Source organism: Paenarthrobacter sp. YAF11_1 (genome assembly GCF_052113445.1).
Taxonomy (GTDB): Bacteria; Actinomycetota; Actinomycetes; order Actinomycetales; family Micrococcaceae; genus Arthrobacter.
On record NZ_JBFRDF010000005.1, the window covers coordinates 114200 to 228814 of the forward strand.

Annotated in this window: 105 protein-coding genes (2 of these 105 only partly in view); 65 read left to right on the forward strand and 40 right to left on the reverse strand. The window is 62.8% G+C overall.

The annotated features are described in order from the left end of the window. The 10 genes from AB4Y77_RS10350 to AB4Y77_RS10395 all read left to right on the forward strand — a co-directional run. Positions 1-377: the 3' portion of a YesL family protein gene (locus AB4Y77_RS10350; protein WP_442013851.1), read on the forward strand. The gene continues 334 nt to the left of window position 1, outside the view; the window shows 377 of its 711 coding nt (coding positions 335-711); its start codon lies off the left edge, out of view; the stop codon is at positions 375-377. A 225-nt stretch (positions 378-602) separates the two neighbouring features. Next, positions 603-2132 carry an extracellular solute-binding protein gene (locus AB4Y77_RS10355; protein WP_311214016.1) on the forward strand — a complete coding sequence of 510 codons (1530 nt, stop codon included), beginning with the start codon at positions 603-605 and terminating at the stop codon, positions 2130-2132. After that, complete coding sequence (locus tag AB4Y77_RS10360; protein WP_311214015.1) at positions 2129-3103, forward strand: ABC transporter permease; 975 nt, start codon at positions 2129-2131, stop codon at positions 3101-3103. The genes AB4Y77_RS10355 and AB4Y77_RS10360 overlap by 4 nt, the downstream gene beginning before the upstream one ends. Continuing rightward, on the forward strand, positions 3103-3975 hold the full coding sequence (locus tag AB4Y77_RS10365; protein ID WP_311214014.1) for a carbohydrate ABC transporter permease: 873 nt from the start codon (positions 3103-3105) through the stop codon (positions 3973-3975). The genes AB4Y77_RS10360 and AB4Y77_RS10365 overlap by 1 nt, the downstream gene beginning before the upstream one ends. 63 nt (positions 3976-4038) lie before the next feature. Further along, positions 4039-4710: a rhamnogalacturonan acetylesterase gene (locus AB4Y77_RS10370; protein ID WP_442013852.1), complete on the forward strand. Its 672-nt coding sequence runs from the start codon at positions 4039-4041 to the stop codon at positions 4708-4710. Beyond that, on the forward strand, positions 4710-5399 hold the full coding sequence (locus tag AB4Y77_RS10375; RefSeq protein ID WP_442013968.1) for a DUF1961 family protein: 690 nt from the start codon (positions 4710-4712) through the stop codon (positions 5397-5399). Before AB4Y77_RS10370 ends, AB4Y77_RS10375 begins: the two co-directional genes overlap by 1 nt. 51 nt (positions 5400-5450) lie before the next feature. After that, complete coding sequence (locus AB4Y77_RS10380; RefSeq protein ID WP_442013853.1) at positions 5451-6470, forward strand: acetylxylan esterase; 1020 nt, start codon at positions 5451-5453, stop codon at positions 6468-6470. A 223-nt stretch (positions 6471-6693) separates the two neighbouring features. Then, positions 6694-7848: a 3-deoxy-7-phosphoheptulonate synthase gene (locus AB4Y77_RS10385; protein WP_311214011.1), complete on the forward strand. Its 1155-nt coding sequence runs from the start codon at positions 6694-6696 to the stop codon at positions 7846-7848. 232 nt (positions 7849-8080) lie between these two features. Continuing rightward, a complete protein-coding gene (locus AB4Y77_RS10390; protein WP_017199160.1) occupies positions 8081-8293 on the forward strand; it encodes a helix-turn-helix domain-containing protein in 213 nt (70 codons plus the stop codon). Between the two features lie 164 nt (positions 8294-8457). Then, the gene (locus AB4Y77_RS10395) at positions 8458-8556 is read left to right on the forward strand and encodes a 30S ribosomal protein bS22 (protein ID WP_003792170.1); all 99 of its coding nucleotides are present in this window, start codon (positions 8458-8460) and stop codon (positions 8554-8556) included. A gap of 230 nt (positions 8557-8786) precedes the next feature. Here the strand turns inward: AB4Y77_RS10395 and AB4Y77_RS10400 are convergent, their stop codons facing one another. Next, entirely contained in the window at positions 8787-9749 is a 963-nt protein-coding gene (locus AB4Y77_RS10400) for a DUF559 domain-containing protein (protein ID WP_442013854.1), read from the reverse strand. Between the two features lie 148 nt (positions 9750-9897). Beyond that, positions 9898-10746, reverse strand: coding sequence for an HAD family hydrolase (locus AB4Y77_RS10405; RefSeq protein WP_442013855.1), 849 nt, complete (start codon positions 10744-10746; stop codon positions 9898-9900). 201 nt (positions 10747-10947) lie between these two features. On the opposite strand from AB4Y77_RS10405, the gene AB4Y77_RS10410 reads away from it, so the two are divergent. Together AB4Y77_RS10410 and AB4Y77_RS10415 are read left to right on the forward strand one after the other, a co-directional pair. Beyond that, positions 10948-11202: a glutaredoxin family protein gene (locus tag AB4Y77_RS10410; protein WP_442013856.1), complete on the forward strand. Its 255-nt coding sequence runs from the start codon at positions 10948-10950 to the stop codon at positions 11200-11202. Positions 11203-11274: 72 nt separating this feature from the next. Continuing rightward, a complete protein-coding gene (locus AB4Y77_RS10415) occupies positions 11275-11982 on the forward strand; it encodes a redox-sensing transcriptional repressor Rex (protein WP_396136309.1) in 708 nt (235 codons plus the stop codon). Positions 11983-12031: 49 nt separating this feature from the next. On the opposite strand, the gene AB4Y77_RS10420 is transcribed toward AB4Y77_RS10415, so the two are convergent. The 3 genes from AB4Y77_RS10420 to AB4Y77_RS10430 form a co-directional block, all read right to left on the reverse strand. Continuing rightward, positions 12032-12823 carry a hypothetical protein gene (locus AB4Y77_RS10420; protein ID WP_442013857.1) on the reverse strand — a complete coding sequence of 264 codons (792 nt, stop codon included), beginning with the start codon at positions 12821-12823 and terminating at the stop codon, positions 12032-12034. 261 nt (positions 12824-13084) lie between these two features. Beyond that, a complete protein-coding gene (locus tag AB4Y77_RS10425; RefSeq protein WP_442013858.1) occupies positions 13085-13783 on the reverse strand; it encodes a hypothetical protein in 699 nt (232 codons plus the stop codon). A gap of 255 nt (positions 13784-14038) precedes the next feature. Further along, positions 14039-14590 carry a YceI family protein gene (locus AB4Y77_RS10430; RefSeq protein ID WP_311214086.1) on the reverse strand — a complete coding sequence of 184 codons (552 nt, stop codon included), beginning with the start codon at positions 14588-14590 and terminating at the stop codon, positions 14039-14041. 207 nt (positions 14591-14797) lie between these two features. Between AB4Y77_RS10430 and AB4Y77_RS10435 the strand changes: the two genes are divergently transcribed. The 10 genes from AB4Y77_RS10435 to AB4Y77_RS10480 all read left to right on the forward strand — a co-directional run bounded on the left by AB4Y77_RS10435 (position 14798) and on the right by AB4Y77_RS10480 (position 29004). Further along, on the forward strand, positions 14798-15463 hold the full coding sequence (locus tag AB4Y77_RS10435) for a histidine phosphatase family protein (RefSeq protein WP_311214004.1): 666 nt from the start codon (positions 14798-14800) through the stop codon (positions 15461-15463). Between the two features lie 4 nt (positions 15464-15467). Continuing rightward, a complete protein-coding gene (locus AB4Y77_RS10440) occupies positions 15468-16073 on the forward strand; it encodes a TlpA family protein disulfide reductase (RefSeq protein ID WP_442013859.1) in 606 nt (201 codons plus the stop codon). A 5-nt stretch (positions 16074-16078) separates the two neighbouring features. Further along, complete coding sequence (locus AB4Y77_RS10445; protein ID WP_014922639.1) at positions 16079-16834, forward strand: cytochrome c biogenesis CcdA family protein; 756 nt, start codon at positions 16079-16081, stop codon at positions 16832-16834. Beyond that, complete coding sequence (resB, locus tag AB4Y77_RS10450; protein WP_442013860.1) at positions 16834-18555, forward strand: cytochrome c biogenesis protein ResB; 1722 nt, start codon at positions 16834-16836, stop codon at positions 18553-18555. Before AB4Y77_RS10445 ends, resB begins: the two co-directional genes overlap by 1 nt. Next, positions 18555-19622, forward strand: coding sequence for a c-type cytochrome biogenesis protein CcsB (gene ccsB, locus AB4Y77_RS10455; protein ID WP_442013861.1), 1068 nt, complete (start codon positions 18555-18557; stop codon positions 19620-19622). Before resB ends, ccsB begins: the two co-directional genes overlap by 1 nt. 205 nt (positions 19623-19827) lie before the next feature. Next, positions 19828-21846, forward strand: a complete 2019-nt coding sequence (locus AB4Y77_RS10460; protein WP_442013862.1) for an Hsp70 family protein — start codon at positions 19828-19830, stop codon at positions 21844-21846. Between the two features lie 63 nt (positions 21847-21909). Next, the gene (locus tag AB4Y77_RS10465) at positions 21910-23919 is read left to right on the forward strand and encodes a LuxR C-terminal-related transcriptional regulator (RefSeq protein WP_442013863.1); all 2010 of its coding nucleotides are present in this window, start codon (positions 21910-21912) and stop codon (positions 23917-23919) included. A gap of 175 nt (positions 23920-24094) precedes the next feature. Next, the gene (locus AB4Y77_RS10470) at positions 24095-25489 is read left to right on the forward strand and encodes an IniB N-terminal domain-containing protein (RefSeq protein ID WP_442013864.1); all 1395 of its coding nucleotides are present in this window, start codon (positions 24095-24097) and stop codon (positions 25487-25489) included. Positions 25490-25642: 153 nt separating this feature from the next. After that, complete coding sequence (locus AB4Y77_RS10475; protein ID WP_442013865.1) at positions 25643-27532, forward strand: dynamin family protein; 1890 nt, start codon at positions 25643-25645, stop codon at positions 27530-27532. Beyond that, complete coding sequence (locus AB4Y77_RS10480; protein WP_442013969.1) at positions 27529-29004, forward strand: dynamin family protein; 1476 nt, start codon at positions 27529-27531, stop codon at positions 29002-29004. The genes AB4Y77_RS10475 and AB4Y77_RS10480 overlap by 4 nt, the downstream gene beginning before the upstream one ends. Here AB4Y77_RS10480 and AB4Y77_RS10485 read toward each other — a convergent pair. Next, positions 28985-29608 carry a hypothetical protein gene (locus tag AB4Y77_RS10485; protein ID WP_442013866.1) on the reverse strand — a complete coding sequence of 208 codons (624 nt, stop codon included), beginning with the start codon at positions 29606-29608 and terminating at the stop codon, positions 28985-28987. The genes AB4Y77_RS10480 and AB4Y77_RS10485 overlap by 20 nt on opposite strands. Positions 29609-29614: 6 nt before the next feature. Then, the gene (locus AB4Y77_RS10490; RefSeq protein ID WP_442013867.1) at positions 29615-30055 is read right to left on the reverse strand and encodes a PLD nuclease N-terminal domain-containing protein; all 441 of its coding nucleotides are present in this window, start codon (positions 30053-30055) and stop codon (positions 29615-29617) included. Positions 30056-30142: 87 nt separating this feature from the next. Between AB4Y77_RS10490 and AB4Y77_RS10495 the strand changes: the two genes are divergently transcribed. Continuing rightward, positions 30143-30454, forward strand: coding sequence for a DUF4229 domain-containing protein (locus tag AB4Y77_RS10495; RefSeq protein WP_442013868.1), 312 nt, complete (start codon positions 30143-30145; stop codon positions 30452-30454). A gap of 6 nt (positions 30455-30460) precedes the next feature. On the opposite strand, the gene AB4Y77_RS10500 is transcribed toward AB4Y77_RS10495, so the two are convergent. The 4 genes from AB4Y77_RS10500 to AB4Y77_RS10515 are packed head-to-tail and all read right to left on the reverse strand — an operon-like array spanning position 30461 to position 33961. Then, a complete protein-coding gene (locus AB4Y77_RS10500; RefSeq protein WP_442013869.1) occupies positions 30461-31342 on the reverse strand; it encodes a 1,4-dihydroxy-2-naphthoate polyprenyltransferase in 882 nt (293 codons plus the stop codon). A 60-nt stretch (positions 31343-31402) separates the two neighbouring features. Beyond that, entirely contained in the window at positions 31403-32542 is a 1140-nt protein-coding gene (locus AB4Y77_RS10505) for an AMP-binding protein (protein WP_442013870.1), read from the reverse strand. 9 nt (positions 32543-32551) lie between these two features. Beyond that, positions 32552-33502 (reverse strand): 1,4-dihydroxy-2-naphthoyl-CoA synthase, encoded by a 951-nt coding sequence (locus AB4Y77_RS10510; RefSeq protein WP_311213992.1) that lies wholly within the window; start codon positions 33500-33502, stop codon positions 32552-32554. 21 nt (positions 33503-33523) lie between these two features. Next, entirely contained in the window at positions 33524-33961 is a 438-nt protein-coding gene (locus AB4Y77_RS10515; protein ID WP_311213991.1) for a VOC family protein, read from the reverse strand. Positions 33962-34230: 269 nt separating this feature from the next. Here AB4Y77_RS10515 and AB4Y77_RS10520 point away from each other — a divergent pair, with 269 nt between their 5' ends. From AB4Y77_RS10520 to AB4Y77_RS10535, 4 genes are read left to right on the forward strand one after another with little or no spacing between them, the layout of a single operon-like run. Next, positions 34231-35505, forward strand: coding sequence for an ABC transporter substrate-binding protein (locus AB4Y77_RS10520; protein WP_442013871.1), 1275 nt, complete (start codon positions 34231-34233; stop codon positions 35503-35505). A 3-nt stretch (positions 35506-35508) separates the two neighbouring features. Beyond that, positions 35509-36453 carry a carbohydrate ABC transporter permease gene (locus AB4Y77_RS10525; RefSeq protein ID WP_311213989.1) on the forward strand — a complete coding sequence of 315 codons (945 nt, stop codon included), beginning with the start codon at positions 35509-35511 and terminating at the stop codon, positions 36451-36453. 3 nt (positions 36454-36456) lie between these two features. Then, complete coding sequence (locus tag AB4Y77_RS10530; RefSeq protein WP_442013872.1) at positions 36457-37347, forward strand: carbohydrate ABC transporter permease; 891 nt, start codon at positions 36457-36459, stop codon at positions 37345-37347. A gap of 9 nt (positions 37348-37356) precedes the next feature. Next, positions 37357-39129 (forward strand): hypothetical protein, encoded by a 1773-nt coding sequence (locus AB4Y77_RS10535; protein ID WP_442013873.1) that lies wholly within the window; start codon positions 37357-37359, stop codon positions 39127-39129. Here AB4Y77_RS10535 and AB4Y77_RS10540 read toward each other — a convergent pair. Beyond that, on the reverse strand, positions 39126-39854 hold the full coding sequence (locus tag AB4Y77_RS10540; protein WP_311215362.1) for a CPBP family intramembrane glutamic endopeptidase: 729 nt from the start codon (positions 39852-39854) through the stop codon (positions 39126-39128). The genes AB4Y77_RS10535 and AB4Y77_RS10540 overlap by 4 nt on opposite strands. 51 nt (positions 39855-39905) lie before the next feature. Between AB4Y77_RS10540 and AB4Y77_RS10545 the strand changes: the two genes are divergently transcribed. Genes AB4Y77_RS10545 through AB4Y77_RS10555 form a run of 3 tightly spaced genes read left to right on the forward strand, consistent with a single transcriptional unit; the run spans position 39906 to position 42448 of the window. After that, positions 39906-40850, forward strand: coding sequence for a metal ABC transporter substrate-binding protein (locus AB4Y77_RS10545; RefSeq protein ID WP_442013874.1), 945 nt, complete (start codon positions 39906-39908; stop codon positions 40848-40850). Then, positions 40847-41581, forward strand: a complete 735-nt coding sequence (locus AB4Y77_RS10550) for a metal ABC transporter ATP-binding protein (protein WP_442013875.1) — start codon at positions 40847-40849, stop codon at positions 41579-41581. Before AB4Y77_RS10545 ends, AB4Y77_RS10550 begins: the two co-directional genes overlap by 4 nt. Before the next feature lie 3 nt (positions 41582-41584). Beyond that, the gene (locus tag AB4Y77_RS10555) at positions 41585-42448 is read left to right on the forward strand and encodes a metal ABC transporter permease (RefSeq protein ID WP_311215359.1); all 864 of its coding nucleotides are present in this window, start codon (positions 41585-41587) and stop codon (positions 42446-42448) included. A gap of 1 nt (position 42449) precedes the next feature. Here AB4Y77_RS10555 and AB4Y77_RS10560 read toward each other — a convergent pair whose 3' ends face one another. Together AB4Y77_RS10560 and AB4Y77_RS10565 are read right to left on the reverse strand one after the other, a co-directional pair. Next, a complete protein-coding gene (locus AB4Y77_RS10560) occupies positions 42450-43316 on the reverse strand; it encodes a DUF4097 family beta strand repeat-containing protein (RefSeq protein WP_442013876.1) in 867 nt (288 codons plus the stop codon). Continuing rightward, positions 43316-43828, reverse strand: coding sequence for an Arc family DNA-binding protein (locus tag AB4Y77_RS10565; RefSeq protein ID WP_442013877.1), 513 nt, complete (start codon positions 43826-43828; stop codon positions 43316-43318). Before AB4Y77_RS10565 ends, AB4Y77_RS10560 begins: the two co-directional genes overlap by 1 nt. A 203-nt stretch (positions 43829-44031) precedes the next feature. Between AB4Y77_RS10565 and AB4Y77_RS10570 the strand changes: the two genes are divergently transcribed. Continuing rightward, a complete protein-coding gene (locus AB4Y77_RS10570; RefSeq protein ID WP_442013878.1) occupies positions 44032-45714 on the forward strand; it encodes an ABC-F family ATP-binding cassette domain-containing protein in 1683 nt (560 codons plus the stop codon). A gap of 43 nt (positions 45715-45757) precedes the next feature. On the opposite strand, the gene AB4Y77_RS10575 is transcribed toward AB4Y77_RS10570, so the two are convergent. Beyond that, complete coding sequence (locus AB4Y77_RS10575) at positions 45758-46816, reverse strand: hypothetical protein (RefSeq protein ID WP_442013879.1); 1059 nt, start codon at positions 46814-46816, stop codon at positions 45758-45760. Positions 46817-46998: 182 nt separating this feature from the next. On the opposite strand from AB4Y77_RS10575, the gene AB4Y77_RS10580 reads away from it, so the two are divergent. The 4 genes from AB4Y77_RS10580 to AB4Y77_RS10595 all read left to right on the forward strand — a co-directional run bounded on the left by AB4Y77_RS10580 (position 46999) and on the right by AB4Y77_RS10595 (position 51882). Then, complete coding sequence (locus AB4Y77_RS10580) at positions 46999-47346, forward strand: molybdopterin oxidoreductase (protein WP_089596049.1); 348 nt, start codon at positions 46999-47001, stop codon at positions 47344-47346. Continuing rightward, positions 47346-49826: a nitrite reductase large subunit NirB gene (gene nirB, locus AB4Y77_RS10585; protein ID WP_442013880.1), complete on the forward strand. Its 2481-nt coding sequence runs from the start codon at positions 47346-47348 to the stop codon at positions 49824-49826. The genes AB4Y77_RS10580 and nirB overlap by 1 nt, the downstream gene beginning before the upstream one ends. Next, positions 49823-50179 (forward strand): Rieske (2Fe-2S) protein, encoded by a 357-nt coding sequence (locus tag AB4Y77_RS10590; RefSeq protein WP_442013881.1) that lies wholly within the window; start codon positions 49823-49825, stop codon positions 50177-50179. Before nirB ends, AB4Y77_RS10590 begins: the two co-directional genes overlap by 4 nt. A 239-nt stretch (positions 50180-50418) precedes the next feature. After that, positions 50419-51882 carry an amino acid permease gene (locus AB4Y77_RS10595; protein WP_311215352.1) on the forward strand — a complete coding sequence of 488 codons (1464 nt, stop codon included), beginning with the start codon at positions 50419-50421 and terminating at the stop codon, positions 51880-51882. Between the two features lie 183 nt (positions 51883-52065). Here the strand turns inward: AB4Y77_RS10595 and AB4Y77_RS10600 are convergent, their stop codons facing one another. Next, positions 52066-52935 (reverse strand): DUF1295 domain-containing protein, encoded by an 870-nt coding sequence (locus AB4Y77_RS10600; RefSeq protein WP_311215351.1) that lies wholly within the window; start codon positions 52933-52935, stop codon positions 52066-52068. A 97-nt stretch (positions 52936-53032) separates the two neighbouring features. Between AB4Y77_RS10600 and AB4Y77_RS10605 the strand changes: the two genes are divergently transcribed. The 9 genes from AB4Y77_RS10605 (at position 53033) to AB4Y77_RS10645 (ending at position 60641) form a co-directional block, all read left to right on the forward strand. After that, positions 53033-53512 carry a MarR family winged helix-turn-helix transcriptional regulator gene (locus tag AB4Y77_RS10605; protein ID WP_442013882.1) on the forward strand — a complete coding sequence of 160 codons (480 nt, stop codon included), beginning with the start codon at positions 53033-53035 and terminating at the stop codon, positions 53510-53512. Beyond that, complete coding sequence (locus AB4Y77_RS10610; RefSeq protein ID WP_442013883.1) at positions 53509-55377, forward strand: AMP-dependent synthetase/ligase; 1869 nt, start codon at positions 53509-53511, stop codon at positions 55375-55377. The genes AB4Y77_RS10605 and AB4Y77_RS10610 overlap by 4 nt, the downstream gene beginning before the upstream one ends. Positions 55378-55385: 8 nt before the next feature. Next, on the forward strand, positions 55386-55793 hold the full coding sequence (locus AB4Y77_RS10615) for a DUF2177 family protein (RefSeq protein WP_442013884.1): 408 nt from the start codon (positions 55386-55388) through the stop codon (positions 55791-55793). A 9-nt stretch (positions 55794-55802) separates the two neighbouring features. Beyond that, on the forward strand, positions 55803-56261 hold the full coding sequence (locus AB4Y77_RS10620) for an SRPBCC family protein (RefSeq protein WP_231340437.1): 459 nt from the start codon (positions 55803-55805) through the stop codon (positions 56259-56261). Next, complete coding sequence (locus AB4Y77_RS10625; protein ID WP_311215347.1) at positions 56261-56917, forward strand: pentapeptide repeat-containing protein; 657 nt, start codon at positions 56261-56263, stop codon at positions 56915-56917. Before AB4Y77_RS10620 ends, AB4Y77_RS10625 begins: the two co-directional genes overlap by 1 nt. A gap of 187 nt (positions 56918-57104) precedes the next feature. Further along, entirely contained in the window at positions 57105-58331 is a 1227-nt protein-coding gene (locus AB4Y77_RS10630) for a thiolase family protein (protein ID WP_442013885.1), read from the forward strand. After that, positions 58331-59158: an enoyl-CoA hydratase/isomerase family protein gene (locus AB4Y77_RS10635; RefSeq protein ID WP_442013886.1), complete on the forward strand. Its 828-nt coding sequence runs from the start codon at positions 58331-58333 to the stop codon at positions 59156-59158. The genes AB4Y77_RS10630 and AB4Y77_RS10635 overlap by 1 nt, the downstream gene beginning before the upstream one ends. Continuing rightward, the gene (locus tag AB4Y77_RS10640) at positions 59155-60018 is read left to right on the forward strand and encodes a 3-hydroxyacyl-CoA dehydrogenase family protein (protein WP_442013887.1); all 864 of its coding nucleotides are present in this window, start codon (positions 59155-59157) and stop codon (positions 60016-60018) included. The genes AB4Y77_RS10635 and AB4Y77_RS10640 overlap by 4 nt, the downstream gene beginning before the upstream one ends. A gap of 26 nt (positions 60019-60044) precedes the next feature. Continuing rightward, the gene (locus tag AB4Y77_RS10645) at positions 60045-60641 is read left to right on the forward strand and encodes a GNAT family N-acetyltransferase (RefSeq protein ID WP_442013888.1); all 597 of its coding nucleotides are present in this window, start codon (positions 60045-60047) and stop codon (positions 60639-60641) included. A gap of 208 nt (positions 60642-60849) precedes the next feature. Here the strand turns inward: AB4Y77_RS10645 and AB4Y77_RS10650 are convergent, their stop codons facing one another. From AB4Y77_RS10650 to AB4Y77_RS10675, 6 genes are all read right to left on the reverse strand, one after another. After that, the gene (locus AB4Y77_RS10650) at positions 60850-61983 is read right to left on the reverse strand and encodes a Gfo/Idh/MocA family protein (protein WP_442013889.1); all 1134 of its coding nucleotides are present in this window, start codon (positions 61981-61983) and stop codon (positions 60850-60852) included. Next, positions 61980-62753, reverse strand: a complete 774-nt coding sequence (locus AB4Y77_RS10655; protein ID WP_311213871.1) for a ThuA domain-containing protein — start codon at positions 62751-62753, stop codon at positions 61980-61982. Before AB4Y77_RS10655 ends, AB4Y77_RS10650 begins: the two co-directional genes overlap by 4 nt. A 29-nt stretch (positions 62754-62782) precedes the next feature. Beyond that, positions 62783-63655, reverse strand: coding sequence for a carbohydrate ABC transporter permease (locus AB4Y77_RS10660; protein WP_311213870.1), 873 nt, complete (start codon positions 63653-63655; stop codon positions 62783-62785). Positions 63656-63661: 6 nt separating this feature from the next. Next, positions 63662-64651: a carbohydrate ABC transporter permease gene (locus tag AB4Y77_RS10665; RefSeq protein ID WP_442013890.1), complete on the reverse strand. Its 990-nt coding sequence runs from the start codon at positions 64649-64651 to the stop codon at positions 63662-63664. 9 nt (positions 64652-64660) lie between these two features. Next, entirely contained in the window at positions 64661-65896 is a 1236-nt protein-coding gene (locus tag AB4Y77_RS10670; RefSeq protein WP_442013891.1) for a sugar ABC transporter substrate-binding protein, read from the reverse strand. A gap of 98 nt (positions 65897-65994) precedes the next feature. Beyond that, the gene (locus AB4Y77_RS10675; RefSeq protein ID WP_442013892.1) at positions 65995-67017 is read right to left on the reverse strand and encodes a LacI family DNA-binding transcriptional regulator; all 1023 of its coding nucleotides are present in this window, start codon (positions 67015-67017) and stop codon (positions 65995-65997) included. A gap of 404 nt (positions 67018-67421) precedes the next feature. Between AB4Y77_RS10675 and AB4Y77_RS10680 the strand changes: the two genes are divergently transcribed. The 4 genes from AB4Y77_RS10680 (at position 67422) to paaZ (ending at position 72445) form a co-directional block, all read left to right on the forward strand. Continuing rightward, the gene (locus AB4Y77_RS10680) at positions 67422-68297 is read left to right on the forward strand and encodes an SGNH/GDSL hydrolase family protein (protein ID WP_442013893.1); all 876 of its coding nucleotides are present in this window, start codon (positions 67422-67424) and stop codon (positions 68295-68297) included. A gap of 155 nt (positions 68298-68452) precedes the next feature. Continuing rightward, entirely contained in the window at positions 68453-69193 is a 741-nt protein-coding gene (locus tag AB4Y77_RS10685) for a tyrosine-protein phosphatase (RefSeq protein ID WP_442013894.1), read from the forward strand. Continuing rightward, the gene (locus AB4Y77_RS10690; RefSeq protein WP_442013895.1) at positions 69190-70206 is read left to right on the forward strand and encodes a glycosyltransferase family 2 protein; all 1017 of its coding nucleotides are present in this window, start codon (positions 69190-69192) and stop codon (positions 70204-70206) included. The genes AB4Y77_RS10685 and AB4Y77_RS10690 overlap by 4 nt, the downstream gene beginning before the upstream one ends. A 139-nt stretch (positions 70207-70345) precedes the next feature. Further along, the gene (paaZ, locus tag AB4Y77_RS10695) at positions 70346-72445 is read left to right on the forward strand and encodes a phenylacetic acid degradation bifunctional protein PaaZ (protein WP_442013896.1); all 2100 of its coding nucleotides are present in this window, start codon (positions 70346-70348) and stop codon (positions 72443-72445) included. A gap of 384 nt (positions 72446-72829) precedes the next feature. Here paaZ and AB4Y77_RS10700 read toward each other — a convergent pair whose 3' ends face one another. The 4 genes from AB4Y77_RS10700 to AB4Y77_RS10715 all read right to left on the reverse strand — a co-directional run bounded on the left by AB4Y77_RS10700 (position 72830) and on the right by AB4Y77_RS10715 (position 75729). Next, positions 72830-73069 carry a transposase gene (locus AB4Y77_RS10700; RefSeq protein WP_311215480.1) on the reverse strand — a complete coding sequence of 80 codons (240 nt, stop codon included), beginning with the start codon at positions 73067-73069 and terminating at the stop codon, positions 72830-72832. 204 nt (positions 73070-73273) lie between these two features. Further along, complete coding sequence (locus AB4Y77_RS10705) at positions 73274-73876, reverse strand: TetR/AcrR family transcriptional regulator (protein ID WP_018776946.1); 603 nt, start codon at positions 73874-73876, stop codon at positions 73274-73276. 37 nt (positions 73877-73913) lie between these two features. Continuing rightward, entirely contained in the window at positions 73914-75257 is a 1344-nt protein-coding gene (gene paaK / locus AB4Y77_RS10710; RefSeq protein ID WP_311213862.1) for a phenylacetate--CoA ligase PaaK, read from the reverse strand. Between the two features lie 7 nt (positions 75258-75264). After that, complete coding sequence (locus AB4Y77_RS10715) at positions 75265-75729, reverse strand: hotdog fold thioesterase (protein WP_442013897.1); 465 nt, start codon at positions 75727-75729, stop codon at positions 75265-75267. A gap of 108 nt (positions 75730-75837) precedes the next feature. Here AB4Y77_RS10715 and AB4Y77_RS10720 point away from each other — a divergent pair, with 108 nt between their 5' ends. Beyond that, on the forward strand, positions 75838-76416 hold the full coding sequence (locus AB4Y77_RS10720; protein ID WP_311213860.1) for a GNAT family N-acetyltransferase: 579 nt from the start codon (positions 75838-75840) through the stop codon (positions 76414-76416). Here AB4Y77_RS10720 and AB4Y77_RS10725 read toward each other — a convergent pair. Both AB4Y77_RS10725 and AB4Y77_RS10730 read right to left on the reverse strand, forming a co-directional pair. Continuing rightward, the gene (locus tag AB4Y77_RS10725; RefSeq protein WP_442013898.1) at positions 76409-77962 is read right to left on the reverse strand and encodes a putative bifunctional diguanylate cyclase/phosphodiesterase; all 1554 of its coding nucleotides are present in this window, start codon (positions 77960-77962) and stop codon (positions 76409-76411) included. The genes AB4Y77_RS10720 and AB4Y77_RS10725 overlap by 8 nt on opposite strands. A gap of 2 nt (positions 77963-77964) precedes the next feature. Then, a complete protein-coding gene (locus AB4Y77_RS10730; protein ID WP_442013899.1) occupies positions 77965-79017 on the reverse strand; it encodes a hypothetical protein in 1053 nt (350 codons plus the stop codon). A gap of 107 nt (positions 79018-79124) precedes the next feature. On the opposite strand from AB4Y77_RS10730, the gene AB4Y77_RS10735 reads away from it, so the two are divergent. Next, positions 79125-79295 (forward strand): hypothetical protein, encoded by a 171-nt coding sequence (locus tag AB4Y77_RS10735; protein WP_310206668.1) that lies wholly within the window; start codon positions 79125-79127, stop codon positions 79293-79295. A gap of 162 nt (positions 79296-79457) precedes the next feature. Here the strand turns inward: AB4Y77_RS10735 and AB4Y77_RS10740 are convergent, their stop codons facing one another. Further along, positions 79458-81122, reverse strand: a complete 1665-nt coding sequence (locus AB4Y77_RS10740; protein WP_442013900.1) for an ATP-binding protein — start codon at positions 81120-81122, stop codon at positions 79458-79460. Between the two features lie 190 nt (positions 81123-81312). On the opposite strand from AB4Y77_RS10740, the gene AB4Y77_RS10745 reads away from it, so the two are divergent. Next, positions 81313-81696, forward strand: a complete 384-nt coding sequence (locus tag AB4Y77_RS10745) for a DUF7793 family protein (protein ID WP_442013901.1) — start codon at positions 81313-81315, stop codon at positions 81694-81696. 19 nt (positions 81697-81715) lie between these two features. Next, entirely contained in the window at positions 81716-82525 is an 810-nt protein-coding gene (locus tag AB4Y77_RS10750) for a class I SAM-dependent methyltransferase (protein WP_442013902.1), read from the forward strand. Positions 82526-82588: 63 nt separating this feature from the next. Here the strand turns inward: AB4Y77_RS10750 and AB4Y77_RS10755 are convergent, their stop codons facing one another. Further along, entirely contained in the window at positions 82589-84808 is a 2220-nt protein-coding gene (locus AB4Y77_RS10755) for a S9 family peptidase (protein ID WP_442013903.1), read from the reverse strand. 192 nt (positions 84809-85000) lie between these two features. On the opposite strand from AB4Y77_RS10755, the gene AB4Y77_RS10760 reads away from it, so the two are divergent. The 6 genes from AB4Y77_RS10760 (at position 85001) to AB4Y77_RS10785 (ending at position 93613) form a co-directional block, all read left to right on the forward strand. Continuing rightward, a complete protein-coding gene (locus AB4Y77_RS10760; protein WP_311213853.1) occupies positions 85001-85798 on the forward strand; it encodes a glycosyltransferase in 798 nt (265 codons plus the stop codon). Beyond that, on the forward strand, positions 85795-87255 hold the full coding sequence (locus AB4Y77_RS10765; RefSeq protein ID WP_442013904.1) for a glycosyltransferase family 4 protein: 1461 nt from the start codon (positions 85795-85797) through the stop codon (positions 87253-87255). Before AB4Y77_RS10760 ends, AB4Y77_RS10765 begins: the two co-directional genes overlap by 4 nt. Positions 87256-87301: 46 nt before the next feature. After that, positions 87302-90328, forward strand: coding sequence for an oligosaccharide flippase family protein (locus AB4Y77_RS10770; protein WP_442013905.1), 3027 nt, complete (start codon positions 87302-87304; stop codon positions 90326-90328). Between the two features lie 38 nt (positions 90329-90366). Continuing rightward, positions 90367-91476 carry a glycosyltransferase family 4 protein gene (locus AB4Y77_RS10775; protein ID WP_442013906.1) on the forward strand — a complete coding sequence of 370 codons (1110 nt, stop codon included), beginning with the start codon at positions 90367-90369 and terminating at the stop codon, positions 91474-91476. Between the two features lie 30 nt (positions 91477-91506). Continuing rightward, positions 91507-92286, forward strand: coding sequence for a PIG-L deacetylase family protein (locus AB4Y77_RS10780; protein WP_442013907.1), 780 nt, complete (start codon positions 91507-91509; stop codon positions 92284-92286). 64 nt (positions 92287-92350) lie between these two features. Then, the gene (locus AB4Y77_RS10785; RefSeq protein ID WP_442013908.1) at positions 92351-93613 is read left to right on the forward strand and encodes a hypothetical protein; all 1263 of its coding nucleotides are present in this window, start codon (positions 92351-92353) and stop codon (positions 93611-93613) included. A gap of 50 nt (positions 93614-93663) precedes the next feature. Here AB4Y77_RS10785 and AB4Y77_RS10790 read toward each other — a convergent pair whose 3' ends face one another. Both AB4Y77_RS10790 and AB4Y77_RS10795 read right to left on the reverse strand, forming a co-directional pair. Next, positions 93664-94578 (reverse strand): GGDEF domain-containing protein, encoded by a 915-nt coding sequence (locus AB4Y77_RS10790; protein WP_442013909.1) that lies wholly within the window; start codon positions 94576-94578, stop codon positions 93664-93666. Further along, the gene (locus tag AB4Y77_RS10795) at positions 94575-98006 is read right to left on the reverse strand and encodes a response regulator (RefSeq protein ID WP_442013910.1); all 3432 of its coding nucleotides are present in this window, start codon (positions 98004-98006) and stop codon (positions 94575-94577) included. The genes AB4Y77_RS10790 and AB4Y77_RS10795 overlap by 4 nt, the downstream gene beginning before the upstream one ends. Before the next feature lie 221 nt (positions 98007-98227). On the opposite strand from AB4Y77_RS10795, the gene AB4Y77_RS10800 reads away from it, so the two are divergent. Further along, positions 98228-98650, forward strand: coding sequence for a VanZ family protein (locus AB4Y77_RS10800; protein WP_442013911.1), 423 nt, complete (start codon positions 98228-98230; stop codon positions 98648-98650). Here the strand turns inward: AB4Y77_RS10800 and AB4Y77_RS10805 are convergent. Together AB4Y77_RS10805 and AB4Y77_RS10810 are read right to left on the reverse strand one after the other, a co-directional pair. After that, positions 98647-99276 carry an arsenate reductase/protein-tyrosine-phosphatase family protein gene (locus AB4Y77_RS10805; RefSeq protein WP_442013912.1) on the reverse strand — a complete coding sequence of 210 codons (630 nt, stop codon included), beginning with the start codon at positions 99274-99276 and terminating at the stop codon, positions 98647-98649. The two genes, AB4Y77_RS10800 and AB4Y77_RS10805, sit on opposite strands and share 4 nt — an antisense overlap. After that, a complete protein-coding gene (locus tag AB4Y77_RS10810; RefSeq protein WP_442013913.1) occupies positions 99273-100802 on the reverse strand; it encodes a polysaccharide biosynthesis tyrosine autokinase in 1530 nt (509 codons plus the stop codon). The genes AB4Y77_RS10805 and AB4Y77_RS10810 overlap by 4 nt, the downstream gene beginning before the upstream one ends. A 140-nt stretch (positions 100803-100942) precedes the next feature. Here AB4Y77_RS10810 and AB4Y77_RS10815 point away from each other — a divergent pair, with 140 nt between their 5' ends. The 4 genes from AB4Y77_RS10815 to lepB all read left to right on the forward strand — a co-directional run bounded on the left by AB4Y77_RS10815 (position 100943) and on the right by lepB (position 104638). Next, the gene (locus tag AB4Y77_RS10815; protein ID WP_311213842.1) at positions 100943-101827 is read left to right on the forward strand and encodes a helix-turn-helix domain-containing protein; all 885 of its coding nucleotides are present in this window, start codon (positions 100943-100945) and stop codon (positions 101825-101827) included. 191 nt (positions 101828-102018) lie between these two features. After that, a complete protein-coding gene (locus AB4Y77_RS10820; RefSeq protein WP_311213841.1) occupies positions 102019-102660 on the forward strand; it encodes a hypothetical protein in 642 nt (213 codons plus the stop codon). Positions 102661-102812: 152 nt separating this feature from the next. After that, positions 102813-103931: a PqqD family peptide modification chaperone gene (locus tag AB4Y77_RS10825; protein WP_442013914.1), complete on the forward strand. Its 1119-nt coding sequence runs from the start codon at positions 102813-102815 to the stop codon at positions 103929-103931. 11 nt (positions 103932-103942) lie between these two features. After that, positions 103943-104638, forward strand: a complete 696-nt coding sequence (gene lepB, locus AB4Y77_RS10830) for a signal peptidase I (RefSeq protein ID WP_442013915.1) — start codon at positions 103943-103945, stop codon at positions 104636-104638. Positions 104639-104670: 32 nt separating this feature from the next. Here the strand turns inward: lepB and AB4Y77_RS10835 are convergent, their stop codons facing one another. The 4 genes from AB4Y77_RS10835 to AB4Y77_RS10850 are packed head-to-tail and all read right to left on the reverse strand — an operon-like array spanning position 104671 to position 108957. Further along, positions 104671-105807: a hypothetical protein gene (locus AB4Y77_RS10835; protein ID WP_311213839.1), complete on the reverse strand. Its 1137-nt coding sequence runs from the start codon at positions 105805-105807 to the stop codon at positions 104671-104673. Beyond that, positions 105804-106862 carry a polysaccharide pyruvyl transferase family protein gene (locus AB4Y77_RS10840; protein WP_442013916.1) on the reverse strand — a complete coding sequence of 353 codons (1059 nt, stop codon included), beginning with the start codon at positions 106860-106862 and terminating at the stop codon, positions 105804-105806. Before AB4Y77_RS10840 ends, AB4Y77_RS10835 begins: the two co-directional genes overlap by 4 nt. Further along, on the reverse strand, positions 106859-107884 hold the full coding sequence (locus AB4Y77_RS10845) for a glycosyltransferase family 4 protein (protein ID WP_442013917.1): 1026 nt from the start codon (positions 107882-107884) through the stop codon (positions 106859-106861). The genes AB4Y77_RS10840 and AB4Y77_RS10845 overlap by 4 nt, the downstream gene beginning before the upstream one ends. Positions 107885-107898: 14 nt before the next feature. Next, a complete protein-coding gene (locus AB4Y77_RS10850; protein ID WP_442013918.1) occupies positions 107899-108957 on the reverse strand; it encodes a glycosyltransferase family 4 protein in 1059 nt (352 codons plus the stop codon). A 378-nt stretch (positions 108958-109335) separates the two neighbouring features. On the opposite strand from AB4Y77_RS10850, the gene AB4Y77_RS10855 reads away from it, so the two are divergent. Next, complete coding sequence (locus AB4Y77_RS10855) at positions 109336-110445, forward strand: hypothetical protein (RefSeq protein ID WP_442013919.1); 1110 nt, start codon at positions 109336-109338, stop codon at positions 110443-110445. 122 nt (positions 110446-110567) lie between these two features. Beyond that, positions 110568-111917 carry an O-antigen ligase family protein gene (locus tag AB4Y77_RS10860; RefSeq protein ID WP_442013920.1) on the forward strand — a complete coding sequence of 450 codons (1350 nt, stop codon included), beginning with the start codon at positions 110568-110570 and terminating at the stop codon, positions 111915-111917. Here the strand turns inward: AB4Y77_RS10860 and AB4Y77_RS10865 are convergent. Further along, a complete protein-coding gene (locus AB4Y77_RS10865; protein WP_442013921.1) occupies positions 111911-113374 on the reverse strand; it encodes a sugar transferase in 1464 nt (487 codons plus the stop codon). The genes AB4Y77_RS10860 and AB4Y77_RS10865 overlap by 7 nt on opposite strands. 391 nt (positions 113375-113765) lie before the next feature. Continuing rightward, positions 113766-114615, reverse strand: partial view of an LCP family protein gene (locus AB4Y77_RS10870; protein ID WP_442013922.1) — the 3' portion only. 227 nt of this gene lie beyond the right edge of the window; the window shows 850 of its 1077 coding nt (coding positions 228-1077); its start codon lies beyond the right edge, outside the window; the stop codon is at positions 113766-113768.

Sequence of the window (114615 nt, forward strand, 5' to 3'; positions counted from 1 at the left end):
GAATCCTGATGGCGGCCCTCTTTGTAGCCGGCGCGGTCTGCTACCTGTTCCCGATGTTCGCCCGCTATGACATTCCCCTTGCCCAGTACTTCCTGATGTCCTCACGCTTTGCGATGCGGCATCTGGCGGGAACTGTGATTCTCCTGTTCGTCACGGCGGCCGCCCTGTTCGTGTGCCGGTCGGTTCCGGGGCTGATTCCGTTCTTCGGAATTGGTGCGTGGCTTTATGTCACGGGGTGGCTTTGCGACCGCTTCTTTACAGCCAACGATGAGGCGATGTCAGCTACCGTCGGCGATGCGGCCGCCAACGCAGTGCCCGCCAGCGGCGTCGGCCCTGTTTCCACCACCAACCCCAGTACGGAGGCCAGCCTTGTCTGAGCTCAACCGCGCCCGCCCCGCTTTGAGCGGGCCGCCGGTCCTTCACCGCTCCCTCGATGTTCAAGGAGGCAGTGAACTCGTCCCCAACGCTTCTGGCGCGAGTACTAATGAAACGTATCAAGATGCAAGTGGCCAGCACATATGGAGCCTCAAAAGGTTCCCAGGTGTGCCGTCAAAGCAAGAGTCGAAAGACACCAACCCCGATGAAGTGGAGCAGGTAAGAAAATGATCCGTAGAAAACACACGCTGGCAGCCGCCGTCGTCGTTTCCGCAGCCCTGGCGCTGACCGCCTGTGGTGGCGAAGCGCCGGCGTCGGACCTTTCCTCCGTCAAGATCATGGCGCCGTTCCTGGAGGCACAGCCGCCAACAGCCGATGGCGCCGTACAGAAGAAGCTCGAGGAACTCACGGGCAAGGACGTCAACATCACGTGGACGCCCAACGCGTCCTACGAAGACAAGATGAACATCACCTTGGCATCTTCGGAGATCCCGCATGTCCTGGTGGTCCAGGGCAAAACGCCCGGCTTCGTGAAGAACGCCGAAGCCGGCGCCTTCTGGGACCTCACGGACAAGCTCAACGACTACCCGAACCTGAAGACCACCTTCCCGGAGGTCCAGCAGAACGCCAGCGTCAACGGCAAGGTCTACGGTGTTTACCGCGGCCGCAACCCGATCCGTGCAGCGGTCATGTTCCGCCAGGATTGGCTGGACAAGCTGGGCCTGAAGGCGCCCGAAACCACCGAAGACCTCTACAAAGTTGCCAAGGCGTTCACCGAACAGGACCCGGACGGCAACGGCCAGAACGACACCTACGGCATCACCATCCCCAAATGGGGCGCGCTGGGAACCAACAGCCCGTATGACCTGATCGAGACCTGGTACGGCGCCGGCAACCGCTGGACCGAGCGCGACGGCAAGCTGGTCCCCAGCTTCGAAACCGACGAATTCCTCGAAGCCAACCGTTTCATCAAGAAGATGGTGGATGAGAAACTCATCAACCCCGACTTCGCCACGTTCGACGGCACCAAGTGGAACGAACCGTTCTTCAACGGCAAGGGTGGCATCATCGTGGACGTCGACTCCCGCGTCAGCGTGCTGATCAACCTCTTCAAGCAGGCCAACCCGAACGACTTCGAGAACAAAGTGGGCTTCGTAGGCAGCCTCAAGGGACCGGACGGCGAACTCCACGCACACCCCACCGACGGGTACTCCGGCTTCCTGGCCATCCCCAAGTCCAGCGTCAAGACCGAGGCTGACCTGAAGAACGTCCTGACCTTCCTGGACAAGTTGAACAGCAAGGAAGTTGCTGTCCTCATGAACAACGGCATCGAGGGCGTGAACTTCACCGTGGAGGAAGGTCTCGCTGCAACCATCAAGCCCGAAACCCCCGAGGGCAAGATGGTCAACACCGACATCAAGAGCTTCGCCCAGCTTGGCACCAACGTCACGGGCAACAACTTCTACCCGGTCAAGCAGGCCTCCGAGTACGAGCAAAAGGTCTTCGATGACCGCGTCTCCGTCATGGCCGAGGACCTCAAGAGCGCCGTGTACAACCCGGCAGCTGCCTTCGTCTCGCCCACCTACGTCGCCAAGGGCGCGCAGCTGGACAACATCGTGGCCGACGCCCGCATCAAGTACCTCGCAGGGCAGACCGACGAGCAGGGCCTGAAGGACGCCATCAAGCTGTGGAACACCAGCGGCGGTGACAAGGTCAAGGAAGAAATCAATAAGCTCTGGCAGGAAAACAAGAAGTGACAGCCCCGGTTGTAGAAGCCAAAGCCTCGGAGCGGGCGGCCACCAAGCCGCCCGCCCCGGCGCGGCGGCGCGGCTTCGCCGTCCACTTCGCGCACTACAAGTGGCTGTATCTGCTGTTGCTGCCCGGAGTCCTGTACTTCGCCATCTTCCGGTACGGGCCCATGTACGGCGTGTCCATTGCCTTCAAGGACTACGTTCCGTTCCTGGGCGTCAATGGCAGCCCCTGGGTGGGTGTCACCAACTTCACGGACTTCTTTGCGAACCCGGACTTCCCGCGGCTGTTGGGCAACACGCTGATCCTGGCGTTCCTGAACCTGGGCATCGCGTTCCCGCTGACCATCATCCTGGCGTTGCTCCTCAACGAGGTCCGTCTTTCGGTGCTCAAACGCACCGTTCAGACGCTCGTGTACATTCCGCACTTCCTGTCCTGGACCATTGTGGCGTCCCTGAGCTTCCTGCTCTTCGCCCTGGACATCGGACCGTTGTTCCAGTTCGTCAACGGCCTGTTCGGGACCAACGTGGACATCCTGTCCGATCCCAACTGGTTCCGGCCCCTGATCGTTCTCCAGGAAATCTGGAAGAACACCGGCTGGGGCACCATCATCTTCCTCGCCGCGCTGGCCACAGTGGACCAGGACCAGTACGAGGCAGCAATTATCGACGGCGCCGGAAGGTTCCGTCGCGTCTGGCACATCACCTTGCCGGGCATCCGCTCCACCATCATCGTGATGCTCATCCTGGCCATCGGGCAGATGCTCAACACCGGCTTCGAGCAGATCTACCTCATGACCAACGCACTCAACCGCAGCGTGGCCGACGTCTTCGACACCTACGTGTACTTCGTGGGCATCACCCAAGGCGCCTACAGCTACAGCACCGCCGTCGGGCTCTTCAAGTCCCTCGTGGGAATCGTGCTGATCTTCGGCACCAACTGGCTGTCCAAGCGGTTCAACCAGAGCGGACTGTTCTAATGAAGATTCACAACACCCGCGGCGGACGGGTTTTTGATGCCGCAAACTATGTCTTCCTGAGCTTGGTGGGCATCATCACCCTGCTGCCGTTCATCTACGTGATTGCAGGGTCTTTCGCCAATGAGGCCGAGATCACCCGGCGGGCGTTCTTTGTCTGGCCCGAGCAATTCACGCTGGGCGCCTACGAGTACATCTTTTCCACACCCGCCTTTACCCGGGCCCTCATTACCACCGTGCTGGTGACGCTGGTGGGCACCCTGGTGCAGCTGGTGCTCACCGTGACCATGGCGTACCCGTTGGCGAAGAAGAACCTGCGGGGCCGGAAGCTGATCATGTCCCTGGTGGTCTTCGCCATGGTGTTCTCCGGCGGCATGATTCCCACGTTCCTGCTGGTCAAGGACCTGGGCCTGCTCAACAGCTATTGGGCGCTCATCCTGCCTGCGGCCATCAACCCGTTCAGCCTGATCATCATCAAGAACTTCTTCCAGGAACTCCCTCAGGAGCTGGAAGAGTCCGCCAAGATGGACGGTGCCACGGAAATCGGAATCCTCTGGCGGATTCTGTTGCCGTTGTCCAAGCCGGTGCTGGCCACGTTCGCGCTGTTCTACGCTGTGGGGATCTGGAACGACTTCATGTCGCCCCTGCTCTACCTGAGCGATAACAACATGTGGACCCTGCAGATGTACCTGCGCCAGGTCACGGCCGCCTCGGACCTCCTGGGTACCGGCAACGTGGATCCCTCCTATATCCCGCCGGAGCAGGGCATCAAATTCGCCGTGATTGTGGTGGCCACGCTGCCCATCCTGATCTTCTACCCCTTCCTGCAGAAGCACTTTGCCAAGGGCATGCTGATCGGTTCCGTCAAGGGCTAGGCGCCGCTTCCTGCGGCCGCGGCATACCGCCGCGCCGCCGCTGCATCATCTGAAAGGACACCCATGAAAATCCTCCTCGCGGGCGACTCCACTGTTGCCGCCTGCCCCAGTTTCGAGTACCCCATGAGTGGCTGGGGCGCCCATCTTGCGCCCGAGACGTACTGGTGGGCTGCCGTCCACAACTACGCCAAGGGCGGCGCCACCACGGAGTCGTTCCGCGAGGAAGGTCTTTGGTACCAGCTCATTAACCAGACCGTTCAGGGCGACCTGGTCCTCATCCAGTTCGGGCACAACGACCAGAAACGTGAACACCTGGCCGCGCGCACGGGCTACACCGAGAACCTCAAGCGCATGGCGGCCGAGGTCCGCAGCAAGGGCGGCATCCCCATCCTGTGCACCTCGGTGGAGCGCCGGCACTTTGCGGACGGGCAGCTTGAGGTCACTCTGGGGGACTACCCTGTGGTGGTCCGGGAGCTTGGCTTGGAGCTCGGCCTGGAGGTCGTTGACCTCAACCAGTGGACGCGTTCCCTCTACCAGGAGCTGGGGGAGGAGGGTTCCAAGGAGCTCTTCTTCCACTTCGCTCCGGGTGAGCATGCACACTGGGCCGGCGGCCTTGAGGACAATACCCATTTCCACGAGAAAGGTGCCCGGCGGATCGCGGCGTTCGTGGCGGAGCACCTGGAATCCATCGGCTACGGATTGCCCGCGACCCTCAGAACGGGGGCGCGTGCGTGATGCACTCCAACCCGCTGCGGGGTCCTGCGGATGTGGCTGATTGGGTGGCGGAGGGGCCGGTTCAGTTCGGAACGCATGAGGTGGAAACGGACGACGACGGCGGACTGGGCTCCGGCGGCGACGCCACCAGCGCCCTGGTCCTGTCGGGCTCCCTTGATGCGGAGGAGCACGGCGACCACGCACATTGGACACTTTGGTGCCCGGAGGAACTGCCCGATCACGTCAGGATCACCTGGGAGTTCCTCCCCTTGGAGGAGCCCGGCCTGGCCATGGTGTTCTTCGCAGCCGCCGGCCACAGTGGAGCGGACCTGTTCTCTTCCACTGTGGCTCCCCGCACCGGCTTCTATCCGCAATACCATTCGGGAGACATGGACGCCCTCCATGTCTCCTATTTCCGGCACAAGCACGCTTCCGAGCGCGCGTTCCGAACCTGCAATCTCCGTAAGAGCGCGGGCTTCGAGCTCGTGGCGCAGGGAGCCGACCCGCTTCCGCCCGCCGGGGATGCCGATGGGTTTTATCGCATGGAAGTGATCAAGGACGGCCCCCGGGTTGCCTTTTCGATCAACGAGCTGTTGCTTTTTGAATGGACCGATCCCGCGGCCGCACCCCTCCGGGGCGGGTACTTCGGAATTCGCCAGATGGCTCCCCTGAAAGCCGCCTACCGGAACCTCTGCATCAGCCAGTTGTAGCCCCTTACGCCCTGTGACGGGGCACACGAAACTATGACGTAGGATGTCCACATGCCCCTCTTTGACCTTCCCCTTGAGCAGCTCCGTGACTACACCTCAAGCGTGGTCCCGCCGGCAGATCTCGATGCCTTCTGGGACCGCACCATCACCGAGGCCAGGACCTTGCCACTTGATGCTGTGTTCGAGCCCGTGGACAACTACCTCTCAGTGATCGACACCTTCGATGTCTCCTTTGCCGGCTTCGGGGGAGACCGCATCAAGGGCTGGCTGCACCTGCCGGCACACCGCCAGCCGGGCCAGCAACTTCCCGTGGTGGTGGAGTACATCGGCTACTCCGGTGGCCGCGGATTGGTCAACCAGAACACCCGGTGGGCCCAGGCCGGCTACGCGCACTTCATCATGGACACCCGCGGGCAGGGCTACGGCGGCGTCTCGGGCGACACCCCGGATCCGCACCCGTCTGCCGGCGGAAACAACTACGCCGGGCTCATGACCCGGGGTTCCGAGCACCAGGACAACTACTACTTCCGACGCGTGTACGTGGACGCGTTCCGTGCCGTAGAAGCGGCGCAGAGCCATCCCGCCGTCGACCCCTCCAAGGTAGTCCTGGCAGGCGTCAGCCAAGGTGGCGGCATTACTGTTGCGGCCGCTGGGCTGACGGCTGGAAGGCTCGACGGCGTCATCGCCGCGCTGCCCGACGTCCCGTTCCTGCAGGACTTCCCCCGCGCCATTGACATCACCCCGCGCGGGCCCTACCCGGAAATCGCCGGCTTCCTGGGCCGGCACCGCGAAAAGTATGAGCCAACGCTGGCCGTCCTGAACTACTTTGACGGCGTACACCTGGGCCGTGCCGCCACCGTTCCTGCACTGTTCTCCGCTGCGCAGATGGACGACATCTGCCCTCCGTCCACTGTGTTCGCGAGCTACAACAGCTACGGCACCGGCTCCTCGGGCGCGCCGGGCGGTGCACCCGAAAAGGACATCGAGGTCTACCGCTTCAACAACCATGAGGGCGGCCAGGAACACCACTGGATCAAGCAGTTGCAGTTCCTGCGCAAACATTTGTCATGATGGCGGACGCGATTTGCCCGGTGTGAAGAACCGCGGTTATGGTGTGGCTATGACAAACCGTTGGTATGCGTATTTTTCGTTGGCTCTGGAGGGGCCCGCGTCTAACTGACACGCATCCAACTTTCCTTCAGAGCCAACAGGGCAGAGATCATTCTCTGCCCTTCGCCATATCCGGCGGGTTCTGAAAAGGGGCCCGCTCCGCATCCCGGAACAGGACCCAGACATGACCAGCATCGCCGCAGAACCCACCGAATCGCTCGACTCCCCTGAAACGGGAGCCGCTGACGCCGCGCATCCGTCCACCTCCAACCTTCGGGTGGCACGCTTCGAGCCGCTTCCGGCGCCCCAGGACCTCATCGCCGAGTTGCCGCTGGATGCCCGCTCAGCTGCCGTCGTCGACCGCGGCCGTGACCAGGTCCGGGCCATCATGGACGGCGTGGACGACCGCCTCCTGGTCATCGTTGGCCCGTGCTCCATCCACGATCCCAAGGCCGGTCTCGAATACGCCCGCCGTTTGGTGAGCCAGGCGGAGAAGCACAAGGAAGACCTGCTGATCGTCATGCGGACCTACTTCGAGAAGCCCCGCACCACCGTCGGCTGGAAGGGCCTCATCAACGATCCCCACCTGGACGGCAGCCACGACATCGCCGCCGGCCTTCGCGCGGCCCGTGGGTTCCTGAAGCAGGTCACGGCCCTTGGGCTGCCCACGGCCACCGAGTTCCTAGAGCCGATCAGCCCGCAATACATGGCTGACCTCGTTTCGTGGGGCGCGATCGGTGCCCGCACCACCGAAAGCCAGATCCACCGCCAGCTCGCCTCCGGGCTGTCCATGCCTATCGGCTTCAAGAACGGCACCGATGGCGACCTGCAGGTGGCGATTGACGCTTGCGGCGCCTCTGCCGCCGAGCAGGCCTTCCTGGGAATCGACGACGACGGCCGCGCGGCTCTCGTAGCCACCTCAGGCAACCCGGACACGCACGTGATCCTGCGCGGCGGACGCAAGGGACCCAACTACTCCCAGGACGATGTCGCGGCTGCTTCCTCCAAGCTCGCTGCCAAGGGCCTGAACCCGCGCCTGATCGTGGACGCCAGCCACGCCAACAGCGGCAAGAGCCATCACCGCCAGGCTGAGGTTGCCCTGGAAATCGGTGCGCAGCTCGAAGCAGGGGAGACCTCGCCGATCGCCGGCGTCATGCTGGAGAGCTTCCTGGTGGGCGGAGCCCAGAACCTGGACACCGCCAAGCAGCTTGCGGGGGAGCAGGAACTCGTTTACGGCCAAAGCGTCACCGATGCCTGCATGGAATGGGACGTCACAGCCTCGGTGCTGGAGCAGCTCGCAGCCTCGGCCCGGAAGCGTCGCGCGGTGGTTGCGGAGTAGATCCGTTTCGTGGCTTCGCTGCGCAGCATGCCGTGCGTTCGGCAATGCCCGCAGCGAGCCCCCGTTAGGGGTCCTGCCCGGCCGGGGAGTGGCATCCCACTTACGGGAAAAGCTTTCACATTGGCCCCATCAGCCTCTAGAGTATCTAGCACATGGTTGTTTGATGGCTCAGCATCGGCACACCGTTCTACTGGGGGTGTCCTAACCGGCTGAGAGCAAAGGAATATGGGAAATGTCCGCAGAGACTAACTTCTCGAATGCGCGTTTCATGACGGTGGCCGAAGTGGCCGACGTCCTGCGTGTTTCCAAAATGACCGTGTATCGCCTGGTCCACTCAGGGGAAATGCCCGCCGTGAGGTTCGGGCGCTCCTTCCGGGTTCCTGAAGAGGCCGTTGCCCAGTACCTCAAGGGTGCCGTGGTGGACGGACAATCCGAGACCGCCTGAGGCTGCCGGGGTCCGTCCCGCGGACCGTGGTCACAGGGTGCCCCTTTGAAGCGGTACTCTGTTAAGGAACGTTTTACGTCAATGTAAGAATCTGTCAGTTGTACTTGTCTGCTTCCGCGGATCTGTTCCAACAGACAGGAACTTCTAGTTTGTAAGGAACTTTCGTGGGTTCAGTTATTAAGAAGCGCCGCAAGCGTATGGCCAAGAAGAAGCACCGCAAGCTGCTTCGTAAGACTCGCCACCAGCGCCGCAATAAGAAGTAGAGATACTTCATCAAGCGTGAATGCCCGTTGCCTCTCGAGGTGGCGGGCATTTTTGCACCCCAGCCCTCTCTCACATCCCTCGGGTTGGGTGGGGTTGCTCTCTCACATCCCTCGGGTTGGGTGGGGTTGCTCTCTCACATCCCTCGGGTTGGGTGGGGTTGCTCTCTCAGGTCCCTCGGGTTGGGTGGGGTTGCTCTCTCAGGTCCCTGGGGTTGGGTGGGGTTGCTCTCTCACATCCCTCGGGAGAAACCCGAAGTTACCGAGGGATCCCGCCATGCTGATCGGAGAGCGCTCTTGATCTTCTGAGTGGCTGACGAAAAGTTGTCCGCCAAGTCATCCTTTCCGAATTTCAGGACCATCCAACCTGCTGTTTCGAACGCCTTGTCGCGTCGCCGATCGCTAAATATCTGGTCCCGTCCAAGGTGATGACCGCCGTCGTACTGTATTGCAACCCGCCGATCACGGAAGCCCAAGTCCGCAGAAGGCGAAAAGGGATCGTTTGGCCGGAGGTGCACCTGGAGTTCCGGCTCGGGGATGCCGGCGTCCAACATTGCCAAGCGGAGCAGTGACTCTGGCGCAGAGTCGGAGCCAACACGCATGAGCTCTAATGCTTCGCGTGCCCTGACGACGCCCTGCAGATTCCTGTGCCTGCCCACCAGTTCGCGAAGTGCCTCAAGTGTGGTGAAAGGTGTGTCGCGTTCTTCGAAGTCCGGCCTGGGTCTGCGAATGAGTTCGTCACCCATAGATACGAGGTCGCCGAGCGGAAGGCGTCTTGCGAGATCCAACCAGGTACGCGACCGAGTGCTGATCCGGATGCCTTGAACATTTTCGATCTCGTCGGTGGAGGCCACTACCGTGTGTCCGATCACGCCTTTGCGGCGGACTGACGGGAGAATCCTCGGCTTGCTGAGATGCAATTCATTGGAATCAGACAGCCACGGTGGAAGGCACAAACCATGTAGCCTCGCAGCCGTTACATGGGATATCCAAGCCCCTGGACTTGCGGCCGACAGCGACCTTGCAGCCGCCGACAGCTCGAAATCCCAATCCGACGGACGGTAGAGGCCGCGGCTGACTCCATCTATTCCGATGCGATTCCAGAGGTGCGATTGCTTCAGGCCTGCAGCCTCGGCCTCGTCAAGGGTGAACGGTGCGCTGATCAGTGCGGGCGGAAGGGGCGTGGCATTCGGCATACTTGGCATTCTTGCCCAGAAACGCTTGAGTCATCGTAAGTTATCCACAGGCTCGTTGAGGCAGTCGAGGGATGTGAGAGAAGGTTCGGTTCAAGCCCGAGGGATGTGAGAGATGGTTCCGTTTACGTCCGAGGGATGTGAGAGAGGGTCAGATGCGGGGGCCGCGGAACCTTGAGAAACCCCGCCACAGGCCGTAGACCGCTCCGCCAACCGTGGCGGCTTTGAGCCCGAGCGTTGCTGCGCGGCGACCGGAACGGAAGTCGTACACGGGCCAGTTGTTCTCGCGGGCGTGACGGCGCAACTTGGCGTCCGGATTGATCACCACGGGATGGCCCACCATGGTGAGCAAAGGTATGTCGTTGGCGGAATCGCTGTACGCCCAGCAATGATCCAGATCCAGGCCCTCGCGATCGGCGACGAGCTGGACCGCGACGGCTTTCGCCGGTCCGTGCAGGATGTCGCCCACGAGTTTCCCTGTGTACATGCCATCTTCCACTTCACCGACCGTGCCAAGGGCGCCGGTCAGCCCGAGTCGTGTGGAAATGACCGTCGCCACCTCGATGGGTGTAGCCGTGACGAGCCAGACCTTGCGGCCAACCCTGAGGTGCTGTTCCGCGAGTGCCTTGGTCCCCGGCCAGATCCGCGACTCGATCATTTCGTCGTAGACCTCTTCGCCCAGGGCTTTGATGTCGTCCACAGTGATGCCGGCAGCGAGGGTAAGCGCCGAGTCGCGGACCGAGTGGACGTCTTCCATGTTCTCGCCGCGCATGACGAATTTGAACTGCTTCCAGGCGAATCCGGCCGCTTGCGACAACGTGAAAGCTTTGCGTTCGTACATCTTGCGGGCTACGTGGAAGAGACTTGCACCCTTCATCAAGGTGTTGTCGACGTCGAAGAAGGCTGCTTCGCCCGTGCGCTTCTGCACGTTGTCCTTCTGCACAGTGGGCTTCTGCACCAAGGCATCTGCGACCACGGCGGCGTTCTTCTCCTCGGGCATGCCTTGAGTCTAGTCAATCGCCGCGGTCCGCGTTCGAGGGCGCACGGTGTCGTGACGGTGCAGCGTGGGATGTGAGAGAGGGTCGGGCCGGTGGGGCGTGGGATGTGAGAGATGGTCGGGCCGGGTGGGCGTGGGATGTGAGAGGGGGTCGGGCCGGTGGGCGTGGGATGTGAGAGATCGTGGGGCCGGTACCTTTGAGGCATGGCTATTCCCGACGTCGTTCTCCTCACCAAAGCTGACTGCCACCTCTGCACCGAGGCGCGTGCCGCCGTCGAGCGTGTCACAAAAAGTCTTGGCGTGCAGTGGACGGAGCAACGGATCGACGACGATCCCCAACTGCAGGACCGTTTCGCGGAAGAGATTCCCGTGGTGCTGGTGGACGGCGTCCAGCGTGACTTTTGGAAGATTGACGAGGAACGGCTCACCCGCACCCTGAAGAAGGTCCTGGAAGGCTGAGGGGTTACCCGTTGGTAATGGCTTTTGTTGAGTCCGGCCGGGGGTCATAGAGTGGAACAACAAAGCGACGCAATGGAGAATACCGTGACTGCGCTGGAACCGTCCCCGGAGGCTGCAACCGGGGACAACGAACCTGCCGCCAAGCAGATCCCGCCCGCGGCTGTGGCCCGGATGACGCTCTATTTGCGCGCGCTCAACTCCCTGTTGGCCGAAGGCGTGGAGCGGGTCTCCTCCGAAGCGTTGGCCGAAGCTTCAGGCGTCAGCTCGTCCACCCTCCGTAAGGACCTTTCCTACGTGGGCTCGTATGGGACGCGCGGTGTCGGCTATGAAGTCCAGTATTTGAGCCGCCACATTGCTGCTGCCCTGGGCCTGACGCATGACTGGAAAGTCGCCATTGTGGGTGCCGGTAACCTCGGCAAGGCACTGGCCCGGTACGGCGGCTTTGAGTCCCGTGGCTTCGACGTCGTAGCCATTTTCGACGCCGACCCCATGGTGATCGGCAACGAAGTGGGCTGGCTGCGCGTCAGCGACTCCGCGGAGCTCGAGCGGGTCCTGGAACGCACCCACACCAACATGGTGGTGCTGGCGCTGCCTGCCACGGTAGCCCAGGCTGTGTGCGACCGCGTGATTGCCGCCGGGATCCGGAGCATCCTCAGCTTTGCGCCGGTGCTGTTGCAGGTCCCTCCGCATGTGAACCTCCGCAAGGTGGACATGGCCACTGAACTCCAGATTCTGGCGTATCACGCACAACGGGCGCAGACACCGGGCCAGGCTGTTTAGCCTTCGCCGGGTCCGCGCCCGCGCTTGCAGCGTCTGAAACTCTGCGTGTTTAGCGGCCGTACGGGTTCTGGTACGGGGTGCCGAAAGGCTGCGCCTTGCGGAAGTACGGGGCCGACGCCGGCAGGTACAGCATGACGATCGCCGCGACTCCCAGCAGGATCACGATGAGCTGCAGGATGCCGTAGGTGGCACCGAACTGGAACAGGCTGGTGAGGCCGAGGACGGAGATGGCGGCGAACACGGTACCCAGGATCCGTGCCCAGTTCTTGCCCTTGCGGACCGGGAAAGCTACCAGGGCGTAGAGGCCGAGGGCCACAACCGCGCCGATGACGGCGCTGATGCCGATCACACCGCGCATGCCTTCCATGGACCCTTCGGGGAGGTCTGTGCCCTGCTGGCTTGCCTGCTGGTTCATGGCGTTGATGAACGCGTCAGCACCGGTGGTGGCCAACAGAAGTGAGCTGATGGCGGAAAGAACGCCGGCTGCAACGATCATCCAGAAGGCGTAGTTGACCATGGGCGGCACAGCGGTGGGACCGGGCTGCTGGCTGGGCCAGTTGGTGTCTTGGCCGTACTGCGGCGCAGCGGGGCCCTGCTGGCCGTACTGCGGTGCAGCGGGGTTCTGCTGGCCGTACTGCGGTGCAGCGGGGTTCTGCTGGCCGTACTGCGGTGCAGCGGGGTTCTGCTGGCCGTACTGCGGCGCGGCGGGCTGACCGTACTGCGGCGCGGCGGGACTCTGCTGGCCATACTGCGGCGCGGCGGGAGCTGCGGGCTGGGTGCCCGGCTGCTCGGGCTGGTTGGCATCGCCCGGGTTTGACGGCGGGTAGGGAGGGTTGCTCATGGCATTCCTTTGCTTGTTCGACTGCGGGTGCGGCCGCCGGGATCAGCAAAATGACCCTGCCCCCAGCGTGGTTCTGCTTCCACCGTACCTCCCGGGTCTGACGCTGCAGATGATCCCACGCAGGTATTTCCGGCTCGCAGCAAAAATCATCATGTTGGCTTACGCCTTCATGATGAAGGCCGCGGCAATCCCGGAGGATTTACCGCGGCCTTCAGCCTGCATTACCGCCGATAAGGCACGACGGCGGCCGTTGCGTCAGCGTTAAGCGTGACCCTTGACTGCCTTGAACCAGAGTTGTGAGTTCGGGAGCCACATCAGGACTACTGCTACAGCACTGACGAGGAAGCCGAACCAGTTGCTGCCGAGGCCCGTGCTGGAGCCGCCGGCACTGGCTGCACTGAAGATGGTGAGGAGCAAGGAGATACCGGCCACGATGGTGAGTGCGAGGCGGGCCCACTCTTTCCCTTCCTTCATCTTCATTGCCAGGACCACCTGTGCGGCTGCTACGGCCAGGGTGAGGATGAGGATGATCAGCAGGATTGCTGCAACGCCCGGGGCGAACGCGAAGAGGGCGATGATCGCGAAGAATCCGATCAGCCCGAACAACAGGCCCAGGAGTCCGGAGATCACCCAGATGAAGTAGGAAACCTTCAGCTCGGTGGGGAGGCCCTGGGTCTTGAACATCCCGGAGAATCCGCCCTGGGGCATGACGTCGTTGAAGTTCCGGGGCCCGTCGGTGGGCATTTCGAAGTGGAAACCAGGCTGTCCAGGGCCTGCCTGTGGCGGGCCGGGCTGTGCCGGGCCGGGCTGTGAATATTGGCCCGGTTGCGACGGCGGCTGGTAACCCTGGGGTGGCTGGTAGCCCTGCGGAGGCTGGTAACCCGCAGGAGGAACATTGCCGGGCTGCGGAGGCTGGGAGCCGGGCTGCTGTGGCTGTGGTGCTTCGTCTGGGGTACTCATGGCATCACTGTAGACCGCAGGTTGAAGGTTGCATAGGAACTTCGGAGCCAACTCGCAGGTAAATACAGGCTGTTTGCCGAACAATTGCGGGGTGACGTCCGGATATGCGAAACGGCGCCCCCACAGCGTGAACTGTGCAGGGCGCCGTTTGGCTTGCCTGGCTACGGATCCGCGTCTTGTTGGCCATCCTCTGCGAAGTGCGGTGTGGATGGCGAACAAGGGCGGGACCCGTGCGCCGGGGCCGGGGTGGAGGGACTATGCGGCGGCCGGTGCGATGAAGGCGAGTTCCAGGTTGATGACAACCTTGTCGCTGACCAGTACGCCACCGGCTTCGAGGACGGCGTTCCAGGTGAGGCCGAAGTCCTTGCGGCTGATGGTGGTTTCGCCGGAAACGCCGGCGCGGGTGTTGCCGAAGGGATCCACTGCGACGCCGTTGAATTCGGTCTCGATGGAAACTTCCTTGGTCACGCCCTTGATTGTGAGATCGCCCACGAGGTCGAAGCTGTTGCCGTTGGCCTTGACGTGCCGGGATACGAACGTGATTTCCGGGAACTTCTCCACGTCGAAGAAGTCTTCGCCCTTGACGTGGCCGTCGCGGTTGACGTCGCCGGAGTCGAAGCTGGCGGTCTGGATGGTGGCGGTGACCTTGGAGTCGGTCAGGGCTTCGCCAACCTCAAGGGTGGCCGAAGCGTCCTTGAACTGGCCGCGGACCTTGCTGATTCCTGCGTGGCGGACGGTGAAGCCGATCTCGCTGTGGGAAGCGTCGAGGGCCCAGGTGCCGGTGGTGACGGTAGCGGGGAGAGTCATCATGGTGTTGCTCCTATATCGATTGGTAGGTAGTGCGTGCTTGCTTGGTTGAGCCCATTGCTTGAAGCGTCAACCGAGCTTCGTGTCTAGTATAAACATGCATATGCATCTTTTATTCCAACCCCGGGGAACATTTCGGAAAAACTTTGAGTTCTACTAGCGGTAGAAGATTTCGGATCGCCCCGCTTCTTTGAGAAACTGGTAAACATGCCCCAAGCAACTGTCCACCTGCTTCGCCATGGCGAGGTCCATAATCCCGACGGCGTCCTGTACGGCCGCCTGCCGGAATTCCACCTCTCCGAGCGTGGCCGGGAGATGGCCCGTATGCTGGCCGACCACTTTGTGGCACGTGTCGGCCAGGGTGCCAAGATTGTCCACTTGGTCGCCTCACCGCTGACCCGCGCTCAGGAAACGGCCATGCCCACTGCAGAGGCCCTGAACCTGGAGATCACCACCGAGCCCCGCATCATCGAAGCTGAGAACCACTTTGAGGGGCTGCACCCCACCAAGAGTGAATTCCTGAAGCCCAAGCACTGGCTGTACTTCCGCAATCCGCTGCGTCCCTCCTGGGGCGAGCCGTACAAGGAGCAAGCCGCGCGGGTTCTGGCCGCCGTTGAAGACGCCCGGGCCAAGGCAGTTGAGTTGGGTGGCGACGGCGCCGAAGCCATCCTCGTGAGCCATCAGCTCCCCATCTGGTCAACCCGTTTGACGGCAGAGGGACGCCGGCTGGCACACGATCCCCGCAAGCGCGAATGCACGCTCACCTCCCTGACATCCCTGACCCTGGATGAGAACGGCAAGATCGTGCGCGTCGAGTACACCGAGCCTGCTGCCGTGCTGCTTCCCGGCGCGGCGAGCACCCCGGGGGCATAGAAGCATGGACAACAACCTCTCACGCCGCGGTGTGCTGTCTGCCGGTGGCGTCCTCCTCGCAGGGCTGACCATGGGCCTGTCCGCATGTGCCCAGGAAGATTCCCTGGCCAAGCAAGCCAAGGCAGGCGACAACAAGAACTACGTGGCCGGCGATGGTTCGGTAACCGAGTTCGCCAAGGCGGACCGTGCCGCGCCAGTGGCCCTCAAGGGCACCCTCTTTAATGGGGAGACGGTGAAGCCCGAGGACCTCAAGGGCAAAGTCACGGTGCTGAACTTCTGGTTTGCTGCCTGTGCTCCCTGCCGCATCGAGGCGCCCCAGCTTGAAGCCCTGCACCAGGACTTCAAGGATCAGGGCGTCCAGTTCTTCGGCGTCAACCTGCGCGACGAACAAGCTACCGCAGAGGCCTTCGACAAGACCTTCAACATCACCTACCCGAGCTTCAACGACAAGGACGGTGCTGTGCTCCTGTCCGTTTCCGGCATCGTGCCGCCGGGCGCAGTTCCCACCACCCTGGTCCTGGACAAGGATGGCAAGGTTGCCTCCCGCGTGCTCGGCGAGATTGAGAAGAGCACCTTGAAGGCCCTCATCACTTCTGCAGTGGCCGAGTAGCACCCATGAACAGTCCCTTCGCCGAGACGATCCTCAACGGATCGCTGCTGCTGGCTGTGCCGGTGGCCTTGCTGGCCGGGCTGGTCTCCTTCCTTTCGCCATGCGTGCTGCCACTGGTCCCCGGGTACCTTGGCTACGTCACGGGACTGACCGGCGTCGACCTCCAGAAGCAGCGGCGTGGCCGCATGCTTGCCGGCATCGGCCTGTTCGTCCTGGGCTTCTCGGTGATTTTTGTTCTCCTGGGCGGCGCCTTCGGGCAGTTGGGCACGTTGCTGACCGGCCCGCAGAACGCCTGGATTACGCAGTTGCTGGGCATCCTGGTGATCATCATGGGCGTGGTGTTCATGGGCGGCTTCGGGTGGTTGCAGCGCGACGCGAAGATCCATGCCAAGCCACCCGCCGGCCTCTGGGGCGCACCGCTCCTGGGACTGACCTTCGGCCTGGGCTGGGCGCCCTGTATTGGTCCGACGTACTCCGCGGTACAGTTGCTGAGCTTGTCCGGTGGTTCCTCGGCAGCCAAGGGCGCGCTCCTGGCGTTCGTCTACAGCCTTGGACTGGGTATCCCGTTCCTCCTGATTGCGCTGGCTGTCCGCCGGGGCATGGGAGTCATGTCCTTCTTCCGCAAGCACCGCCTGGCCATCCAGCGGATCGGCGGAGGCATCCTGATTTTGCTCGGCATCCTGATGGCCACCGGCGTGTGGGGAACCTGGGTGACCGAGTTGCAGTACTGGTTCCAAAACGATGTGAAGTTGCCAATCTGATGAGCGAGTCCGTGAAAGCCAAAAAGAAGTCACCAGCCGCTGAAAGCACCTCCGCAGAAGGCACATCAGGCGAAGGAAAACTCCAGCAGGCCAAGTCCGAGGCCGCACTTCCCGCCCTCGGTTTCAAGGGCATGCTCCGGTGGTCCTGGACCCAGCTGACCAGCATGCGCACGGCATTGTTCCTGCTGCTCCTGCTCGCCGTCGGAGCGGTGCCTGGCTCCCTTTTCCCGCAGCGGCCCGCGAACCCGTCGGTGGTCACGCAGTACATCAAGGACAATCCGTCCTACGGCGAGCTCCTCGACGCGTTGCAGCTGTACGACGTCTACTCGTCGGCCTGGTTCTCGGCCATTTACATCCTGCTCTTTATCTCCCTGATCGGCTGCGTCACGCCGCGCGCCATCGCCCATTACAAAGCCATGAAGTCCCAGCCGCCGCGCACCCCCAAGCGCCTTTCGCGCCTGCCGGAGTACGGCACCTTGGCGGTACCCGCCGACGCCGGGATCCCGGCGTCGAAGGCCATCAACGATGCCGCCGGGCTGCTGAAGAAGCGCGGCTACCGCGTGGAAGTCAGGGACGTCGACGGCGCCCTGCCGTCCTTGGGTGCCGAGCGCGGCTTCCTGAAGGAAGTGGGCAACCTGGTGTTCCACACCTCGCTGATCGGGGTTCTGGTGTCCGTGGCCATCGGCGGCTTGTACGGGTACAGCGGCCAGCGCATCCTGGTGGAAGGCGAGACGTTCGTCAACACCCTGGTGGGATACGACCAATTCACGCCGGGCACCAACTTCCAGAGCAGCGCGCTCCAGCCGTACTCGATGCAACTGGACAAGTTTGAGGCCAAGTTTGACCGCGAATCCCCGGGCAAGGCAGGCCAGCCCATCGACTACACGGCTGAAGTGACCACCAAGGAAACCCCGGATGCGCCGGGCAAGAAGGAAACCCTGAAGGTCAACGACCCCGTTTCCCTCGGAGGAACCAGCCTCTACCTGACCGGCAACGGCTACGCACCCCTGGTCACCGTCCGCGACGGCGAAGGCAATGTTTCCTTCCAAGGTCCCGTCACTGCCAAGGTCCAAGGCGACAACTACTACTCATCGGTGGTCATCAAGGTCCCTGATGCGAAGCCGGAACAACTCGGCTTTGTGGGCTTCTTCCTTCCCACGGCATTCGTTACCGAAGACGGCACCTCGTTCAGCGCTTCCCCGGAACTCTTCAACCCCCAGCTGAGCCTGAATTCCTTCTACGGCGACCTCGGCTTGGACAAAGGCGTGCCCCAGAACGTGTTCGAACTGGACGTCAAGGACCTGAAACCGCTCAATGCCCGCGACCTCGCGGCAGGCGGCATCACCTTGACTCCCGGGGCTACCGTGGACCTGCCCGATGGCAAGGGCAGCATCACGTTCGATGGCGTCAAGAAGTACATCGGCGTGGACATCCACCACAACCCCGGCCAGCTCTACGCATTGATCTTCGGCTTCCTCGCAGTCGGTGGCCTGGTCATGTCGCTCTACATCAACCGCCGCCGCGTCTGGGTCCGCACCGGCACCCACTCGGATGGACGCACCATGGTGGAATACGGACTGCTGGCCCGCGGCGAAGACCACCGCCTTGCCGGCGAAGCAGCAGCACTTCGCGAGATCTTTGCCCGGGAATGGAACATCCCACAGACGCAGGACACCGCTACAACAACAGCAGGATCTTCCTCAACCTCGAAGGACCAGTAATGCCCGTCATCAACGAAACCCTGGGCCAATACAGCGAGCTGTTCATGCTGTTGGCCGCCGGCACGTACACCGTGGCGTTCATCGCCTTTGCCTGGGACCTGGCCAAGAGCAGCAAGATGCTCCGCGCCGTGGACCTGAAGGCTGCGGCCAGCACCGCCGGCGAGAAGGTCACGGTTGCTGCAGGCCGCGTCGCGGGAGGCCTGGGAGGTCCCGACGCCGGTGGGCCGGCAGGCCGCGCCGAGCGTCCGACGTCGGGCCTCACCTATGAGGGCGGCACCGCCGCCGGCGACATGAAGTACGCCGGCGAACGCCGCGCACCTGCCCGCGTGGCCGTGGCCGTGACGGTGTTGGGTGTCCTCATCCACGGCGCGGGTGTTGTCACCCGTGCCTTCGGTGCAGGACGTGTGCCGTGGGGCAACATGTACGAGTTCCTCACCACCGGTGCCTTTGTGGCGGTTGCTGTGTTCCTGGTGGTCCTCATCCGCAGGGACCTACGGTTCCTTGGCACGTTCGTGATCGGCCTGGCCATCATCATGCTGGTTGCTGCTTCGGCTGCTTTCTGGACTCCCGTGGGTCACCTGGTTCCGGCCCTGCAGAGCTACTGGCTGATCATCCACGTCTCCATCGCAGTCCTGTCGTCGGCTCTGTTTACCCTGACGTTCGCTATGTCTGTGCTGCAGTTGCTGCAGTCATACCGCCAGAAGAACCTTGCTGCCGGCCGCAAAGACAACCTGGGCTTCATGCGCCTGGTTCCCAACGCGCTGAGCTTGGAAAACCTCTCTTACCGCATCAACGCCATCGCCTTCATTGGCTGGACGTTCACCCTCATGTTCGGTGCCATCTGGGCTGAAAAGGCCTGGGGCCGCTTCTGGGGCTGGGACCCCAAGGAAGTCTGGACCTTTGTGATCTGGGTGGTCTATGCGGGCTACCTGCACGCCCGGGCCACGCGTGGTTGGACCGGAACCCGCGCAGCCTGGTTGTCGATTGTTGGCTACGCCTGTGTGATCATCAACTTCACACTGGTGAACACGGTCTTCAACGGCCTGCATTCCTATTCCGGGCTCTAAATCGAATACTCAGCCGTCATCGGGGCCCGAGCCCCAATCCGGGCCTGAGCAGGGGCGTTGTTCCTGGGCTTGGGCCCGGGCCTCGGTAAACAACCAAACGGTGCACTAAACAAGCCTTTTTCCTGTCCAAGGCAGGTGCTACCTTGTTCAGAACCCGCTTGTGATGCAGCCCGCTAGCGACGCGCAGTGTTCTTTCGAGGTACCCATGAGCTATGTTCTCGCCATTGACGTCGGGACAAGTTTTACCGCAGCAGCCCTGGTTAAGCCCGACCAGAGTCCAACCCCTACACCGGAAATCCTCCCGTTGGGACTGCATGGCAGCGCCGTGCCCTCCGTGTTGTTCTACGCCGACGACGGCCGTGTGCTGGTAGGCGAAGCGGCCGAACGCCGGGGCCTGGACGATCCCCACCATATGGTGCGTGAATTCAAGCGCCGGATCGGGGATTCCGTTCCCCTCGCTGTTGGCGAGAGGTGGCTTGCTGCCGAGGACGTGTACGCCACCATGGCCGGTTGGGTAGTGGACAGGGCCCGCGAACGGGAGGGGACGGCGCCGTCGTCGATCATCATGACGCACCCCGCGGCCTGGGGCCAGCACCGGACGTCCTTGGTCCTCGCCGCGCTCAACGTGGCCGGCCTGCAGGACATCACCCTGATCAGCGAGCCGGAAGCAGCAGCCCTGCACTACGCCTCCCAAACGCGGGTGGAAGACGGCAGCATCATCGCTGTGTACGACCTCGGCGGCGGCACTTTCGACACCGCCATCCTCCGCAAAGCCGGAGCCGGAAACTTCGAGTTGCTGGGCCGCCCCGACGGTATTGAAACCCTGGGCGGCGCCGATTTCGACGCCGCTGTCCTGCGTCACGTGATGGGTCACGTCAGCGCTGCAACGGACATGGACCCGACGGCGCCGGAGACCTTGGCGGCCTTATCCCGGCTACGGCGGGAATGCCGCGAAGCCAAGGAAGCGCTGTCCATGGACAGCGAATCCAGCGTGGCCGTGTCACTGCCGGGCACGCAGCAGTCCGTGCGGCTGATCCGGGCCGAATTCGAAACGCTGATCGAGGAACCACTTCGGGAAACCGTGGAGGCGCTGGAGAGAAGCCTGCAGAGCCTCCACGTGGACGCGCATGAATTGAGCGCTGTGCTGCTCATTGGTGGGTCCTCGCGCATTCCACTCGTGGCCGAGATGATTTCGGTGGAACTTGGCCGGCCCATCGCCGTCGACGCCGATCCCAAGTCCTCTATCTGCCTGGGTGCAGCGGTGGCTGGTTTGCGCTCAAGGGGGGAAGGCGCCGTGGATGCGGCGACCGCGGCCACTCCAGGCGCAGCGGCCGCCGGGACGGTGGCAAGTGGTGCGCTGGGGCGTCCGCATGCCGCCACCCGGGCTCCGGCCCTGGGAGTCCTCACGTCAGCGTCCGCAAAGCCGGGCCGGCATGCTCCCCGGCCACGTGTCCGGATGGCGGCAGCCGCGGCTGTGGCCGCAGCCGCTTTGACCATCGCTACTGCTACGGCAGCACAGAGTCCCGAAGGCAGCGGACTGCTGGCAACCATGTTCGGCAACCAGGCTGCTGATGTCATGCGCGACGCCGGAGCCCAGGCTTCCGGGGGACAGGGGACTGGCGCTGGTGGCGGGAAGGCCGGAGAGACCCCGGCGGTCGGCAAGCCGGCGGGGGGACTCGAGGCCAGCGCCAGGGCTGGAGTCACCAAGGCAGGGAATGGAGCTGGGAAGAGCCCGGCCCGGACTGGAACCGCGAAGGCAGGCACTGGATCGGGTACCGCTGCGGGATCTGCCGCCGGACCGGCTGCCGGCACGACACCCGGTGGAACGGGCACCACTGCCGCTCCTGCTGCGCCGGGCACGGGAACACCCGCCGCGCCGGGCACTACCCCGGCGCCCACCACACCCACTCCAGCACCTACTGGCGGCGCAGCCAGCGGGCCTACCCCGCCCCCTACGACACCACCCACCACGCCACCACCGGCCACTGAACCCGCAACGCCGCCTACCACCCCGTCGGATCCGGTCAGCCCACCGCCGCCGTCACCGCCGCCGTCGCCCGAGCCAACAGAGCCCCAGCCTGAACCGACGGTCACGCAGGACCCGCCACCGCCGTCGCCGGAACCAACGCCGGAACCGGTAACTCCTCCTGCCACGGCCGATCCCTTACCCCTGCCCACGGAGACCGCGCCGGTTACGGACCCGGCGCTGCTTTCGGCGGTCTAGCCCATGACGGGACACGACCATCAGCCCGGGCGCACTCCGCCTGGGCCACACGATCGCCCGCTCATGGAATCTCTCCCCAGAGACGAGGCAGACCCGCCCAACATTCCGGAACTGACCGGCGATTCCGCGAAAGTCCGCGACCTGCTCCTCGCCCTGTCTGTGGGGTTCACGCTGCCGTCGCCCCTGCCGCGCGGCCTTGAAGGCCATGATGGGCTGGACGCAATCATCACGGCAGCCGTGGACGCGGGCCTGCTGCAGGCCGACGGGTCCGTGGTGGGGACCGTCCAGTATGCCCTGCTGAAAGGAACACCGACCTCCCGCATCCGCTCGCTGCAGAGGGAACTGGTGGACAAGGTCCTGGACGAAGGCCGTCCCCTGGGAGACCTGGCCCGCGACCTCGCCAGGAATGGGTTGCAGGATGCCCGCGTTGCCGCAGAACTCGAGGAAGCAGCAAACAGCGTCCTCGATAGAGATCCGCGGCTGGCCGTGGATCTCTATGCCGAAGCGCTTCTTGCCGGGAACAACGAGCTCCATAACGCCGCGAAACGTGCCCAGGCCTTGGCCGCCATCGGGGACCTCGACGCGGCGGGCAGGATCGTTGACAGGCTGCTCGCCCTGCCCGAACCTCCCGACCTTCGCCTGGGAGTGGACGTGGCAGCCGCGGTCTGGGCACAGCGGGGAATGTTGTCCCGAAGCGCCGATACGTACAGGTGGCTGGGGCCGGACAGGTTGGACGGGTCTGCGCCACTGGCCGCAGTGGCCATGATCGGCGCTGGAAATGCGGTGCAGGCGGAGGAGCTGCTGTCGGCCGCCGGAGCCTCCGGTTCGCCAACCTTGCTGGCGGTGTCTTTGACGCTCACCCAGGAGGGCCTGAGGCAGACCCTTGGCCCCAACCCCCAATTGGCCCTGCCGGAGCTCATCAGGGCCTCGGACATGATGAATGCCTCGGGCGCGGCCCTTCCCTTGCCGGAGACCCCGGCCACCTTGGCGGCGCTCTGTGCTCTCCACAGCGGGGAGCCTGCGGTAGCGGAAACAGTGCTTAGGGCCGCATTGGCCGCGGGCCAAGGCGGGGATGCCGCGCGTCCCAGGCTGTTCCTCCTGCAGGCATGGACCGCCATGCAGCAGGACAACGCTGACGAGGCACGGTTGGCCATCAACGAGGCCGTCAAGGCAAACCATTGGTCGCTGGCACCCCGGGATGAGCTCCTGCTGGCAGCACTGGAGGTGGGCCTTGCCAGGCGCGGCAGCGATGTCCACGGGCTGGTGCTGGCGTGGGACAGGGCCCGGGAAGCCATGATGCACGTTTCAGTGGATCTGTACAGCCTGCTGCCGTGGGGCGAGTTGATGATTGCCGCTGGACGGTTGCGGGAAACACGTCGCGTCTCGCACTATCTGGACGGTGCCTGGGAGCTGTTGGGGAGGCTGGGGAACCCGCCGCTCTGGTCGGTGCCGCTGCATTGGGCGGCAGTGCAGGCTGCGCTGCTGAGCGAGAGCCCCGCTGAGCTTGCGCCGCATGCTGCCGCGCTGGTGCGGGCATCCGAACACAGCCATCTGGCCTCCGTTTTCGCTGCCGGCGGGAAGGCTTGGGTTTCGGTCCTGGCCGGCCGGTTTGAAGCGTCCGACGTCGAAACGGCGGCCCGTGGGATGGCGGCCGTCGGCATGCCCTGGGAAGGAGCCAGGCTTGCCGGCCATGCCGCCGCGCATGCGGAGGAACGGCGTGACCTCGTGAGGCTGCTGGCCTGTGCCAGGGACATTCATCCCCAGGGCGCTCCGGCCGGGGCGGGCCACGACCGGGTGGAGGAGCCGCACCGCAGCGTTGCGGGCACCCTTGCTCCGGACGGTGCCAGCCCGGGTGCGGGTGATCAGTCGGGGCTAAGCGCCAGGGAGCGCGAAGTGGCCCGGCTACTCCTTGAGGGCAAGACCTACCGGGAGATCGGTGAGGCAATCTATATCTCGCCTCGCACTGCCGAACACCATGTGGCACGCATGCGCAGGCGCTTGGGGGCCGACAGCCGATCGGACCTCTTGGTCCGCCTGCGCCTGGCCTTGGGGGAGGGGTACCCGCCACCGTGAGCGGCAGCCCCCTCCACCCCCTAACGGAAAACCCCGCGACCCCCTAACGGTGGGGCACCCGGTAGGGGGACCACCCCCGATGCCCGAGCCGTCACCAGGGCCATACGTTGAAGGGGAGCCCGGCAAAGGCGCCGGGCCATTTACCACCCACCACAGAATTTGAGGGAGCACTCCAATGCCTACACTCGCACAACAGCTCGTGCAGTTCCTGATGAGCCTGTTCAACGATCCCGATGCCGCCGAGGACTTTGTCCGCGACCCCGAGGCTGCCCTCGCCGCAGCCGGCCTCCGTGACGTGTCCTCGGCCGACGTCGATGCTGTTCGTCCTGTGGTCCTGGACTACGCACCGATCAACGCCCGTTCGTCGTTCGACCGTGAATACAACACCGGCGGCAACCACGCCTCCACTGGCGGCGCCGGCTGGGGTGGAAACGACGACGATGATCGCCCCAACGGCGGTGGCGGCGGCGGTGGCGGACGCCCCGATCATGACGACGACGACCACGGCCACAGCGGTGGCGGCGGTGGCGGCGGTGGCTGGGATGGCCATGACGACGACGACCACGGCCACGGCGGTGGCGGCGGTGGCTGGGACGGCCATGACGACGACGACCACGGTCACGGCGGCGGGGGTGGCTGGGATGGCCATGACGACGACGACCACGGTCACGGCGGCGGGGGTGGCGGCGGTGGCGGAGACGACCACGATGACCACGCCCACGCCGTTCAGCAACTGGTCCACGTGGTGAACAACTACTCCTACACCACCACCATTGACGACCGTGACACGATCACCGACCAATCGGTGAACCAGAACATCTGGGCAGACGGCGACGTCACGCAGCTCTTCAACCAGGACGCTGTGATCGCCTCGGGCGACGGCGCCATCGCTGCCGGTGATGACGTCAAGGACTCCGGCAATACGACCACCACCACCACGACCACGACCACCAATACTGATGATCATTCAACCGACAACTCGCTGACCATCAGCGAGTCCGGCCCTGGGGACGTCGAAGTGGGCAACACGGATATCGAGGTCAAGGATTCGTTCAACGACAATTCGGATAACTCGGTGACCAAGGACTCCTACAACACAGATGTTGATGTAGACGTGGACATCGAGGACTCCTTCAACGAGGACAACTCCAGCCATACGGACAACTCCAGCACGGACAACTCCGTGAATGTCTCGGATTCGTTCAATGACAGCTCGGACAACTCCGACAACTCCGTCACGGACAACTCCGACAACTCGGACAACTCCGTCAACGTGGCCGATTCGTTCAACGACAACTCCACGGACGTGGATGTAGACGTCGAGGACGTTCAGCTCATCAACGAATCCGTGGTGGTCCAGGACAACGAGCTGGACCTAGAGTACTCGCCGGACAACTCCACCAACGTCGAAGTGGACGATGTGAACGTCATCAACGATTCGATCGTGGTGGCGGACAACGAATTCGAGTACGACAACTCCACCAACCTGGATGTCGAAGACGTGGATGTCGAGTACAACGACATTGACGACTCGATCGTCGTGGCAGACAACGACGTAGAAATCGATTAGCACTCAGGAGATGCGTAGGGCGTAGCCCGCTGCTGCATGAAGTACCCCGGCAGTGCCCGGCAGACGGCCCACCGTCTGCCGGGCACTTCGTGGCCTCACAGGGCGGCAGCACCGGAACAGGCAGCATCGGAACAGGCAGGGAAAGGACACGCGGTGGCGGAAACAGCACGCATGACCACGTTGGTGGAGCAAGGCATGGCACTGGTGCGGGACCGAAACGATCTCCGGCGACGCCTGGAAAATACCCGTAACCGCCTGCAGGATCCCAGCGTCCGTGTGATCGTGGTGGGTGAGTTCAAACAAGGCAAAAGCCAATTGATCAATGCCTTGGTGAATGCGCCAGTCTGTCCTGTGGATGACGACATTGCCACCACTGTGCCGACGGTCGTACGGCAGGGGGATCCGGCGTCGGCCGTTATTCTGGTTCCCGCCGCGGACGGTGGCACACCGGACGGCACTCGGGCGGACCCCGACACTGGCGGCCACGAAAGCACGCTGGAACGCAGGCCCGTGCAGTTGGACCACCTTGCTGACTACGTCTCCGAAAAAGGCAATCCGGGCAACGCGAAGAACATCGTGGCGGCGGAGGTTGCGCTGCCGAGGAAGCTGCTGTCCGGCGGGCTGACGGTCGTGGATTCGCCCGGGGTTGGAGGGCTGGGGTCAACGCACACACTGACTACCCTGACGACCCTTCCGTCAGCGCACGCCATGGTGTTCGTCTCCGATGCGTCCCAGGAATACACCGAACCGGAGATCCGGTTCCTGCGCCAAGCCATGCGCATCAGCCCCAATGTGGTGTGCGTGCTGTCCAAGACCGATCTCTATCCGAGCTGGCGGCAGATTGAGGACCTCGACCGGAAACATCTCGCGGAGGTGGGGCCGGACATCCCCCTGTTCCCAGTATCCTCGGAGCTGCGTCTCCAGGCCGCGCGTCTGCAGGACACGGAACTGAACGCCGAATCAGGGTTTCCTGAGCTGATCCACCATCTGAGGAACAACATTGTGGGGGAGGCCGCCAGAATTCAACGCCGGTCCGTCGGTCACGATCTTTTGTCCGTGGCGGAAAACCTGAGGCTCGCCCTGCAGTCCGAGCTCGGTGCCCTGGAAAACCCCGAGGGTACGCCGCAGATGATCGCCGGCCTCAACGCGGCCAAGGAGGACGCGGACTCGCTGCGCAAACGCTCCGCTCGTTGGCAGATCACCCTCAACGATGGCATCGGGGACCTCATCGCAGACATGGAGTACGACCTGAAGGACAGGTTGCGCCGGATCCAACGCGAAGCGGAAATCGCCATTGATCAAGGAGATCCCGGCCCCGCCTGGGAGCAGTTCACCCAGTGGTTGGAACAGAGCACCGCCGCTGCGGTCTCGGATACTTTCGTGTGGACCAGCGAACGCGGGCAGTGGCTGGCCACCCAGGTGGCGGAGCACTTCTCAGAAGATGAGGTTGCCCTCCCCGCGCTGAAGGTCGCCGACACCGGAGGCGTCCTGGACCCCGTAGCCGACATCCAGGACATGGAAGACGGGCGACTCGGACCCCTGCAGAAAGTGCTGATCGGGATGCGCGGATCCTACGGTGGAGTGCTGATGTTCGGCCTCCTGACCGGTCTTTTTGGAATGGCCCTCATCAATCCTCTCTCCGTCGGTGCCGGTCTCCTGCTGGGACGTAAAGCCTTCCGGGAAGACAAAGCGGCCAGGCTCAAGCAACGGCAATCCGAAGCCAAAATCCTGGTCAGGAAGCACGTGGACGATGTGGTGTTCCAAGTAGGAAAACAGCTACGGGACAGACTCCGGCTGGTGCAGCGGGCCACCCGGGACCACTTCACGGAGATCGCCGAGGAGCACCACCGCTCCCTGACGGAATCCGTGGCGGCTGCCCAAAAAGCTGCCGCAACCTACGCGGTGGAAAGGGACATGAGGATCAAGGAGATCCGGAACCATCTCAAGGCCGTGGACACCTTGGCCACGGAAGCACAGCAGCTACTGGAAACTGCTCCGTTGACGGAACACCAACCCAAACCCTCAACCGTCCCGGCCACCTGATGGAACAGGGAATTGCCGGGGCCTCGGAGATGCTCCGGCAGGCACGCGAAGTCTTCCGCGATGACGCCGCTGCGCTCGCGGTGGTGAACGAGTTGGACAGCCGGCTGGAAGGGCCGTTGCGCATAGCAGTTGCCGGGATGGTCAAGGCCGGGAAATCAACACTGCTCAACGCCATCATTGGCGAGGAAATCGCGCCCACGGACGCCGGTGAATGCACCCGCGTGGTCACGTGGTACCAGTACGGACACACTCCCAAAATCACGGTGTACCCATTCAGGGGCGGACCTCAAAACCTCCCTGTGACCCGTGCGGACGGCCGGTTGGTCTTGTCCATGGACGATATCCCTGCTGAGGATGTGGAGCGTCTGGTGGTGGACTGGCCATCAGCCAGCCTGCGCGGGCTCACCTTGATCGATACTCCCGGCATCGCCTCGTTGTCCGAGGACGTCTCCGGGAGATCAACGGCTTTCCTGCTGCCCGACGACGAACCGACGGCAGCGGACGCCGTCATTTACCTCATGCGGCACCTGCATGCCTCCGATGTCCGGTTCCTCGAGTCCTTCAAGGACACCGCCGCCGGACGATCCGGCACCGTCAATGCCTTGGCTGTCCTGTCCCGGGCCGACGAGATCGGTGCCGGAAGGATCGACTCCCTGATTTCCGCAGCGGTGATCGCCGACAGATACAGCCGGGACCAGAACCTCAAACCCTTGGCCTTGGGTGTGGTCCCTGTGGCCGGGCTGCTGGCACAGAGCTCACGGACCATGCGCCAGACGGACTGTGAGGCCATGGCGCTGTTGGCGAAGATGGACCGGAACCAGCGGGAGCGGATGATGCTGTCCGCAGACCGTTTCGTCCGCGTCGAAGAACCCCAAGGCCTCCACCCGGCCACCAAAGCGTCGCTGGTGCAGAGGTTTGGGCTGTTCGGGATCCGGTTGGGTGTTGCCCTGATCCGGGGCGGGACCACTGATCCCACTGAGTTGGCCCACGAGCTCGCACGCCGAAGCGGCCTGGGTACCTTGCTGGACGCCATCAGCTATCTCTTCCAAACCCGTGCCGACGCACTCAAGGCGCGTGCCGTCGTCGTGGGCTTGGAGTCGCTGGTTCGCGGCGCTCCCCGGGAGCGGGCGGCACCGCTGGAAGCGGCTTTGGAGAGGCTTCAGGCCGGCGCCCACGAGTTCCGGGAGCTCAAACTCCTTGCCGCGTTGCGTACGGGGGGCGTGGGACTGGATGAGGAACACGAAGTGGAAGCTGAACGGCTGGTAGGCGGGCGCGGCAGCACGCCCGCGTTGAGGTTGGGCATGGACCCGGATGCGGGTCCCGGTCAGATCAGCGACGTTGCCCGCGGTTGTTTGAACCGTTGGCGGCTGATCGCGGAAAATCCCTTGACCGAGCCGTCGGCCCTGGAGGCGTGCCGCGTTGTCATGCGAAGTTGCGAAGGGATGCTGGCCGCTATGCCCGCCGCTCGCTGAGCCGTTCGCTGTATTTTTCGCTCAGGAGCCAGGCAGTAGTCGAGGGGAAAAACAGCAGGATCAGGCCTGCCGCGGCAAGGATGAACTGGGACGCCAACAACACCGTGGCCAGGACGCCGTCCGGGTCGGGAGCCACCACGAAGTCGGCCGTGATCACTGTGACCACTGCGTGCAGGAGGACCAAGGGTGCCAGTGTCCACCGTGCCCAGACTCGGCGTTTGAAAAGGACCGCCAGCAGGACCGCTTCCATGGCCACCACCAGTGCGATCATGGCGAGGCTGCCCAGAAATACGACGGCGGTGGCCCCCTCAACTGCTTGGGCGTCACCGTCGGGAACCATGCCTCCGATGACGCCTTTCAGACGTTCAAAGTGGGCGTCACGGCCAAGGAAGCCTAGGACGACGACGGCGATTCCCGCCACGAAGCTGGCGACCCACAGGGAGCGGGAGAGCCGTGCGGTGCCTGGTGGCACTACGGCCGCGGTAATGGGAGGCGGCACGGACAGGGAAATACCTGGACGCGGTGGTGGGGGAGGCGCTGTTGGCCCGCTGGCCGATGGTGTGGTGGAAGGTAACTGCCGTGAACCATCAGCTTGCTGGGCCATGTCTGCCTACTTCAGCTCGTCGGTGTCATGGGGATCCGGCTCACTGCGCTTGGCGTCGCCGGGCTTGAAGCCGTTGCCTGTAGCCTCACCTGAACCATCCGAGGGCTTGTCGCCGAGCTCGCGTTCCTTGGCTTCAAGGTCCGCCTTCAGCTTCTTCAGTCGGTCGTCCTCGGCCTGGTTGCGGCGGCGGGTTTCCAGGTTGCGGAGGAATTCGGGGTCATCGTCCGGGGCCGTGGGATAGCGGCGGACCGGCTTTGCCGTGGGCTTGCCATAAGGACGGCCGAAGATGAACCAGAGGATGGCGCCCAAGAGCGGCAGGACAATCATCACGATGATCCAGGCGGGTTTGGAAATACCGCGTGTTTGGTGGCTGTCCGTGCGGATGACGTCCACCAGGGCATAGACGAAGATAACCAGAACAATGACGACGCCTACAACCCGGAGCATGCACCAAGTCTAGTCGCCGGAAGCCGTTCACTGGACGCCCTCTTCCGGCTGTGATCAGAGTGCAACCATCCGGCCCGCTAAACTTGGATGGTGGCTTTCCTGAAGTATTCCCTCATCCGTGTGGCGCTGTTCGTGCCGTTGTTCGTACTCTTCGCCTTTTTGGGAGTTGGGTGGATCCTGGCGGTCATCTTTGCCGGGCTGATCGCGTTCGCCATCAGCTACCTGTTCTTCCAGAAACAGCGCGACGCCGCCACTGCCGCCATGCGCGAACGTTTCTCCGGGCGGGCCAAGCCCATCCGCACCGCCGGCGAGGTTGAAGACGCCGCCGTCGAGGACGGCTTGGTGGAAAAAAACCCGGACATCGCCGTCAACAACGACAAACGCCCGGGTTCCGTCTAGGAGTTTTTAGAAGCCGCGGCTCAGGATCAGTCCCAGCGAGAACAGCAGGCTGTACCCGAGGTTGATCAGGCCGGTCTGCTTGAGCACGGGAATGAGGCTCTTGCGCTTCTTCCCATTGACCATCAGCCAGGCGGGCATCAAACACGCGGGGATCAGCAGCAGGACGATCAGCATCCACGGCTTGGTGGGTGCCAGCACGATGACCAGCAGGATGGCGACGGCCAGCATCAACACGTAGCTTTCACGGGCGTGCCGGTCCCCAAGACGCACTGCCAAGGTCCGCTTTCCGGCGGCTGTATCCGTGGGGATGTCCCTGACGTTGTTGGCCATCAGCAGGGCGCAGGCGATGAGGCCTGTGCCAATGGCGCCGATCACCGCGGCCAGGCTGACTTGTCCGGCCTGGGTGTAGGTGGTGCCGAGGGTGGCAACGAGCCCGAAGAAGACAAACACGAAGATATCGCCCAGGCCCATGTAGCCATAGGGATTCTTGCCGCCGGTATAGCCCCAGGCTGCCAGGACGCAGCCGATACCCACCAGGATCAGCCACCACGTTTGGGTGATGATCACCAGGATCAAGCCGCAGATCATCGCAGCGCCGAACAGCCCGAACGCGGCCCACTTCACCTGCTCCGGCAGCGCAGCGCCGGAGCCGACGAGACGCAGGGGACCTACGCGGTCCTCATCGGTGCCGCGGATGCCATCGGAATAGTCATTGGCGTAGTTCACGCCGATTTGGAGCAGGAGCGCCACGAGCGCAGCCAGGATCGCATTCGGCAGCCGGAACGCTTGGAGCTCGTACGCCGCTGCCGAACCGATCAGGACGGGCGCGATGGCCGCGGGCAGTGTGCGGAGCCGGGCTCCTTGGATCCATTGTGCAGCTGTCGCCACGTGTAGTACCTCGTGTATTTCGCGGTTGATCTAAAGTCAGTTTCGGGAGGAAGAACGTGTCTATTGTCCCTGATGCAGTTCGGAAAGCCGTTCAATCATGGCCAGCCGGTCCGGTTTCCCATTGGGCAGCATGAGCAGTTCCTTGTCAGCGAACACCGTTTTTGGAGCCAGGACACCCAGCGCAGCCTCGCGTCGGGACGCGAAGCCCTTGATGCCTTCGGGGCTGGGATCGGTCACTGCTACGTAAGCTGCCACGGCTTGGCCCCACTCGTGCGAGGGGACACCGGTCACGAAAGCTGCGGTGACGCCGTCGATCTCTTCCAGCTTGCCTTGGAGGTAGGCGGCGGAGGCTTTGACGCCGCCGGTGATGATGACATCGTCCGCCCGGCCCAGCACGGTGAGCTTGCCGTCGTCGTTGAGCTCGCCGAGATCTCCGGTGACGTACCAGCGGACGCCGTCCTCCTCGAAGAAGGCGGCTTTCGACGCGCGGGCGGCGTCAAGGTAGCCCGCGGCAACGGTGTCGCCACCCAGCAGGATGCGGCCTTCCAGCTCGCCCTCGCCGATCCGGACCTCGACGCCGTCCAGCGGCTCTCCGTCGTACACGCACCCGCCGCAGGTCTCGGCTGAGCCGTAGGTGGTAACCACCTTGAGTCCCTCCGCGTGGGCGGAGGCAAGGAGATCAGGCGCCGCCGGAGCGCCGCCCAGCAGGATTGCGTTGAAGCGGCGCAGCACGGCCAGGGTCTCCGGGGCGGGGGAGTCCAGGAGCCGCTGCAGTTGCGTGGGCACCAGGGAGGTGAAACGGATCTTGTCCGTCAGTTCCTCGGCTGCCGCGGTGAAGGCCTCGGGCGTGAAGCCGTCAGACTGGTCCATGACCCACGGCCGGGTGCCTGCGTACAGCGAGCGGACCAGGACCTGCACACCGGCCACATACTGCAGTGGGAGCGCGAGCAACCACTGGCCCTCACCGCGCAGGGCCACGGCGGTGGACACGGATGAAGCCGCGAGGGCGTCGATGGTCAGGACGGTCGCCTTGGGCGTGCCCGTGGAACCGGAAGTGCGGACCACCACAGCGGCATCCTCGACGCCGGTCTCCACCGGGATGGCCTGCGGCCCGCCGTGGTCGCCAGTGACGATTTCGACGGCGGGGCCCTCGCCGTGGAGGGCAGCCATCAGTGCTTTGAGTACGGGATCGATGTCCACAGGGGAGTCCTAGAAGTAGTAGGGGAAGCTGGACCAGTCGGGGTCGCGTTTCTGGAGGAACGCTTCCTTGCCCTCCACGGCCTCGTCGGTCATGTAGGCGAGGCGGGTAGCTTCGCCGGCGAAGACTTGCTGTCCTGCCAGGCCGTCGTCGGCCAGATTGAAGGCAAATTTGAGCATGCGGATGGCCTGCGGGGACTGGCGGGCGATGTCCGCGGCGTACTCCAGGGCCACTTCCTCCAGGCGAGCGTGGTCCACAGCCTCGTTGACGGCACCCAGGCGAACCATGTCATCGGCCGAATATTCGCGGGCAAGGAAGAAGATCTCCCGCGCGGCTTTCTGCCCGATCTGGCGGGCCAGCAGCGCAGAGCCGTATCCGGCGTCGAAACTTCCCACCGTGGCGTCCGTCTGCTTGAACTTGCCGTGCTCGCGGGAGGCGATGGTGAGGTCGCTGACCACGTGGAGTGAGTGGCCGCCACCTGCCGCCCAACCATTCACGACGGCGATGACCACCTTGGGCATGGTCCGCATGAGCCGCTGTACTTCCAGGATATGGAGCCGGCCCGCGCGGGCGGGGTCGATGGTCTCCTGGGTGTCCCCTTCGGCGTATCTGTAGCCGTCACGGCCACGGATCCTTTGGTCTCCGCCCGAGCAGAACGAATGCCCGCCGTCTTTCTCCGATGGCCCGTTGCCGGTGAGCAGCACCGTGGCGACGTCAGGGGTCATCCGCGCGTGGTCCATGGCGCGGTAAAGCTCGTCCACGGTTCCCGGGCGGAAGGCATTGCGGACCTCGGGGCGGTTGAAGGCGATGCGGACCGTGGGGAGATCCTTGACCGTGCCGTCCGCGGAACGCTCAACCTGCCGGTGGTACGTCATGTCCTTGAAGTCATCAAAGCCGGAAACTGTGCGCCAGCGTGAGGGGTCAAAGACGTCGGAAACCTTGGCAGGGAGTTGGTTGTTCACAGTCCGAGTCTAGTAATGGCCTTAGCTGATGCAGAACTCGTTGCCCTCGGGGTCGGCCATGGTGTGCCACTCGTGGGGTCCCTGGCTGGCGGTCCAGAGGTGTTTTGCTCCGCGGTCCTCCAACTGTTTCCGCACGTCATCCTTGTCTCGTCCATCCAGGCGGACGTCCCAATGCACGCGGTTTTTGACGGACTTCTGGTGGGGATCGGTTTGGAACAGGATGCGCCGGCCGGTCTTGGGGTCCGTGTCCTCGGCAGGTACGATCGCGCAGCCCTCGGCCCAGACCAGCTTGCCGTTGTGGGTGATGGTCTGGTCCTCGGTGGCGTAGCCCTGCTCAATCATGGAACGGATGAACGCTTCGTCCTGGGGTTCCACGCTCCACTCGAGGGTCTCGGCCCACCAGTCGGCGAGGTCATGCGGCTTCCGGCAATCGACTACTACCTGGATGTTCAGTGTCATACACGCCACGCTATGCCCGACGGCGGATGGCTGGTAGGTCTTTGCGGTCATGTTTGGTCCGCGTTCCAGAAGGACTGCTGGTAACGGCCTCCTGAGTCTTCTCCAACGTTGGAGATGTGCTTACGTTTTCTTGACATATTGTCATGACATAGATCACAGTGGGTGCAGGAAAGGCTTTTCCTACCAAGGCAGCGTGGCCCCCGCGCCACGTCCTACTTCCGCAGTCAGGCCCCCGTGGACTGGCAGCCCCGTGAGAAAAGGACAGAGCATTGTCAGAGCAGACACGCATCTCCAGCATCAGCCGCAGGCAATTTGGATTGACGGCATTTGGCCTCTCCGCCCTCGCCGTCGGACTTTCTGCCTGTAGCGGTGGCGGCACCTCAGCTGAGGGCGGCGCCAAGACCCTCCAATTGGTCCTTTCCGGGGATACCAACCAGGGCGGCGCTTTCGCGGCGGCCGCCGCCAAATACAAGGAAGCCACCGGGATCACCATCGAGGTAGTGGACGTCCCCACCGCGGACATCGCTACCAAGCTCAAGAATGCGGCAACGGCCAACGATCTTCCGGCGCTGGCCCGGGTCACGGGCCTGGACCCCCTCTGGGTCAACCAACTCCAGGACCTCAGCGAGATCGCCAAGGCGCGGAACATCGATGAGAAGTTCCTGCAGACGGCCCCCGACGGAACGCTCCCGGCCATCCCGTCAGACCTCACCGCAGTGGGCCTGTTCGTGAACAAGAGCCTCTTCGACAAAGCCGGAGTGGCCTACCCCACAGCTATCGGGAACAGCTGGACCTGGGACGAGTTCGTATCAGCCGTGAACCAGGTGCGCGAGAAGGCCGGGGCCAAGTACGGCATGGTGATGGACCGTTCAGGCCACCGCCTGCGCGCCATGATGTACGAGTTCGGCAGCGATGCCTTTGCAAAGAACGGCGACAAGTACGCTGCGGATGACCAGGCCGTGGAGACCTTGGAGTACTTCCAACAAATTAACGACGACGCCACGATGCCCAAGTCAGTGTGGCTCAGCGGCGAAGACGGCAACGCCATGTTCAAGAGCGGGCAGGTGGCGGCCTACTACTCCGGCAGCTGGCAGGTGGCCGACTTCAACAAGAACATCAAGGACTTTGAGTGGCTGTCCGTGCCGCTGCCCAAGAAGGAAGTCAACGCCACCAACCTCGGAGGCGGCTTCATGGTGGCTTTCAAGGACACGGGCGCGGACGAAGAAGCCAAAAAGTTCATCGACTGGTTCTACGACGACGCCAACTACACCGAGTTCGCCAAGCTGGGCGGCTACCTGCCGGTCAAGGAAAGCCTCAAGGTGGAGTATGCGTACCAGCAGGCATCCTTTGAGCTCTACCAGCAGCAGATTGCCGGGAACCAGGCCAAGGGCGACAACGCCATCAAGCGCGTCGTGGCCGAGGCCTATGCCGAGACCCCCTTCTCCGGAGACCCCTTGAGGGAGGAAACCGTGAAGATGTTGGGCGGCAGCCAGGATGCCAAGACCACGGTGGAGAACATCGTGAAGCTCTACAACGGCGCCTAAGCCATGGCCAATTCAACGCTCAGCCCGGCGGTGATGCCGGAACAGCCCGGCTCGCCGGCGGTGCGCACCAAGTCCCAGCAACGGCGGCGCAACCGCTATGTCATCGCGCCACTGATCCTGGTCGGCGTCAACGTGGTGTTGTTCCTGGTGTTCTTCGTTTGGCCAGGTGCCCTGGGGCTGATCTATTCGTTCACGGATTACCGCGGCGTGGGCAAGCTGAACTTCATCGGCCTGGCGAACTTCCAAAAGCTCTTCGCTGACAGCACCTTCTACGCGGCGCTGACCCGGACGTTCCTGTACACGGTTCTTTCGGTGCCGTTGGTTTACGTCTCATCCCTGGGTATCGCCTCGCTGCTGGTCAGCAAAGCCACGCGGGGGCGGACAGCGGCCAAGGTGATCATTTTCCTGCCGTGGCTGATCTCGCCGATCGTGGTGGGTGTCATCTGGAAATGGATGTTCGGCCAGGACTTCGGCTTCGTCAACTTCGTCATCACCACTTTGGGCGGCGGCGCGGTGCCCTGGTCCAGCAACGGCAACCTTGCGTTGATGGTGGTCATTTTCGCCTCGGCCTGGGGCGGTACCGCCTTCAACATGCTGCTGTTCATCGCGGCGCTGAAGAACATCCCGGAGGCACTCCTGGAGGCGGCCGAACTGGATGGCGCCAACGCCTGGCAACGGTTCCGGCATGTGATCCTGCCCGGCATCGCGCCGACGTCGTTCATGGTCATCCTGCTCTCCACCATCCATGCGATGAAGGAGTTCGCCATGATCCAGGCGCTCACCAACGGCGGACCGGGAACGGAGAACACGTTGATCGTCCAGTACATCTACAAGACCGGCTTCGAACAATCCAAGGTGGGTTACGCGAGCGCGGCCTCCATGGTGCTGATGGTGGTCCTGTTGGCTATCGCGCTCATCCAGCTGCGCTTCAACAAGAAGAAGGGCTGAACCATGGCAACAGCTACCAAAATGCCTCCTGCTGCAGGAGCCAAACCCCCGGGCAAGACCCGCGACGCCCGTGCCAAGCGGAAGAACCTGTCCGCTCCGCTGACGGCCGTGCTGTGGGTCATCGTGGCCATCTACGCGCTGCCGTTGCTGTGGTTCCTCCTGAGCTCGTTCAAGCCCGGAAGCGAACTTTTCAGCTATCCGCTGTCCATGATTCCGCGGGAGTGGACGTTCCAAGGGTTTGTGGATGCCTGGGAACGGGTGGATTTTGCCCGGTACTTCCTGAACACGGCCACGGTTTCGCTGGTCACCACAGTCCTCACAGTGTTCTTCAGCGCGTGCACCGGCTATGCGCTGGCCAAGTACAACAACAAGGGAACGCGGCTGTTCTTCGTGTGCATCCTGGCTACCACCATGCTGCCCACCGAAGTGATCCTGAACCCCACGTTCTCGGTGATCCGCGACCTGGGGCTGTACAACTCCTTGGCGGGCATCATCGTGCCCTCCGTGCTGACCGCCACGGGTGTGTTCATGTTCCGCCAGTTCTTCCTGACGGTCCCGGACGATCTCCTGCATTCGGCCAGGATCGACGGCGCCAGCGAACTGGCCATCTTCTTCCGGATCATGCTCCCGCTGTCCAAGCCCATCCTGTTCACGCTGGCCATTTTCTCTTTCCAGTGGCGGTGGAATGACTACATTTGGCCACTGATCGTGCTGAACGATCCCAAGTGGTACACCCTGCAGGTGGCGCTTCGCAGCATTGTGGGCGCAGAAAATATCGACTGGCCCGTGCTGCTGGGCGCCTCCGTGATCTCCATCCTTCCGTTGGTGTTGGTGTTCGCGGTGTTCCAGAAATACGTACTCAACGCTGACGTCAGCGCAGGACTGAAGGATTAGGGGCTAGGAGTGAATCACCAAACAGCGTCAGTTGCGGTGGATGCAGCGTTCCTTGACGAATTGATCGAGGCGGCCGACCGCCACGTGGACAGGCTGCTGGAAGCGTCCGACGGCGGCGTGGCAGCTTTGGCTCACCGCCCCGCCATGGGCAGGTTGCTGGCTTTGGCCACCGTCTACACCCAAGCCGGATCCGTTCACGTCGGCTCGGCCAGGCTTCCCGGGCTCATGGCGGACTGTGTCGCCAGGCTCGAGCACCTGCAAGGGCCCACCGGTCTGTTCGACGGCACCAACCTTAGTTCGCCGCCGGACTCTGCCTTCACCATCAACGACGCCTGCATGGCCCTGGACATCCTGGGTTCCCCGAAAGATGGCTTGGCCGGGACCGTCAGCCGGCTTCGCGCCGTCGTCGGGCGCATCACTGATGCTTTGGTCAGCGGCGGCGTCCACACCCCCAACCACCGTTGGGAGCTGTGTGCCGCGCTGGCACGCATCCACGCGCTGCACGAATCTGAGGGCAATGCGCGTCCGGACGTCCAGCTGCGCATCGGCCAATGGTTGGCTGAGGGGATCGATCAACTGCCGGATGGAATGTACTCCGAAAGGAGCCCGCTCTACGCCACCGCCGTGACCAATCCGTCCTTGCTGGCGATCGCCGATCATGCCGGCCGGCCCGGACTCCTTGACCATGTCCGGGCCAACCTGACGGCGTTCCTGCCGTGGTTCGGCGGCGATGGCAGTGTGGAGTCGTTGTTTTCGCGCAGGCAGGACCAATGGTTCAGGTTCGACGGCGAAGCCTTCCAGTTGCTGTACCGCCGGCTGGCCAATCAGGACGGGAACGGCGACTTCGCTGTTGCTGCGGCCTGGTTACAGCAATTCCCGCTGCTGGAACCGGCCAAGGCCCTGGCGAGGGTCAGGCTTGATCCATGGTTGGCCGCGGAGCTTCCAGCCGCGGAGCTTCCAGCCGCGGAGCCTCCGGCCGTGGAGGCGCGGGAAGGCCTCCCGGCGGCGATGACTCCCGGGCATGCGGGCTTGGTCAGCTGTGGAATCCATCGATTCCGGGGTGGACGGAGTGCGGTCACGGTTTTTGGCGGGTGTGACGATGCCACGTCCGGCATCAGCTCCGGGCTTGCCACCAATCCCACCTTCCTGCGCTTCAGTCACGGTGAGGCGGTCCTGACGGATGTGCGGCTATCGCGGAGCTTCTTCGACCTCGGGCCGTTCCGCAGCCAGCATGCCGTGGTTGATGGTCCCGCGGTTCGCCTCGGAGATGAGCTGAGCGCCAACTTCTACCTTCCGCTGCCGGTGGAAGTGCAGCGTTCGGACGGCATCTATCCTTTGGTCCACGAAGGACGCTTCAGTGCCTCCATGGACTTCGGCAACAGGCCCACCGTGGAGCATCGTCTGGCAACGTCCATCACGGTCACGCCGAACACTGCGGACGGAACAGCGGAACTGGAGCTGGACTTCGACGGCGCCGAAACCTCGTACGCCCTGGAGCTGACCTTCCGCGCGGGTGGGCAGCTCAGCGGGGTGGAGGAGGCAGGCGCTGGGTCCGGGACATTCCAGCTGACCTCCGGGACGGGTGCCTACCGTGTGGGGAACGACGTGATCGAGTTTGGCCCCGGCAACGCAGCAGACCCGGACTGCCCGCCTGTGTACAACCCGGGGGAGGCCTACCGCTATCCGGGAGGCTCAAACGCCAGCTACGGCGTGAAGGTCTACATCACCGGGCGTACTTCAGGCAGCCACCGGGTGGTGCTGACGGGGAAGAGCGTTTCCTAGCTGGGCAGCAGCTCGGACGGGATGGCGTAGATGAGGACTACGGCCATGAGGTTCTTGGCGGCGTGGACAAAGTAGGAGAACATCAGGTTCTTCCCCGTCCAGACATAGACCGCCACGAGGACCACGGCCATGCCAAGGTACGGCGCCAACGCGGACAGCACCAGTCCCTCGCGGCCCACCACATGGATGGAGGCAAAGACCACCACGGAGATCACGCAGCAGACCCAGATGTTCAGGTACCGCGACAACTTGCCGATCAGCAAATGCCGGAACAGATACTCCTCAACAAAGGGGCCCAGCAGCACCAGCAAGGGCACCATGAGCCATGCAGGCACCTGCTGCAGGAGGCCCTGGATGCCCAGCTGGTTCTCTGAGCTTTGAGCTGTGCCAAAGGCCGCCACCAGCAGGGCCGTGAGAATGAGCATGACCACGATCGCCAAGGGAATCATGCCCAGGGTGAACCATGGCCGGGTGCCCAGGATCTTGAGGTCCCTGCCCATCACCCGCCAGGCTGAGGCCACCGCGAATATTCCGACGCCGGCATAGAAGATCGCGTTGACGGCGTAGGACGCGGTGGCTGGCTCGGGAAAGAGCTGGAGCATCAGCCGCTCCACGGATTCACCCGCGAAGGTGAAGTAGGCGGTAAAGGCGAGGTAGACGGCCACCGCTACGGCGTCAAGGGCAGTGAATCTGTACAAAGATGCTTTGGTGGAAAGAGTGCCCATGTGACCAGCCTAGCTTTGCTGGGTGGCCCTTGCTTGGCTACACTTTTCGGTATGCCTAACTTTTCGTTTCGGCGCGCCAAAGATGTCCGCCGTTTCGCTGCTGTCCTCACCGTCATCGCCCTTGCCCTGGGCATCTCCGCCTGTGGCGGGAATTCCTCCGCGGGAGATGATGACAAACCCGTGGTGCTCACAACGTTCACTGTGTTGGCCGACGTCGCCAAGAACGTTGCAGGGGATAAACTCCGGGTCGAGTCCATCACCAAAGCCGGGGCCGAAATCCACGGCTACGAGCCCACCCCCGGCGATATCCGCAAAGCTGCCCAAGCCGACCTGATCCTGGACAACGGGCTCAACCTCGAAGCTTGGTTCGCCCAGTTCGTGGAAGACCTGGACGTGCCGCACGCCGTGGTGAGCGACGGCGTGGAGGTCATGCCCATCGCCGAGGACTCCTATCAGGGAAAACCGAACCCACACGCCTGGATGTCGCCCAAGAACGTCCAGATCTACGCCAACAACATGGCCAAGGCCTTCGCGAAGCTGGATCCATCCCATGCTTCAGAGTTCGAAGCCAACGCCAAGGCCTACAACGCCCAACTGYAGACCGTGCAGGACGAGATGGTGTCCAAGCTGTCCGTCCTCTCGGAGAAACAAAGGGCCTTGGTAACCTGCGAAGGCGCCTTCTCCTACCTGGCCCGCGACGCCGGCCTCAAGGAGGTCTACATCTGGGCAGTCAACGCAGAGCAGCAAGCAACGCCACAGCAGATCACCCGGGCCATAGAGTTCGTCAAGGACAACCAGGTTCCGGCGGTGTTCTGTGAATCCACTGTCTCGGATGCTCCCATGCAGCAGGTGGTGGGTGCGACTGATGCCAAGTTCGGTGGGACTCTGTACGTCGATTCCCTGTCCGAGGCTGACGGGCCGGTTCCCACCTACCTGGACCTCATGCGCCACGACGCCAAAGTCATCACCACTGCACTGACAGGAGGAACGCCATGAGCACCCCCGCGATCGCCGTAGAGAACGTCACCGTCCACTACGGTGAAGTCCTGGCCCTGGATTCTGCGTCCCTGACCCTGGAGCATTCCAGGATCTGCGGCCTGGTGGGGATGAACGGCTCGGGCAAATCCACCCTGTTCAAAGTCATCATGGGCATGGTGAAACCCGATTCCGGCCGGGTGCTCATCCACGGAGAGCCGCCCGTGAAAATGCGCAAGGACGCCGGGATCGGCTACGTCCCCCAGAGCGAGGACGTGGACTGGGCCTTCCCCTTGTCCGTCCGGGACGTGGTGATGATGGGCCGCTACGGGCACCTCGGATTCACGCGCCGGCCCCGCAAAGCCGACCGGGACGCCGTCGAGCTCGCCTTGGAACGGGTGGAGCTGGGCGAGTTCGCCGACCGGCAGATCGGCCAGCTGTCCGGCGGACAGAAGAAGAGGGCCTTCGTGGCCCGTGGCATTGCCCAGGGAGCCACCATGATGCTGCTGGATGAGCCATTCGCAGGCGTGGACAAACGGTCCGAGGCCACCATCACCCGGCTGCTCCGTGAGCTGGCGGAAGACGGCGCCACCATCCTGATCTCCACCCACGACCTCCACGCCTTGCCCCAGCTCTGCGACGAAGCCGTGCTGCTGATGCGCAAGGTGCTCATGCACGGAAGTCCTGACACCGTGCTCCAGCCCGAGAACCTGGCCATGGCCTTCGGCCTCGACGTCATGAACAGGGGCTGAACCGTGGAATTCCTGCTGGAACCCCTGAGCTACGACTTCATGGTGCGGGCGCTCGCAACCACGGCCATCGCCGCGGTGGTCTGTGCGGTGCTGAGTTGCTGGCTCGTCCTGATCGGCTGGTCCCTCATGGGCGACGCCGTCTCGCACGCGGTGCTTCCCGGCGTCGTCCTCGCGTACATCGTGGGTGCGCCGTTCGCGTTGGGGGCGTTGGTGTTCGCGCTGATCGCGGTGACGTTGATCGGGGTGGTCCGCAACACGAGCCGGGTGAAGGAAGACGCTGCGATCGGCATCGTGTTCACCTCGCTGTTCGCGCTCGGCCTGGTCCTGATCTCCGTGACCCCGAGCCAAACCGACCTGAACCACATCATCTTCGGCAACCTGCTGGGCGTCAGCATCCCCGACCTCATCCAGGTGGTGGTGCTGGGCGTGGTGGCCTTTGCGATCCTGATCCTCAAACGCCGCGACCTCACGTTGTACGCCTTCGATCCCACGCATGCGCACGCGATCGGCCTCTCGCCCCGCAGGCTTGGCGCACTGTTGTTGGGTTTGTTGGCACTGACCTCGGTGGTTGCGCTGCAGACTGTGGGCGTGGTGTTGGTGGTCGCCATGCTGATCATCCCTGGTGCCACCGCCTACCTGCTGACGGACCGGTTCTCGCGGATGCTGGTTATTGCACCGGTGATTTCCGTGGTGTGCTCCGTGGCCGGCATCTACCTCAGCTACTACCTGGACACAGCATCGGGGGCCATGGTGGTGCTCACCCAAGGCGTGGTGTTCGCGTTCGTCTATCTGTTCAGCCCGCGGCAGGGGCTGATCGGTACGCGGCTGGCCAAAGCGCGCCGGAAGCGGGCCACGGCAACGGCGTAGCTCAGGCGTGCGCTGTTGCGGGTGAGCGCGTCACCGTGATGTCGCCGTAGGCGTTGCGGGCACGGATCTCTACTGTGTCCGTGGATTCGCCAGGTCCATGGGTGGCGTCGAGTGCGTTGCGTAACCGTCCATATTTGGTCTTGAGGTCAAGCCAGGCCGCAGTGCCTTGGCGCACGCCGATGGACAGCGCGCCCGCTGCCGTCTGGGCGGTGAGGGTGCCGGCAGAAACTTCGCCCACCGTGATGTCGCCGCTGGATGCCTTGATGATGGTGGATGCACCGGCCCGTTCCAAGGAGACGTCGCCATTGGCAGCGCTGATGCTGAGCTCGCCGGCGGCATCCATGATGCAGGTGCTCCCGTTGCCGTTTTTGACCGTGGCAACGCCGTCAATTTCGCGGATTCGGATCTTGCCTGAACCGGTCTTGATCCTGGACCGTCCTGAGGCGCGTTCCACGGTCACGTCACCCAGGTCCGTGTGGGCACGGAGTTCGCCGCAGTGGTCAATCCGGATGTGGCCCAAGTCGGTCTTCAGGTCAGCGCTGCTGAATTCGCCGTCGCAGCGGAGGTCGCCCATGGCCGACTTCAACTCCAGGCTGCAGCCGTTGGGAACTTCCACGGTGACCTCCACGGCGCCACCGTCGCTGAACCATGTATGGCGGATCGCGGGATGGAGCCTGATCTGAAGGCGGCCATCCGAGTAGTCCACAGTGGTCTGTTCGGCCATCCTGGCATCCAGGGAGCGTTTGGCTTTGCGTGGCTGGACGGTGACTTCGGTGTCGGTGCGGTCCCGCGCCACGACCCAGATATCTGCGCGGACGGAAACATCAACCACGACGGCGAACGGTTGCGGAGTCTGGAAGGTTGCCATCAGCGTGCCCATCCTGTGAGGTTCTGTTCGCCGGGTTCGCGGGGTACCTTCCGTTGGGAAGGGCTGCCGCCGTTGAGGGCATCTGCGACAGCCCTGATCAGCCACGAGTTCACAGATAGCCCTTCCTGTCCGGCGGCATCCTCAACTTGCTGCTTGAGGTGCTCCGGGAGCCGTAGCGTGGTGCGGGAAGTGCCGGCGCCATCGAGGTCTTCGGGCGTAATGGTGCGTTGGCGCGGTTGTTCCGTTGCGGCCTCGAAGTCGTTGGCGGTGGCTGGATTGCTGACCACGAATTCGGGGTCGCGGCCGCGGAGCCTCACCTCCACCGAGCCCGGGGCAAGCTCCAGGGTGATCTCGCTGGCCGCGTCGGAGAGAGCCTCGAGGAGGACCAGGCGCACCGTGGATTCCACCGCGGCGGTGAGCCGCTCGCTGAGGGCCCTTGCCTCCGGACCTCCGGCGTCGGCGGCAGTGTCCAGTTGGTGCTGGACGGCGGAGACGTACTGGTTGAGCTGCATGACACCATCATGACGTCACTATGGTGTCATTGCAAGAGTTTTCGGTTTCAACGTGGTGTCACCCGCGGTGCCCCGGCTTGACGGCGCCGCGTTCGCCGGGCAGGCTGGAGCGATGAAGTCTTGAGCGCAGCCCTTATCTGCGGCTGCATCCCCAGTACCCACACGGCTTTCGGCCACCCACTGCGGACTTGCGAGGATACCTCTTGACTGACCACCTTTACCTTTCCGGCGTTTCCCACGGCTACGGGGACCGCGAACTTCTCACCAACGTTGACCTCGTCATCCACCACGGCGAGCACGTGGCGATCGTCGGCGAGAACGGCGCGGGCAAATCCACGCTGTTGCGGCTGCTGTCCGGCGCGGAAACGCCCGACGACGGCGCGGCCGGCCTGAGCGGCAACCCCGGCTACCGCGTGGGCTACCTCGCGCAGACCCATGGTTTCTCCGAGTCGGTGACCGTAGGAGATGCCATCGATTCCTCCCTGGCTTCGCTGCGTTCCCTTGAAGCCCGCATCCTTGACCTCGAATCAGGCCTGGCCGACGCCGACACCGAGGAACTTGAACTCTACGGAAGCCTGCAAACGGAGTATCAACTCCGCGAGGGCTACGCTGCCGAATCCCGAGTGGAAGCAGCGCTGGACAAGTTGGGGCTGGGAGGCTTGGACCGCCGTCGAACGCTTGGTTCTTTGTCCGGCGGCGAGCAGGAACGGGTGGCGCTGGCATGCTTGCTGGCCGATCCTGCCGAAGCGTTGCTCCTGGACGAGCCCACCAACCACCTTGACGCGAACGGTACCGCCTGGCTTGAGTCCCGATTGGCCGGGCATCGCGGCACGGTGATAGTGGTCTCGCACGACCGTGTCCTGCTGCGCAAGGTCGCCACCACCATCATCGAAGTGGACGCCGACCGCCGGTCCGTGAACCGCTACGGGAACGGCTACGAAGGCTACCTCCGCGAGAAAGCCGCCGAACGTGCCCGTTGGGTCCAGGAGTACGACGAATGGCTGGATGCCATGGCTGCCGAACGGCTCCAAGCTGCCACCGTTGCCGACCGTATGGGCTACGGACGCAAGCGCGACAACGACAAGATGGGCTTCTCGTTCAAGGCCGGAACCTGGCAGAGCGCGGTCACCAGCAAGGTGCGCAACGCCCAGGAACGGCTCCGCCGGCTCGAAGAGAACCCGGTGGACCGCCCACCGGTGCCGCTGACACTGGCAGCTCCGCTGGGTTCTGTGACAGAGGTGATGTCCGAACCAGCACTGGAAGCCCACGGCATCAGCGTCCCGGGGAGGCTTGAACCCACCGACCTTAGGGTTGAAGCTGGCCAGAAGGTACTCATCACCGGGCCCAACGGAGCCGGCAAATCCACGCTGCTGTCCGTATTGACGGGGAACCTGGAACCGGCCGCGGGGTCGGTGAACGTCCGCGGCAAGGTGGGGTACCTGCAGCAAGAGCTCGACGTTCCCACGCGTCCGGGGCTGCGGTTGCTTCCCGCATTCGCCGCGGGGCTCGGTGGGAACATCGATGAACACGCGGAGGGCTTGCTTCGCCTGGGTCTTTTCCGGCCCGCCGAGTTCCACGTGCCCGTAGGTGGCCTGTCCGCGGGGCAGCAACGCCGCCTCGCCTTGGCCCGGCTGCTCTTGGGCGGGTACCAAACAATGATTGTGGACGAGCCCACCAATCATCTGGCACCCGTCTTGGTGGAACAACTGGAGGCAGCATTGGCGTCGTTCGCCGGGACCCTGGTGATCGTGAGCCACGACCGCGCCTTGGGTGAGTGGTTCGATCACTGTGCCCGCGTAGACGGCGGCCATACCGCCGGCTCCGGCCGTAGCGCTTCGGCAGGTTCGTGGGTCCGCTACGGGATGCAGGGCGGCGAGTTGCTGTAGTCGCGACGCCCTTGGCGTCCATTCGGACCGGAAGCGGACGTCCTTACTTTCCGAGATTCCGGGTAACTAAGTCGATTGCCTTTTCTGCCGTTGCTGTCTCTGATTGGCTGACGGCTTCCCCCTTCATCGAAGGATGCTCTCCGAAGGCACGTTCCGCGAAGGAACGTCGAATTGAATCCTTCACTGTGTCGGTCGTTATGGGGTCAACGAAGGCTTCAAAGGTCTTGAGCTGAACCGCCAACGTACCCGCCCAGTTGGCCAATGATCGGTGTTGATGCGCTTGGCGAGCCAGATATGCCGCCAGGCCGAAGACAGCAGCTGTCACAACGATGCGCTGAATCAGGTGAACGTAATCACCTGTTTCAACTTTCAAAGATTCCAGCCCCCAGGACGGGCCAACTAAGAATACGAGGGCAGTGCCACCGGCAAGCATTGAAGTGAGGATTGTCCAAAGGCGAAACCGAATTGCAGAAAGCGTTTCTCTGGTTGCCATCGCCTCGTAGTGTGTGGCCATAGCACTATCGCCGGTAACGCCGGCGGCTGCCGAGGCCTTGGTAGCGGAGGCTTGAGTGCTATCAAGAGCCTTTTTAGCAGTGGCTTCGATCTTGCGCAGCTTGTTCTGCGACTCTACGCTCCGGACTACTCCTGCCGCTTCGGACAGCTTCCGGCTATGTATTGCACCACGTTGCCCGTTTTTACCAAAGCCCGAAGCGGTTTTTAGAACTGCGCCCAGTTCCGTGGTCAGCTGTGCCAGGTATGCACTGGCACTCGTCAGCCCCTCGACGGTTTCACTGATCTTTGTAAGCTCTTGTACTGAAAACTGAACTCGGCGGAGAACCTCGGTGGTGACCCAATGTATGGTTGGATCTCCGTTCGGAGTCTTTGCTCCTTCTTCGAAGTCGTCTCGAATATAGTCGTCTTCGAGAATGCCAAGCCACGCATCCACAATCTGAATTGCAGCGTCGACGTCTAAATCGTCTTGCACGGTGACGACGGGGGCGACCTTCCTGAGGCTTGCGTCAAGTGTCTTCAGAGAATTGATGACCTCAGTGAGGGTCTCGTACCTCTCTACAAATTCTTCCTTGGTGCCCGTTCTGGCCAAGACTGCTCCTACATAGATGCGATGACAGCTCTAGCCCTCAATACTATGGGGATGCCGCGCTCTGGTGAGTTGTTCGCAAACGGATCGTTACCCCCTGTCCTGCGGGTGGAAACACGGCATCGAGCGTCTTGAAACAACGGCGGAGCACCATGGGAAGGGAACCGGCCGAAAGGACTTGTCCCGTGATCATCCAGAATCTCTTCCTGCAGGGCATCTACCACTTCGAAGGTACCGGGCTGGATAAACCGGTTCCCATCCACGCTGAACTTTCGCACTTTGTTCCGGATGGCGTGGTCAACCAGACGCTGTACTTCCGGGGCGGTAATTCCAGCCCTGAACTGATCACCGTGGTGTTGATGCGCGACCGTATTCCCCTGCGTTATTTCCCCATCGGGGCCAAGGGCGATGTCCACATCCCGCTCAGGGTGGTGGAAGACACCGAAGGCGGGTCCGTGATCGAACTGTTCATCGTGGCCCCTGCCGGGGTGCGGGGAACCGTGGTGGTGGATCTCGGCATGGTGGAGCACTGATGAAAAAGCGGCTGGTAGTGATCGGAAACGGCATGGCCGGCGCCCGGGCCGTGGAGGAGATCCTGGCCCGGGGTGGCGGCGACCTCTTCGACATCACCATGTTCGGAGACGAGCCTTACGGGAACTACAACCGGATCATGCTCAGCCACGTCCTGTCCGGCGAGGAAAGCGATGCGGACATCTTCCTCAATGCCCTGCCCTGGTACCAGGAGAACAACATCACCCTCCACGCCGGGGTCCGCGTGGATCGGATCGACAAGTTCAGCCGGCATGTTTTCGCCGCCGACGGCCGCGTGGTCCAGTACGACCACCTGATCATCGCCACGGGCAGCCGCTCCTTCCTGCCACCCATGGACGGCATCTACACCCCCAGCGGGACGGTCCGGCATGGCGTCTTCACCTTCCGGACCATGGACGACACCCGCAGGATGATCCAGTTCGCCCAGGACCAGCACCATCGCGATCAGCAAAGCAGGGCTGTGGTGATCGGCGGTGGATTGCTGGGGTTGGAGGCAGCACGGGGGTTGCAGGCCTACGGCCTGGACGTCGCCGTGGTCCACTCGGGCGGGCACCTGATGAGCGCCCAGATGGGGCCCGACGGCGGTGCAATACTGCGGCGAAGCGTCGAGGCCCTGGGCATCGGGGTGCACACCGGAAGCCGGACCACGGCGATCCTGGGATCGGACCGTGTCACCGGGGTGGGCCTGCGCGATCAACCCAACCTGGACTGCGACATGGTGGTGGTCACCGCGGGCATCAGACCCAACGTGGATGTCGCCGTCGTGAGTGGTTTGGCAGTGGAGCGGGGAATCGTGGTGGATGACCACCTGCGGGTGATGGACGAAGAGGAGATCTACGCCGTGGGGGAGTGCGTCCAGCACCGCGGCGAGGTGTACGGGTTGGTGGCGCCTTTGTGGGAGCAGGCCGCCGTGCTGGCCGACCACGTCACGGGCGTGGATCGCGCATCGATGTATCTGGGGTCCAGGACCGCCACCAAACTGAAGGTGGCCGGCGTCGACGTCGCTTCCATGGGGCTTCATGGCCCKGAACGGGACAGCGACGAGCACATCGTGTTCTCCGAACCCAGCCGCGGGGTCTTCAAGTCGATCGTGATCAGGGACAACAAAATGGTGGGTGCCACGCTGCTGGGTGACAGCCGGAAGGTGGCCTACCTGACCCAGGCTTTTGATCAAGGCTTGCCCCTTCCGGAGGAGCGGCTCTCGCTGATGTTCGACCTCGGGTCACCGGGGGAGGAAGAGAGTGTTGCCGAGCTGGCGGACAGCGCCCAGGTCTGCAATTGCAACGGCGTCTCCAAGGGCGCGTTGGTCTCCGCAGTTCGTGGCGGGTGCGCTTCGGTATCCGCTGCCATGGACGCCACCCGGGCTGGAAAAGGCTGCGGATCGTGCAAGCTCATGGTCACCCAGGTGGTGGAGTGGGCCGCCGGCGGTGCTGTGGAGGAGGACCCGGCAGCCACCTACTACGTTCCCGGAATTCCGCTGGACAAGGCCTCCCTGATGGCTGAGATCCGGTCCCGTGGGCTTCGTTCCGTGTCAGAGGTCTTTGCCGCCCTGGCTCCGGGCAGTGCTGAGGATGCCAAGTCCAAAATGGGGCTGGCGTCGCTGATGAAAATGATGCTGGCCGGGGACTACGTGGACGAACGCGACGCGCGGTTCATCAACGACCGCGTCCACGCCAACATCCAGCGCGACGGCACCTTCTCCGTGGTCCCGCAGATGAAGGGCGGGGTGACTTCGGTGCAGCAGCTCCGGCGGATCGCGGACGTCGCCGAGAAGCACAACATTCCCCTGATCAAGCTGACCGGCGGGCAAAGAATCGATCTCCTGGGGGTGCCCAAGGAAGAGCTTCCGCAGGTCTGGGCCGATCTGGACATGCCGTCCGGGTACGCCTACGGCAAGAGTTTCCGCACGGTTAAGACCTGTGTAGGGAAGGACTATTGCCGGTTCGGAACAGGGGACTCCACGGGATTGGGGATCGGGTTGGAGTCCAGGTTCCAGGGAATTGAAGCGCCGGCAAAGCTGAAACTCGCCGTCTCCGGCTGCCCCCGCAACTGTGCGGAGTCCCTGGTCAAAGACGTGGGTGTGGTGGCCGTGGAAGGTGGCCGCTGGGAAATTTACGTCGGGGGAGCAGCCGGTGCCCATATCCGCAAGGGTGATCTCCTGGTCACGGTGGACACGCCCGAGGAAGTCACGCTGCTGACAGGCCGGTTCATGCAGTACTACCGGGAGAACGCCAACTGGCTGGAACGGACCTATGCGTTCGTGCCACGGGTGGGGATCGAGCACATCCGCAGCGTCATCCTGGACGATTCCGAAGGGATCGCAGCCCGCCTGGACGCTTCCATGCAAGCTTCGGTGGACAGCTACGTGGACCCGTGGAGCGAGCGCGACGACCCCCTGACGCCTGGCCAATTCCGGACCTCCCTGCCCCTGACCGTCCTTCCACAGGTGCCGGTCCGATGAATGCGCAGCCAGTGAGCGCCGAATCCGTGTCCGGCGTCGGATCGAACATTCAGCACCTTCTGGGCCCCGTTGACCAAATCCCGTTCGGCGAGGGCCGGGCCTTCGGGATCGACGGCGAGCAGGTAGCGGTGTTCCGCCTGCGGGATGGAAACCTGCGGGCAGTCTCGGGTGTTTGCCCGCACAAAGGTGGCCCGATCRCGGACGGCACCATCGACCAGCAAGTGGTGATGTGCCCGCTTCATCAACACGCTTTCGAACTCCAATCAGGCTGCTCCACCACCGGCGCCAAACCCTTGCGGAGCTACAGAGTCTTCGCAGATGAGGCCGGGAATATTGTGATGGACATGGGCTGAACAGCGCCGAATCCAGAGGGTGTTTTGACCCTTGTCCACAGCTCCTTGTTGCCTGCGTCACGGGCATTGGGGTTAATCCCGTAAGATAGACGGGTTGCGCGAAGCTTCGGCGTTCTGCGTTCTTTGTCACACTTCGGCTCCTCCAAAGGGGAAAAGGTCGAATTATGTGTGCCAAAGCCGCCCGTGTTCCGGCACTGGCGTAACACCTACAGCAACACCCCAACCCACAAGGAACAGCTGTGCCGCAAAGTACTCCCACAGATCTCCAGAGCTCCAAGGCCTCATCTGCGGCCTCGGACTCCAACCTCAGCGCCGAGGGATATCAGAAGACCCTGAGCCGCCGTCACGTCACCATGATCGCCATGGGTGGCGCAATCGGCGTCGGTCTGTTCATGGGCGCCGGTGGCCGTCTGGCTTCCACTGGTCCGGCCCTGATCTTCTCCTACGCCATTGCCGGCGTCATCGCTTACCTGCTGATGCGCGCCCTCGGCGAACTCATCATGTACCGCCAGACCTCCGGCTCCTTCGTGAGCTACGCCGGCGAAATGTTCGGCAAGAAGGGCGCCTTCCTCTCCGGTTGGATGTACTTCATCAACTGGGCCATGACAGGCATTGCTGAGCTCATCGCGATCGGCCTCTACTTCCAGTTCTTCTTCCCCAACGTGCCCATCGAACTGTCCGCCATCGCAGCACTGGTGCTGCTGGTGGCCGTGAACCTGTTCAGCGTCAAGGCGTTCGGCGAGTTCGAATTCTGGGCTTCCTGCCTCAAGGTCGCGGCCATCGTGATTTTCCTGGCTGTTGGCACGTTCATGGTTGTTACCAACGCCAAGGTGGGCGACGGTAACGCCTCCGTGGCCAACCTCTTCCACGAAGACGGCGGCATGTTCCCCAAGGGTGGGCTGGTGATGATCCTGGTCCTCAACGCCGTGATCTTCGCTTACAACGCCATCGAGCTCGTTGGTATCACCGCAGGCGAGATGCAGAACCCGGAACGCGAAGTTCCCAAGGCGATCCGCGCCGTCGTGGTCCGTATTGTGGTCTTCTACGTTGGTTCGGTGACGCTGCTCGCAATGCTGCTGCCGTCCGATCAGTACGTAGCCGGTACCTCGCCCTTCGTTACTGTGTTCGGCCAGATGGGCCTCGGCTGGATGGGCGACGTCATGAACATGATCGTCATCACCGCCGCGCTGTCCTCCTGCAACTCGGGCCTGTACTCGATCGGCCGTATCTTCCGCACCATGGCCAACAACGGCCATGCCCCGCAGTGGCTCACCAAGATGTCCACCCGCCATGTGCCCTACGCGGCCATCCTGGCGATCGGTGGAGTCTACCTCGTCGGTATCCTGCTCAACATCTGGCTGGGTGGCTCGCACGCGTTCGACCTCGCACTGAACACGGCCTCCATCGGCGTGATCTTCACGTGGGGTTCCATCTTCGCGAGCCAGATTGCCCTGCGGAAGAAGCGCGGCAACGTCTCCAGCCTGCCGATGCCCGGTTCGCCGTGGACCAGCTGGGTGGGGCTCATCGCCCTGCTGGCGATCACCGTGCTGATCGGTTTCGACTCCATGACGGACAAGGAAACCGGCGAGGTCTTCCTGCTGGGCCTGTGGACACTCGCGACCATCCCGTTCTTCGCCCTGGTGCTGTGGCTCGGCTGGCAGAAGGTCAAGAACAACGAACCCAAGAGCGAGCTCTTCAGCTAAGACTCCTCTGGTTTCCAGCGTTTCAAACGTACGACGGCGCGTGCCTCCTTCCGGGGCACGCGCCGTTTTCGTTGTGCGCGCTCCTTGTTGCGGGGCCCGCTTTGCCCCCTAAAACGGGGTGTGAAGCGTGCAGAGCGGGCCTCGCAATGAAATCAGCCTGCTTTGCGGGGCCTGCTGTGCGGCCTAGCCGAGCTTGGGGACCAACACCGGGGTGCTCTTCTTGTAGGCCTCGTACCCGGCCTCGCCGCCCCAGGTTTTGTCGGCCTTCTTCTCCAGCAGGGGGATGCCGCTGACCTTGGTGAGCAGGAGTGTCACGAAGATCGGGGAGATCAGTGCGACCCACTGCCAGCCTTGGAGCACCGGGATGGCGATGATGGCCACCCCGGTCCACAGGAGGATCTCGCCGAAGTAGTTGGGGTGCCTGGACTTGGACCACAGTCCGGTGGAGATGAACTTTCCCTTGTTGGCGGGGTTGGCCTTGAACCGGCTCTTCTGCAGGTCGGCCACGATCTCGATGACGAATCCTGCCGCCCACACCACGAATCCGAGGACGGCCAGCCAGTCCAAAGCCACCCGGTTGGTGCTGGTGATGGCCACCCAGGCCGCTGCGGCAGTGAAGACCACCCAGAGTCCTTGCATGGTCCAGACATTGAGGAAGCGGACGAATGATGGCTTGATCTCGTCGAAGCGGTCGTCCTTGCCGGACTTATGGATCCGCCGGGACAGGAAGGTTCCCAGGCGGAGGGCCCACGCGGCAACCATGGCCGCGAGGAGCAGCGATCGGGCATCAATTCCAGGTGTGGCAAGCACCAGCAGGACGGTGATGGCTACATAGGTCAGTGAGCCGGTCAGGTCGAAGTACTTCTCTGTCTGTGCTTTGAAGGACGGGATGAAGACAAGCCATTGAATGATGAACGCGACGGCGACTGCGGCGGCGAAGACCGGTATCCCGGCCAGGCTTGCTCCGTGGTGGCTTCCGGCCGCGGCGACGAGTCCGCCCAGCAGCACCACTACGGGAAGGGCTATGAGGCCCTTCCTCTCTGAATCCTTCACGACATTGTTCCTTTCACGGCGGCTTCAGCGGCGGTTCCCCACAACGCCGATTCCCTAGCCCGTTTGATGTTCAAACTAATTTGATTACTATATAACCATGCAAAACCATGGAAAGGCTACCGGAGAGTTGGCCCACCCGACCTCCCGGACCTTGCAAGGTCTTTTTGGCCTGGCTAACGAGACCGAACGCGAGGTAGCCCGGGCGCTCGGAATCAACCTCACTGACTACAGGGCGCTCACCGTCCTGGCTGATTCGGGGCCCGTCACCGTGGGGGCCCTCGCCTCGGACTTGGGTGCTACAGCGGCCACCACTACTGCGCTGGTCAGTCGTTTGGAGTCGCACGGGTACGTTGAGCGCCTGCGCAGCACGGAAGACCGTCGACAGGTGCACGTCAACGTCACCAGTTCGGCATCCCTCCAAGTCAAAGACCTGCTGCAGCCACTCTTGTCTGCTGCCACTGCGCACGTGGACGCGCTGCCTGCGGAGCACCAAGCCGTCGTCGGGGATTTTCTCGACGCCGTCCTGGGCCTGATGCAAGAGCACCTGCAATCCCTGTCAGCTGAGGGTGCCCGTTGAGAGAATTCACCTCCCCGCCGCTGGTTGACGCCGCCAACCACCGCAACGCCACCGAGTTGCTCATGCAGCGCGTCCGGACGAACCCGGCGCACATCGCTTTTGAAGTCCGCGCGGCAGAGGCGGCCATCACCGATCCGTGGCGGCAAGTCACCACGGAGCAGTTCGTGGACGAAGTCCGGGCACTGGCCAAGGGTTTCATTGCTGCCGGCATCCAGCCGGGGGAGTCCCTGGCCATCATGTCCCCCACCCGCTACGAGTGGGCACTGGCCGACATGGCGGCCTGGTTCGCCGGCGCCGTCGTGGTTCCCGTCTACGAAACCTCAGCGGCACCGCAGGTGACGGCGATCCTGGCCGATGCCGACGTCAGGCTTGCCGTGGGCGGCACGGCGGAGCACGCCGCTTTGCTGGAGCAGGGTTTCAGCAACGCAGGAATCCAGCCACTGGGGATCTGGACCATTGATGCCTGGCCGGGATCGGACCTGGCAGATTTGGTGGCACGCGGCGTCGGGATCCCGGACAGCACCGTGGAGGAGCGCCGTTTGCTGGCCGATCTCGACTCCGTTGCCACCATCGTGTACACCTCGGGCACCACGGCGGCGCCCAAGGGTGCGCTCATCACCCACGGCAACTTCGTGGGGCAGGTCCTTAACGTCGCCGGAGCCTACACGGAAGTGGTCCGCGAGGGTGGAAACACCATCATCTTCCTGCCTATGGCCCATGTCCTGGCGCGGGGGCTCCAGCTGATTTGCCTGGCCAACGGCATGCGGATTGCCCACCTTTCAGATCCCCGGGAAGTGGTGCCCGCGCTGGGCGCTTTGAAGCCCACGTTCCTGGTGGTGGTTCCGCGTGTGCTGCAGAAAATCCAGGCATCGGCTGCTGCCGCGGCAACGCAAAAGCGGCTGGGCCGCGTGTGGGCTTTGGCGCAGAGCACAGCAGTGGAGTGGGGCCGGTTTGCCGAAGCGCACGACGCCGACCCTACCGTCCGTGCCTCCGCCGGCCTCCGCATCCGGCGGGCTCTGTTCGACCGCTTTTTCTACGCCCGGCTGCGGAAGGTGGTGGGCGGACGCCTCGATTACCTGTTATCCGGCGCCGGGGCGCTCGATGCGGAGCTGTCCCTTTTCTTCCGAGGACTGGGACTTCCAGTGATCGAAGGCTACGGCCTCACGGAAACTACAGCCCCACTGACGGGGAACCTCCCCGGCTCCATCAACTCGGGATCCGTGGGCGTCCCCATGCCCGGTACCACCGTGCGTCTGTCAGGCCAAGGTGAAGTCCTGGCACGCGGTGTGGGCGTTTTTGCCGGCTACCGTCGGCAGGCGGACAACGCCGAAGCGTTCGTCGACGGCTACTTCCGGACCGGGGACCTTGGCGAGCTGGACCACCTGGGCCGGCTCACCTTGAAGGGCCGGATCAAGGACGTCATTGTCACCGCCGGCGGGAAGACCATCTCCCCGGCCATTTGGGAAGGCTATGTTGAAGGCGACCCGCTGGTTGCCCATGCCGTGATGGTGGGGGAGGGCAAGCCGTACCTCGGTGGGCTGGTGCTGCTGGACCCCGAAACGTTGGCGGCGTGGGCCGAGCGCGAGGGCATCGCGGATCTGAAGGGCCTACGGATCCCCGACGACGGCGGCGCAGTCCAAATCGACGACGTCCGGCTTCTCGCAGTGATTGGCAAGGCCGTCAGTGCTGCGAACGCGAAAATCGCACGCTCCGAGCAGGTGCGCCGGTTCGTCTTGCTGCTGACCGACCTCACGGAGGCCAATGGAATCGTGACACCCACCATGAAACTCAAGCGTGGGGCTTTCACCGAACGTGCACGGCACATCGTGGACAGCCTCTACGCTGACACCCGGCGCCAGGGATGAGCCGCGGCATGAAGCGCTGGCTTCTGTCCTACGCGCTGGCAGCAGTGATCTTTGCCGTGATCGACGTCGTATGGATCGTCACCGTGGCGCAGCGGCAGTATGAAAGCCAGATCGGACACCTGATCGCGTCCAGTCCGCAACCAGTGGCGGYCGTGCTGTTCTACGTGGTTTTCGTCGCTGGGATTGTCCACTATGGCGTGCGGCCAGGGAAGACGGGCCTCACGCTGGGTCGGCGGGTCGCGGGAGGAGCGTTGTTTGGCTTCTTCACGTACTCCACCTGGGCGTTGACGGCACTCGCAGTCCTCAAGGACTTCCCGCGGATGGTGGCGGTGACCGACATTGCCTGGGGTGTTGGTGTCTGCGCCGTAGTCACCTGGCTGACCGCCTTAATTGGGACTGTCAGGGGTCGGGTCTAGGCTCGATGTATGGAACACACCACCACCCTGACGCAGCACATTAAGGCAGGCCCGGAGAAAGTCTGGGCCGTTATCTCGGACATCCCGGGCTCGGCCGGCACACTCTCCGGCATCGACTCCGTCCAGTTGCTCAGCGAGGGCCCGTACGGCGAAGGCACGCGCTGGAAGGAGACCCGCACCATGATGGGCAAGCAGGAAACCGTCGAAATGTGGGTGTCCCAGGCCGACCCACCGCGCAGCACTACCGTGAAGGCGCTTCAGGGCGGCGCTGATTACACCTCGCGCTTCACCCTGTCCGAGCGCGACGGCGGTACGGACCTGACGCTGACGTTCGGCGCCGAGGTCCTCAAGCCCTCGTTCCTCAGCAAGGTGGGTATGGCTCTCTTCGGGAAAATCGGCATGAGCATGACGCGCAAGGCCCTCGCCAAGGACCTGACGGAGATCGCAGCGAAGGCGGAATCCCTCTGATGGCGGCTGCGAAGGTTGTGGCCCCTAAGATTTCACCGGTCCGTTTGGAAGAACTGCGCGACGACGACGCTCCGGACTTCCAGCGCGGCGAACGGTATGACGGCGTCAGGTGGACCAAAGTTTCCGCCGACGGAGAAGAGCTGAGTGGCTCCGACTTCATCGAATGCGAACTGAACGGTGTCTCTTTCAACGAGGCGCAGTTGCGGGGCGCAACGTTCCGCGAGTGCATTCTGGCCGAGCCGTACGCGCCGGTCTTCACCGCCGCACGCAGCTCCTGGCAGGACGTGGAAATCAGCAACCCCCGGTGGGGCTCAGCTGAACTGTACGAGGGTAACTGGCGCTCCGTCCGGATCGACGGCGGCAAGCTGGACTATGTGAACCTGCGCGGCTCCAAGCTCATGGACCTCCAGATCTCGGACTGCATCATCAATGAGTTGGATCTCGGTGGCTGCGCCGGGACCAGGATCGCCCTGAAGAATTGCACTATCGGCACCTTGGACGTCACCGGGGCCAAGCTCAAGGATGTTGATCTGCGGACGTCCGAGTTCCGTGGCATCAACGGATTGGCGGGGCTGGCGGGGGTTGTTATCGACGACTACCAACTCAGCCTCATGGCGCCCCTTTTGGCTGGTCACCTCGGCATCCGGGTGGTGTGATCCCGGCTTCCGGGTCCTGTTCGAGGTTAGTGCTGAGCCGTTTCGGCTTGCTTAGGGTCCCAGGCGGGGCGGTGCAACAGATGACGTCAGCTGTTGACCGGCCCGCCGGGCCGTGTAATCTTTATAGAACGAACGGTCGGTATATTATTCCGGACCGGTCCCTTTCACTTTCGCGAAGGATGTTCTCATGGTCGAGGCTTTTCTTGTTGGCGGCGCACGAACGCCTGTAGGTCGCTACGGTGGGGCGCTGTCCTCCGTCCGCCCGGACGATCTCGCAGCACTGGTGGTCCGGGAAGCAGTGGCGCGTGCCGGCGTCGATCCTGACTCCATTGACGAGGTGATCCTCGGCAACGCCAACGGCGCCGGCGAGGAAAACCGGAACGTGGCCCGTATGGCCACCATTCTTGCCGGACTTCCCCTCCATATTCCGGGCATCACGGTGAACCGGCTCTGCGCTTCCGGCCTCAGCGCGATCATCATGGCCAGCCACATGATCAAGTCCGGTGCCGCTGACATCGTAGTGGCCGGTGGCGTTGAGTCCATGAGCCGCGCCCCGTGGGTTCAGGAGAAGCCCACCACGGCGTTCGCCAAGCCCGGGCAGATCTTCGACACCTCCATCGGCTGGCGCTTTGCCAACCCGCTCTTCACCAAGGGCGAGCTCTCACGCGATGGCAAAATGACCTACTCCATGCCGGAAACGGCCGAGGAAGTAGGCCGAGTGGACAAGATTTCACGTGAGGACGCTGACGCCTTCGCCGTCCGCTCCCACGAGCGCGCACTGGCTGCCATCGCGGGCGGTCGCTTCAAGGACGAAATCGTTCCCGTGACGGTCAAAACCCGGAAGTCCGAGACCGTGGTGGACACCGACGAAGGACCACGTGAGGGCACCACCATGGACGTACTGGCGGGGTTGCGACCCGTCGTGCCCGGTGGATCCGTGGTCACAGCCGGCAACTCGTCCACGCTCAACGACGGCGCCTCGGCCATCATCGTTGCCTCTGAAGCAGCCATCAAGAAGTTCGGATTGACTCCACGCGCCCGCATCGTCGACGGTGCTTCAGCAGGTTGCGAGCCCGAGATCATGGGCATCGGTCCCGTCCCGGCCACGCAGAAGATCCTGGCCCGCACCGGGCTCACCGTGGACCAGTTGGGCGCCGTTGAACTCAACGAAGCTTTCGCCACGCAGTCGCTCGCCAGCATGCGCCGCCTCGGGTTGAACCCCGACATTGTGAACAACGACGGCGGCGCCATCAGTTTGGGGCACCCGCTCGGTTCCAGCGGCTCGCGTATTGCGATCACGCTGCTGGGGCGTATGGAGCGTGAACTCGCCTCCGCCACCGGACCCAGGCTTGGACTGGCGACGATGTGCATCGGCGTTGGACAAGGTACCGCGATGCTGCTGGAAGGCGTGTAATGGCACTGAACCCGGAAGACTTCACCACCCTCCTCCTTGAGGATCGCGAGGACCGCCTCACAGTCCTGCTGAACCGCCCCGAGGTCCGCAACGCGATTGACCAGACCATGGTGGATGAGCTTCACCAGGTGTGTGCTGAACTGGAGCGGAACCCCAAAGTACTGATCATTGCCGGGACGGACGGGGTGTTCGCCTCCGGCGCCGACATCGGGCAGTTGCGCGAACGGCGCCGTGACGACGCCTTGCAGGGGATCAACTCCACCATCTTTGTCCGGATCGCCAAGCTTCCCATGCCTGTCATCGCGGCCCTGGACGGATATTGCCTGGGTGGGGGCGCTGAACTCGCCTACGCGGCGGACTTCCGCATCGGGACTCCGAGCGTCAGGATTGGAAACCCGGAAACCGGGCTGGGAATTCTCGCCGCCGCAGGTGCCAGTTGGCGGCTCAAGGAACTCGTGGGAGAACCGAAGGCCAAGGAAATTCTCCTCGCCGGCGCTGTGCTCCGCGCAGAGGAAGCCTTGCGGATCAGCCTTATCACCGAAATCCACGAAGCCCCCGAGCTGATGGACGCAGCGCACAAACTGGCCGACCGGATCGGACGCCAGGACCCCTTGGCGGTGCGCATCACCAAGTCCGTGTTCCACGCCCCTGCCGAAGCCCACCCGCTGATCGACACCCTGGCCCAGGGAATCCTTTTTGAGTCCCAGGCCAAGTTTGACCGGATGCAGGCTTTCCTTGACAAGAAATCGGCGAAGGCATCGCAAGACACGGACGCATCCGCCTCTTCCGCTCCGACTTCCGGCACCGACGACAGGACCCAGAAATGACCGAAGCTCCCGCCATCCCGCACGTCGTCGGAGTCCTGGGCGGAGGCAGGATGGGTGCCGGCATCGCCCACGCCTTCCTCGTCAAAGGTGCCACTGTGATCGTGGTGGAACGTGATCACGAGGCAGCGGCCGGAGCGCAAGGCCGTGTTGCCGATGCCGTTGCCAAGTCCGCCGCCCGCGGGACCCTGAATGAAACCCCTGACCAAGCGATGTCCCGCTTCAGCACCTCCACGGACTACGAGTCGTTCATCCACTGCGGCCTCGTGGTGGAGGCCGTGCCTGAAGACTACGACCTCAAAGTTTCAGCGCTGAAAGCTGTGGAGGAGCACTTGTCCGCCGATGCTTTCCTGGCATCGAACACGTCTTCGCTCTCTGTCACCGGGCTCGCCGACGAGCTCCGCCGGCCCGCGAACTTTGTTGGCCTGCACTTCTTCAACCCTGTGCCTGCCTCCACCCTCATTGAGGTGGTGCTGGCTGAGAAGACCTCTCCCGAACTCGCTGTTGCGGCGAAAAACTGGACTGAGGCACTCGGCAAGACCGCCGTCGTCGTCAATGACGCTCCGGGCTTTGCGTCCTCAAGGCTTGGCGTTGCAATCGCCCTCGAGGCGATGCGCATGGTGGAGGAAGGCGTGGCGTCGGCGGAGGACATCGATGCCGCCATGGTCCTGGGCTACAAGCACCCCACGGGCCCTTTGAAAACTACCGACATTGTGGGCTTGGACGTTCGCCTGGGCATTGCCGAATACTTGCATTCCACGCTGGGCGACCGTTTCGCGCCGCCGCAGATCCTCCGCGACAAAGTGGCTCGCGGTGAGCTGGGCCGCAAGACGGGCAAGGGCTTCTTCGACTGGAACGACTGAGCCCCACGTGCGGTTAGGCTAACCGGGTGACTTCAATCGAACCCATCACCCTGACCGGAAAATTCGTGACGCTGGAACCGTTAAGCCAGGAACACCATGACGGGCTGGTGGATGCAGCCCGCGACGGTGACCTCTGGAAGCTTTGGTACACCTCGGTCCCGACGCCGGACGGCATGGCAGCTGAAATCGATCGTCGCCTGGACTTGCTGGCGAAAGGCTCCATGGTGCCTTTCGCCACGCGCTCCAACGCTACGGGCAAGCTCATCGGCATGACGACGTACATGAACATCGACGCCGTGACTCCTCGCTTGGAAATCGGATCCACATGGAACGCCGCGGCCGCGCACGGCACGGGGACCAACCCGGATTCGAAGCTGCTGCTCCTACGCCACGCTTTCGAGACGCTGGGCTGCCCGGCCGTGGAATTCCGCACGCACTGGATGAACCAGCAGTCCCGCGAAGCCATTGCCCGGCTCGGCGCCAAGCAGGACGGCGTGCTCCGGAATCACTCCCGCAGCGCCGACGGAGCCCTCCGCGACACCGTGGTGTTCTCCATCCTCGAGCACGAATGGCCGGCTGTGCGTAACGGCCTGGAGTTCCGGCTGGAGAAGTACGGCGCGTAGACGGGAAGGTTCGCCTCGGTGTGCGTGCGGCGAGGGGTGAGCTCTCGCCTTTTTAGGTGCGCTGAATGTCCCGAGAGCTAACCCCTCGGCGAGGGTGGCGAGGGTAGCGAGGAGTGCGTGCGCCGAGGGGTGAGCTCTCGCCTGTATCTAGGCGCTCGTTACCCCGAGAGCTAACCCCCCGGCGAGGGTAGCGAGGAGTGCGTGCGGCTCACAACGGCAGGCGCTCCACGGCCAACGCACTCCGAACCGAGGTCCACGACTTCAGTACCTCCAGCACCGCGGGGTCCCGTTCTGCCAGGATCGCTTGCTGGTAGGAGTCCTCCAGAAGCGAATCCACGGAAACCCGGGCGCCCGTGGAAGCGCTGAGAATCGCGGCCTCCACCATGGCCAGGCTCATGATGTTCTGATGAACCCGTCCCATGGGCGTGCTTCCGGTGCGAACAGCGGCGACGAAGTCCCGCAAGGACCCGGCGATTTCCTGGCCAGGATCCCCGAAATCCACGGCATCGTCGGAAACAGGAACAGAGGACACCGGCTCGTTGTCGCCGTCCCAGAGAACAGTTCCGTGCTCACCGCTGATGCGCCACGAAGCATTCCAAGAGGTTTCCTGGCCCGGGCTGCACCAGCTGCCCGTGAAAACAAACCGCTCGCCACCGGTCATCTCGAAGATGGCCGTGGAACCTGCATCCCCGCGATACCAACTCCACGACGGGTTGTACTCCTCGCAGAACACGGAGACAGGATCGGCGTCGAGCAGGAATCGGGCCATGTCGAACTGGTGGATGGCCATATCCAGCAGGAGTGGATGATCCATGGCATCGCGGAATCCGCCGAAGCGCGGGGCTTTGAAGAACTCCGCTGAGACGATACCCACGGAACCCACGGCAGAGGACAACCGTTTAGCCGCGAACAGGTGTTTGTTGTAGCGCCGGGATTGGCTGACCATGAACAGCTGGCCGTGGAGTTCGGCGGCGGCGGCCAAGGACAGTCCTTGCGCCACAGTTGAAGCCACTGGTTTCTCACCGAGGACCGGCAGCCCTGCGGCCAACGCTTCGGTGGTGACCGGATGGTGCGCGGCAGGGATGGTGACGTTGATGACTGCCTGGGCTCCGACGTCGGACGCCAACTGAGCGGTCCCGGCACCGAGGGGGAGGTCGGGACGGCCCACGGACGCCGCCGCGTCAGCGGCAGCCGCAAGGTCCAGGTCAACGATGCCCACCAGCTCAACCAAGGGTGACGACTCTACAGTTCGAAGCCACGCGCGGCCCATGCCCCCGGCGCCCACAACGACGACGCGAAGGGGAGTACCGTCGTCGGGAATCGTAGCGAAAGGCGGGTTCACGCGTTGGCTCCCTGGTAGCTCTTGCCGTTGAAGAAGTCGTTGGTTTCGTAGCGGAGCAGCTCCGGAACAGCGCGTTCAGGGCGGTCGGTGACGGCCCATTCCACGGCATTGGCGATCACGCGCCGCACGTCCTTGTGGTGGTAGACGGGGTAGTCCTGGTCGCCGGGGCTGAAGAAGAAGATTTTGCCGTGACCGCGACGGAAGGTGCAACCGGACCGGAAGACTTCGCCGCCGCTGAAGGAACTGATGAACACCAGTTCCTCGGGAGTGGGGATGTCGAAGAACTCGCCGTACATTTCCTGCTGCGGAATCTCGATAGGGTGCGGGATGCCCTTGGCGATGGGGTGCGTGGGATCTACGGTCCATACGAGTTCGCGGTCCTGCTCGGAGCGCCAACGCAGCGTGCAGGAGGTGCCCATGAGCTTGGTGAAGATCTTGGACCAGTGACCTGAGTGCAGCACGATCAGGCCCATTCCGGCCAGGACGTGTCGGTGGACGCGCTCCACGATCTCGTCCTCGACATCTGCGTGGGACATGTGGCCCCACCAAGTCAGGACGTCGGTGGCGGCGAGGACTTCTTCGGTGAGGCCGTGTTCCGGATCGTCCAGGGTTGCGGTCCGGACCTCGACGGCGGCACCCAGGTTCTCTTCGATGCCCGCCTTGACGGCGCCGTGCATGCCGTCCGGATAGAGGCGGGCCACCAGTTCGTCGCGCTTTTCGTGGCGGTTCTCGGACCACACGGTGACGCGGATGGGATTGCTGTCAGTCATGATTTCTCCTTTGGAGGTGTGTAAGCGGTCTACTTGACCGCACCGCCGGTGGTGCCGGCGGCGATGTATTTTTGGGCCGCGACCAGCAGGACGATGGCCGGGATGGAGGCGAGTACCGCCGTCGCCATGACCGAACTCCAGTCATTCACGTAGGCGCCGATGTACTGGAAGATGCCCAAGGTGACAGGCCGGACGGCTTCGGTGGTGGTGAGGGTCAGTGCGAAAAGGAAGTCACTCCAGGCGAACAGGAAGGTGAAGAGTCCCGCGGTGATCAGGGAGTTCCGGCTGAGCGGAAGGACGATTGACCAGAACGCCCGCAGGTGTCCTGCCCCATCCACCCGGGCGGCCTCGATTACGGATGCAGGCATGCCGTTCATGAAGGCCCGGATGATGAGGATCGCGAAGGGAATGCCGTGGGCCGAGTCAGCCAGGATCAGGCCCGGGATGGAGTTGAGCAGGCCGAGGTCGTTGTACGCGGTGTAGAGGGCGTTGGCCACCACGATCCCGGGGATCATCTGGCTGATGAGGATGGCGAACAGGACCACACCGGCGCCTCGGACCTTGAAGTAGGCCAGAGCGTATGCGGCCGGAGCTGCGATTGCGAGGCTCAACGCCACGCTGCCCAGGGAGATGATGAGGCTGGTTCCGAGGTTGCCTGCTTGCTCATTGATGGCCGTGGCGTAGCCGGTGAAGTCAGGTTTCACCGGGAACCACGAGGTTTCCAGGGTGGTGCCGTTGGGTTGCAGGGAGGCGTTGATCATCCAATAGACGGGGAACAGCATCACGGCCAGGAAGAAGATGGCCAGTGCGGTGTAGCCCCAGTTCTTGCGTCCCGTTGGTTTTGGGCCGCTGGCTGTCCCTCCGTCGCGAAGGAGGTTGGGTGCTTTCAGTGCGGTTGTCATGATTTCTCACTCGTCCACTGCGCGTCGGCTGGCCCGCAGGTACAGAACTGCGAAGACCAGGGAGATGATCACCAGCACGTTGCCCAAGGCCGCACCTTCGCCGAACTTGAATTCGTGGAAGGAAAGGTTGTAGGACTGCGTGGCGATGGTTTGGGTGGAATTGGCGGGCCCGCCGTTGGTGAGGCCCAGGATGATGTCCAGTACCTTCAGGGTGTAAACCACTCCAAGTACCAGCACCACGCTGACTACAGGCCGCAGCATGGGCCACGTGATGTGGCGGAACGCTTTCCATCCGGTGGCGCCGTCCAGGGAGCCGGCTTCGTAGAGCTCGTCCGGGATTTCCTGCAGGCCGCCGTAGAGGATGGTCAGGTTGAACGGGATGCCGATCCAGATGTTTACACCCACCACGGCAATCAGCGCCAGGGATGTGCTGGTGAGCCACGGAATGCCCGTATCGATGACGCCGAGATCTCCGAGGAACCGGTTCAGCGCACCGCTGTCCTTATCCAGAATCCAGCGCCACACCGCACTGGACACGATCAAGGGAAGGAGCCACGGAAGCAGGAGCAGCGATCGCAGGATGCCGTTGAGCGGGAACTTGCGCTGGAAGAAGATCGCCAGCGCCAGGCCGATCACGAACTGGCCCAGAATCGAGCCGATGGTGAACAATGCGGTATTCAGCAGCGAGGTTGAAAACAACGACGACGACAGCACAGTCACGTAGTTGGCGAACCCTACCCAAGGGGCTTCTCCGGTGAAGAACGTGGAGGTGGTGTACTCCTGGAAACTCATCACCACGTTCTTGACTACCGGGTAGCCGAAGAACAGCGTCATGTAGACCACTGCGGGAACCAGGAAGAGCCACTGGAAGACGCGCTCGCGGCGTTGACGGGAACGACGCCGGGGTGCCGGCTTTTCGGTGCCGGTACCGTGAGTCTTCGCGGCCTTGCCGGCAGCCTGCCCCGCTGATTGAGGTAAATCAGTTGCTAATGACATGGAGACTGCCTACTGACCCTGGGCTTGCTTGAGGGCGTCGGCCGGTGACGCGTTGCCCGTCAACGAAGTCTGGATGGCGGTGTAAATCTTGGTAGCCTGCGCCGGCCATTCTTCTCCGAGTTGTCCGGTGCGGGCACGGGCGGTCTTGATCAGCTCGGTGAACGTGGCGAGCTTGGGGTTGTCGGAGGCAAACTTGTCCGAGAGCGTGGTTTTGGAAGGGATGGTGTTGCGGGCCGTGGCCATGGCCAGTTGGTTTTCGTCGCTGTTCAAGCAGGCCACCATCTCAGCGGCTTTGGCTTGCCGGGCCTTGTTCCCGGTCTGCGGGACAGTCCATACTTCGCCGCCGAGCGGAGCAACGGACGTCTGCCCGGCCTCACGGACAGGGATCTTGACTACGCCGTACTGAAGGGTGGGCTGCTTGTCCAAGGCCGGGATCTGCCACGGTCCGTTGACCATCATGGCGGCTTTGCCTGCCAGGAACTGGTCTTTCACGTCAGCCTGGGTCCAGTTGAGCGCGGAAGACGAAACCGAGCCACTCTTCACAAGGTCGGTCCACAGTTGCAGGGCCTGCTCGGTCTCCTTGGTGTCGATCTTCTTCTCGTCGCCGCCGTTGGACCACATGACGGGAAGGAACTGCCACGTGCCCTCGTAGGTGGGGTTGGCGTTGAATGCGAGTCCGTACTGGTCTCCGGCAGTGAGCTTTGCGGAAGCCGCCTTGAGTTCATCCCACGTAGTGGGGGGAGTAACTCCGGCTGCGGCCAGGATGTCCTTGTTGTAGAACAGGGCGATGGTGTTAACGGTGGGCGCCAACCCGTAGACCTTGTCCTTGTAGGTGCCAGCGCTCAGCACGCCTTCGGCGAAGTTTTCCGTGCTGACGTTGAAATCGGCCAGGGGAGCCAGCGCTCCCGTGGCGGCGATCTGTTGGAGGTCCGGGTTGTCCAGCATGAGGACGTCGGGGAGCGTCTTGGAGGAGGACTGCTGGAGAACCTTGGAAATGAGCGACTTTCCGGGGACGGTTTCGCGCTTCACGGTCACGCCCAGTTGCGTGCCGCACTTGGTCAGGGCGTCCCCAATGAACGACTTGTCAGGCTCGTTGTTGTAGTAATCCATCACGGAGAGTTCGGTAACGGACTCCGTCGATGAAGCTGCAGTGGAGTTACCGCAGGCGGAAAGAGCCAGGGGCAAACCGACCAAGGCAACTACGGCGAGGGCAAGTGGACGGCGTGTCCTTAGTGCTGACTTCATTGTCTGTTCCTTTTGTGGGATCGATTTATCGATGCGTATCGACGATGCGTATCGATGGATTCGGAATCGGAGGTAGAGCAGGTGGTTACAGAGGGGGCTTAGCTGCCGTGGGGTGGGCGGAGCGTGCTTGCACGGTGCGTAATGACCGTGGGTACCAATTCCAGGGATTCGTGTGGTCCCTGGTTTTCGGCTTCGAGGAGGTCGCAAATAATCTTCACCGCGCGGCGGGAAACTTCTGCCGGGCGGAGGTCAATGGTGGAGAGCGGAATGGGCTGGAGCTCTGCAAGCGTTGGGGAAGCACTGCCGATCACGGAGACATCCACGCCTGGTGTGAGTCCGCGGGCGTTCAATGCCCGGCGCAGGATGTCTTGGACTGTACGGTCCGGCGCAATGAACGCCGGTTTGCCGTGGGTGGCGGCCAGTGCCTTATCCACGGAATCGGTGATGATACTGACGTCCGCACCACCAGGAAAATGCTGGACCGACACTCCCAGGCTCTGGGCGGCAGCATCCGCACCACCCATGAACCGTTCCACGTAATTCACGTGCCGGTTCACCACTGCCGGCTGCCAGTCAATGATCGAGATGACGTCGTGCCCGGCTGCGGCCATGTCCCTGACACACTGATCACCGGCCATTTCAAAGTCCGCGTCGATGCACACCAACCCGGACGGGTCGCGGGGGATGCCTATCAGCAGTACCGGCACGTTCAAGCTCCGCGCAATAGGCAGCCGTTCGTCCTCGTCTTCAACCTGCATGAGGATCAGTCCATCGCAGATTTGTTGACCGACGACGCGGCGCAACCCGGCGGCGCCTTCGTCTTCCGTCACCAGCAGGATGTCGTGGTCGTATTGCCGCGCCGTGGAAGCGATCACGGAGACGAACTCCATAATCGAACCCATCTCCAGCTCAGGAATGAAGGGAATGACCAGGCCAATCACGTGCGTCCGGCGTCCAGCCAGGGCACGTGCTCCGGCATTGGGCTGGTAGGTGAGCTGCTCAATGGCGTCCTCAACCTTTTTCCGAGTCTTCTCGGAGATGGGCCGCTTGCCGCTCAAGACGTAAGAAACCGTGCTTTGGGCTACTCCGGCGGCCTGGGCTACGTCCTTGCTGGTGGGCATGGCCTGACCTCCTTGTGCTCGCTGCTGAACAGTCTGAATGATTGTCGATACGTATCGTCGATGCGCATCGAGAACGAGTATGACATGGGTCACTCAGGCTCCGCAAGGGTCGTGCCTGGATCGATTTCTGAATTCTGCCCGTCTTGTCCCTTTACCCGCCGCGCCGAAGGGTTAGCTCTCGCCTTTATTGGCTCCCGCGAAAGTGCCGAAGCTAACCCCTCGGCACATGCCCGAAGCTCGGAACCTTTCGTCGTCGACCAGTGTCAACGTCTTTCCGCGGCACCCCATCAGGCGTACTCTTGCCAACACATTGCCCCGGTATGCGGCCGAGTGGTGGGGCGAGCCGTGACCTCCGCACTTTCGGAGTGCCGGAGCCCCATTTGAGCAGTGCGAAGGGGAAAATCATGGCAACTCATCAAGCACGACGACGGCTGGCGGCTTTAGTGGGCGGGCTCGCTGTCCTGGGACTTTCGTTGGGATTCGTGGGGAGTCCTGCAAATGCCGCACCTCCACCACCGGCTGACTACGTGGCACTCGGTGATTCGTACACGGCGGGGACCGGTGCAGGAGGGCTCTACCGGGACGCCCTTTGCTGGCAGAGCAAGCCTGGCTATGTGGATGTGGTTGCGGATACTGGCCGGGTCAACTTACTTGAAAACCTCGCTTGCCACGGAGCCCTGCTCGTGCCCGGTGGTCCTTTTTACAACGGTGCACCGTCGGTAGTTGAACAGATCGCCGCCGGCCAAACCTCGCTTCGAAATGCCGAGTTGGTGAGCATCACCGCCGGCGCCATCGATGCGGGAAGCCTCGTGGCGCTTCAGGCTTGCGCGACTCCGGACACCGTGACGTGCGCAGGGACCGTCAATGCGATCATCGCCAACCTCCCCGTGCTTGAGGCCGGCCTTGAGGGTATCTACCAAACCATTCAAGCTTCGGCTCCGCAGGCAACCATTGCTGTCCTTGGCTATCCGCGGCTTTTTGATCCCGTGAATGGTGTGCCGGTCATTCCCGTCCAGAACCAAGCAAAGGTCAATCAGGCCATCGACGCTCTGAACTCAACCATCGCCAAAGCGGTGGCTGACAGCCGGACCAACGCGAAGTTCATCGACGTCACCAAGAGGTTTGCCGGCCACGCTGCGAATTCCCTGGTGCCGTGGATCATCCTGGACTTCCGGCTGCCTCTCCCGGACGCCAACTTCCATCCGAACATTGCCGGGCATCAAGCCTACGCAGCCGCGCTGATCTCCGCTGTCAAGCCTGCCCAGCTGGCCAAGCGGTAGGTCTACCCATTCGTCGAGGGGCGGGCTTTCGGCAGTATGCACGCTCGAAAGTGCCGAGAGCTAACCCCTCGGCGCACCCGAAAGTGCCGAGAGCCAACCCCTCGGCGCACCTCAACGCTCACACACGCGCCCTCCCATGTGCTTAGCTGGCTGCTATGGAGGGGACATCTGAAGCTCACCGAAGCGTCCACTGGGACGGCGCCGTAAACGCATGGCGGATCGCCGGGGACGTCTATCGGATGGGCCGGCATGAGTGGGTCACCGAGGTCGGCTGGCAGCAGATGTACGACGACGGCGTCCGCACCGTGATCGACCTCCGCGCCTCCCGCGAGCGTCGCCAACGCGACACCGATCCCGAGGTGCCGGATGACGTGAAGGCGCGTATCGACGTCGTACATTGCCCCACGGAGGATCCGGATCACCGCCGCTTCAGCGAGCTGTTCGGTCCGTACTTGAAGGATCCGGCGAAGTACGGCGACTACGTGGACCTGTTCGCCGACAAGATCGCTCCGGTCTTCAAGTCCATTGCGGCGTCGCCCGGCAAGGTTGTGGTTCACTGTTCGGCGGGGAGGGATCGCAGCGGCGTGATCGCGCTGATGCTGCAGCGGCTGGCGGGTAGGAGTGACGAGGACATTGTGCGTGGCTACGAGCTTGCGGCCCGGGGAATCAACGAGCGGCATCGAACGCATGGTGCCCCGCATGCCCAAGATCCGTACCTTCCCGAGGACGAACTTGAGGCCATGCTGGAGCAGAAAAGGGCGGGCCTGCGGGAGTTCCTCGAGGGGCTGGACGTTGTGGCTTTTTTGAGGGCCAACGGCGTTGTGGAACACGAGGTTGACGCACTGAGGTCAAAGCTCGGCTCGGGGGCCACTACCGCTGCTAACATGCAGGATTGATCACACTTCCCCAACGGAATGGACCCGCCATGAACGCCGGTGCCCGCGTCACTATCGTGACCCGAACCAAGAACCGTCCGATTTTCCTGGCCCGGGCCCTGGACGATGTCTTCGCCCAGACTTTCCAGGATTTCGAGTTGGTTATTGTGAACGACGGCGGCAACCCGGCCGACGTCGATCGCCTCACCTCCCAGCGGGCCGACGGCGAGCGGGATCGGATCACCACGCTCCACCATTCCGAGTCCGTGGGGATGGAAGCGGCGTCGAACGCGGGTATCAAAGCCGGATCCGGTGAGTTCATTGTGATCCATGACGACGACGATTTCTGGGCCCCGAACTTCCTTGAGCGCACCGTGGCTTACCTGGACGATCCTGCCAATGGAGCCGAAAGTGGCGTCATGGTCCGGACGGAGATCGTTATCGAGGAGCTGGTGGGGGACCGGATTGAGCCGATCCGCCGTGAGATCTTCTGGGCGGACATGCAGCAGATCACCCTTGCGGACATGCTGAAGATCAACCGGGCCGTTCCCATTTCGTTCCTGTACCGCCGGAGCCTGCACGACGCCGTGGGCTACTACAACGAGGACCTCCCCGTGGTGGGCGACTGGGAGTTCCACTTGCGCACCCTCAGCCACTCGCGCGTGGGATTCCTCGACGGCGAACCGCTCGCGTTCTGGTCGCAACGGCCGGAGTCCGAGGGGCATGAGGGCAACAGCATTTTCGCAAAGGCCGCCGAGCATGCCCGCTACGATGCCTTGGTCCGCGATGAGCATCTTCGCGATGGCGTCGCCCAGGGAGGGCTTGGCGGGATGTTGTACCTGACGCGCGTCCTGGCTGAGCAGGAGGAACTCATCCGTGCCCAGCAGCGCCGACTCGACGAAACCGGCGCCAAGCTGGACCACGTTCTGGAACGGCTGGATGCCCTGAACCAGACGGTCATTGCCCGGACCAGTGTGGGGGAGTTCCTCAAGAAGCCGCTGTTGTTGGCCAGGAAGCTGGGTGGCCGGGGCTGACGCCTCCCGCGAAATAACTGCTGTACTCCTCCGGGCATTCATGTACCCTGTATATATTACCGAACGGCCGGTCAGTAATGTTGGCTCCAGTCAGCAATGACCGTGCCGCTTTCACGTGCCTTGGAAGGACCCGTCGACGATGACCACTACCGCAGTCGCCCCGGAAACCACAGCCGTTGCAACCGTCCCCAGTTACGTTCAGGATGCCTGGTGGACACCGGCGCCTGATGCCAGGAAAGTCCCTGTCCGCGATGCCAGCACCGGAGAAGTCCTGGCCAACGTGAGCACCGACGGACTGGACCTTGCCGCCGTCGTGGATTTCGCCCGCACCACAGGCCAAACTGAACTCGGGAAGCTGACGTTCCACCAGCGTGCGCTCAAGCTCAAGGAGCTTGCCCAGTACCTCAACGGCCGGCGCCAGGAGCTGTACGAGTCCTCGTCGCAGAGCGGCGCCACCAAGATCGACAACATGATCGACATCGACGGCGGCATCGGCGTGCTCTTCACGTTCGGATCCAAGGGCCGCCGTGAACTGCCCAACTCGCAGGTGGTGGTGGACGGCCCCATGGAGGTGCTCTCCAAGGACGGCTCGTTCGCGGGCGAGCACATCTATACCCGCATCCCGGGCGTCGCAGTGCAGATCAACGCCTTCAACTTCCCCGTGTGGGGCATGCTCGAGAAGTTCGCTCCCGCCTTCCTCGCCGGTGTTCCCACCATCGTGAAGCCGGCTACGCCCACGGGCTACGTCGCCGCCGCTGCGGTCAAGGCAATGGTCGAATCGGGCATTCTCCCGGCCGGTTCCCTCCAGCTGATCTCCGGTTCCGCGCGCACCATCCTGGACGAACTCGATTACCGCGACCTCGTGTCCTTCACCGGATCGGCCTCAACGGCGAACTCGCTGAAGGGCCACCGCAACGTGGTCCAGGGTGGCGTCCGTTTCACGTCTGAGACCGACTCCCTCAACGCCGCGATTCTCGGCCCGGATGCTGTTCCCGGCACTCCCGAGTTCGACGCTTTCGTCAAGGCCGTCGTCACCGAAATGACCGTCAAGGCCGGCCAGAAGTGTACGGCCATCCGCCGCATCATCGTCCCGCAGGCGCTGACCGCCGAGGTCGCCGCCGCCGTTGGTGCCCGAATTAATGAGCGCGTCGTTGTTGGCGACCCCCGCGCCGAGGGCGTCACCATGGGTGCCCTGGCTTCGCTGGAGCAGCTCGCCGACGTCCGCGCTGCTGTGCAATCAATGCTCGACGCCGGTGGCGAGCTTGCGTACGGATCCCTCGATACGCCGTCGGTCACCTCAGTCGGCGGCGAAGTGGGGGTCGTGGAGGACGGCGCGTTTATGTCGCCCGTTCTCCTGAGCTGGGCGGACGCAGAAACTGAGGAAGTCCACTCACTCGAGGCATTCGGTCCGGTTTCCTCCGTACTCGGTTACTCGGATTTGGCCGATGCCGTCCGCCTCGCAGCCCGCGGTTCCGGCTCCCTGGTAGCTTCCGTGTGCACCAACGATCCCTCCGTGGCGCAGGAGCTGGTGCTTGGCATCGCAGCCCACCACGGCCGCGTCCACATGCTCAACCGTGAAGACGCTCGCTCCTCCACCGGTCACGGATCCCCGGTTCCGCACCTGGTTCACGGTGGTCCGGGCCGCGCCGGTGGTGGCGAGGAGCTGGGCGGTATCCGCTCCGTCCTGCACCACATGCAGCGCACCGCCATCCAGGGCTCCCCGAACATGCTGACCGCCGTCACAGGACAGTGGCACACCGGCGCCGACCGCAACTTCACCGTGGAAACCGAGGGCGAGCACCCGTTCCGCAAGTCGTTGGCGACCCTCCGGATCGGCGACGCTGTTCGCTCGGAACTCCGGGAAGTCAGGCTCGAGGACATCAGTGCATTCGCCAATTCCACGGGCGACACGTTCTACGCCCACACCAACCAGGAAGCCGCCGAAGCCAACCCGTTCTTCCCCGGCATCGTGGCCCATGGATACCTGCTCCTGAGCTGGGCTGCCGGCCTCTTCGTGGAGCCCGCGCCGGGTCCCGTCCTGGCCAACTACGGCCTGGAGAACCTGCGCTTCATCACCCCGGTGGCGGCGGGCGACTCCATCCGGGTCACGCTGACTGCTAAGAAGATCACTCCGCGTGAGACGGACGAGTACGGCGAAGTTGCTTGGGACGCTGTCCTGACCAACCAGAACGACGAAATCGTGGCCACGTACGACGTCCTCACACTCGTGGAGAAGTAACCCTCTCTCACATCCCGCGGGTTTGAGCGTGACGCTCTTTCACGTCCCGCGGGTTTGGGCGTGTCGCTCTTTCATGTCCCGCGGGTTTGGGTGTGACGCTCTTTCATGTCCCGCGGGTTTGGGCGTGTCGCTCTTTCATGTCCCGCGGGTTTGGGTGTGACGCTCTTTCATGTCCCGCGGGTTTAGATGGAAATCGACGCGCCAGCGGCCGATCGAACGCCTTCCCACATGATGGGGAAGGCGTTCGGCGTTTCGGTTGAGGGCGGACAGGAGACCGCGCGACGAAGCTACCTGAGAAGTCCTCTACTGTTGCTTCGCGGCAAAGAAGGCGCTGGTTTTCCAGGAACTCAACCTCGGCTCCAGAGGCGCGTTCTCGGCCAGTGCCTACTGACGCTCTTCCCATCCCACGGGCCCACGATCGGGCGCCGGGACCTGTACCGGACCACCGGGGGAACGCTCACGGGCCCGCGCGAGCCAGTTTCCCAGCGTGATTTCCTTCACCCCGATCTCCTCAGCTGCCTGTTTCAACGACCGACCAGTGGACAAAACCAGCTGCACTGCTTCCTCGCGGAACGCAGCATCGTATTTTCTTCTTGGCGTGGTCATCTGAAGCGAATCTCCCATCAAGCTGTCTCAGAAAACCATACGACCGCACACATACGGCCGCACGGCCGGAAGGGTGTGGGATGTGAGAGACCGTTCGCCGGAAGGGTGTGGGAGGTGAGAGACGGTTCGGCTCAAGAGCCGTGGGAGGTGAGAGACGGTTCGGCTCAAGCCCGTGGGAGGTGAGAGACGGTTCGCCGGAAGGCCGTGGGATCTGAGAGACGGTCAGGCGGCCGTGTGGAGGCCGTCGAAAGCCATGGTGATGACGTCGTCCGCGAGCTTCTCCGGGGACAGGGATCCGCCGGGCTTGTACCATTCCACGATCGAGTTGATGGTGCCGAAGAGCAAGCGGGTCACGGTGCGGGGATCGATGTCCTGGCGCAGAGACCCGTCTTCCCGGGCAGCGGAGATCAGCTCAGCCACTTTGTGGTCGAACGCGCGGCGGCGTTCCAGGGCGTCCCGCTCAATCTCCGTGTTGCCTCGAAGGCGCAGAAGAAGTGTGACGAAGGGCAGCCGGTCCACCAGCACCGCAATGGTCTGCCGCAGCACGAACTCTAGCCGGGCGTCAGCGGGACCGGACGTAGCGGATGGCTCCTCCAGGATGGCCTCCAGACCGCCCAACGCGTGGTCCAGGGCGAGCTTCAGCAGATCGCCCTTGGACGGCACGTGGTGGTAGATGGCTGACTTCGAGATCCCGAGGTTCTCGGCCAGGATGCCCATGGACGTGGCGTCGTACCCGTGGCGGTTGAAGACGTCGACGGCGATGCGGAGCACCGACTGCTGGTCATAACCGGGCCGTCCGCGCTTGGTGGTGGTCTCAGTAGGCATGCTGGCATTTTCTCACGATCTCAGCGGGGGACGGCGATCAGCCCTTGGGGCGCATGTCGTAGATCCGGCGAAGTTTGCCGTTGGACCGCTCAAGGGAACCGGGCTCTACCACGTCCACTACACAAGATGACCCGACGTGAATCTTGATCTGCTCACGCAAGGTGTGCGCCGCCGTCGTGCCTGCCTCTGACGGAACGTTCTCGCGGCGCTCGATCTTGACCGTCAGCGAATCCATGCGTTTGCCTTCGGGACGGGTGATCTCGAGCTGGAAGTGCGGGCTGAGTTCCGGGATGCGGAGGGCGATTTCCTCGATCTGCGAAGGGAACAGGTTTACGCCACGGAGGATGATCATGTCGTCGCTGCGGCCGGTGATGCGGCCCATGCGGCGGTGCGCGGGGCGGGCGGTGCCGGGCAGCAGACGCGTGAGGTCCTTAGTGCGGTAGCGGATGATGGGCAACGCTTCTTTGGTCAAGGATGTGAAGACGAGTTCGCCGGGTTCACCGTCTGCCAGGACCGTGGAGTGGTCAAAGGGGTCGATGATTTCCGGGCGGAAGTGGTCTTCCCAGATGTGGCAGCCGTCCTGGGTTTCAACGGCTTCCCCGGCGACGCCCGGGCCCATGACCTCGGAGAGGCCGTAGATGTCCGAGGCCTTGATGTTCATGGTGACTTCGAGCTCGTGGCGCATCTCTTCGGTCCACGGCTCGGCGCCCAGAACGGCGTACTTGAGCGAGGTGGAGGTGGGGTCGATGCCCTGGTGTGCCATGGCATCGGCGATGGTCAGCAGGTAGGTGGGCGTGGCAAGGATGGCGTCCGGCTTGAAGTCCTGGATGAGCTGGATCTGGCGTTCGGTCTGGCCGCCGGAGATCGGAATGACGGTGCAGCCGAGTGCTTCGGCGCCGGCGTGCGCTCCGAGGCCGCCGGTGAAGAGACCGTAGCCGTAGGCGTTGTGGACTTTCATGCCGGGGCGGACTCCGGAAGCGCGGAAGGAGCGGGCCACCAAGGTTGCCCAGTTGGCGAGGTCCTGCTTGGTGTAGCCAACTACTGTGGGACGGCCGGTGGTGCCGGAGCTCGCATGGATGCGTGCCACCTGGTCCTGGGGGACGGCGAACATGCCGAACGGGTATTCCAGTCGGAGGTCTTCCTTGGTGGTGTACGGGAACTTCCCCAGGTCGCTCAGCTCGCGAAGGTCCGAGGGGTGCACGCCGGCCTCGTCGAACTTGCGCTTGTAGAGCGGTACGCGATCGTAGGCGTACGCCACGGTGTGCTGGAGGCGGGTGAGCTGCAGGGCCTCGAGCTCGTCGCGGGAGATGGTTTCTTCACGGTCCAGCACTGGGGCGTCTGAGGTGCGGGCTGCGGGTGCAGCCACGGTGTTCTGCGTCATGGGGTTCCTACTTCTTGGAGATGGTGCGGCTGCGGCCACGGAACTCGGCAATGAGTTCACCGTGCTGGTTATCAGGGGCGGAATGGGCGTCGGGCGCAGCCGCGTAGATCTGGATGTCGTACAGGCCGCTTCGGCCGGTGCTCGCGCGGCGGTTTGCGACGGCGGTGATCACCTGGCCTTCGAACGCGGGCTTGATGAAGTTGATGTCGACGCCGGACGCCACCGTGATGTTGGCGGCTTGCTTGGGCGTGGGGTTGGCTGGGTTGCAGGCCAGCGCGAAGGCTGTGTCACCAAAGGCGAAGATCATTCCGCCGTGGGCCATGCCGAATCCATTGAGCATCTCCTGGCGGAGGTGCATGCGGATGGTGGCGTGGCCGTCGTCGACCTTGAGGACCTCGATGCCCATCCATTCGGACGCGTAGTCGTTCGTCAGGATGTGGTGCGATGCACCGGAGAGGGTTGTTTCAACCATGCGTCATTGCCTCCAGCTTTATTTACCGAATGTTCATTAGGTAATCCCAGATCGCGCCACGTGTCAAGACTGGACCAGTATTCGCCCGCACCTAGTAGCCTCGGAGACATGCCCGAAATTGAGCTCCCCATCACCACCGACCGACTCATTCTGCGCCGCTTTGACGCTGAAGACCTCGAGAGGTTCCACGGATACCAGTCACTCCCCGAGACTGCCCGGTTCCTTCTGCGCAACGAGCTGACCAGGACCAAGTCCATGGAAGTCCTTGGCCGGTACGCCAACTTCGAATTCAACCAGGAGGGCGACTGGATCTGCCTGGCCATCGAGCGGAAGGACCACCCGGGCCTCATGGGCGAGGTGGTGCTGAAATGGCTGGAGGGGACAGGGCAGGCAGAAGTGGGCTGGATTCTCCATCCTGATGCCCAAGGCCACGGCATTGCCACCGAGGCCGCGGAAGCCGTGCTGAGGCTTGCGTTCGAGACACTTTCATTCCACCGCGTTGATGCCAAGTTGGATGCCCTCAACGAAGGATCGGCCGGCATCGCCAAGCGTCTGGGCATGCGCCTGGAAGCCACCCTGGTGGACAACTGGCACTACAAGGGCCAATGGGCCACGGAGACCATCTACGCGATTCTCGACTCCGAGTGGCGCACCCGGCACCATCCGTGGACGCGGACCATCAACTGACGGGCCACGTCTTGTGGTGCTTCAACTGCTCGGTCAGCTGTCCTTCAGGCAGCGGCCTGCTGAAGTAGTACCCCTGGCCGCTGGTGCACCCGATGCTGAGCAGGTACTCGGCTTGGTCGGCAGTTTCGACACCTTCCCACACCGCAGCCAGCCCGCAAGCCCGGATCAGTTGCAGCACGGCGGCCAACAGCGCGGGTTGCGAGGGGTCGCTGCCCAGTGCTGAAAGCAGGGTCCGGTCCACTTTGACGGTGTCCACCGGGAGCTGGCGCAGGTAGCTGATGGACGAATAGCCAGTGCCAAAGTCGTCGATTTCCAGTCCCACGCCCAAGCGGCGCAGGCTGTTGAGCGTGTAGCGGTCCAAGTCATTGCCTAGAATGACCGCGCTCTCGGTCAGTTCCAGAACCAGGAGCGACGGGTCCAGCTCAGCCGAGGCCAAAGCCTCCCGGACGTCTTCGATGAACTCCAGGCGCTGCAGGTCCGCCGCCGAAACGTTGATGCGCATGCTGAAGTTGTGGCCCGACGTGAGGGGGTCGGTGCGCCATTGCTTCAACTGCTCGACGGCGGTGCGGAGCACCCAGCCGCCTAAATCGGAAATCATTCCCGTTTCCTCGGCAATGGGGATGAACTCGTCCGGCATGATGAGTCCGCGCGTGGGGTGGTTCCAGCGGACCAAAGCCTCCGCGCCTTCGATTTCGCGGGTATCCAACCGGATGATCGGCTGATAGTAGAGCACCAGCTGCGAGCCGGTGATCGCTTCTTTGAGTTCGCCCACCAGTTGGTTCCGCATCTGCCGGGCATGCAGCATGGCGGGTTCGAAGACCTTGAGCTTGCCGCGCCCATCAGCTTTGGACTCGTACATGGCGATGTCCGCTTCCATCATCAGTTCCTCAGCGCTGTGGCCGGGATCTGCCATCCGGAGGCCCATGCTGGCACCGCACCGCAGGTGCTGGCCCTCGATCTCCATGACGCCTACCACTGCGGCAAGGATGCGGTTGCCGATGGAGGCGGCTATCGCTGGAGTCACGTCGGGGATCAGTACCGCGAATTCATCCCCGCCCATGCGGGCCACCATGTCCTGATCGCGCACAGCGCCGGTGATCCGGGCTGCCACCGTTTCCAGGACCCTGTCTCCGATGGTGTGCCCCAACGAGTCGTTGATCGCTTTGAACCCGTCCATGTCCAGGAGGAGGATGGCTGCTTTTCGGCCGCTCAGCGCACCGCTGGCCTGGGCTTCGCTGAGTGCCGTGGCAAAAGCGGAGCGGTTGTTCAGGCCTGTCAGGGGATCGGTCATGGCCATGTGCTGCATCGCCAGGTGGGCTTCATTGAGCTGCTGGGTACGGGCCTGCACCCGTTGCTCCAGCTCTTCGTAAACGATCTGAAGGTCCTCAGCCAGGAGGTTGGTGCCCATGATGACGGCATCGATTTCATCCCGGGCGTCCGAGACGTCGATTCTGGTGTTGAGATCCCCGGCGGCCAACCTCACGATTCCGTCCAGGAGCAGCTCAAGTCGCGGGTCGTGGCCGGAGTACATTTTCCCCTCGGACATGCTCACCCCCCGTGTGGCTCGCCTCGTTGTTCATCGCTATGGCGAAGGTACTCCCGAACAGCTGCGCTGCGTTCAGGCAACGCCGCCTGTTCGAACAGCATGGCAGCTTTTTCGATCGTCACCAGGGCATCCTGCCGTCGATCGGATTCAAGCAAGGTCCGGGCCAAAAGGAAATGTGCTTCCGCCGAGGTTTGTGTGGCCAGAATGGAGGAGCGGGCGCACAACGGTTCAAGGATTGCGGTGGCTTGCTGCATATCACCGCTGAGAAAATACCAGTGGGCGCGGACCAGCGACATTTCCAAGTGGTCCCGCTCGGAGCCGCCCACAATATCCGTGGCGAGCTCCGCCCTTTCAATGCAGCGGAGGGTTGCAGGATCACTAAGTTTTGCCTGAAGGCGCATTTCCGCTGAGGCCCTGTTGAAGCGTGCCCACAAATCAACATCCTTGGACGGTGAAAGCCGTTCAGCCGCGAGATCGTGGTAACGGCCGCCGTCGGCAACGCGATCGGCAAGGAACGCAACGTTGCCGATCACCCAATAGCCCTTGCCTGCAGTGTCTTCGTCGACGTCGTCGGTCAGCAGGGTTTCAAGGACGAGGCATTCGCGCCAGGCATCGTCCAGGAGCCGGCTCTCTGCCAAAGCGGCGATCAGGGCACGCTGGGCGAGGATCTGGACGTACAGCAGTTCGGTATCCGTGGCAGCAAGTTTCGCCGCGTCGGCAGCCATGACCGCAGCCTCGGGGAGCCTGCCCAGGCCTTGGAATGCCACTGCAACCATGGTTCCTGCTTTGGCCCCGAGCTCGGGCGAGGAAGCGGTCAGGCTGTGATTATTGAGCTCCAAGGAGACGTCGAGGTACTCCTCAATGCGCCCTTGGTCCCGGAGGCATTCCGCCTGCAGGTACCGCATGTTCCACCAGGATTCGTCATCGCCGGCGATCGTGGCCAGTCCGGCAGCGTCTCCGGCAAGGCGGTAGRCATCGTCGAAGTCCCGCTCCTTCCACTTTGCGCGTGCCGTGAGACCGGCAACGAGGTGGGAGGCGAGGTGCGGACTTTGCATGTGCCCATTATCCATGTCATTGCGGAAGAAAAGCTCGTATAGTTTGCACCGTGACTTTATTCAAGTCACAGACAACAAATTCGCATCAGTACGAAAGGGCATAGCGGATGAAAAAATTTGCGGCAACCCTGCTCATGGCGGCGGTTCTGGCAGTAACGGGTTTCGCTGCCCCGGCTAATGCCGAGCCTACGCAGGACAGCACGGCAATCGGCTGGTGGCCTAACAGCGTCACCACCACTAAGACGAACACCACCAGCATCGGTTGGTGGCCGAACTAAACATTGGGGGAGCGCCTCTCAAGGCCAAATAACGTCAATTGATGCCCCGGGCCGCTGCCCGGGGCATCAATTTTTGTTTCGGAGTATGTCGAGCATTAGTGACCGCGGAGCACTTGTACGGAGCTCACGTTGACACGTCTGTCACACCGCGGAGGGGCGTGATTACGGCCCGCCCACCGGCAGTTCCACTGACACCGTGGTGCCGGACCCCAAAGTGGAATCCAGCAGGAGCCGGCCCATGTGGCGGCTGATGATGTCGTGCGCAATTGCCAGTCCAAGCCCGCTGCCGGGGACCGCTGCGGACGTGGCGTTGGAGGCCCGGTAGAAGCGGGTGAAGATGTGGGGGAGATCGTGCTCGGGGATGCCCAGGCCGTTGTCTGCGATCTCTACCAATGCCAGCCCGCCACCCTCCGACTCCGAGACCGAACTGGTGATGCCCACCCGGCCGCCCTCGGGCGTGAACTTGATGGCATTGGCCACGATGTTGGTGAACACCTGCTCCAACTTCGCTTCGTCGGCCGTGACCTCGATGTCGTCAGTCCCCTCGGTAAAGGACAACGATACGTGGCGGGACTCTGCCAGTGGCCGAAGCGTGGCCACCACCACCTGGAGGAGCTTGGCAATATCGACTGGTTTGAGGTCCAGGTTGCTGCCGTCCTGCATGGACACCGTCAGCATGTCCTCGATGAGCCTGCGGAGGCGGTCGGAGTTCCGGGCGATGACGTCCAGCATCTTCCTGATGCCGTCGGGCACCGGACCGCCGGACCCGTCCTGGATCATGTCCAGGTATGCGGTGATGGAGGTCAGCGGTGTCCGGAGTTCATGGTTGACGGTAGCCAGGAAATCGGTCTTGGCCTTGTCCAGCTGCCTCAACTGGTGCAGTACCCGCTGTTGGGCACTGATGAGGTGGCCTTGGATGAGCCCGTGGGCCACGTTCCCGGCCACGTGTTGCATCAAGGCGATCTCGGGTCGGGTCCAATCGTGCCGTTCCTCGACGGTGGAGAGCAGGATGATTCCCATGGCGGACGCGCCCTCACCCACGGGGAGGAGGACGGTGGACACGGGGTAGAGCTCGCCGGACCATTCCCGGAGGGCCTTGGCAATCCTGGAGTCGGGGTCTTCGCGGTGGTCGGCGACCGCCAGGACATCTGCGTCCGCCCACAGTCTGTTGGCTGCCTCCGTAATGGCATTTTCGCTCTCGCCCAGCCTCGCCGGAAGCATTGGAAGGCCCGGGCGGTTCCACTGCGCACGAATGCTGGGGACTCGTTCGTCACGGAAGGTCGCGAACCAGACATGGTCCACGTCCAGGGCCTCGCCGAAGCCGCGGACCACGTGGTCTGCGATCAGTTGGGGATCGTTGGTTTCCCGGATCGCCGAGGAGACATTGCGGAGGCTTTCCCGCAACGCTTCGATTTCGCCGCGGGAACGTGCGCGCTCGGTGCCTCGACCGATCAGGGTTTCAACCCGGTGGACCAGTTCTCCGGCACGCACGGGACTGATGACGTAGTCCGCTACGCGCCAGGACTCCACTTCCTGAAGGTCCAAGGACTCCTGGGAAGCGAGGACCAGCAGCATGGGGACTCCAGGGCTGCGGAGCCCTTGTGCCAGGGCGCTTTCAGACACTGCCACTGAGGGTGTGTGGTGCCGGAGGCAGGTGGCCAAGGACTCGGCGTCCACGGCGGGGAAAACGTTGAATCCCGCCGCTTCAAGGGCGGCCGTAGTGGCTGCCAAACGGTCCTTGTCTGAGTCCGCCACTACGGCGGAGCGGGCATGCTGGTTGCTGGCAACGGTCTCGCCCACTGAGCCCCTTCCGTTCCAACGTTTCATTCACGGTGTTTCATGATGTGGCAACACCCTATCAGCGGCATTGCGGCCAAAGGTGGCCAAGCGTCGAATGCGATGGATGAGTCCTGGGACACACCTTTACTTTGTCCTTGGGATTAGACAGCCTTGAGGTTGTCAGCAGAGGGAGCCGCGCCCGCCTCCCCTGCAGCAGCACCAACGCGCAAGGAGCATTGTGGACCACCCAGCAACACCGCAGGACCATCAACAGGTGACATTCGAGCTGGAGCTCGAAGAAACGGGCATCCTTCGACTGACGTGGCCGCGGGGGGCAAGGATCAAGGAATCCGACGCCCAACGGGCCATGGACCGGGTGAACGAGCTCTGCGGCGAGGAACGCCATCCCATGATCGTGGATATGGCCACCACGGACGATGTCACCCGGGGCGCCCGCTCAGTGTTTGCTAAACCGTGCCAGGCCAACCGCATCGCGCTCTGGGGCTCATCCCCCGTGGACAGGGTCATTGCCAACTTTTTTCTGGGCATCATGAAGCCACCGTGCCCCACCAAATTCTTCACATCTGAAACAGAGGCGTTGGAGTGGCTGGTGGAGGCATAGCGCCACCTATATTTGGAGCATGTTCTCCGCTCTGAGGAAGTACCTGCTGATTCCCCGCCTCATCAGGCTCTCTTCGGCTGCGCCCAAGGATCCCCGCATCGCCTGGGACCGGTTCTGGGGCGATATCCGCTCAACCGGTGCCACGGGCGACGTCCTGTGGGACTCGGGCAGTGACCACGAACTCAACGGCTACCTACCCCAAATGGCGCAGTTGGACCCGTCCTTGCCCGTGGTGGACGTCGGATGCGGAAACGGCAGTTTCACCCGCTTGCTGGCGCAGCACTTCCCGCACGCACTGGGGTTGGACTACTCGGCGAACGCGGTTGACCGGGCACGGCAGGAGTCAGCAGGAATCACGACGGCGTCATATGCGGTGTGCGACATGACGGCACCGGACGCTGCGCAGACTGTCGCTACGGCCCTCGAAGCGGCGGGCTGGACGGGGGACGCGAACGTCTTCATCCGCGGTGTGCTGCACGTTCTGGACCGAAGCGGCCGCGCCGCGTTGGCGGCGAACCTGCTGCCCGTCGTCGGGACCCGCGGTGGTGTGTTCCTGGCTGAAACAAACTTTCCGGGCACGCCGGTGGACTACGTCAGCCATCTTGGCGCCACCCGCGATTCCATCCCCGCCCCGTTGGAGTGGGCCATCCGCGGCCTGCCGATGCCAGGCCGGTTCGGGGCGGCCCAACGGGCCAAGGCCTTCCCGGCCCCGGTGTGGACCCTTGTGGAGGAAGGCTCAGCGAGCATCGAGACGCGCCCGCTGAGCAACCCGTCCATCCCGGATTTGATCCCTGGATACTTCGCACTGCTCCGGGCCAGCCAGCGCTGAGAGTTTTTGTACAGCAGATGCCCTCAAAGGGCCTTCATGAGGGCATCTGCTGAACAAAAACTTCTATTTGAGGCCGGCTCCCGGCAAGAGGCCGGTGGATCCAAGGGAATCGGCGACGAAAGCGTAGTCCCAGGCCCGTTCACGCCATTGGACATACCGGCCCGACGCGCCGCCGTGTCCGCCGTCCATTTCGATCTTCATAACGATCGGCTCCGAACCCGTGGACACGGAGCGCAGTGCCTGGACCCACTTGGCAGGCTCGACATACAGCACCCGGGTGTCGTTGAAGGATGTCACCGCAGCGATCTTGGGGTAGGCCACGGCGCCCACATTCTCGTATGGAGTGTAGGACTTCATGTAGGCGTAGGCCTCGGGGTCCGTGATCGGGTTGCCCCATTCCTCCCATTCCAAGGCGGACAGCGGAAGCTCGGGATCCAGGATGGTGGTCAGGGCATCCACGAACGGCACCTGTGCCACTACGGCAGCGTATTTTTCCGGGGCCATGTTGGCCACCGCGCCCATGAGCAAGCCGCCCGCGGATCCACCCATGGCGGCGATGCGGGACGGGTCGACCCAGCCCGATCCAGCGAGCCAATCCGTTGCTGCGATGAAGTCCGTGAAGGTGTTCTTCTTGGTGAGCTTCTTGCCATCCTCGTACCACTGCCGGCCGAGTTCACCGCCGCCCCGGATGTGGGCGATCACCATGACGATTCCGCGGTCCAGAAGCGACAAGCGGGCTATGCCGAAGCCGGGATCCATGCTCATCTCGTACGAGCCGTAGCCGTACACCAGCCCAGCGGCCGTGCCGTCCTGCTGAACCGAAGCGTGACGAAGCACTGACAGCGGGACGCGTGTGCCGTCGTCGGCGGTTGCCCATTCGCGGGTGGCCACGTAATCCGCCGCTGTGTAGCCGCCCAGGACGGGGCTTTCCTTGCGGAGGAGCAGCTGGCCGGCGGGCAGTCCGGCAGTGGGGAGCACAAAGTCGTAGACGCGCGACGGCGTGAAGTAGGAGGTGTAACCCATGCGGATGACGGGAGCCTCGTAGTCCGAACCTGCCACCCCGGCAGTGTAGAGCTCTTCGTCAAAGGCCGGCTCCACCGGTGCGCCCTGGGCCTCGGTGCCGAGACCAGCCAGGGGCAGCACCTGGACCCGTTCGATGGTGTCCTTGCGGACGGAGAGCACCAGGTGCGTGGACGTCACGCCGGCGCCGTTGACCCGGACGTCGTCGGAATGTTCGACGACGGTACGCCAGTCCTGCTCTGCCAGCGGCTTGGTGAGCTCGGCCGGGTCCACCAGGCTGACCATCGAGTTGATGGCGTCCTTGTTGTGGGTCAGGAGGAGTGTCTCCTTGCCGTCCAGGAGGAAGGGCTCGGCCTCGTACAGGATGTGGTGGTCGCGGGAGATCACTGTGCTGAGGCCGGCGTCGACATCGTCGAAGCGGAGCAGTTGCGTTTCGCTGAACTCCGAGCAGCCGATGCTGAGCACCAGATGGCGGCGGTCCGCGGAGAGGTCGAAGCCGAGCCACATGGCGACGTCGTCCTCCTGGTAGAGGACCACATCTTCTGCCACCGGCGTACCCAGGACGTGGGCCTTTACCTGGTAGGGGCGCCACGAATCATCCACCACGGTGTAGAAGAGTCGCGTGCCGTCGGGGGAGAAGGCCACGCCGTAGAAGATGTCCTCAATGACGTCCGGGAGGAGCTGCCCGGTGCGCAGGTCCTTGATCCTGAGGGTGAACCGTTCGTCGCCTGAGTTGTCCACGGCGTAGGCGTAGAGGTTGCCGTCCACTGTCACCGCGGCACCGCCCACGCTGAAGAATGGTTGGCCCTCGGCTTCGATGTTGCCGTCCAGGAGGATCTGTTCGCCGTCGATTTCGACGCCGGGCTCCACCGACGGGGGCGTCCAGTCCGCTACGGGGTCCCCGGTGTTGTGGGCCAGGACGCGGCACTGGATGCTGTACTCCTTGCCTTCCACCGAACGGCTGTAGTACCACCAGCCGTCTTTGCGGCTGGGCACGGACAGATCCGTTTCCTGGGTACGGCCCTTGATCTCTTGGAACATGGCCTCCCGCAACGGTTCCTGGTGCGCCGTAACGGCCTCCTGGTAGGCGTTCTCTGCCTTCAGGAGATCCACCACCTCAGTGGATTCCTTGTCCCTGAGCCACTCGTAGTTGTCCACAAAAACGTCGCCGTGATGTTCACGGCGCGTGGGGACCCGCTTGGCGACAGGAGGCACCGCTGTTGATTCCGGAGCAGCGGCAGGGACGGAAGATGTGTGGCTCATGTGGCCACTCTATAGACGGGCTCAGACAAGGAACCAGCGATTTCGCTCAGAGCGCCTGGCACCCCTTCCCGATATCGAGAGTGGTCCATGACTTGGAGCACTACGGCTGGAATGGCGTCATGACTTCCGGGGTGCCCCCACTCCTTATATTGCGAGCACGTTTGTGCCGTACCCGGATATGTGGAGGTTCAGATGGTCCTTTTTCAACAGCACAGTGTGCACATAGGCAAGAGAGGGAGTCTTCAGGCACGCCGACGTTCGGACTCCCTGCGCCGCTCCCGCGTGGACCTCGAGGTTGTCATTCCCGTCTACAACGAGGCCGCGAGGATCCCCGACACCCTGAAACAGACCGTCGATTTCCTGGCCAACCAGCCGTGGTCTTCGAGGATTGTCGTGGTGGACAACGGCAGTGTTGATGAGACCGCCGCAGCGGTCCGCCGGATCTCCCGGGAAGAGGGGGACGCCGTTCCCATTTCCATGGTGGGGTGCTCCCGGAAGGGGAAGGGAGCGGCAGTCCGTCGCGGCCTCCTCAGCGGGACGTCCAGGTTCACGGGCTTTTTCGACGCCGACCTCGCCACACCGTTGGAAACCCTCACCGAGGCCATGACCCACCTCTCCGACGGTGCCGCAGCGGTGATCGCTTCCCGCCATGCACCCGGCTCTACCTTGGTCCGGCCCCAACACCTCGGACGAAGGGTGGGAGGCTCTGCCTTCCGGGTGCTGACCAAGTCAAAGGTCAAGGGCATACGCGACACTCAGTGCGGCTTCAAATTCTTCGAACGCGATGCCCTCACAGCAGCCATGGTTCAGTGCCGCAGCACGGGTTTCGCTTTTGACGTTGAGCTTTTGCTGCGCCTGCAGGACAACAACGCCAGCATCATCGAACTTCCCGTGGCATGGACTGATGGAGCCGCATCAACGTTCCGCCCCTTCCAGGATGGCGTGGCCAGCTTTGCCTCGGTCATCCAGCTTCAGCGGGCAATGCCATGATGTCGGGCCTTCCTGACATCAACTCTCCAACCCTTCTCGCCGGAAAGCACATGCTGGTCCTCAACTGGCGCGACATCCAGCATTCACAAGCCGGCGGGGCCGAGCAGTACATGCACGAGATTTCCAAGAGGTGGGTGCAGAACGGCGTTCAGGTCACCTGGTTCACAGGGCGCGACGACGGCCAGTCGCCTGAGGATGTCATCGACGGCATCCGCATCCTGCGCGGGGGCGGAGCCCTGTCCCTGTATGGACATGCCGCTCTCAGGCTTGTGCGGACCCGTGGCCGTTTGCAGAGCAGCGGCCAATTTGATGCCGTGGTGGACTGCCAGAACGGGATACCCTTCTTTTCGCCCTTGTTCCTGCCACGGGACCTGCCGATCATCCAGGTGATCCATCACGTTCACCAGGAACAGTTCCGCACCAGGTTCTCTCCGCCTTTGGCCGCCGTTGGCCGGTTCCTGGAAAGTTCGGGAGCCAAGTCGGTGTACGGCCAGCGTTCCATCGTGGCGGTCTCGCCCTCCACACGGCTGGAACTGAGGAAACTCGGCTTCTCGGGTCCTGTCCATGTGGTGCCGAACGGAACCATCGACGTTCCTGAAGAGGTTGCTGCCCGTGCACCACAGCCGACCATCGCCGTCGTCAGCCGTTTGGTGCCGCATAAGCGGCTGGACCTGCTGATGGGCCAGTTCGCCGTGGCAGTGCGCAGCATTCCGAAGCTGCGGATGGACATTGTGGGCGACGGCCCGGAGCGGGCCCGGTTGCAGCAGTTGGCCATGGACCTTGGCCTGGACCACGCGGTAACGTTCCATGGCTACCAGCCCAACGATGTCCGTGACAGGTTGTTGAGCCGGGCCTGGCTGACGGCTTCCACCTCGGCCTCCGAAGGCTGGGGCTGTTCCGTGGTCGAAGCCGCTGCGTGGGGCGTGCCCTGCCTGGCCCTGCGCGTTCCAGGCATCCGGGATTCGGTAGTGGACGGCAGAACCGGTTGGCTCGTGGATTCTCCCCAGGAATTCGGGACCGCCATGGTCGAGGCCCTCATCGAATTAGGCGAGCCGGACGCAGCCGCGGCCGTCTCAGCGGAGTGCCGGGAATGGGCCCGCTGCTTCACGTGGGACCGCAGCACCAGACTGCTCACCGGAGCCGTGTTGGAAGAGGAGAAGATACGGCACCACGGCGCGGATGCACGTTGGTGCCACTCGGACCTGTCCACCTTGGTGCGGTTCGAGCTGCCTGAAGATGCCGATCTTCACTCCATTCTGCACCGGACGGATGAAGTCGCCGTGACGGAGGACGGACTCATCGCTGTACTGATGAAGGGACGTGACGAGTTCGAGGCCTTCGCGGCCATGCAGAAGATCGGTGTGACGTCTGCTGAAGTCCGTTCGGCCGGACGCACCACTTTGCTGGCCGGCCCCGGGAGCGCCTTCACTCCCGCCGACGCCCTTGATGGCCAGTAGCGGACGTTCATTCATGGATTCATCCCGGAAAACACTGACTCTTGCTGTGCCGGAAAGACCCCGGTCACACCGCAGGGCCTTGGAAAAAGACCCAGGCATTGCCGCTAACAGCGGCTTCCTTGCCGTGTCCGCAGGGGTTGTAGGCGTGATGAGCTACGCCTGCACGCTTCTCATGGCCACCATGCTGGACACCGCGGACTACACGATGTTCGCCGCAGCGGCGATGATCCTGGGTGTGGTGGGGATCGTCGCCAATGCCATGGTCCCGCTTCCCTTGTCGCACGTAGTCGCCGTGCATCCGGCAGGGTCCGAGGAACGGCGCAACGGTGTAGCTTTCTCAGTCTTCGTATCATGCCTGGCTGGGGCTGCCGCAGCAGCGATCTCCGGCAGCGTGACGCTTGCGCTCGCCGACCCCGTCCTTGCCGCAGTGGTGGCGTTGGCGGCCTTTGTCATCTTCGTGGCGAATGCACCCGCAGGGTGGTTGCAGGGTGAGCTCCGTTTCACCTGGTACGCGCTGTCCACTGTGGGCGAGGTTCTCCTGAGGCTGATCTTCAGCGTGGTGGTGATCATCATGGCATGGGGTGCCGGGGGAGCGGTCTTCGGCTTTGTCGTGGGGTGCCTGGCGCCGTTGATAGTGCCGTGGTCCTTCTACCGGGACTTGCGGTGGCGTCCGCGGGTTGTGCTGGAGAAGTGGAGATGGGCCGAGACCAGTGACATCGCCTCCGTTCTCGGCGTTGTCTCCGTGCTGGTGGGTGTCGACGTCGTGGTGATCGGTATCCTGGATGGGGGCTCGGCTGCCGCTGCAGGTTTCCAGGCGCTTGCCACCATCGCCAAAGGGCCTGTCTACGTGGCGGCCGGTACCGCTTTGGTGGCCTTCCCCTTGCTGCGTTCGCCCGGTGCCAACGCGGGCCAGGTTCTTGGCTCTGCCTTCGCGTCGTTCGGTCAACTTGCCGTGGTGGCCTTCGCCATCATCGCCACAGCGCCACCGTTGATGGCCGGATTCATCGTGCCGCAGAAGTACCACGGCTCCTTGGGGCTCCTGCCGTGGTTGGCCGCGTCCGGACTGGGCTATGCGGTCCTCATGGTCCTGTCCACGGTTCTCCTTGCCTTGCGGGCCTACCGCCGATGCCAGATTGGCCTCGCTTGCGCGTCTCTCCTGGTGGTGGGTGGGCTCTGGGTTGGCTGGCACGTGAACGCCGTCACCGGCATGGCTGTGGGGTCCGCTGTGGGCGCCCTGACAGCGGGCGCGGTTATGGCGCTGCTGGCGCGCCCCGTCCTGGCAGCAGCACACCCTGGCAGGGGAGCCGGCCCGTTCCTGGCTCTGGCCAGCGCCCTGATAGTGGCGCTGGCGGTGGCCGCCCACCTGCAGCCCCTGGCCTGGCTTGCCTTGGCCGCTGTGGGTGGTACGGCGGTCCTCGCCCACCAACGTGGCCTGCTGCCGCACAGAAACGACTTCAAAATTTCACGACGGCGCCAGGCCGGCACATCCAGCCAAACCATCGGCCGCCGGGTCAAGCCTCAAGCACCTTCAACGAGCCCCTGGGCCAGTTGGGTCGCACGGGCGCTTTCGGGCAACTTGACCGCATTCATCGTGGTTGTTGCCGGCGCCTTTGGCGTCCGCGCGCTTGGTCTTGAGCGGGGCTTCGAACTGTGGGTGGACGAGATGTTGTATGTCCGGCTCGGTGAATCCGTCAGCGCCGGAGAATTCCCAACATTGCCTGATGGGCCTTTCTTCCTCCACCCGCCGGGGTACTTCCTGCTGGAGGCCGGGGTCATCAAGATTTTCGGAATTACGGGCGAGATCATCGAGGTGACGCTCCAACTGCGCTGGCTTAACGGCGTGATGGGTGCCCTGACCGTTGGACTTGGTTTCCTGCTGGTGCGCAAGCTGTCCACTCCTACCGCCGCGTGGCTCGCTGCCGTGCTCTTGGCCTTCGAACCGTTCATCCTCAGGAACAACAGCCATGCGTTCCTGGAGACCTCGGCCATGGTTCCGGGGCTGGCAGGATTGTTGCTTCTGGTGGACCACCGGCAGCCAAAGAGCAAAATGCCTTCGTTTCTGCGGCTGGCAACAGCCGGACTACTGCTTGGCTACTCCATCCTGTGCAAGGACTTCTTCTTCATCAGCACTGTTGCCCCGGTACTTGCGGCCATGGTGTGGAAGAAAACAATCCCCTGGCGTCAGGGACTCGTAGTAGCAGGCTTCGGTTTTATGCCCTACGTGATCTACCTGATGGTGGTGGCTGCCCATGGTCACTTCCCCAGCTGGGTGTGGGCCAAGAGCAACGGGCTGCTGCGCATGTCCGGTGTAGAGAAGACCACTGGCTTCACGTCCGAGGGCTCACCAAGCATAATTTCCCGGCTTATCGAGCAGAGCGGATACTTCGGTACCAGCTATATCCTGCTGGGCTTATGCCCGCTGGTGGGCTTACTGCTGTGTTTCAGCCATCATGCCGGGCGGCGGCTAGTGGGGCTGGGAGGCCTGGCGCTCGGTGCTGCCGGTGCCTACAGCGCCGTGTTCGGCACGTTTGAGGAACAGTACGGCTACGGCGTCATGGTGTTCGGAGCAATTTGTTCGGTCCTGGTGGTGGTGGAACTCCGGGAAAGGTACCCCAAGGGCCGCAAAGCACTTGCTGTGGTCAGCGTGATCTACGTGGTGTTGACCGTGGTGCTGGGAATCCGCACCGCACTGACGCTGGATAACGGCTTTGTCCGGGCCAACGACTGGGTGCAGGCCAATCTGCCTGCCGATGCGCGGATCAGTGTCACCAACAGCACGGGTCACTTCGCCTATATGCATGATCCCCGGTTTGGTATTTGGCCGTCGGCGCCGCTGATGAAAGAGCAAGGGGTGAGTTACATCCTCACCCAATCGAAGCCCACCAGGCAGGGCTATGGCTACGCCAACCCCACCATGCTGGCGTGGTTGGAGGGCCATGCGTCTCCCATGATCACAACACTTGGCCCCACTAACGGCGAAACCACCATTTGGTACGTGGATCCCGCTGCTCTCGAGGCAGCGGCCGCGGCCAACGTTGGGGTGCCCCACAAGGACTACGGGTCGGAACGGTAGCAATGAGAGTTCTACATCTGGGTTTTGAAGATCCACGCATGCCCGGAGCGGGCGGGGGTTCAGTGAGGACCCACGAGATCAACAGGCGGTTGGCCGCCCAAGGGTTCCGGGTGACGGTACTGACTTCACGGTATCCGGGCTGGCAGGAACGGATGGAGGACGGTGTGCATTATGTACCCATCGGCTTCGGAACGGGCGGAAACCGTTTGACCAGGTTGGTGGGGTATGTTGCCCGGCTGCCTGTGGAGGTACGCAAGCGCCGGTCAACTGCTGAGTTGGTGGTGGAGGATTTTTTCGCTCCGTTTTCCACCATGGCCGCCCCGCTCTGGACCAAGCGCCCCACCATCGGAGTTGTGCAGTGGCTTCACGCCAGGGATAAGGCACGGCAGTACAAACTGCCCTTGCATTGGATCGAGCGGCTGGGCGTCCGAAAGCACCGAAGGCTCATTTCAGTTTCGGAGGGCATCGGCCACCACTTGAAAGAGCTCAACCCGGACCTTCATGTGGACGTGATCGGCAATGGTGTGGATCCCGTGGTCTGGAATATCGAACCCCGTCTGGGGAAGGACGTCCTCTTCATAGGGCGCCTGGAGTACGGGCACAAGGGCTTGGATCTCCTCCTGGAAGCCTGGGCGCACGCCTGTAACAGGGTCGACGGGAACCTGCTGATCGCCGGCACCGGTCCGGACGAGGAGCGGGTGCGCGAAGCCATCCGGGACGCAGGCCTTTCCGGGCGCGTGCAGATGCTCGGGTGGCTGTCCGGGGACAAGAAGTTCCAATCGCTCAGCGATGCCCGGCTTCTTGTGGTGCCGTCCCGGCACGAGACGTTCGGCTTGGTGGCCATTGACGCACTGGCAGCGGGCACCCCGGTTATTGCCTTCGATATCCCTTGCCTGAGGGAGATCATTCCGCCCGGTACAGGATGGGTGGTTGACGCTTTCGACGTTCAGGCGCTGGGAGACGAGATCGCCCGCCGGTACCCGCAGGCCGGTCTGGAGGAAGTGGCCGCGCAAGGACGCAAGTTCGCCGCCGGTTACAACTGGGATGCGCTCGCTGACCTGCAAGCACAGGCCTACTACACCGCACTTACAGAACTAGGGAATCCTCCAACCCGGCGGACGAAAGCCCGCCATGCTGAAAGGGCTTGAATGCCGCTGCAATCCAGAATTGAACGTTCCATGTCAGGTGATGCACCTTGGCTGTTCCTGTCACCCCACCTGGACGACGCAGTGTTGTCCTGCGGCGCGCTCATCGAAGCCCAAGCCCAAGGACGCGAGATCATCGTCGCTACTCTTTTCACAGAGTCAGGGCCGGCGCCCCACACCCGGGCGGCACGGTCCTTCATGCGCCAGTGCACCGTGCCGGACGCTGGGGAACTCTTCGAGGCCAGGCAGTCGGAGGACCGCGCTGTGTTGGCAGACATGGGAGTTCAATCCATTCACTTGGGTGAAGTGGATGCGCTGTTTCGACGGCGGCGCAAGCCACCGATGGTGGGGAGCAGCGCGTGGGACCGGCTTCTCCCGGAACTCAACCACCGTTACGCCACCTACCGGTTCGACATCGCTTTGGGCAGGATCGCCAGGGGCGATCAAGCGCTCATCCGCCAACTTCGGGGGGATGTTGCCAGGCTCATGGCGCAGACCAAAGCCGAGATCCTCTTCTGCCCCGCGGGAGTGGGAAAACATGTGGACCACTTGATCACCCGCGAGGTGGGTAAGGGGCACCCGGACAACGTGGTGATGTACTCAGACTTCCCCTATGACTTGGCGGCGTCTCCGGATCAACTCCAGATCTCGAAAATGGGGTTTGTGCCGTGGACCTGGGACACGGGACTGGACACCAAACCGGGGCGGATCAGGCAGTACGCAACGCAGGCGGACGCACTGTTCCCTGGCGGAGAGATTCCACAGAAACCGGAAACCTACTTTGTCCCTGGACATCCTCATGAGGCCGCATGAGGGCTTCGAGCAACGGCGCGGAACGGCGCGGGACGGAGCGTCCTGGCACTAGTGGGGGATTGCAGTGAGAACTGTTGACGATGATTCGAGACTGCCGATTCGCCACACTGTGGCGCGACGACGACGGCGGTGGCCGGCTCTTGTGATTGTCGCCGCGTCACTCGCATTGGCCGGGGTCCCCGCTGCTCCCGCTACGACGGTACCGGCAGAAACCGCCGGCCGGACACCTTCGGCATCAGTAACGTCCACAGCCACCAATGCGGTAGCAGTATGCACGAAGAGCGGCGCGACGGGCAGTAAAGCAACCACGGCCTACCCTGTCACCACCACCGTCAACGACGCCGGGGACGACACGAGCGCCATACAGAACCGCATCAACACCGCAGGGGCAGCCGGGGGCGGCGTGGTAAAACTCGTAGCCGGGACCTACATCATCAACGGCAAACTCCGGATGGCGGACAACGTCAAACTGCAGGGCGCAGGCCCCGGCACGATTCTCAAAGCAGGCCCCAACTTCCTGTCCACAAAGGGGCCGTCAGGTGGCTACCCCATCGTCACCACCAACAACGCTGCGAACACCACCATCACGAACCTCACCGCGGACCATTCGGGCAACACCCTCGCAGCGAGTATCACCATGAACGGGCGCCTGGACGAGTACGTCGTTGACATCCGTGGCGGCTCCAACAACCTCGTGGATGGGGTACACGTAAGGAACCCCTTCACCTACTCCATCGCCGCGGTCGCAACCACTAAGTTCTGCGTGAAGAACAGCACCACCATCGTCGCGACGAGCGGCAAATACGACCAGCTCGACGGCATCCACGTTCTGGACTCGTCTTTCGGCGATGTCATCAGCAACACCATCGACCAGCGCGTTGGAAGCGACGGCGACGACGGCCTCGTAGCCCACACCATCAGCGGAACCACCCACGACATTAACTACATCGGGAATAAGGTCCGGGGCGGATACCGGGGCAGCAGCATGCAACTGGCCGTCGGTAACCACTCCATCTACAACCTGAAAATCGCCGATAACGAGTTCCATGGGGCGCCGTACGGTATCCGCACCGGCTACTACGACAACGGCACCGGGGCGGTCCAGGGGGTGACGCTGACCGGTAACTACATACACGACCTGGAAGACGGTCATGCGTTCCCCGTCGGCAGCTACGACGCCATCCACATCGGCGACTTCGGCGCCCAAGGCCCGATCAAGAACGTGGTTGCCACCAACAACAGGGGGTGTGCAGCCGGGGAAATTTACGTCGCACCCGGCACCGGCAACATCAACCAGAACAACACCATACAGAAAGGAACATGCTGACTACGGACGAGGAACACCCACTACGTAGGACAGCTACCGTCCCAGTCCGGTCATTCCGAAGAGAAGGCGTCGGCCAGGGACACCCGGTTTCGGCCGGACGCCTTGGCCGCATAGAGGGCAAGGTCGGCTTCACGGAGAAGTTGTTCGCTGCCCGCCCGGTGCCCGTCCGTGAAGGCCGAGACTCCCGCGCTGATGGTCAGGAAGCCGTCCGGATCTCCGGAGTGCTCGATCAGCAGGTCATGGACCGCTGACCGGACACGCTCCATGACGGCAGCGGCGGTTGCTGGAGACTGGTCCTGCAGGACCAGGAGAAACTCTTCGCCACCAAATCGGTAGACGGCGTCGGCTTTCCTGACTTCGCGGGCAAGGGCTGTTGCGATCGCCACCAGCGCGGCATCACCGGCCTGGTGGCCGTAGATGTCGTTGTAGCTCTTGAAGTTGTCCACGTCCACCATGGCAAGGCAGTAATCGTGATTCTCGCGGCTGTGCAGCAGGCCCAGGTCTTCGGTGAGTTTCAGACGGTTGTGCAGCTTCGTGAGGGGGTCGGTGCGCGCCTGCTCAGTCAGTGCAGAACGGTAGCGGGCAAGGTCTGCGTGCAACGATGTGATCCGCTGGGCAGCCAGGAGCCTGATGTGCAGGCTGAAGGGGTCCAGGGGCTTGGTGACGTAATCGTCTGCGCCGGCCTCCATGCCTGCCAGCACATCCTTCCGGGAACCGTGCGAGGTCACCAGGATGATGTATGTGTAGGTGTCCTCCTCGGACGAACGGATGGCGCGGCAGAGGTCCAAGCCGTTGAGGCCGGGCATCATGAGGTCCGTGACTACGGCTTCGGGGCTGTGCGCCTGGTAAAGCTGCCAGGCCGAGTCGCCGTCCACCGCCACAATGCACTCATGGCCGGACTGCTCGACGGCGGCCTTGGTGATCATCCGGGAGATCTGGTCGTCGTCGGCGATCAGGACTTTCATGAAGCTCCTTGGAGAGTGCGTTCGAGGGCAATATCCACTTGCCCGAGTTCGGCCTGCAGCTGCGTGAGCACTGACGTGCCGAGGGATGCCAGGTCCGGTCCAGCCTCGCGGCCCAAGCGCTCCAAATCCTTGCAGAGCACCGCGGCGCCGGCTGCTCCGATGTTGGACGCGGCACCGGCGAGTTTATGCGCGGCCTCTTCCACAGCAGCGGCTTGCCCCGCATCCAGCGCGGCACGCAGTGCTTCCAGAGTGGTTTGGGCGTCCTCCCGGAAAGCCCGGATAGCGTCAGGCAAGAGGCCCAGGCCGTCCGCCGGTCCAAGCTCGCGGAGGATCTGGAGTCTGTCCGGGTCCAGAACCATGGCCACCTCAACAACTACTGCGTCCTCCACGCCAACGTCCGACGCCGGTGCTGCCGCCGGCACCGGCGCGACACCCACCGCAGCGTCGGGCGCGGACCCGCCCACCGCCGTCGACGTTTGCTCTTGTTCCGGAACCCAGCGGGTCAGCACCGCGGCAAGCTTGGCGAGGTCCACGGGTTTGCTGATGTAGTCGTCCATGCCGGCGGCGAAGCAGCGCTCGCGGTCCTCGTCCAGTGCCCCTGCGGTCATGGCGATGATGGGAATGCGGGCTGCTTGACCGTTCCGGGCTCGGATGGCCCGGGTGGCGTCGAAGCCGTCCATCACGGGCATGTGGCAGTCCATGAGTACGGCCGCGTACATTCCGGACAGGGCTGCGGTCACTGCTTTGGCGCCGTCGTCCACAATGTCAACGTCATAACCCAGCCTGTTGGCCATCCCTCGGGCTACCAACTGGTTGACCTCGTTGTCCTCGGCCACCAGGAGTTTGCCCAGCTGCGGCACAGGCTCGGCCAACGCGGCTACGTCCAGCTGCACGGGCTGCGCGGGTGATCCCACGGTCCGGGTGGCCATCAGGCGCAGGAGGCGGTTGTAGAACTCTGAGCTCCGCACGGGCTTGGTGAGGTATTCCCGGATTCCCGCGCTGACAAGGTCCACCCTTTCCACCTGCATGGTGGACGTCAGCAGGATGATCCCAGGCGACCCGGAGCCTTGACTCTCGCCCTTGATCTGGCGTGCCAGTTCCAAGCCGTCGGTATCGGGCATACACATGTCCACCACGGCGATGTCATAGGGGTGCTGTGTTAACACGGCTGTGCGGTACTCGTCCATGGCGGAGGCGGCGTCGGCGACAGCCACCGGCTGCATGCCCCAACTGGCCAATTGCTTTTCCAGCACCAGGCGGTTGGTGGCGTTGTCGTCCACCACCAGGACCCTGCGGCCGGAGAGCGTGGCCGGTAAGGTCCCTGTGTCGGAAACATCCGGGCCAATGGGAAGTTCCAGGACGAACCAGAATTTGCTGCCCGTTCCCGGCTCGCTTTCCAAGCCGATGCTCCCACCCATGACTTCGGTGAGGCGCCGGGAGATGGCCAACCCAAGCCCCGTGCCTCCGTACCGGCGGGTGGTGGAGGCGTCGGCTTGGGCGAAGGATTCGAACAATCGGTGATGGTCCTCTGCGCTGATTCCAATACCCGTATCCCTCACTTCGAAACGCAGTGAGGCGTTGTCTGCATCCCGGCTGACCACGGAGATCTGGATTTCGACTTCGCCGGCAGGGGTGAACTTGACCGCGTTGGAGGACAGGTTCAGCATGATCTGCCGGATGCGTCCGGCGTCGCCCATCAGGCGTGCCGGTACATCGGGGTGGCAGTAGGAGATGAGTTCCAGGTTCTTGCCCTGAGCCGCCTCCGCAACCAGCCCGGCCACCTCGTCCACCAAAGCACGGGGGTCGAAGGCGTTGACGTCCAGGTCCACCTTCCCGGCCTCCAGTTTGGAGAAGTCCAGGATGTCGTTGATCAAGGTCAGCAAAACCTCGCCGGCGCCTTTGACACCCTGCGCGTATTGCCTCTGGCCCTCGCTGAGCGGCGTGTCCATCATGAGCGAGGTCAGCCCGATCACGGCGTTGAGGGGAGTGCGGATCTCGTGGCTCATGGTGGCCAGGAACTCGGACTTGAGCCTGCTCGCTTCCAGTGCTGCCTCACGTGCCGCGAGCAGTTCGGCTTCGGCAGCCCTGCGCTCGGTGATGTCGCGGGAGATGGTGGCAACGCCGCTGATGCCTGCCTCGCCGCGGACGGGGGACAGGGTTACCGAGACGGGGATGGTGGCACCGTCCCCGCGTTTCCGTTCTGTCTCATAATTCTGCACTTCACCGCTCCGTGCGGTGGATTCCAGGGCTTGCCGTTCCTTCTCCAACAGGTGGGCGGGGACAAAGAAGTCGCCCTTCCTGCCGATGGCTTCGGACGCCGGGTACCCGAAGATGCGCTCAGCCCCGGGGTTCCAACTGGTGACGACGCCGTCGGGTGTTTCACCGATGATGGCATCGCCGGAGGAGTTGACGATCGCCCCCAGTCCTTCAAGCTGGGCAGTCCGGTCGGCCACCTTCGATTCAAGGTCCCGGGTCAGCGTCACATTTTCGACGACGATCAGCACCTGCCGCACGATCACGAAGACCACCACCACCAAGCCGGTGACCAGCAGGACGGGATCCGCCCCAATGGGACGGCTCCGGGAGAAGAACACGGCACTGAAGACGGGCACATAGGGGAGAAGTTCGAGGGCCGCGGCATAGGCCCGCCCGTCCTTCCGGGTACTGCCTGTTTCCGGAAGCAGGGGGCTGAGCCCTACCAATAGGAAGGCGAGCACCCATCCCAGGGCCAAAGGAGATCCTGTGACACCCGTGATGCCTTGGAGGGTAAAACTCATATACGTCAGGTCTGTGATGGCCAGGATCCAGAAGCCAAGGCCCATGCTCAGCCACGGCAATCTGCGTCCGCGGGCTGCGCGCATGGTCAGCACAATGACCACCGAGACCATGAAAACGTCCGCGATGGGATAGGCCATCTGTGTGATCTGCGCGAAGGAGTCCTGGTTCGTGGCTCCAGCCATGGAACCCAGTACTGAGCTCCACGCTATGAAGAACGTGGAGCTCGCCACTACTCCTGCATCAAGGATGGTGCGGCGCAGGGGAAGACGATGCCCTTGGCCCCTCAACAGCAGGACCAGGCCAATGGAGGTGGGCAGCGCGTACCAAACAAAGCCGATGTCCGCGAAGGACGGGAAGGGGTATTGGTGGTCGAGCGTGATGCCGTTGAAGGTCCACACAATTTGCCCGGCGCTCCACACGGCCAGGCCTGCCACGATGAACCAGCGGCCCGCGGAGTTGTCTTTTCGTCGTCGGGCCGCGAGAGCATGGGTGGCCAGCGCGGTGAGCGCTGCGAGAAGGATCGCCAAGTCACCGGCCAGCTGCGCGGTGGGCGTTCCTGTTCCGCTGGCCAGGCCCACGGCCAACAGCACTAAACACAACCCCACGGGCACCAGAAAAAGCGGCCATCCGTGCCGTGCTGACGAGCGCATCGGAAGAACCCCGTGCTTCACTCCTGCCACTGAACCCCTGCCTTCGAAAGTGGCCCCACCAAAAGCGAACAACGCGTCTTGCCTGCGCTGAGGAGAGCATACGCCGAAAACACGCCCAAAGAGCAGGGCAGGCCGCAAGGAATCCAGACGATTCAAGGGAAGGGGCCGGTTCGCCCCTATAGTTGATGGCTGCAGCAGGCACACGGTGGAGGAGGTTGGTGGTGGTTTACCCGAAGGTCGCCCATCGCTGGATCCAGGTCATGTTCGGTGTCTACCTGGTGGCGTTGGCCTTGGTGGTGTTCCTGCCGGCGCGTGAAGCCAGCACCGTCACTGGGTTTGTGGGGGTCATCGCCGGGTGGCTTTCACTGCTCGGCCTGCCGCTCAGCACCGCCGCAGTGGGTGTGGAATTCGCTGCCAACATTGTCCTGTTCATCCCGTTCGGGGCGTTCCTCCGCCTCATCAGGCCCGCTCTGTGGAACTGGTGGGCGGCGGGGTTGCTCGCCGTCGGGTCGTCGTCATTGATCGAAACGGTGCAGCTGGTGGTGCCGGGGCGGGTCACAGCGCTGTCGGATGTTGTGGCGAATACCCTGGGAGCCTTGGTGGGCCTCGCGGTGATGAAGAGGCTTGCGGCGGCTTTGGCTTAGAGATGCTTTCGCAGGATGTCGGCAACGTCCTTGCAGTGCCCGGCAATGCGCTGGGCAACGTCGCGGTGCACGGCCTCGCTGGCGTTGATGGGGTCCGGGATATCGTCCTCGTCGCGGAGTTCGGCAGTGGACCGGACGGCTGCCGCCCGGCTGACCAGACCGGCCAAGGGAGTGTTTGTCACTGCGCCCGTCACCGATGCCCAGCTGGCGGCGGCCGGAACTGACGTGCCTTCGCTGGCAGGGACATTCGCTGCCGCGCGGGCGAACTCGGCCAAAGTGAACGCGCGCTGCGCGGCACCCGGATACTTCTTCACCAGTTCGTCGCGCTGCTTGCGGGTCATGGTCAGCACCAGACCGGCCGACTCCACAACTTCGGCCGAGATCTGTTGGCCCACCGAGCCACCAGGATTGCCGCCGTACTCCCTGGACAGGGCAGCGGGAAGCGGCTCCATGGGTGCCCCTGCCGCAGCGTGCAGGCCGGCGCTGACCACCTGAAAGTTGCTGAGGCCGTTGTCCTGGAGCTGGGCACGGATCAGTTGCTCGGCCAGCGGTGACCGGCAAATGTTGCCGGTGCAGACGGTCAGAATGGACGACGGCGGTTGGGCGCCTTGGTTGGCCAGGCTCACAGGGCGTTGGTTCTTTCGCGGCGGCGGCCACGGCGCTGGTCAGTCAGCTGGACCTGTTCTGTCGCAGCCACGGGAGTCGATTCCGCTGCGGGAACGTGGTTGGCTTTGGCTGCTTCCTCGCCGGTGTCCTTGCGGTTGTAGTACGTGTAGTACTGGTAGCCGTAGTCCTCGCCCTTGGAGGATTTGCGGGAAACGCCGTTGATGATGAGGCCCAGGGGCCTGCCTTTGACGCGTTCGAGGTTCTGCAGGGCACGCTTCAGTTGGTCGTAGGTGGTTTTTCCTGCGCGGCTGACCACCAAGGCTCCGTCAGTGCGCGCGGTGAGGATTGCGGCGTCGGTGACGGGCAACAACGGCGGGGCGTCCACCAGGACGATCGCGTGCTTGGCAATGTCTTCAAGCAGGGTCCGCATGACGTTGGAGCCCAGGAGTTCGCTGGGGTTCGGCGGCACAGAGCCGGCACCGAGCACAAAGAGGTCGCCGCTTTCGCCCCAAGGCTGGAGGACGTCGTTGAGGGTTGCCCTGCCGATCAGGACATCTGTGAGGCCTACGTTGGTCAGCAGTCCGAACGTCTTGGCCACGGTGGGGCGGCGGAGGTCACCGTCCACCACAACAACGCGCTGCCCGGATGCTGCGATGGTCTGGGCAAGGTTGGCCACCACGGTGGTCTTTCCTTCACCCGGGAGCGCCGAGGTGACAACAATGATGCGGGGAGGCTCGTCAACGTCCATGAACTGGAGGTTGGTCCGCAGTTCACGGATGGCCTCTGCTACGGCGTAGTCCTGGTGGTTCTTGTTCTCAAGATCGTTGCCGCCGCGGGACAACACGAGGCGGTTGACGCCGTCGAAATTGTTGTGGAACGGAACGGTTCCAATGACGGCGACGCCGGTCTCGGCTTCGAGCTGAACTGCCGAACGGACGCGACGGTCGAAGATGTTCCTCAGCAGTGCGTACCCGATGGCCAGCAGCAGGCCGGCAACCACGCCAATCATCAGCGCGAGCCTGGTGTTGGGGGATGTCGGGGTGGTGGGGAGCTGTGCAGCGTCCAGCGAGCGGAAACTGACGATGGACGTCTCACTGCTGTTGCCGCCCTTTTCAAGTTCGGCTACCTGCTTGCCGACGGCCCGGACCCAAGCCTCGGCCAGGTCGCGGGCACCCTCCGGGCTGCTGGCCTGCGCGGAGAATTTGAGGGTGGCGGTGTCTTGTGGGTTCTGGGCCGAAATACGGCTGATCAGTTGCTCAGGCGAGGTCCCTTGGAGCTGGAGGTCCTGGATGACGGTTTCTGCCACGGACCGTGATTTCGCGACGTCCAGGTAGGACTTCGCGCGGGATTTGGAGTAGCTCTCGCCGGCCATGGCCGTACCGAGATCTTTATTGACGCCCACCGAAATGATGCCGCTGGCATCGGCGCTGAAGACCTTGGTCTGCGTCAAAGTCCAGCCGAAAGCGACTATTCCACCCAACACGGTAATGGCAATCACTGAAATCCAGTGTGCCCGGAGGACCTTCCAATAGTCCGTGAGCTCCATGAAATTGGTCCCCCTGATGCTGTGTGGCGTCGACACGTCGACACAAAAAGAACGCAGTTCTTGCACTGCGCTGTAAGTATCGTAACGTGCTGACCTAAAGGGGAAACCCACCTCACGGTGGGATGGGGGGTTTATGACAAATGCAGGATACTGACTTTCTCCAAATGGGAGCGGTGTACTTCGCGCAGGATCAACAAGGTCTTCAGAGGCACGCGGAATGCGTGTTTGGTGAGCTGACCATTAGTTCACTTTCGGGGGATTTCACTGCCCAGGATGCCACCGGTTTTGATGACACCGTGGACATTTATTTCGTAGCGTCCGGCCTTATCCGGGACCCCGGCTCAGGGACTCACCTGCCGGGCGGAGAATCGGTTGTTGTTGTCCCTGGAGGCAGGGGCCTGCCGTCGCCATTCATCGGGGAAGCTGACGCGAAACGGATAAGGATCCAGAGAAGCGCAGCGGAGACTTTCGTCCCCCATGCACTGGACAGCGTGACCGTCACTCCCGTTCGCTCACGACTCGATGATGCTGCCGAAGCCTTCATCGGGGCCATTCTGAATCAGCCCGCCCGGCACGGTTCTGCGATTGAGCTGTACGCTACCGAGCAGATTCTGCTTGAACTGACGGGCAGCCTCCTGCTGGATCACTGTGGAGTTTCCTGGGATTCCACGTCCTTGACCTCAGTGCTCCGCGACCAGGCCATGGCGGTGATTTCCCAGCGCTGCGCTGACCGGGAACTGAACCCGGAAGCCGTGGCCAAGGCCGTCCAGTCGTCCTTGCGACGGGTGCAGGCCGCGTTCGCGGAGGTGGGAAATTCCATTGCCGCGGAGATCCGCAGGCAGCGAGGCAGGCTGGCGCGAACACTGCTCACAGATGCCCGCTATGACGTCCTCAGCATCCAGCAAATAGCCGAACAGACCGGATTTGGGACAACGGCTGCCCTGCGCAGGGCACTGGATGAGCTGTATGGCTGCGGGCCTCGGGATCTCAGGGAACGCCGGGGAGTCGATGCTTCCCAGTCATGAAGCTTCACGTTTGTGGCGGGGCCAGAGGACGTTCCGCGCAGACCTTGAACCGTTCAGCGACAAAACTTCCGGCGGGGGCCTGATCTGGACTTTCGGGCAAAAACGCGTGGGTAATGTCTATCCCTGATGGGGGAACTCGGCATGTGCTGGATTCCAACCGATGGTTTTCATTCCGAGTTGAGAGAAGAACAATGAGCGACGAAGTCACCGTTTCCAAGCCGCACTCCCGCCGCGCCGTAGTCAAGGGTGCCGCCTGGTCCGTGCCGGTTATTGCCGCCGCTGTTGCTGCCCCGGCTGCCGTAGCGTCCGTGAACACTCTGGACCTTGCCTTCACGGCTTCCTCTACTTCACTTCTTTCCCTCGCCCTGCTGGATGGCGGCGGAACGCTCACGGCCACGGCCCTGGTTACCGTTCCCACCACCCTTACCTTCACTAATGGTCCCGGAGCCGTGACGGAGACTGCAGCGGTCACCGTGACTGTCGCCCGCCCTGCAGGCATCAACATCAGCGTAGGCCGGGCCCGCGGCTTTGGCGTGTACTCCTTCGACGGCACCCTCACCACCGCCGGACAGCGCTCTGCCGTCTACCAGTCGGCCCCCATTATTGGACAGTACGGCTTCCCGGCTACAACGTGGACCAACAATGTTCCCGTCACGGTCGCCAGCAATGGCACACTGAACCTTCCCATCGTCTTCGGCCTTGCGGGTGTCAGCACTGGAATTGGTATCAGCGCTTTGGCAACATTCCCCGTCACAGTGACCGTGGTTATTGGTGGTCGTACCCTTACAGCCACGAGCAACATCTCTGTTCCTGTCGGTGCGGGCCTCCTTTAGTCCCTTTCCGAAGAGCATTTCAGCTGAAAACGCGTCAGTCATACGGGCTGGCGCGTTTTCGTGCGTTCCGGTAATGCGGATTAGGGTATTTGAGGGCCTCCAACAGTAAACACTTTTCGGTTGGAACGGCCCGCTGATCTTAGGTGGAGGAAATGCAGACTGATGACATCCTGGTGAATGCGCTGGGCGGTTTAGTCAGGATTCGATTCGATTTTTCGGATCAACAGTTTGATGAAGCGCGGTGGGGAAAACTCCGAGGACCTTGGTCCGATGCAATGCCTGGAAATGACCCGACCCCAGCGGTTGAGGATATCGTCGCCGAGCTCCTCTGGGCTTTCCCGGACGACGACGGACTCCCAGGTTCCGTAGCGGAACTATCCACCCACACAACATTGGCAGCTATCGAGGCACAACGGGGCCGCCTGCTGATGCTGCACGCCGCCGGAATCGCCCACCCCTCTGGACAGGTGTTGGCGTTTATCGGTCCGTCCGGCAGGGGCAAGACCACCTTGGCGCGGAACCTTGGTGCCAAGTATGGGTACGTCACCGATGAGACCGTTGGCATCGAGGCCGACGGCAGAGTGCATCCCTACCGAAAGCCCCTGTCCGTCATTCGGCCCGGCGAAGCGTACAAGGAGCAACTGGCTCCTTCTGGCCTGGGTCTTGGTGCGTTGCCGTCTGCGCCGCTGGCACTGGCCGGGCTGGTGCTGGTTTCCCGGCTCGATGGTTTTTCAGGGGCGGCCGCAATTGGCACCTTGGGGTTATGCGAAGCCCTGGTCGCGATCGTCCCGGAGATCAGCTATCTGGCCGACATGAACAAACCGCTCCAAACCATTGCATCGCACGTCGCTCGCTGCGGCGCGATTCGACAGGTCACCTATGGCGAGGCATCAGAAGTCCTGCCCCTCGTCCCTCAGCTGCTGGCATGGGAGCAACCTGAGGCGTGGGAGGCCGTCCTGCCCACAGAGGAAACCGCCGGCGTGCGGAGTCCCCTGGCGCCGGAGTCATACCTACTTGCCCCTGTGCTGGATGCCGTGGAAGCCGGTGGCCTGACCGCCGTCCTGGACGGCAACAGAATGGTCCACGTTCTTGATGGAGTGGGGCCGCTGGTCTGGAGGTCCCTCTGCGAGGGCCGTAATTTTGCTTCGCTTGCGCAAGCGGTGGAGCGCCAGTTTGGTGCTCCCCCTGAACAGAAGCTCGAAGAAGCAGTGGTGGGGATTCTTTCAACTCTTGCGGATGCCGGGCTGCTCGTACGCGTCCCGGCCGCATAACCATGGGTCACGTGGGCGCGAAAGCTGCCGTCCGGCGTCGTCGATTGCTTCGTTCGCCGTGGAGCCATGCGCTGCTGGCCTTGATTCTGGTTGCCTTGGTCCAAGGCTTCCTGGTGAAGATCCATCACGTGCCCACTGGCTCCATGGAGCAAACCCTCAACGTGGGCGACCGTGTGCTGGTGAACCGGACTGCGTACTTCGCTTCAGTGCCAGAACGCGGAGATGTGGTGGTCGTCCGCAAGCCGCCCAGCTGGGGGCCGGCGCCTGACCGCAGCTTCCTGCGCAGCAGCGTGGGCTGGTTTGGTGAGCTGACCGGCATAGGCCCTGGCAACACCGAGTACTTGGTCAAGCGGATCATCGGGGTGCCCGGTGACACCGTTGAATGCTGCGATGCCGAGGGCGCGGTCAAGGTTAACGGGGCCGCAATCAGTGAACCGTACGTCCACCAGGATTACCCGCTCCAGGCAGGATCCCTCGACTGCTCGACGGCGGTTGAGTCACCGCGATGCTTTGAACCGATCATTCTCAGCGACGGGCAATATTTGCTGATGGGGGATCACCGGTCTGTCTCGGAAGATTCCGTCTCCGCATGCAGAAACCCGGCGGCCCTGGCCAACTGCGTTAAAACTGTTCAAAGGGGCGACATCACGGGGCGCGTCGATTGGCGTGTTTTCCCTTTCGACAAGTGGGGAGCGCTGGGATTCTGACCCTTCGTCGACGAAGGGCAGACTGAGAGGTGTCAGGCTTGCTGCAGCGCCTTGGAGACCGAGCGGTACCTCGCGTACAGCAACAGGCCTGTTACTGATTCCACGATGGTGAGTCCAAGGAACAGCACCGCCAGTGAATCGCTCCAGAGAATCAGGGCCACGCTGACTGCGAGATACAACAACGACGACACGATCCTGATCCAGAAAACCTGGCCCACCATCCCTGCGCGGCGCAGGAAGGTGAAGGGCAGGGTGCCCGGGATGCTGACCAGTTTCCAAAGGCACGCCAGTGACAGAGCCCCTAGTGTTACCACGCTCCAAGCAGAGCCGAACAGGGCCTGGAACACGCCAAGAACTTCCAGGACAAGAATCAGCGCAATGGCCAAGACACTGAGGGCGGACATGCCAAGGGTCAGACTTCTCGATTCCGCTCCGAGCAGCCGCGTGCGCATGTACCCCAAGATGGGCTGAAGCGCTCCGAGGACAGTGATGGTCGCCTTGAGGGCAACAGCTTCCTCATCCCGTTGTAGAAGGTACACCGTGGCGACGATGCCCAACGGGACCAGGGCCACCATGGCAGTTTCAAGAGTGATCCAGGCGGTTGGGGCCAAACGCGGGCGTCCCGAGGCCTTATAGGGGGTCTTCAGGGCCCGGATCACGATGGCGGCTGCCATGGATGCGCCCAAAACGGAGACCGCCCACGGTGAATTTTGTTGTGCGAGGACCAAGGCAGCGCCGGCGCCCAGGACCAGCGCGACAGCAGTCACGGCCTCCATTTTCCACCCAGCTGTATAGGCTGCATGCATCCTCCCTATCTGGAGGGCCACCATGGCGCACGGCAGGCCAAATGCCAAGACCGCAATGGAACTCGGGAAAATGACCATTGCAAGTGTTCCCGCAGCGCCCAAAGCCGTAGCCCAGGCCGGAATGTACGTCTTGTCGACCAAGCGGGAATCGGCCATTCGTGGCTCAAGCAAGCCTGCGGCAATTACACCGGCGCAAAAGGATCCGATGCTCAGGATGAGGGCTACATGAGCCTGGCCTTCAAGCGCGAAAAGCCGGGCTGCAACGGCCTGGAAAGCTGCTGGGACGATAGCCGTGACAGCTCCTGAGGCCACCATGATCAGCGATTGGAGTACGCTGCTCCGGGTGACCGTAGCAGTGGTCATGCTTTGACGCCCAGAACTGCGTTCTGGAGGCTCGCACCCAGCGCACTGTAGGCCTCGTCCGTGCTTGCGGCGGCACGGTTCACTGCGGCATCGTATTCTTCGCGGGCCTTCTCATTGTTCAGCAGACGGTCGATCTGGGCGTGAACCGTCTCCGGATCAAAACTGAATGCGTTGTGGACGTACTCTTTGAGGCCCAGATCCTCGAACGCAGCAAACCCTTTTCGCTCGTAGGACAGATGAATAACGTAATGGCCCGCCTGCAAGGCCATGAGGGCAGCGTGCAACCGCACGGCTACCACCACCCGTTTGGCGGAAGCACCATTCAGGAAGTCCCCGCGGCTGAGAATATGCCGCGGGTTGAGGCTCTGCATGGGGGTGAGATCCTGGTTTCCACCTGTTTGACTCTGCACATAACCGTCGAATGACCCCACCAGGCCCGCCAGTTCGATGATGGGGGCGGGGAGGCCGCCGCGAAGGTTTCGTACCGAGTACACAGGAGTGGAATCCACCGGCTGTGTGGTCCTGGCCGGAACACGGAGGACTGCCATGTCGGGCACGCGTTGCACGACAGACGGGAGTCCAAGCTCCTGGACCGTGCGGTCATCGCGGGCCCAGACCTGGCTGAGCCGCCCCAGGTGCCGCCTGAACCAAGGTGCGCTGCCCAGCCGCAAGGGACCGATGCTCTGGGGAAGATAGACCACCCTTGCTCCGTGCCGGCTGGCCGCGCGCAACTGGACACCATGGACCAACAGCGCTTTGGCCAACTCAACGCAGTTTCCACCACGCAGGTACCCACCGCCAACGCCCACAATAAGGTCGAAGCTGCCAAGAGACCGCAGGGTCGTCAGGTAATCACGGTCATAGCCGCGAAGTGAAGGCTTGCTTCGGCGCAGTGAGACACCAGGGAGATCAAAACTCCCGGGATCGGAGGCGCACAGTGTGAGATCGATGGACTCGGCAGGGAAGGTCGCCGTGATGAGTTCGATTGCTTCGGTGACCAACATGCCATCGCCGATGTTGTCGGCACTGTAGCCATGGAGAATGAGCACTTTCATCGCTGCAACACCCGCTCGTATACCTCGGTATGCGCGTCCACACTGGCATCCCAACTAAAGCGCTTTGCCCAGGCGAGGCCGGCATCCCGTGCATGCTCGGTTGCCGGGGAACTGCCAAGAGCCCCTGCAATGCCACGGGCGATTGAGTCGGCATCGGTGTCATCGAACAAGAGAGCCGGACCTGCCACTTCCTTGAGGGAGCCCCGGTCTGAACAGATGACGGGGGTTCCGGAGGCCAAGGCTTCGAGGACGGGAAAACCGAAGCCCTCGTAGAGGCTGGGGAACGCGAAAAGGGCTGCACGCTGCATGAGCGCTACACGCTCGTCGTCATCAACGAAACCCAGATGTTCGATTCCGGCAGACTCGATCGCTGTCATGGTCTCAGCGGCGTTCCACGCGGGCTTTCCCGCGATCACCAGTTTTACGCCCAGGTCCTTGAGCGGGGGGAGTGAGAACGCCCGTACAAGTTCAATCAGGTTTTTCCGGGGTTCGATGTTTCCGAGGTAAAGCACATAGGGCGTGGATCGAAGGTGCTGAAGCCGTTCGCTGAGAGCCCGTGGCTGAGCGAAGTATTCGGTGTCGATGCCGTGGGGAATCGTGGTGATGAGGGCAGGGTCTATGCCGAACACCTCGGAAACATCGTCTGCACTGGACTTGGAGACAGTGATGACCGCGTCCGTTGAGCGGATGGCCCGCTGGACACGGGTTCGCCAGATCTTCTCCTGACGGGCCGATCTCGCCGTCGTAATCCAGCGGCTCGCAACACCGTGGACGGTCACCACAGAGGGAGCGCGGGTGGGCAACAACGGGCCGGTGTCAGCGCTGTAGTGCAGCACAAAGCCAGGTTTCGCGGGCACCGTAAGACCCTGCCATGTCTCCATGAGGGCGGTGAGCGCCGCACGCTTCGACGAGCCAAGTTGGCTGATCTCGATGCCTCTCAGCTCGAGGCCTTTGGCGATCTCCCGTGCATAGGTGGTGTTTCCGCCAACGTGGCGGGAGAGAATCCGGGACGGGAACGACACTTGCTTGAGTCGGTTCAACGATCAGGCCCTTTCAGGTCATAGAGGTCACGAAGAGCAGTGTGCAGGGTCGAACGATTCATGCGGGCCAGCAAGGTGCGGTTCGCCGCCAGAGCAAGGTCCTTTGTCCCGGCGTCATTGAGGATGGCGGCCACAAGACCGGCCACTCCGCCGGCGTCATCGGCCTGCAGCAGACCGGAGTCTTCAAGTGCGTTGATGCTGCGGGCAGCAATGGGAACGCCCTGGGCAGCGGCGTCGAGAACGCTAAGCGGAAAGCCTTCATACGCGGCGGAATGAACATAGACGGTGCTGGAAGCGAGGGCCTCAGCCACTCCCGGGTTCTCGAGCCAGCCCGTCACCTCGATCCCGGCCTGTTCAAGGCCTTTTCGCAGTTCCGGATCGCCGTCCCCAATCCACTGAAAGCGCACGGATGGAACCTGGTTCCGCAAAGCAGCGGCAACATCGATGTAGAAGGCAGGGTCCTTCTGCCGGGCAATTCTTCCCACCATGGAGATCACCGGTGTGGCCTGGCTGGTAAGCGGTCCATGGTCGGCTGAGCGGGAGGCGACAGTGGGCAGGTTCGGGATGGCGACGCACGTGGCTGCCGGGCTGAGCGCACGCACCAGCTTCTCTTCATGGGAAGACAGCGTCCCGAATTTCCAGGTCCTTTTTGCCAGGTATCTCTCGGCGCCTCGATAGAGTGCCCGCTTCACTGGGGAAGTGTGTGGGTCGTCGTGCTTGAAGCAATGAGGTTCGTAGACCACTGGTGCCGTGATGCGCCGCGCACGGGTGTAAAGACCGGAGAAGCTGGAGTGGGCGTGGACAACCTCTGGCATCAGAAGTTCGACGGTGGTACCAACCGTGGCAATGCGTTTGAAGAGTCCTGTCCCCAAATCGTGGTGCTCAACGGCCAAACCCTGCCACACGGGTGCGGGCTGCCCTTTTTGGAAAGGCGACAAAACCAGGTGGGTGAACTCTTCGGGGCTGTTTTCAATGTAGCTTCGGACAGCTTTTGGTACCCCGCCCTCGATACGGTCCACAACATGGAGAATCCGGCTGGAATCAGCGTCTACCAAGTGGCACCTGCTTGCGTGAACAGCGAGTCGATTTGTTCATTGAGAGGCCGGTCATAAAGACCACGCCAATATTCCACCATAGCCACGCTCCCCCATTCATTGGCGCATCAGATGTACACTCCCGGCTCGTGGCAGTGCCTCACCTTAAAGTTGATTTGAGGGAGGTAGCAACAACGGAGCCTGTCTGGTGTTCGACCAAAGTCAAGGATAACCGATCCTTGGGTATATCCGGCTTTGTGCGGATTGTTTACCGTAAGCGGCCTGATTAATCTGTCGGTTTGAATTGCGGTAGATTTATCAGAACGGAAAATTACAGATGCGTGCGGGAATCTCGAGCTGTTCCACGCCGTTCACACGGGTCCTAGGGGAGGGCGGCGAATGACGAGCTGGGTTGCAATCGCATATGGCGCACTGGACCTCCGTGGCTGGCACGAAAACCAGACGGACGTCGAACTGATGCTCTTGGCAACCCTGCCGTCGGAACCCATAGGGCTGGCCGGCATGCCAGCCGTCCTCTGGCGGAAGCTCATGCATGGTCCAGTGCCGGACACCGGCCTCGATGAGGCCGAGCAGTCCCTGGTCCGCGAGTTTGCGGCGGCGGGCATCGCTTCCGATGACCTTTCACATCCGGCGCGGATACTCGAACTCAGGGTGCCGTGGATGTCCTCGCCGGTCCATGAGATGGTCTATGCCTTGGTTGCCAGCGTGGCCCGTGACCACGGAGTTGACGCTATATCCATTAAGGGTCCAATGCTCCACCGCCAGGGTCTGCGGGAGAGGGAGCACTCCGGTGATGTGGATGTTTGGGCTGATCCAACACATCTTGAGGTCCTTTGCGCCGCACTCGAAGCATGGGGATGGAACGGAAGGACGGACCAATGGTCCGGCCTCTCCTTCAACCATTCGGTGGCCCTTGAACCTGGTTCGTGGGGCTGTGAGCTGGACGTGCATCGCCACATTCCCGGATGCGCGGATGAAGACTCAGCCGTTTTCGCCAAGGTGATGGAAAGCTCTCAAGCCACCCTGTTCGCTGGGGTACCGATGCTGACGCCCGACCTCCCGGCACACGCAGTCATCTTCGCCCTCCATGATCTCCGACCGGAAGCAAGACATGGGAAAACAGCGGTGGGGGCCGAGGAGCATGCTGAAAAGCTGAGGCTGGGGGGAGAAAAAGTGCTGCATTTCGCCAACAGCGTGAAAGCTTCAGCCGTCCTCGAGCCCGCCCTTCGGCTCGCCTTCCCGACGGCCAAACTTCAGGTTGATCATGACGTACCCCTGAATTGGAAGTGGCGGGAAAGCAAAGGATGGTGGCGGGCCTATTGGATGATTTTCAGGTCGCTTCCGGCCGAAGAACGCCTGCTTTTCATCAGGCGGGCGGTGTGGCCCCAAGCCGAGGTACTGGCAGCTTCCGACGGCCGGGCGGGCCGTTCCGCGCCAAGTCTCATCGGCGCCAGGTTCCGACGGATTGCGAAGCTCTTCCGCTGGTAGGAGGGGCTTGGAACAAGTGAAATTTGCTGGAATGAAGTGCAGATGATCGGTCATGGGGGCCGAAGAAATTCAGGGGCGATTGTATGCGGAATCAGATCAGTCACGGTGTGGGAGCTTTGAGAATGGACACCAAGGCTCAGGGCATGGGCGCCCCACCGCAAGAGCCTCCCGTGCTTCCGGGCGCCAAACCTGAGACTCTCGGGAAGATTCTGACCACGGGGCCGTGGTTCCAGCGCTTGATGTTGCTCAGCGTGATCTTCATGCCGTTCCAGTATGCGCTGACTGTCCCGGTGGGTTTCCCGCTCAAGATCAGTGAAATTCTCGGGATCATGGGCGTCGCCATGTATGTGCTCGGCCGGAGATCCACGAGGAGAAAACGAGACCTCGCCGGTGTGGCAGTGGTCGCCCTTGCCATCGCGACCGTCTTCTCTGCCTTGGTCAACCTCACCCCGGGCAGCGGTGGCCTCAGATCGGTTGGCTACGACAGGGGCTACGAAACCGATCTCCTGCTGTACAGCGGATACGCTCTCCTGGCGCTGTGTTACTGGGCTGTCCTCCGGCGTGTGGCTCGACAAATGACCGTGCGGGCAATCGTCGCATCGATCTGGCTCTGCGGGGCGGCAGTCCTGATGCAGTGGGCCTCCGCTCTGTCTGGAAACACCCAAGTGATCGGCATCCTTGGCTTCCGGACGTTGGGCGTCGATGACACAGTGGAGACCCTTCGTTCAGGACCCTTTCTTGAAGGGCAACATCTGGGCTTCTACGCCGGGGCTGCAATTCTGGTGGCCCTGTACAACAAAAGCTACCTGGCTGCGATTGTAGCGGCCCTGTCGATTCTGTACTCACAATCGACCACAGCGTATGCAGGCCTTGCTGTTGGAATTGCGATGATAGTCATCCTCAAATTTTCCAAGGTGGTGGTTCCCTTGATCGCAGCGGCATTAGTTGGGGTTTTGGCACTGCTTTTTTCGGACACCTTGAGGACCACCCTCGGCAGGCAACTGGCAAAGATTGGTTTTACCGAGTTCGCTCCCGACTACCAATACGCCACGACATCATTGAACCTGCGTGGAGTAAAGTCCCAGATTTCCTTTGACATGAGTTCGGACAATCCCATTTTTGGGGTAGGACCTGGACGCTATGGTGCATATTTTGATCAATACGTCAGTGGCCGTCAGTTGCCTTGGATTTACTCCACAGACCAGACGCGTCCCATTGCGGAAAATGCCTACGCCCACGTGGCAGCTGAACTTGGCTACGTCGCTCTCATTGCCTTTGGACTCCTGGTTGTTGTCCTTCTGTGCCGGAACTTCAGGAGTGCATCCTTGCTGGGCATGCTGGCTGTCTTCACAGCCCTTGGTGTTTCCACACAGTCGTCATGGATGTTCCTGCCGATCTGGACCTTCTTCGCCCTACTGGCAGCTGACGATGTCGAGTCGAAGCAGTCGTTGAGGGAACCACCGGGTCAGTAGGCGCCGTCTTTCCCGACCACGGCCTTGGCAGTCCGGAAGAGGATTACGATGTCCTGGGCCAACGACCAGTTTTCCACGTAGTAGAGATCCAGCCGGATCGACTCTTCCAGTGAAAGATCGTTGCGACCGCTTACCTGCCACAGCCCGGTCATGCCCGGCTTGACCAACAGGCGCCTGACGGAGGCGAAGTCATACATCTCCACTTCGCGGGCCACCTGCGGCCGGGGTCCAACAAGGCTCATGGTGCCGTTGAGGACGTTGAGGAGTTGTGGCAGCTCATCGATGGAGTAACGCCGGATCCACGCGCCCAAACGAGTGACCCGGGGATCGTCCTTCATCTTGAAGAAGATGACGCTGTCCTGGCTCTGGGCTTGGAAAGCCTCCAGCAGGGTTTCAGCATTGTTACGCATCGAGCGGAACTTAATCATTTTGAATGACTGGCCACCTTTGCCGATCCGCTCTTGGAAGAAGAAAGCAGATCCGGGGCTGTCCAGCTTGACCAGGACGGCTATCACCAGTATCGGTACGGACAGCATCAGAAGCAACATCGAGGAAAGGCAGACGTCCAGGGCACGTTTGGCGAACGCCTTCACGCCACTAAGTTTCGGCGTCGTGACATGAATCAGGGGAAGTCCCGCGACCGGCTGCATGTGGATTCTGGGACCAGAGATGTCCGTGAGTGCAGGGGCTACGATCATGCCGATGTCACGGGCGGAGAGTGCCCACCCCAGCTGGCGCAGGAAGGCTGGGTCCAAGTGCGCCCCTCCGCAGACGGCCACAGTATCTGCTCCGGACTCGCCGATGGATTCGAGGACCTTGTCCACGCTGGGAGAGGCGCCAAGAACGGGCAAGTTGGTTATAGTCGTCGACGCTGAATCGGTGAGTAAGGCTGCAACCGGTTTGTAGCCGGACACTATGTGCTGATTCAGCTTGTCCGACAAGTGGTTGACGTTGTTCGGGGCGCCAATCAGAAGCACCCTGTGAAGGTTCCGTCCCTCGAGCCTGCTCCGATGCAGCGTCCGCCGTTGGGTCAACCTGACGGCAAGGAGCAGAGCGACGCCCAGTGGGAGGGCTACCGATACATATCCACGTGCCGTCTGGAGTTGGAAGACGTAGGAGACAACTGCCAGACACCCGAAGAGCCACAGTGATGATACGGCGACCCGCTTGTACTCGTCAGTTCCGGTGCCAAGAACTTTGCGGTCTCGCGTGCCGCCGAACTCCAGTGCTGCTGTCCAGGTGAGGATGAGGACAACAGAGAGTGTTGAGTAAGAGAGTTCCGTGTCTCCGCCGGCAACTGTCACATCTTCGGTACCGAACCGCAGCAGATGGGCTCCACCCACAGCTATGACAACGCAGGCAAGATCAAGAAATCTCATCTTGATGCTCTGGGCGCGCAACCACGTAGAACCTGCAGCGAAAGCGACGTCGCGGGAGGCAGATACAAAGGTAGTCATGGCGGTCAGCTCAGGAACTGCAGAGTGGCAGCGCGGAGTTGCCTTGAGGTTATCCGTGATGCCTCATACCACAACACAATAGTTTTACTCACGAACCAGCCCCCATAGCCATGCCCCCAAACGCCCCAACGGGCGTACAAATATGAAAGCGTCGTAACACCAGACGGTGTGACTTGACGTTTCAAGGTAATCGTAAAGGGACTTTAGATGCATCTCAAATTAGGGCAGATGATCAATATGTGATTTTCATCAAAGCAGGGATTGCAAGGCTGCTGGGAAGATCTATTGTGTGCAGAATTTAATACTATTCGCGCATTCCAAGGCTGCTGATAACGTCCATTTTGCGCAATTAATGGTACTTTTTGCGCTGATCACGGTGAACTTCGGCTGCTCAGTTGCCCTTTTCGAGGCCGTGCGCCGTCACGTACTCGCCCAGCTGGTCCTTCGACAAGGCTGTTCCGATGTCAGAGATTGCCGTGGTGTCCGCTACAACAATGGACTGACCGTCGGCAGAGGTTCCCGTTCCCAGCGTCGGGAGGGTGAACATTACGGTGTCGGAGGCCCGGATATCCTTCATTCCCAAGGCAAGGCTTCCGATCGCGGCCGCATCCAGGCTCTTGTCCACGCTGATGAAGGGTGACACTGAGGAGACCATGTTGTTGATCGTGATCGGGTTGGTCAGGGTCTCCCTGGCAATGGTCTTGCTGATGATCGCTTTAAGGTAGGCCTGCTGATTGCGCACCCGCTGGTAGTCCCCGTCGCTGAAGGATTTGCGTTCGCGGACAAAGGCGAGTGCTTCGTCGCCATTGAAGGTCTGCTTGCCAGCTGCGTAGACGTGCCCCTTCATGGGGCCGGAGTTGGGCGAGAAGGGAATCTTGACGTCGATTTCCACTCCACCGAGGGCGTCTGTAAGTCCCTTGAAGCCTTCGAAGTCCACCATTGCCACGTGGTCGATGCGTTGTTGGAAGAGAGATTCCACCGTCTGAACCATCAGTGGGACGCCGCCATAGGCTAGGGCTGCGTTGATTTTGGACTCACCTTTCCCTGGGATATCAACCCAGAGATCCCGCATCAGGGACACGGCGTAGACGTTCTTTCGATCAGCAGGGATGTGCACCAGCATCAAGGTGTCAGCGCGTTGATCCGTGGAAGCATCGGTTTCCACATCCACCTCGGATGACCCCCGGGTGTCGCTGCCCATCACCAGGATGTTCATCGCAGCTGTGCCGTTGACGGGTTCG

Excerpts from the sequence above, each read along its gene's own strand:
- AB4Y77_RS10355 (WP_311214016.1), top strand. The coding sequence starts at position 603 with ATGATCCGTAGAAAACACACGCTGGCAGCCGCCGTCGTCGTTTCCGCA.
- AB4Y77_RS10365 (WP_311214014.1), top strand. The coding sequence starts at position 3,103 with ATGAAGATTCACAACACCCGCGGCGGACGGGTTTTTGATGCCGCAAAC.
- AB4Y77_RS10370 (WP_442013852.1), top strand. The coding sequence starts at position 4,039 with ATGAAAATCCTCCTCGCGGGCGACTCCACTGTTGCCGCCTGCCCCAGT.
- AB4Y77_RS10375 (WP_442013968.1), top strand. The coding sequence starts at position 4,710 with ATGCACTCCAACCCGCTGCGGGGTCCTGCGGATGTGGCTGATTGGGTG.
- AB4Y77_RS10380 (WP_442013853.1), top strand. The coding sequence starts at position 5,451 with ATGCCCCTCTTTGACCTTCCCCTTGAGCAGCTCCGTGACTACACCTCA.
- AB4Y77_RS10385 (WP_311214011.1), top strand. The coding sequence starts at position 6,694 with ATGACCAGCATCGCCGCAGAACCCACCGAATCGCTCGACTCCCCTGAA.
- AB4Y77_RS10390 (WP_017199160.1), top strand. The coding sequence starts at position 8,081 with ATGTCCGCAGAGACTAACTTCTCGAATGCGCGTTTCATGACGGTGGCC.
- AB4Y77_RS10400 (WP_442013854.1), bottom strand. The coding sequence starts at position 9,749 with ATGCCGAATGCCACGCCCCTTCCGCCCGCACTGATCAGCGCACCGTTC.
- AB4Y77_RS10405 (WP_442013855.1), bottom strand. The coding sequence starts at position 10,746 with ATGCCCGAGGAGAAGAACGCCGCCGTGGTCGCAGATGCCTTGGTGCAG.
- AB4Y77_RS10410 (WP_442013856.1), top strand. The coding sequence starts at position 10,948 with ATGGCTATTCCCGACGTCGTTCTCCTCACCAAAGCTGACTGCCACCTC.
- AB4Y77_RS10415 (WP_396136309.1), top strand. The coding sequence starts at position 11,275 with ATGGAGAATACCGTGACTGCGCTGGAACCGTCCCCGGAGGCTGCAACC.
- AB4Y77_RS10420 (WP_442013857.1), bottom strand. The coding sequence starts at position 12,823 with ATGAGCAACCCTCCCTACCCGCCGTCAAACCCGGGCGATGCCAACCAG.
- AB4Y77_RS10425 (WP_442013858.1), bottom strand. The coding sequence starts at position 13,783 with ATGAGTACCCCAGACGAAGCACCACAGCCACAGCAGCCCGGCTCCCAG.
- AB4Y77_RS10430 (WP_311214086.1), bottom strand. The coding sequence starts at position 14,590 with ATGACTCTCCCCGCTACCGTCACCACCGGCACCTGGGCCCTCGACGCT.
- AB4Y77_RS10435 (WP_311214004.1), top strand. The coding sequence starts at position 14,798 with ATGCCCCAAGCAACTGTCCACCTGCTTCGCCATGGCGAGGTCCATAAT.
- AB4Y77_RS10440 (WP_442013859.1), top strand. The coding sequence starts at position 15,468 with ATGGACAACAACCTCTCACGCCGCGGTGTGCTGTCTGCCGGTGGCGTC.
- AB4Y77_RS10445 (WP_014922639.1), top strand. The coding sequence starts at position 16,079 with ATGAACAGTCCCTTCGCCGAGACGATCCTCAACGGATCGCTGCTGCTG.
- resB (WP_442013860.1), top strand. The coding sequence starts at position 16,834 with ATGAGCGAGTCCGTGAAAGCCAAAAAGAAGTCACCAGCCGCTGAAAGC.
- ccsB (WP_442013861.1), top strand. The coding sequence starts at position 18,555 with ATGCCCGTCATCAACGAAACCCTGGGCCAATACAGCGAGCTGTTCATG.
- AB4Y77_RS10460 (WP_442013862.1), top strand. The coding sequence starts at position 19,828 with ATGAGCTATGTTCTCGCCATTGACGTCGGGACAAGTTTTACCGCAGCA.
- AB4Y77_RS10465 (WP_442013863.1), top strand. The coding sequence starts at position 21,910 with ATGGAATCTCTCCCCAGAGACGAGGCAGACCCGCCCAACATTCCGGAA.
- AB4Y77_RS10470 (WP_442013864.1), top strand. The coding sequence starts at position 24,095 with ATGCCTACACTCGCACAACAGCTCGTGCAGTTCCTGATGAGCCTGTTC.
- AB4Y77_RS10485 (WP_442013866.1), bottom strand. The coding sequence starts at position 29,608 with ATGGCCCAGCAAGCTGATGGTTCACGGCAGTTACCTTCCACCACACCA.
- AB4Y77_RS10490 (WP_442013867.1), bottom strand. The coding sequence starts at position 30,055 with ATGCTCCGGGTTGTAGGCGTCGTCATTGTTCTGGTTATCTTCGTCTAT.
- AB4Y77_RS10495 (WP_442013868.1), top strand. The coding sequence starts at position 30,143 with ATGGTGGCTTTCCTGAAGTATTCCCTCATCCGTGTGGCGCTGTTCGTG.
- AB4Y77_RS10515 (WP_311213991.1), bottom strand. The coding sequence starts at position 33,961 with ATGACACTGAACATCCAGGTAGTAGTCGATTGCCGGAAGCCGCATGAC.
- AB4Y77_RS10525 (WP_311213989.1), top strand. The coding sequence starts at position 35,509 with ATGGCCAATTCAACGCTCAGCCCGGCGGTGATGCCGGAACAGCCCGGC.
- AB4Y77_RS10530 (WP_442013872.1), top strand. The coding sequence starts at position 36,457 with ATGGCAACAGCTACCAAAATGCCTCCTGCTGCAGGAGCCAAACCCCCG.
- AB4Y77_RS10540 (WP_311215362.1), bottom strand. The coding sequence starts at position 39,854 with ATGGGCACTCTTTCCACCAAAGCATCTTTGTACAGATTCACTGCCCTT.
- AB4Y77_RS10550 (WP_442013875.1), top strand. The coding sequence starts at position 40,847 with ATGAGCACCCCCGCGATCGCCGTAGAGAACGTCACCGTCCACTACGGT.
- AB4Y77_RS10560 (WP_442013876.1), bottom strand. The coding sequence starts at position 43,316 with ATGGCAACCTTCCAGACTCCGCAACCGTTCGCCGTCGTGGTTGATGTT.
- AB4Y77_RS10565 (WP_442013877.1), bottom strand. The coding sequence starts at position 43,828 with ATGCAGCTCAACCAGTACGTCTCCGCCGTCCAGCACCAACTGGACACT.
- AB4Y77_RS10605 (WP_442013882.1), top strand. The coding sequence starts at position 53,033 with ATGCAAAACCATGGAAAGGCTACCGGAGAGTTGGCCCACCCGACCTCC.
- AB4Y77_RS10620 (WP_231340437.1), top strand. The coding sequence starts at position 55,803 with ATGGAACACACCACCACCCTGACGCAGCACATTAAGGCAGGCCCGGAG.
- AB4Y77_RS10625 (WP_311215347.1), top strand. The coding sequence starts at position 56,261 with ATGGCGGCTGCGAAGGTTGTGGCCCCTAAGATTTCACCGGTCCGTTTG.
- AB4Y77_RS10630 (WP_442013885.1), top strand. The coding sequence starts at position 57,105 with ATGGTCGAGGCTTTTCTTGTTGGCGGCGCACGAACGCCTGTAGGTCGC.
- AB4Y77_RS10635 (WP_442013886.1), top strand. The coding sequence starts at position 58,331 with ATGGCACTGAACCCGGAAGACTTCACCACCCTCCTCCTTGAGGATCGC.
- AB4Y77_RS10640 (WP_442013887.1), top strand. The coding sequence starts at position 59,155 with ATGACCGAAGCTCCCGCCATCCCGCACGTCGTCGGAGTCCTGGGCGGA.
- AB4Y77_RS10655 (WP_311213871.1), bottom strand. The coding sequence starts at position 62,753 with ATGACTGACAGCAATCCCATCCGCGTCACCGTGTGGTCCGAGAACCGC.
- AB4Y77_RS10660 (WP_311213870.1), bottom strand. The coding sequence starts at position 63,655 with ATGACAACCGCACTGAAAGCACCCAACCTCCTTCGCGACGGAGGGACA.
- AB4Y77_RS10665 (WP_442013890.1), bottom strand. The coding sequence starts at position 64,651 with ATGTCATTAGCAACTGATTTACCTCAATCAGCGGGGCAGGCTGCCGGC.
- AB4Y77_RS10670 (WP_442013891.1), bottom strand. The coding sequence starts at position 65,896 with ATGAAGTCAGCACTAAGGACACGCCGTCCACTTGCCCTCGCCGTAGTT.
- AB4Y77_RS10675 (WP_442013892.1), bottom strand. The coding sequence starts at position 67,017 with ATGCCCACCAGCAAGGACGTAGCCCAGGCCGCCGGAGTAGCCCAAAGC.
- AB4Y77_RS10680 (WP_442013893.1), top strand. The coding sequence starts at position 67,422 with ATGGCAACTCATCAAGCACGACGACGGCTGGCGGCTTTAGTGGGCGGG.
- AB4Y77_RS10685 (WP_442013894.1), top strand. The coding sequence starts at position 68,453 with ATGGAGGGGACATCTGAAGCTCACCGAAGCGTCCACTGGGACGGCGCC.
- paaZ (WP_442013896.1), top strand. The coding sequence starts at position 70,346 with ATGACCACTACCGCAGTCGCCCCGGAAACCACAGCCGTTGCAACCGTC.
- AB4Y77_RS10700 (WP_311215480.1), bottom strand. The coding sequence starts at position 73,069 with ATGGGAGATTCGCTTCAGATGACCACGCCAAGAAGAAAATACGATGCT.
- AB4Y77_RS10705 (WP_018776946.1), bottom strand. The coding sequence starts at position 73,876 with ATGCCTACTGAGACCACCACCAAGCGCGGACGGCCCGGTTATGACCAG.
- paaK (WP_311213862.1), bottom strand. The coding sequence starts at position 75,257 with ATGACGCAGAACACCGTGGCTGCACCCGCAGCCCGCACCTCAGACGCC.
- AB4Y77_RS10715 (WP_442013897.1), bottom strand. The coding sequence starts at position 75,729 with ATGGTTGAAACAACCCTCTCCGGTGCATCGCACCACATCCTGACGAAC.
- AB4Y77_RS10720 (WP_311213860.1), top strand. The coding sequence starts at position 75,838 with ATGCCCGAAATTGAGCTCCCCATCACCACCGACCGACTCATTCTGCGC.
- AB4Y77_RS10725 (WP_442013898.1), bottom strand. The coding sequence starts at position 77,962 with ATGTCCGAGGGGAAAATGTACTCCGGCCACGACCCGCGACTTGAGCTG.
- AB4Y77_RS10735 (WP_310206668.1), top strand. The coding sequence starts at position 79,125 with ATGAAAAAATTTGCGGCAACCCTGCTCATGGCGGCGGTTCTGGCAGTA.
- AB4Y77_RS10740 (WP_442013900.1), bottom strand. The coding sequence starts at position 81,122 with ATGAAACGTTGGAACGGAAGGGGCTCAGTGGGCGAGACCGTTGCCAGC.
- AB4Y77_RS10750 (WP_442013902.1), top strand. The coding sequence starts at position 81,716 with ATGTTCTCCGCTCTGAGGAAGTACCTGCTGATTCCCCGCCTCATCAGG.
- AB4Y77_RS10755 (WP_442013903.1), bottom strand. The coding sequence starts at position 84,808 with ATGAGCCACACATCTTCCGTCCCTGCCGCTGCTCCGGAATCAACAGCG.
- AB4Y77_RS10760 (WP_311213853.1), top strand. The coding sequence starts at position 85,001 with ATGGTCCTTTTTCAACAGCACAGTGTGCACATAGGCAAGAGAGGGAGT.
- AB4Y77_RS10765 (WP_442013904.1), top strand. The coding sequence starts at position 85,795 with ATGATGTCGGGCCTTCCTGACATCAACTCTCCAACCCTTCTCGCCGGA.
- AB4Y77_RS10775 (WP_442013906.1), top strand. The coding sequence starts at position 90,367 with ATGCCCGGAGCGGGCGGGGGTTCAGTGAGGACCCACGAGATCAACAGG.
- AB4Y77_RS10780 (WP_442013907.1), top strand. The coding sequence starts at position 91,507 with ATGTCAGGTGATGCACCTTGGCTGTTCCTGTCACCCCACCTGGACGAC.
- AB4Y77_RS10790 (WP_442013909.1), bottom strand. The coding sequence starts at position 94,578 with ATGAAAGTCCTGATCGCCGACGACGACCAGATCTCCCGGATGATCACC.
- AB4Y77_RS10795 (WP_442013910.1), bottom strand. The coding sequence starts at position 98,006 with ATGCGCTCGTCAGCACGGCACGGATGGCCGCTTTTTCTGGTGCCCGTG.
- AB4Y77_RS10810 (WP_442013913.1), bottom strand. The coding sequence starts at position 100,802 with ATGGAGCTCACGGACTATTGGAAGGTCCTCCGGGCACACTGGATTTCA.
- AB4Y77_RS10815 (WP_311213842.1), top strand. The coding sequence starts at position 100,943 with ATGCAGGATACTGACTTTCTCCAAATGGGAGCGGTGTACTTCGCGCAG.
- AB4Y77_RS10820 (WP_311213841.1), top strand. The coding sequence starts at position 102,019 with ATGAGCGACGAAGTCACCGTTTCCAAGCCGCACTCCCGCCGCGCCGTA.
- AB4Y77_RS10825 (WP_442013914.1), top strand. The coding sequence starts at position 102,813 with ATGCAGACTGATGACATCCTGGTGAATGCGCTGGGCGGTTTAGTCAGG.
- AB4Y77_RS10835 (WP_311213839.1), bottom strand. The coding sequence starts at position 105,807 with ATGACCACTGCTACGGTCACCCGGAGCAGCGTACTCCAATCGCTGATC.
- AB4Y77_RS10840 (WP_442013916.1), bottom strand. The coding sequence starts at position 106,862 with ATGAAAGTGCTCATTCTCCATGGCTACAGTGCCGACAACATCGGCGAT.
- AB4Y77_RS10855 (WP_442013919.1), top strand. The coding sequence starts at position 109,336 with ATGACGAGCTGGGTTGCAATCGCATATGGCGCACTGGACCTCCGTGGC.
- AB4Y77_RS10860 (WP_442013920.1), top strand. The coding sequence starts at position 110,568 with ATGGACACCAAGGCTCAGGGCATGGGCGCCCCACCGCAAGAGCCTCCC.
- AB4Y77_RS10865 (WP_442013921.1), bottom strand. The coding sequence starts at position 113,374 with ATGACTACCTTTGTATCTGCCTCCCGCGACGTCGCTTTCGCTGCAGGT.